The sequence below is a fragment of the Rhodococcus sp. PAE-6 genome (genome assembly GCF_025290685.1).
GTDB lineage: Bacteria > Actinomycetota > Actinomycetes > Mycobacteriales > Mycobacteriaceae > Rhodococcus > Rhodococcus pyridinivorans.
The window spans coordinates 172200-287542 of record NZ_JAOCLZ010000005.1 but is presented as its reverse complement, the minus strand read 5'-3'; the positions used below and the strand labels follow the sequence as shown (position 1 = coordinate 287542).

The following is a 115343-nucleotide window of genomic DNA, read 5'->3' as shown; positions in this document are numbered from 1 at the left end:
CTACGCAACCGCGGAAGTTCAGCGCATCAAGTCGGCCGAGTCGATCGTCAGGGACTACTTCGAGCAGTCCTTTGCCGAGCGCCGCACAACCTTCGATGCCTTGTTCTCCCGACTGGATCAGGCACTGGAGCAAGAGAATTCACAGGTGATCAGCGAGGTCCTACGAGGGATCGTCGACATCGCCAAGACTTCTCCCCTGGCCGACCTCGGTGATCTCGGACAGATCCGCGCGGCGCTCGACGATCCCGATCAGGTGTGGGATCTCTGAGCCGTCTCGTCGCCTCTCTCAGTCGACCATGACCGCAAAGCGACTCCAATCGGTGAATTCCCGATCCCGTCGTCCACCTACCCGCTCACGTGAGAGCTCAGGGCGAGGGGAAGACGATGACCGGTGAAGCCCTGGGGACGGACCAGGCGCGCACCGACTTTGAAAAGATGAGTTCGTGGGTAGGCGGCGGAGCCTGAGATCCGAGCGCAAATTACCTGAGTCGCAGATATGCCCTATCGACATACCCTCATCGCGCGGAGGGTCGATAAACGGCGTACACGTTCCGTACTAGTTACTGTCGCATCGTGACCGCTCCTGCCACCACCCTCGAAATCGACGAGTCGAGTAAGAACACCCGACGCCACCTCTCCGTCTTCGGCCTCGACTTCGTCGGTCTCGTCGTCGCCCTGTTCTTCTTCGCGTGGAGCCTGAGCCCCTCCCTCATCCCCCGCGAGTGGTATTTCCAGGGACTCATCAGTGGCGTGACGGGCATCGTCGGTTACGGCATCGGTGTGCTCGTCGCGTTTCCCGCGCGGCGGTGGATCGCACCGCGTCTCAACTGGTGGCGACGCCGCCACACTGTCCGGCGCATCGCCGAAGTGGTGGTCGCCCTCGTCGCGGTGGGAACCCTTCTGGGGAGTCTGCTCGCCGCGGCGGGATGGCAGAACGAAATCCGTGCCCTCATGGGTATCGAGACCACAACGGGCTTCGCGTATCTCCGCACCGGACTGGTGAGCGTCGCGGTCTTCACCGCGCTCCTCTACATCGCACGCGGATTGCGGTGGGTCGGACGACGCTTCGCGGAGTTCCTCGCGACCCGCCTGCGTGTTCCGGTCGCCGCGGCCGGTGTCCTCGCGCCGGTGATCCTCGTGCTTGCGGTGGTCGTGTTCATCGACCAGGTTCTGCTCGCGAGCAGTTCTATGGCGGCACGTATCGTGTTCGCCGACGACAACAACAGCACCGACCCCGGTGTGGAGCACCCCCAGATTCCCGAGCGGTCGGGCAGCCCGGCGTCGACGTCGTCGTGGGAGAGTCTCGGGCGTCAGGGACGCACGTTCGTCGCCGGTGGGATGGACGCCGAGCAGTTGACCGAGCTGAACGACGCTCCCGCTCTCGAACCCATACGGGTGTACGCAGGGCTCGAAGCCGACGGCACCACCGATGAGCAGGTGCAGTTGATCCTCGACGAACTCGACCGTACGAAAGCGTGGGAGCGCGAGATCCTCGTCGTCGCCGGCACCACCGGGACCGGGTGGGTGAACCCGTTCGCCGCTGACTCGATCGAAGCGATCTACAACGGCAACTCGGCGATCGCCGCGATCCAGTATTCCTTCCTGCCGAGCTGGATCTCCTTCCTCGTCGACGGCTACGCCGCCAAGGCCGCCGGCAACACACTGATCAACGGTGTCCACGAACGCTGGTCGCAACTGCCGGAGGACCAGCGACCCAAGCTCGTCGTCTACGGCGAAAGCCTCGGTTCGCAATCCGCCGAAGCCGCCTTCGACGACCTCACCGACATGCGCAGCCAAATCGACGGCGCGCTGTTCGTCGGACCGCCGAACTCGAACCAGCTGTGGCGCAGCATCGTCGACCATCGTGATCCCGGCAGCCCCGAGGTCCTGCCCGTCTACGAAGACGGCGTCGCGGTGCGGTTCGCCTCCGACCTGCAGACGCTCGAGGACCAGCAGGGACCGTGGAACGACCCGCGGGTCCTGTATCTGCAGCATGCGTCCGATCCGGTGGTGTGGTGGGGACCGGGACTGCTCTTCGAGCGACCCGACTGGCTCGCCGAACCTCCGGGCACGGATCGTTCACCGTCGATGCGGTGGTACCCCATCGTCACCTTCGCTCAGGTCGCGGCCGACATCATGGTCGGCACGTCGCCACCCGTCGGTCACGGCCACAACTACGAGGACCTCATCCCCTACGGCTGGGCCGCCGTGACGTCCCCAGAGGGGTGGACGCTCACCGACACGCAGCGGATCGCCGAGGCCGTCGAACAGTTGAACACCGCAGACGAGTAGTCGAACACGGCACGCTGCCCGAGGCTCTGCTAGCTTCTCCCCTACGGCTTCGCATTCCGTCTCTTCGCCATGCCTTCCTGCGCCCTGGTACCGACGAAAGCGACCGCCGATGACCACGACCCTCGATACACAGCCCGCACCTCCTGAGCCATCCCCATCGTTCTCGGCTCGGCTGAAGGACGGGACCCTGAGGTGGTTGGGCCGGTTCCATCCGGTCGGGTTGGCCGTCGCGTTGCTGTTCTATTGCTGGTCGCTGTCACCGTCACTGCTTCCCCGCCCGTGGTACCTGCAGGGCGTCGCGACCGGCATCAGCGTCATCACGGGCTACGGCATCGGCGTGCTCCTCGCGTGGATCGTCCGCAAGTGCGGCTTCGAGACGAACTGGTCGGCGACCGTCAAGAAGGTCGGCTGGTACCTGCTCGCGCTGGTCGCCGTCGTGGTGGTGCCGACCTTCCTCGTCCTCGGTTCGTGGTGGCAGGACATCAGCCGCGAACTCGTCGGGATGGAACCCGGCAGCAGCTGGGACTATCCGGGTGTGCTGCTCGTCGCCGTGGTGGTGACGCTGCTCCTGCTCGTCATCGGTCGCGGTCTGCGGCGGGTGGCGCAGTGGGTCACCGGACTCGTCGTCCGCGTATTGCCGGCACCCCTGGCGCGCATCGTGAGTGTCGTGCTGGTCGGGTTGATCGTGTTCCGGGCGGTGGAAGGTCTGCTGTCGGTGGAGATCGCGCGGATCACCAACGGATCGGCGATGGCTGTGGACGAAGGCACTGCAGACGGGGTCGAGCAGCCGCAGGCACCGGAACGATCCGGGTCGGACGCGTCGCTCGAACCGTGGGATTCGCTGGGCCGTGAGGGCCGCACGTTCGTCGCAGGCGGTCCGTCTCCGGAGGAGATCACCGCGGTGACCGGGGAACCCGCGATGATGCCGATCCGCGTCTACGCCGGTTACCGCTCCCTGGACAGTCTCGACGGCTACACGGACTACGACGAGATGGAGGTGCTCGCCTCGCATGTCGTTGCCGAACTCGACCGCACCGGTGCCTTCGACCGCGAATACCTCGCCGTGGCCACGACGACCGGTCGTGGCTGGGTCAACCAGGACGTCGCCGCCGCACTGGAATACCTCTCCGACGGCAACTCTGCCATCGCGGCCATGCAGTATTCGTTCCTCGCCAGTCCCCTGGCTTTCCTCGCCGATCGGGTCTCGCCCCGCAATGCAGGTCGCGCGTTGTTCGAGGCGGTGTACGCGCGGTGGAGTGTTCTCGATCCGGAAACCCGGCCGAAGTTACTCGTCTTCGGCGAATCACTGGGCTCGTACGGAGGTCAATCGGCCTTCGCCGGCGTGCAGGACATGATTACCCGAACCGACGGCGCTCTGTGGGTGGGCACACCGAATTTCACGGAGCAATGGCGACGAATCACCGATTCGCGCGATCCCGGCAGCCGCGAAATTCTTCCGGTCATCTACGGTGGCCAGAACGTGCGATTCGCTGCGACTCCCGACGACCTCACCGATCTCGACGGCCTCCGCGACTGGGAATCTCCCCGCATCGTGTACTGGCAGCATCCCAGCGATCCGATCGTGTGGTGGTCCTCCCAGCTTGTTCGGCACCGCCCGGATTGGTTGCGCGAGGAACGCGGCGCCGACATCGACAAGGGGATGACGTGGATTCCGTTCGTGACGTTCTGGCAGGTCACCCTGGACATGGTGTTCGCCGCCGAAGTCCCCGGCGGGCACGGCCACGCCTACACGACCGAGGCGGGATTTTTCTGGGCGGACATTCTCGGCATCGAGGACGAGGTGCGAGTGAAGGCGGTCTTCGACGCACTGTCGTCGGACGGGTGACGAGAAGAATTCACCCTCCCGCCTAATCCGGCGAACCGAGTTTTCTCCAGATTTCTCGCACCACCTCGTGATACAACCTCGATATCGCTTGTGAATCGACACAGGAATGCGAACCGGAGTACGTCGATTCACGAGGAGATAATTCGTCGACACGGATCTACCGCCTGAAGGTGGCGCATATGTGCACACGAGTTGTGTGGAACGGCCCGTCCGGTCAAGTGCTCGTGGGACGCAACATGGATTACCACCGCGAAACCGCCACCAATCTGTGGGCGCTCCCCCGTGGCATCACCCGCGACGACGGTGTCGGTGGACAACTCTCGTGGACCTCGAAGTACGGCAGTGTGGTCGCGGGCGCCTACGACATGATGACCGTCGACGGACTCAACGAGGCCGGCCTCGGCGGACACATCCTGTGGCTCACCGAATCGGACTACGGCACCCACGACAAGAGCCGACCCGCGCTCAGTGTCGCGGTGTGGATGCAGTACTTCCTCGACAACTTCGCGACCGTCGCCGAGGCCGTCGACTGGATCGAGAAGACCGGCGTGCAGGTCGTTCCGCTGGGCGACCCGGCGACCGGTGAGGTACCCGCCGTGCATCTCGCACTCGACGACGCGACCGGCGACTCCGCGATCATCGAATACCTCGACGGCACACCGACGGTCTGGCACAGCCGCGACTACGCCGTCATGACGAACTCTCCCGCCTACGGTGAACAGCTGGAACTGCTGAAGAAGGTGAAGGGATTCGGCGGTGACGCACCACTTCCCGGTACCGGCGAGGCGTCCGACAGGTTCGCTCGCGCAGCGCATTACGTCGGCAGTCTGCCGGAACCGCAGAGCCAGGTGCAGGCGATCGCGGGCGTTCTCAGCGTGATCCGCAATGCCGCGCAGCCGTTCCGCGTGCCCGAACCCGGAAAACCGTATGCCTCGCAGACGATCTGGCAGACGGTGGCCGACCTCGCCGAGAAGCGCTACGTGTTCGAGTCGACGACGCGCCCCAACATCGTGTGGGTCGACCTGAGCGATCTCGACCTCTCGGAGGGCGCACCGGCGGGCAAGCTCGATCTCCTGGGCGACACGGCACTCGAAGGTGGCCTCGCGGGCAATGTCAGCGGCCGATTCGAGAAGTCGGATCCGCTGACGTTCATCGCGATGCCGTCATAGATCTGCACACGAAAGATCCCCGGAGGCCTTGCCTTCGGGGATCTTTCCCCATCCGATGGCCACCGCGAACGCTGGGGCGGCCGAGTCGTCTCAGTAGTCGCCGATCCCCGTCATCGTTCGTGTACCCGCATCCACGGTGTCGTCGACGACCGTTGCATCCACCCGGCCCGGCGTGATTCCGCGACGCTCCAGCTCCTCCCAGAGTCCTGACAGGGCCGCGACCGGGTCGAGGTAGTACTCCGATTCCCGGACCCGCCAGAACTTCCAACCGCTGCGGTGCAGTTCGCGCTCCCGCTCCAGATCGGCGCTCTGCCGTTCGGGGCTCGTGTGCCACTGTTCGTCGTCACAGGCAACTGCCAGCTTGCCTGCCGCCCCGGTCACGACCAGATCGATGAAGTGACCGTTCACCTCGACCCGCGGGTTCACGTGATAGTCGCGAGCGGCGACGTCGAGGAAGACGTCCTGCTGGAAGAGGCTGTCGAACGCTTCGTGCCGCTCGTCGCGCGTCACGCCGTCGGGCATCGGCTCGGCCGGGCGCGGGGACGTCGTCCGCATGTGGGTGAGCAACGAGTACCGCAGGTCGGTGCGGCGCAGCGTGTCGATGGTCCTCGAATGGAACAACCACAGCTGGTCCTGGGCACGCGAGGCCGCGACGTTGAACCGTCGTTGATATTCGGTCCGTGTCAACGCCGCGATGTTCTGTTCGGGCGCGACAACCATCGACAGGAACACCACGTTGCGTTCGTCTCCCTGGAAGTCCGGGGGCGTGCCGACGCGGAGCCTGCGTTCCTCCCACTGCTCCGGGGTGAGCCGATCCAGCAGTTCGTTCTGGATGATGTCGACCTGCAACTGCCCCTGCAGCACCACCACACCGAAGGTCTTGCCGTCGTAGGCGGGATCCTCGACGCACTTGACGAGCGTGTCGACGAGGGCGTGCGCCTCGGCGTAGTTCATCAGCGTCGAGTTCTGCCCGGTGACGGCACCGTCCTCGACCAGCGTGGTGCGCAACGGCTGCAGACGGTCGGAGCCGTACTGTCGCATGGGCACGAGCGGGTCGTCGGCGTAGAACTGGTCGCTGGACCACGCGATGATCTCTGGCATCGACCGGAAGTGCTCCCGCAGCCGGACGATGCTGCCGAACCTCGACCGCAGCAACGAGAACAGACTCGATCGCGGAGTGAAGCTGTCGCGCAGGTAGTTCGGGATGTCGGGCAGATACGAATCGAGACGGCTGAACACCCCGTCGAGCGCACCCAGCGACACCGCGCTCGGTGCACACTGCTTGTCGTCGCCGACAACGATCACGCGCGGCGCCAGCCACAGCAGGAACAGGCTGCTGATGTCGGTCTGGCTCGCTTCGTCGACGATGACGACGTCGAACGAATTCTGTTCGGGTGGAATCGAAGCCAGCACCTGCTGCAGCGGCATCACCCATGCCGGCACCGCACCCTGCGCGACCTGCATGGCCTCGCGCGCCGCCGCCCGATAACGCTCCGCATAGCGGCCGGTGCCCTTACCGATGCTCGCGATGTGATCGCGATACGAGTGGAGCGCCTGCACCTGCTCGGCCGTGGTGCGGTCGAGACACGCGCTCCACGCCTTGTCCTCGACGAGTTCGGTCGTGAGTCGCGCGATGTCCTTCTCGAGTGCGTCGAGGTCACGTTCGAACTGCCCGTCGTCGCTGCGCTCATGGAAGCGACGGACCCATTCGTCCGCACGTCGCCACGCCCACGCCTCGTCGATGTCGGCGAGACGAACCGGCCACGCCAGGCTCAGCGGATTCTCGGCGAGTGCCTGCGCGAGAGCCGGTGCCGCAGAGGTCAGGCGCGCGTGGAGGGAGACCAGTTCCAGCTCCTCACGCTGCTCCCCTGCCGCCCGGTCCCACGCGTCCAGGGCCGCATTGATGGCGTCGAAGTCGGCGTCATGGAAGGCGCGGGCCAGCGCGCGTCCTTCGGGCGACGCTCCCCCGGAGATCTGACTTCGCACGTACATGCCGATGGATTCGAGCCAGTTCTTGCTCGCTTCCGCCGTGCCCGCGGCGGCGATGGTCCGTGCCGACTCGGCGGTGGCCCGCGCCTGCTCGATGCTCGTGATCCGCGGCGCCCCCGGATGAACCTCGCGCAGTGCCGTTTCGACGTCGTGTACCCGCGCCACGAGATTGTCGACGATGGCACGGTCGCGGTCGAGGAACGCGAGGGTGCCGACCGCGCGGCTGCGCGACTCGTCGAGTTCGATGTCGATACCGAGGTCGCGGAGGACCACCCGCGCGACCCGGATCGCCTCGAGCGCACGGAGGTGTTCGGCGACGATGCGCGCCGTCTGGGCGGTGGTGGCGGCGACACCCTCGACGGTCGCGATCTCACCGAGCGCCTCGACGGCGGATTGCTCGTCGCTGCGCCGGAACCGGGTGAATCCGCTGCGCCACGTGTCGCCGGCCTCGAGCTTGCGGGCGAGCGCGTCGTACGCCTCGAAGGCCTGACGTCCCGTCACGGAGGTGTCCACCGAGCTGGCACCGACGATCCGGTCGGCCTCCTGCGCGGCCTGCACGAGCCTGGCGAGCTCGGCGGTCTTCCCCCACAGGTGCTGGGCTCGGCCCGACAGGACGTCGTCGGCGACGCGTTGGATTCGGGCGTCGAGCCGGTCCGCGTCCTCGAGGGCACCCTGCAGTTGCTCGCACAGGTCGCGGATGCGGCCGAGTGCTTCGAGCGATGCACCCTCGAGGACCCGCAACAGCCCCTGTGTCTCGCCGTTGGTCGTGCCGCTCGACGCCTGGGAGACGGCGGCGCACGCGTACTGCAGTTCCCTCTGGGTGGGCAGGGACAATTCGGGGAAGCGCTGCTGGCGACGGCGCGCGCGCTCGACGCTCGACCGCTGATGCAACGAGTGAAGGGTGACGAGTTCGTCGACCGTCAGCGGTGGGGTGTCGGTGAGCAGAGGCGCGGGCAACCACGCGTACTTGGATTCGTGCGCGCGGACCCGCCGGACGATCGACGCGGCCGTCCCCTCGTAGCCGGCGGCGACATCGGCGTGGGCCTCGGTCTCCTCCGCGCGCGCCTGCCGGATCTGTTCCATCAGCGTCGCGCGACGCTCGAGTGCGTCGTTGCGTTGCGTGGTGAGCTCGTCGATACGTTCCTGCGCGCGCCGAACGTTGAATTGTGCCTTGCGGATGGCGATTTCGCTGACACTGCGAGTGAGTTCGACCGTGCCGCCGTGCACCGGGTCGGTGACGGCCACGCACAGTTCCTGCAGCTCGGACGGGAGCTTCTCCCGGAGCACACGCAGCGCCTGCGCCTTCTCACTGGTGACCAGCACACGCTGCCCACGCGCGAGTAGCGCCGCGACGATGTTGGCGATGGTGTGGGTCTTGCCCGTACCCGGCGGACCCTCGACCACGACACCGCTGTCGCCGGCGAGCCGGTCGATGATGTCGCGCTGTTCCTCGTTCGCGGGCAGCGGCAGCAACTGCTCCCCGGTGAACTCGGTCGACGGCGTGCCGATGCGGTCGAGCCACGCGACCCGGTCGGCCGGTTCGATCGCTTCGACGAGCTGCGCCAGCCCGAGCGGTACCGGGTTCGACTCGTCGGCGGCCGCCTCGGTCATGCGGCTGTAGTACTCGATGAGCGCGTGGGCGCCGCGCTTGCGCAGCACGAGTACGGGCGACGGCGTCACGAACGCATCCGACGACGACGCTTCGTCCGCACGATCGACGACGTCGACCGGCACGGTGAGCGCACGCTCGGCCCAGCTCTTCAAGAACGCGCGGGCCGCGGGGTCGAGGGGCGACGCGACCTGGGTGACGAGCGCATCGTGCAGTTCGCGGACACTCGTCGGGTCGAAGACCTCCAGTCCGGTGAGGAGCTGGACGTCTTCGAGCGACGGTCCGGCGCTGGGACTCAACCGGACCACGAGGTCGCCGGAATCGCCCTGCCGCTCGATGAGCGCGGTCTGCGTGATCAGGTGCGTGTGGACCCGCGCGCCCGCCACACCCTCGGACAGGTGCAGCAGACCCGACGCGACGACGAGCTCCAGCGATTCCGGCTGGTCCTCGAGGTCGAGCATCGCTCGCTGCAGGAAGCTGTACAGATGCGAGGCGGCCTGCCGCTCGCGGTCGACGACCGCCCACGTCCGCCAGTCCGTCAGCCAGGCGTCGAGACCGTCGATATCGATGGCCTGCGGGTCGAGTTCGGGCTCGACGGCGGACTCCGCGATGTCTCCGTGCACGTATTTCGCGAGTTCGGCGGGCGGACGCGGGGGCTCTTCGAGCTGAGCGCGACGCGCGCGCAGAATGATGTCGCCCGACGCGGCATGGGCCCGCAGACCGGCCCTGATGTTTCCCTCCTCGAGGGACATCACGGCGCGGTGTTTGTCGACGACGCGGACGGGTGCGCTGCGGGCCTTGACGAGCTCGGCCAGGAAGGCGAGCAGGCGCTGCACGCGATCCCTCAATTCGGGTTCGCGCTCGCCTGACCCCACTCGCACTCCACTCACCCTTGCGGACGTCCTTCCGCCCGTCGACGGAGACGGGCATGTCCACCTTAGAAGTCTTGGTCGACATACGCGTTTCCGGACCCGGACGACGCGCGCCGCGATTTCCGCCGAGTCTCGCCGTCAAGACGCTGACCTGCAGGAATGAGCGAGGTCGACGTGTCAAGGGATGGTGATCGTGCGCGAGGCGCTCGGAGCGTGGTTGGTCGCGCCGAGCTCCCGTGCCGTCTGCCGCGGCGGCACCCGATCGAGCGCCCATCGCTCGACCAGCAGCGTGATCTTGGTGAGCATCTCGGTGCGCAGACGCTGGAAGGAATCGTCCGGATCGGTCCCGACCCACCCGAGGAGCACCCACCATGCCCACGCGACCGCGCCGGCGTTGGCCACGAAGTCCGGGATCACCGGGATGCCGCGGCCGGTGAGCACGGCTTCGGCGTCGGGCGTCGTCGCGGAGTTCGCGGCCTCGATGACGACCCGCCCGGCGACCCGGCCGACGTTCTCCGCCGTGATGGCGTAAGAGATGGCGGCGGGGACGAAGATGTCGGCGGGAATGCCGATCACCGCGTCGCGGGGCAGTTGCTCGACGTCCGACGGGACGCGGGAGCGGTCGATCTCCCCGTACTCGTCGCGGAGGTCGAGCAGTGCCGTGATGTCCAGTCCGTCAGCGCAATACAGTGTTCCTGCGGCATCGGCGACGGCGGTCACGCGCATGCCCGCTTCGTGCAGATACCAGGCTGCGCCGCCACCCATCGTGCCGATTCCCTGGATCGCGACGGTGGTCTCGGCCGGTGCCCAGCGATATGCGTTCGCGGTGGCGATGCAGGCCTGCGCGACGCCGTAACCACCGATCACGTCACCCAGCAGGAAGCCGCCGTAGACCGGGGCGTTCAGGGAGGTGCGTACCCGCTCCAAGGTGATCGCCGGGTCTGCCGCACGGTTGATCGCGGCGTGGAAGGACTGGTGCAGTCCCAGCCGCTCGAAGACCTCGTCGAGGAGGTGCTGGGGAACGCCCAGGTCCTCGGCGGTGACCCAGTGCGCGTTCAACCAGGGACGCATCGCCTGGCAGAAGCGCTGCAGCACATCGACGGCACGGGGGTCCTTCGGGTCGAAGTCGATCCCGCCCTTCGCGCCGCCCACCGGCAGGTCGAACACCGCGGTCTTCGCGGCCATGCCGCGCGCCAGGTCCTCGACCTCCGACATCGTGCACCCGGCCCGCATGCGGGTGCCACCGGTCGCCAGGTCGCCCACCAGGGTGTGGACGACGAGATAGCCGTGCGCACCTGTCATCGGATCCGTCCAGGTGAGACGCAGGAAGGGTTCGTCCCTGCGGGTGTCCACCGCGTCGACGCGTGTTGCCATGGTGGTCATATGCGGTCCCCCGTTCGTCAGAGCCGTCGCTACGTCGATTCGGCCGGTGACGCCAGCGTGCCCGGGGGTGGCGCGGGGCGTCCAGTTACGAAACTCGAAGGTCGGAGTTCACGATTTCTACACAACGCGAGCTCACAGCGGTTGCAGGTCCCCGGGCGCGCCCTACGCTGACGGCATGGAGTTGTCCCTGCGCCGGTTACGGATGCTTCGAGAACTGCATCGCCGAGGCACCGTCACGGCCGCCGCACTCGCCCTGCATTACACCACCTCGGCTGTCTCGCAACAGCTCACCCAACTCGAACGGGACGTCGGCGCAACGCTTTTCGAGCGAAGGGGACGTCGGGTCCAGTTGACGGAGGCGGGCGTGCTGCTCGCCGAACACGCCGAGGAGATCCTGCAGTCGGTGGAGCGCGCGACGACCGCGCTCGAACAGACCCGCGACGGGGTCACCGCGCGCCTGACCGCCGGGGTATGGGCCTCCGTCGCATCCACTCTGATCCCCAGCGCGCTGGCATTGCTGGCCACCGAGCATCCCGGCATCGAGGTCCGCACGCGAGAGCTCGCCCCCGAGGAGACCGCCGGCGCCGTCCGTGACGGATCGCTGGACTTCTCGTTCGTCATCGAATACTCCGGCTACCCGATGTTGTGGGATCCGGAGCTGACCAAGGTGGTGATCGCGGTCGAGCGACTGCACGCCGCGGTGCCGCCCGGGACGGTGCCGGCGGGCACCATCGCACTCGCCGACCTCGCCGAGCATCCGTGGGTATTGGCCGGCCCGAACTCGCACTTCGGCCGCGCGGTGAGCCTCGCGTGTCAACGTGCGGGGTTCGAGCCGAGGATCAACCACGAGGTCGGTGAGCAGGCGACGGCGCTGGCGATGGTCGCCGCGGGGCTGGGTGTCACGCTCGTCTCCGATCTCGGGCTGACGTTGAGCTCACCCGGGGTCGAGGTGGTGGCGCTGACCGAACCGCTCGTGCGCACGATCTCCATCGCGCATCGCGGGGTCGCGTCGGAACGGCCGCCGCTGCGCCTCGTGATCGACGCGGTGCGCACCGCCGCAGCGGAACGGGGGCTCGCGGCGCAGTAGCCACGAGCCCCCGTCTGTCGCTGCCTACTGCGCGAGCTGCTTACGCAGCACGTACTTCAGGATTCCGCCGTGCTGGAAGTACTCGGCCTCGGCGGGGGTGTCGATGCGCACCGTCGCGTCGAACTCCGTGTCCCCCGCCTTCACGTGCACGGTCTCGGGGATCTCGTCGCTGTCCGCCAGACCGGTGATGGTGAACTCCTCCTCCCCCGTCAGGCCGAGGCTCTGCGCCGACTCGCCCTCCGGGAACTGCAACGGCAGCACGCCCATACCGATGAGGTTGGAGCGGTGGATGCGCTCGTACGACTGCGCGATCACCGCGCGCACCCCCAACAGCAACGTGCCCTTGGCCGCCCAGTCACGCGACGAGCCCGACCCGTACTCCGCGCCCGCGAGCACGACCAGCGGTGTGCCGTCCTCCGCGTACTTCTGCGCGGCGTCGTAGATGCTCATCTGCTCGTCGGTCGGCAGATAGCGGGTGACGCCACCCTCGACGTCCGGCACCAGTTGGTTACGCAGTCGGATGTTGGCGAAGGTGCCGCGGATCATCACCTCGTGGTTGCCGCGTCGCGACCCGTAGGAGTTGAAGTCGGCCTGCTCGACGCCGTGCTCCTGCAGGTAGCGACCCGCGGGGCTGTCGCGTCGGATCGCACCGGCCGGCGAGATGTGGTCGGTGGTCACGGAGTCGCCGAGCAGCGCGAGTACCCGCGCGCCCTCGATGTCGCGCAGCGGCTCGGGTTCCGACGACATGTCCTCGAAGTAGGGAGGACGTCGCACGTAGGTCGACTCGTCCTTCCACTCGAACACCTCACTGTCGGGCACGTCGAGGTTCCGCCACGTCTCGTCACCGGTGTAGACGTCCTGGTAACCGGTCTCGAACATCTCCGCGCGCACCGCGTCGTCGATGACCTCCTGGATCTCCTGCGTCGTGGGCCAGATGTCGCGCAGATAGACCTCGTTGCCCTCGCTGTCGGTGCCGAGCGGGTCATTGAAGAGGTCGACGAGCATCGACCCGGCCAGCGCATACGCGATCACCAGCGGCGGCGACGCGAGGAAATTCATCTTCGTCTGCGGATGGATGCGTCCCTCGAAGTTGCGGTTGCCCGACAGCACGGCCGAGACGTTGACGTCGTGCTCGTCGATCGCGGCCGCGATCTCGTCGGGAAGCGGGCCGGAATTGCCGATGCAGGTCGTGCAGCCGTAGCCGACGAGGTTGAAGCCGAGCTTGTCGAGATACGGTGTCAGACCCGAACGTTCGTAGTAGTCGGTGACGATCCGCGACCCCGGAGCCAGCGTGGTCTTCACCCACGGCTTGCTCCGCAGCCCCTTCTCCACGGCCTTCTTGGCGAGCAGCGCCGCGCCGATCATCACCGACGGGTTCGACGTGTTCGTGCACGACGTGATCGCCGCGATCACCACGTGGCCGTTGTCGAGTTCGAACTCGTCGCCGTCGCCGATCCGCACCGGGACCTTCTTCGACGGCGGCGCCGAGGTATCGGCATCGTCGGGTACGGGCTCGCGCGGCTCGTCGCGGGAGTCCTCGCTGCGCACCGACACCGGGTCGCTGGCGGGGAACGATTCGAGCACGCCCTCGTCGATACCCGAATCCTGGACGCGGGAGACGACGTCGGGCACTTCCTCACCGTTGAGCAGCGAGGTCACGGCCTTCGGCGCGAGGGCGACGGGGATGCGGTCCTGCGGTCGCTTCGGGCCGGCGACGGACGGGCGGACCTTCGCCAGATCCAGTTCGACGACCTCGCTGTACTCGGGCTCGCGATCCGGGTCGTGCCACAGACCCTGTTCCTTCGCATACGCCTCGACGAGGCGGATCTGCCGGTCGTCGCGTCCGGTGAGGCGCAGGTAGTCGAGGGTGGCGTCGTCGATCGGGAAGATCGAGATCGTCGAGCCGTACTCGGGGCTCATGTTGCCGATGGTCGCGCGGTTGGCGAGCGGCACGTTGGCGACACCGGGACCGAAGAACTCGACGAACTTGCCGACCACGCCTGTCTTGCGGAGCATCTCGGCGACGGTGAGCACGAGGTCGGTCGCCGTCGTGCCTTCCGTCAGCTCGCCGGTGAGCTTGAAGCCGACGACCTGCGGGATCAACATCGACGCGGGCTGGCCCAGCATCGCCGCTTCGGCTTCGATACCACCGACACCCCAGCCGACGACACCGAGGCCGTTGATCATGGGGGTGTGCGAGTCGGTGCCGACAAGCGAGTCGGGATAGGCGACGAGCCCGCCGTCCTCGTCCTCCCGCGTGAAGACGACGCGGGCCAGGTACTCGAGGTTCACCTGATGGCAGATGCCGGTGCCGGGCGGGACCACCTTGAAGTCGTCGAACGCTCCCTGCGCCCAGCGCAGCAGCTCGTAGCGCTCGCGGTTGCGCTGGAACTCGAGATCGGTGTTGACCCGGAAGGCGTCCTCGGTGCCGAAGACATCGGCGATCACCGAATGGTCGATGACGAGTTCGGTGGGAATCAGAGGGTTGATGCGCTTCGGGTCGCCGCCCTGCTGCGTCATGGCGTCGCGCATCGCGACGAGGTCCACAACGCACGGCACGCCGGTGAAGTCCTGCATGAGAACGCGTGCCGGGGAGAACTGGATCTCAGGGTTGTGCGTCGACTTCGGATCCCAACCCGCGACGGCCTCGATCTGCTCCCGGGTGACCAGTCGCCCGTCCTCGGTGCGCAGCAAGTTCTCCAACAGGACCTTGAGGCTGTAGGGCAATCGCTCCGAGCCCGGGACCTTGTCGATGCGATAGATGCGATAGTCGGTGTCGTCGACCTTCAGGGTGTCGCGCGTGCCGAAACTGTCGTCACTCATGAACGTGCCTCCCGACTGCGATGTTTCCGGTGGTTACCCGGATGGGTAGCCCGTTCCGCTGCGCGGCAATCACGTGGGTTCAGCTGGTGGTGCGTGCGACCTCGTCGGTGATGAGAGCGATGCCGTCGGGCGGTTCCGTGACGCCGACCAGGACGGCCTGTGTGATGCCGTTGCCGAGTGCGACGAGGCGTAGGGCTTCCGTTCGCGCTTTGTCGGGTGGCATGCCCAGTTCTTCGAGGAGTCGCCGGGCCTCCTCTGTTGTTCCTTTTGTCGACTCTTCCAGGAACGCACGGATCCAGGGGTCGCTCGCGGACTTGGCGAGGTAGGCATACCAGACGGACACCCCGAGACGTCCGGCTTCGTCCGTCGGGACTGGTTGAGCGAGAAGCGCGACGAGCGCTGCCTGCGGATCGGATTCTGCTCGTTCGTAGCGTTTTTCGGCCTCGGCGACCATGAATTCGGCGCCCGTACGGATGAGGTGTTCCTTGGAATCGAAGTAGTGCTGGATACGGCCGATCGACACTCCCCCGGCGGCCGCCACCGCCTGGAAGGTCACGCCGTCGATTCCTCGCTCGTGGATGACCGCCCACAGCGCGTACACGATCTCCCTACGGCGTTGCGCATGGTCGACGACTCTCGGCATGATCCCAAGATACAATATGAACATATTGCAACGTCGACGATCAGAGGCTCCCGATGACCCAGCGCACTCGATCGAACAGATTCATTCGACGCGCCGGCACGGCGCTGGTCGCGATACTCGCAGTCGTCGGCCTGGTCGCCGCCTATCAGTTCTTCTTCGGCGCGCCGGGAGTCGGCCACTTCCGCAGCGATTCCGGTCGGGCCGGTTACGTCGCTGCCTACGAGAGAGCGATGTCTGCGCTGCCGCCACCTTCTGCAGTTCACGACGTTCCTACTCGGTTCGGCACGGTCCGCGTCTACGAATGGACGTCGCCTCGGACGGTCGACTCGGTGCCCGTCGTTCTCGTCCCGGGCCGCGCGTCGGGTGTGCCGATGTGGGGCGAGAACCTTCCGGGCTTCCTCCCCGAGCACCGCGTTCTCGCGTTCGATGCTCTCGGCGACGCAGGCTTGTCCGTCCAGGCGGCACCTCTGACCTCCACGGACGACCAGGCGCTGTGGATCGATGACACGCTCTCAGGTCTCGGAGTGGAGACCGCTCATGTCGTCGGACATTCCTTCGGCGGGGCGAGCGCAGCGTCCTACGCGAAGCAGTTCCCCGAGAAAGTCCGGTCGCTGACGCTGCTCGAGCCTGTGTTCACCTTCGGCTATCCCCCTGCCCGAATGTTGTTCTGGGCGTCGGTGTCGACACTGCCGGGCCTTCCGACCGATTGGCGGGACACGGCACTCGCGAAGGTCGGGGGTGTCGACGACTATGACTCCGATGACGCCATGGCGACGATGATCTCGGAGGGTTCGGAGCATTTCTCCGCCGCACTACCGACCCCGTCGCCCCTGAGCGACGACGAGCTTGCGGCTTTGGTTATGCCCACCTATGTCGCTATCGCGGAGCGTGATTCACTCGTCGGAAGCAAGAAAGCAGCCGATCGAGCACGGCAACTCGCTGATGCCGAGGTTCTGGTCTTTCCCGACACGACGCACTCGCTCCCCATGCAGGCAAAAGATCGACTGAACTCGGAACTACCCGAGTTCTGGCGCGGGGTCGAGCAGGGCTGACGCGGTAGCGGAGCGGTTGTGTTAGCGTCTGCCCGACAATCGATCGGGGGGTCGCATGGGCAGGTGGGGAATCGTCACGCTCGCAGCAGTCGCGGCAGTCGCGACGGCCTGCAGTCCGAGCGCCGCGGACGATGCCACAGGAGACGAGACGACGACGTCGACCACCCGCACCCCGCGCATCACCGACGACTCCGGTCGTCCGCCCGTCACCTTCGACCCCTGCTACGACATCCCCGACGACGTCATGAACGCAGCCGGGTACGACGCGGCGAAGAAGGAAGTCGCGGACTACCCGATGGGTACCTACACGTTCCTCGGTTGTACGTACCGAAAGGATGACCACGTCCCGGGAGTCCGGCGCGGGTACAACCTCAGCATCCTGTCCGGGAATGTGACCCTCGACGAAGAACTCGCGAAGAACGGCCACATAGCGACCGAAACCACCATCAACGACCGTCGGGCACTGCTCAAGATCGACCAGGAGAACCCTGCCGCATGCAAATACGTTCTTCAGACCGATTTCGGTGTTGTCTTCTTCAACCGGCTCTACAACAAGGACCACACACGAGAAGTACCTCAGATTGAGTGGTGTTCAGGCATGGAAGAAGTCGTTACTTCACTCGAACCGTTCATCGGAAGTAAGTAGGGGCTTACATGCCAGACTTCACCAGGCTCGAGCCGCATGTTGTATCCGAGATATTGCGAGTTTGTAAGGTTATGTTGGTGGAGTTGGACGCATCCAAAGCGATGGCCGACAACCTCACAGATACGCGCGGCTTCGGCGACTTCGACTCCGCTCAACAACTCGCAGCGGGGTACCGCCGGAAGGCTGCGGGCACACCGGAGTCGGCCAGAGAACGCGTGCAGCAGTTCATCGACGCTCTCACCCACCTCCGCGACGCCTTCGCCACCGGCGGGGAAGCCTTCCTCGATACCGAAGCCGACTGGGCCCGCCAACTCGCCGCCACCGACCCCGACAGCGGAGCGCCAAATAGTCATCAGGGCGCGCAATAACGCGCACCTCTGACCATTCTGCGCTCCGGAGCAGTGCCCGGGACGGTTGTGTTAGCGTCTGCCCGACAATCGATCGGGGGGTCGCATGGGCAGGTGGGGAATCGTCGCGCTCGCAGCACTGGCTGTCATGGGGACGGCGTGCAGTCCGGGTTCAGCTGATGACGTCGCTGTAGGCGACGAAACCGCCACCACGACAACCCGAACCCCGCGCATCACCGACGACTCCGGCCGACCGCCAGTCACCTTCGACCCCTGCTACGACATACCCGACGACGTCATGAACGCAGCCGGGTACGACGCGGCAAAGAAGGAACTCGCGGACATGCCGATGGGGACTTATACGTTCCTAGGATGCACATATCGCGATGACAACAAAATTCCTGGTACCAGACGCGGATATGGTCTCAACATTCTTGCTGGAAACGTGACACTCGATGAAGAACACAGCAACAACGCGCACATCGCTACAGCAGTTTCCATCAATGGCCGGCGCGCCCTCCTCGAAGTCGATCCAAATCGGAATGACACCTGTAAATACGTCGTAGAAACTGGCTTCGGCCTCCTCATGCTCACCCGGATATACCACACGGACTACCCAGGATCTGCTCCGATCGGGGAATGGTGCACAGGATTGGAGGAGCTTGCCAACTCGATTGAGCCTTTCCTCCCCACGTGAACCACAACTATTCGAAGGACCCTCGATGAGTGACTTCGCCAGGCTCGAACCGCATGTCGTCGACGAAATTGTCCGTATCTGCGAGGTGATGCTTCGGGAGTTCGAGGACGCCCAAACGACCGCAGCGAAGCTCCCCGACGTTCGTGGCTTTGGCGACTTCGCGTCCGCCCAACAACTTGCCGCCGGCTATAGACGCAAAGCGTCCGGCACCCCTGAATCTGCAATCGAGCGCATTGAACAATTCACCCTCGTTCTCACCCAACTTCGCGACGCCTTCGCCACCGGCGGAGAAGCTTTCCTCGACACCGAAGCCGACTGGGCTCGCCAACTCGCCATCACCGACCCCGACAGCGAAGCGGGAAACGGTCATCAGAGCGCGCAATAACGCGCACCTCTGACCATTTCGCGCTCCGGAGTACTGCCATCGGCGGTTGTGTTAGCGTCTGGCCGACAATCGACCGGGGGGTCGCATGAGCAGGTGGGGAATCGTCGCGCTCGCTGCAGCGGCGGTAGTGGCGACGGCGTGCAGTCCGAGCACCGCTGACGACGCCACCCACGACGACGTAACTACGTCAACGACCCGCACTCCGCGCATCACCGACGACTCCGGCCGACCACCAGTCACCTTCGATCCCTGCTACGACATACCCGACGACGTCATGCACGCGGCCGGGTACGACGCGGCGAAGAAAGAAATCGCGGACATGCCGATGGGGACGTACACCTTCCTCGGCTGCGCTTACGACAAACGGGACCACATCCCAGGCGTGCGCCGTGGCTACGGGCTCAACATCTTGTCCGGAAACGTCACCTTCGAGGAAGAGCGCGCAAAGAACGGGCATATGGCGACGGAGACGAGCATAGGCGGGCGTCGAGCTCTCCTAGAAATCAACCCTGCAGATAGGAATACGTGTGCCTACGTTCTGCAGACTGACTTCGGACTCGTCATCGTTAGCAGGCTGTACTACGCAGACCATGCAGGCCCTGCCCCTCAAAGCGAGTGGTGCGCAGGATTGATCGAGCTCGTGACCAAAATCGAATCATTCATCGATAAGTGATTCCTCGGATGGAGTAGCGATGCACGACCACACACGACTACAACCTGAGGTTGTGGACGAGATCGTCCGCATTTGTGGCGTCATGCTCGCCGAGTTTGAGCAATCGCTGCAATTTGCAGACAGACTCACGAGAACTGATGGTTTCGGCGACTTCGAATCAGCCCAGCAACTCGCCGCGGGATACCGACGGAAGGCTGCGGGCACTCCGGAATCGGCGAAGGAACGCGTCGAGCAGTTCATCGATGCCCTCACCCAACTCCGCGACGCCTTCGCAACCGGCGGGGAAGCTTTCCTCGACACCGAATCCGACTGGGCCCGCCAGCTCGCCGCCACCGACCCCGACAGCGGAGCGCCAAATAGTCATCAGGGCGCGCAATAACGCGCACCTCTGACCATTTCGCGCTCCGGAGCAGTGCCCGGGACGGTTGTGTTAGCGTCTGCCCGACAATCGATCGGGGGGTCGCATGGGCAGGTGGGGCATCGTTGCGCTCGCAGCACTGGCTGTCATGGGGACGGCGTGCAGTCCGGGTTCAGCTGATGATGTCGCTGTAGGCGACGAAACTGCCACCACGACAACCCGAACCCCGCGCATCACCGACGACTCCGGCCGCCCGCCCGTCGCTTTCGATCCCTGTTACGACATCCCCGATGACGTCATGAACGCGGCCGGGTACGACGCGGCGAAGAAAGAAATCGCGGACATGCCGATGGGGACGTACACCTACCTGGGGTGCCGATACAAAGGCACTGTCAAGATCCCGGGGGTGCTCGCTCGCTACGACCTCACTTTGTTGTCAGGAAACGTGTCTCTCGACGAGCAGCTTGCGGAGAATCCGACCGGAGCGACACCGACGACCATCAACGGTCGCCCTGCTGCGATGAGGGTCGATCCCGATCGAAGCCTCACATGCAGCTACCTGTTGCAAACAAGTTTCGGGGTCGTCATCTTGAACAGGCTTTACCACCCGGATTATCCCGGGGGCCCGCCGATCGAAGAGTGGTGCACCGACTTCGAGGAGTTGGTGTCTTCGATCGAGCCGTATGTCACCGATTGAACTGTCGAATCGTCAGGAGAGATGATGTCGTCGCCCTTCGTGCGGCTCGAACCGGGTGTGGTCGCGGAGATACTTCGAATCTGCGAGGTGATGCTGGATGAACTCCGAGAGTCCAAGACGCTCGCTGACGGACTCTACGACGCGCGTGGATTCGGAGATTTCGAGTCCGCCAAACAACTTGCTGCGGGCTATCGCCGCAAAGGCGCTGGAACGCCACAATCAGCGAGCGAACGCATGCAGCAGTTCATCGATGCCCTCACCCACCTCCGCGACGCCTTCGCCACCGGCGGAGAAGCCTTCCTCGACACCGAATCCGACTGGGCCCGCCAACTCGCCGCCACCGACCCCGACAACGGAGCGCCAAATAGTCATCAGGGCGCGCAATAACGCGCACCTCTGACCATTCTGCGCTCCGGAGCAGTGCCCGGGACGGTTGTGTTAGCGTCTGCCCGACAATCGATCGGGGGGTCGCATGGGCAGGTGGAGAACAGTTGCGCTCACTGCAGTCGCGGCAGTGGTGACGGCGTGCAGTCCGAGCGCCGCGGAGACGGCCACGAGCGACGAGGCCGCAATTTCGACCACCCGCACTCCGCGCATCACCGATGACTCCGGCCGACCACCGGTCGCCTTCGATCCCTGCTACGACATCCCCGACGACGTCATGAACGCAGCCGGGTACGACGCGGCGAAGAAAGAGCTTGCGGATTATCCGATGGGTACCTACACGTTCCTCGGATGCTCGTATCGTAAGGACGACTTCGTTCCGGGAGTCCGACGTGGCTTCAACCTGAGCATTCTGTCGGGAAATGTTTCCTTCGATGAGGAACTTGCGAAGAACGGCCATATCGCGACTGAAACCTCGATCAACGGACGCCGGGCACTCCTTGAAGTCGATTCGAGCGACCGGGACGCATGCGCGTATGCCCTAGAGACTGACTTCGGAATTGCTATCTTCAGCCGTCTGTACAACGCAGATCATGTGGGGCCAGCGCCTCAGAGTGAATGGTGTTTGGGCATGAAAGAACTCGTTATAGAGATCGAACCATTCATCGCAAAGTAGTCAACGTACGGGAGGAACATTGGCCGACTACGCACGGCTTGAACCTGAAGTACTCACGGAAATCCTCAGAATCTGCGGAGTCATGATCTCCGAGATGGAAGCTGCACGAAAGAACGCCAACAACCTCACAAGAACCGATGGTTTCGGCGACTTCGAATCGGCCCAGCAACTCGCCGCGGGATACCGACGGAAGGCTGCGGGCACTCCGGAATCGGCGAAGGAACGCGTCGAGCAGTTCATCGATGCCCTCACCCAACTCCGCGACGCCTTCGCAACCGGCGGAGAAGCCTTCCTCGACACCGAATCCGACTGGGCCCGCCAACTCGCCGCCACCGACCCCGACAACGGAGCGCCAAATAGTCATCAGGGCGCGCAATAACGCGCACCTCTGACCACTTCGCGCTCCGAAGCACCACCTCGGGCTGTTGTGTTAGCGTCTGCCCGACAATCGATCGGGGGGTCGCATGGGCAGGTGGGGCATCGTCACGTTCGCAACAGTCGCGGCAGTGGTGACGGCGTGCAGCCCGAGCGCCGCGGACGACGCCGCTGGAGACGAAACCGCCACCACGACAACCCGAACCCCGCGCATCACCGACGACTCCGGCCGACCACCAGTCACCTTCGACCCCTGCTACGACATACCCGACGACGTCATGCACGCGGCCGGGTACGACGCGGCGAAGAAAGAAATCGCGGACATGCCGATGGGGACGTACACCTTCCTCGGCTGCGCTTACGACAAACGGGACCACATCCCAGGCGTGCGCCGTGGCTACGGGCTCAACATCTTGTCCGGGAACGTCACCCTCGAGGAAGAGCACTCGAAGAACGCCCATGTGGCTTCCCCGATCACGATCAACGGCAGAGCCGGACTACGCGAGGTGGGACCGAGCGGGAACAACGAGTGCACGTACGCATTGCAAGCGGAATTCGGAGTCGTGCTGTTCAACCGGCTTTACTACACTGACACGGTAGAACCGGCGCCCGAGAGTGAATGGTGCTCGGGCATGGATCAATTCGTCACCTCGCTCGAGCCTTACATTCCCGAGTGAGAGCGGAGGATGAGGACGTATGCCTGACTTCACCAGACTCGAACCACATGTGATCGATGAGATTCTGCAGATCTGCAACGTCATGTTGGACGAGTTCGAGACCGCAGCACGGACCGCTTCCAGACTCACTGCAGTCCACGGTTTTGGCGACTTCGATTCTGCGCAGCAACTCGCTGCAGGTTACCGTCGGAAGGCCTCGGGGACGCCTGAGTCAGCTATGGAACGCATCGAGCAGTTCAGCCAAGCCTTGAAGCAACTCCGCGACGCCTTCGCCACCGGCGGGGAAGCCTTCCTCGACACCGAATCCGACTGGGCACGACAACTCTCCGCCACCGACCCCGACAGCGGAGCGGGAAACGGCCATCAAAGCGCGCAATAGCGCGCACCGACGACCGTTTCGTGCTCCGCGACGCTCAGCTGAACTCCGCCCGAACGACGAGCAGAAATCAGTCGTCGACCTCCACCCCGTACCGGCGGGCGAGGGCTGCGAGGTCGTCGTCGTATCCCTGCCCCACCGCGCGCAGCCGCCATGTGCCGGCGCGACGGTAGATCTCGGCGAGCACCATGGTGCGTTCGGTGGTGCCGGCGTCGAGCACGAAGGTCGCGGCGGTGCCGGCCTCGCTGTCGACGCCGACCGATACCGCGCCGAGTTCACCGAAGGTGCGGTTGCCGTCGATGGCCGCGGCGATGGCGATGCGTTCGCATTCGGCGGGGAGTTCCGCGAGGTCGATGCGGATGCAGTGCTCGCTCGACCCGTCGATGGTCAGTTCGACGACACCGTCGTCGTAGAGCGGGTTGTTGTAGAAGACGAAATCGTCGTCGGTGTCGACCTTCTCGTCGGCGCCGAGCAGGAAGGCCACAATGTCGAGATCGAATTCGTCGCCGACGGCTTCGGCTTTCCAGGCGACGTTCACGGCCCAGCGGTGACTGTCGGACGGCAGGTCGGTCACCTCACCGCGGGACAGCACCGGCGCCGTCAGCCGCGACTCCGCCCGCATGTGCGGGGGCACCACTCCGTTCTCCACCGCGGCATCGACGTCGTCGGGTCGCAGGACGGGCAGCTCGCGCGCCGCGACCCGCGCCATCCGCTTGTCGGCCTCTCCCCCTTCGAGGACCAGCACGTCGGTGACGGCGGCCGTGAAGTTGAGGGCCGGCCGGGCACCGAGCTGAGTAAGGCGCGAGCGCATCATGACGGCTTGCAGATGCGTGCCGCCGAGCAACAGCACCTTGCGTCCGGTCCACATCTTGGGCTTCTGCCCCGTCAGTGTTCGGACCTGAGGCACCACCGCGACCTGCGGTTCCGGCGGTGGGATGATGTCGACGACGGTCGCGACCTTCGGTTCGCCCGGCCGCACTCGCGTCAACAGGTCCTCGAGCTGGTGTTCGCTGATCACGGGAATGCCTTCGGACATCGCCTTGCGGACCTTGGCGGTCTGCACCGTGGGGTCGTTGCACACCACGACGCTGGTCTGCTTGCTCGCGTTGTTCATCACGTCGAGTCCGGCGTCGGTCAGGCGGTTCGCGAGCGCGACACGCGGAGTGACGGTGGAGCCGCTGATCACGACCTTCATGCCCTGGACGAGGCCGTCGTCGCCGAGACGACCCGGGTTCTTCCACTGGCACGCGACCCGCGGGATGGATGCGGGATACACCGACTTGCGACTGCGGCAGTTCACGACGGGTAGCGGCAACTGCAGGTTGTCGGCCATGGCGGCGCTGCGCAGGAATATCTCCGACAGGACGCGCGCGTCGTCGTAGGCGTCGTGCTCCTGCAACTGCTGGACCTGCCAGTGCTGCGCGAGGGTGGCCAACCGGTAGTTGGGGACGTCGAGTTCTAGCCGGCGCGACAACGCGAGCGTGCACAGGCGGTGCTCCGCCGGAAGCGAGGTGCCGGCCCGACGGAACTCGGCGTCGAGGAACCCGTAGTCGAACGACGCGTTGTGGGCGACGAGTGTGGCGCCGTCAAGAATCCCGGCGAGTTCGCCGGCGATGTCCTCGAAGCGCGGCGACCCGGTGAGGCGCTCCCGCGTGAGGTTGTGGATGTGCACCGGTCCCGGGTCGCAGCCGGGGTCGACGAGAGTCGAGAACTCTCGCTCGACGGACCCGTCCTCGCGCAACACGAGGGCGGCCACGCTCAGGACCCTGTGGGCGTTGGGACGTACACCCGAGGTCTCGACGTCGACCACCACCCATCGATGGTCGCGGGGCAACGTCACGGACCCCTCCGCCGGTGCATGCACTTCGATCACGTACTCCTCCGATCGCTTCGTCCCCCGACGAGAACCACCACAATCGGACATTCTCGACCAGTCGACCGACAGGATCGACACCGCCCTCCCGATGTACCACACGCGCCGGCTCCGTCGATATCGTCCGTCTCCCCGAGGGGTTATGGTGCAGCGGACCGACCCCGCCGAAGGAGCAGCATGACCGACCGCTCACCTCTCGAGATCGTGGCGCGACTGACCGTCGAGGAGAAGGCGTCGCTCACCAGCGGCCTCGACTTCTGGCACACCGAACCGGTTGCGCGCGAGAACATCCCCTCGATCATGCTCACCGACGGGCCGCACGGTGTGCGGAAGCAGACCGCCGAGGGCGACCATCTCGGTCTGCACTCGTCCGTGCCCGCGACCTGCTTCCCGCCTGCCGTCGCGCTGGGGTGTTCCTTCGACCCGGAGTTGCTCGAGCGCGTCGGCGCGGCGTTGGGCGCGGAGGCCCGCGCACTGCAGGTCGGTGTCCTGCTCGGGCCCGGTATCAACATCAAGCGCTCCCCATTGTGCGGCCGGAACTTCGAGTACCTGTCGGAAGATCCGCTGCTCTCGGGTGTTCTGGGCGCTGCGCTCGTGCACGGCATGCAGTCGCAGGGTGTCGGTGCGTCACTCAAGCACTTCGCAGCGAACAACCAGGAGACCGACCGGATGCGGGTCTCCGCCGACGTCGACCCGCGGCCACTGCGGGAGATCTATCTGCGTGCCTTCGAGCGGGTCGTGCGCGACGCGCAGCCGTGGACGGTGATGTGCTCGTACAACCGGATCAACGGGGTGTACTCGTCCCGTAACCCGTGGCTGCTCACCGACGTCCTGCGCGGCGAGTGGGGTTTCGAGGGTCTGGTGGTGAGCGACTGGGGTGCTGTCGACGACCGCGTCGCGTCCCTCGCGGCAGGTCTGGATCTCGAGATGCCGTCCACAGGAGGTCGTACGGACGCCGAGATCGTCGCGGCGGTACGGGCGGGCACGGTCGACGAATCGGTCCTCGACACGGCAGCCGCGCGGGTGATCGAACTGGTGCAGAAGGCCGTCGCTGCGTCCGATCCCGGCGCGACCTTCGACGCCGATGCCCATCACGCCCTCGCACGCGAGGTGGCCGCGCAGAGCATCGTGCTGCTCCGCAACGAGAACGACCTGCTCCCCCTCGCCACCGACGCGAACATTGCGGTGATCGGCGAACTGGCCCGCACGCCGCGCTACCAGGGCGCTGGATCGTCCCGGATCGAACCGACGCGCCTCGACAACGCGCTCGACGAGATCCGGTCGCTGTCCGGCCGGGACGTTCCCTTCGCCGCCGGTTATGCGCTCGACGGATCGGACTCGGCCGAACTCGTCGATGAGGCAGTGAAGCGTGCCGCAGACGCCGATATCGCGGTCGTGTTCCTCGGTGTACCCGCCGAACTCGAATCCGAAGGTTTCGACCGCGACGACCTCGAACTCCCGCAGCGTCAAACCGCGCTGCTCGATGCTGTGCTGGCGGCGAACCCGAACGTCGTCGTCGTGTTGTCGAACGGCGGTGTCGTGCGGCTCAGCGGCTTCGCCGACCGTGTTCCTGCGATCGTGGAAGGGTGGCTGCTCGGGCAGGCCGGTGGGGGCGCCGTCGCCGACGTGCTCTACGGGCACGCGAATCCGAGCGGCCGCCTCGCGGAGACCGTCCCGATCCGGCTCGAGGACACCCCGGCGCACACGAACTTCCCGGGCGAACACGGCCACGTGCGGTACGGAGAAGGATTGTTCGTCGGATACCGTTCGTACGACGCGCGTCGCCTCGACGTGTCCTTCCCCTTCGGTCACGGCTTGTCGTACACGACGTTCGAATACTCCGATGCCGCTGTGGAATCCGACGGCGATCTCACGGTGCACGTCACCGTCACCAACACGGGTGGGCGTGCGGGCGCCGAGGTCGTGCAGGTGTACGCCGGTGCACCCGGTTCGTCCGTTGCTCGGGCGCCGCGAGAGTTGAAGGGCTTCACCAAGGTCCGTCTGGATTCCGGCGAATCGCAACGTGTGGCCGTGAGTATCCGACGCGACGACCTCGCCTACTGGGACACCCGCGTCGATTCCTGGGTGGTCGAAGGTGGCACGTACAGCATCGACATCGGTGCGTCGAGCCGCGACATCCGGCAGACGCTCACCGTCGACATGACGGGCGACGCGGTGCGAATTCCGCTGACGATGGAATCGTCTCTCGGAGAACTGTTCCAGAACCCCGCGGCCGCCGAGATCGTCCTGCAGGCGTTCGGTTCGCTCGGCGGCGAGGTCGGGGTCGACGAGAGTGTTCTGAAGATGGCAGCGTCGATGCCGCTCGGTCGCCTCGCCGGATTCGCTCCAGGGGTCGAGCCGGAGCAGATCCAGCAGCTTCTCGATGTGGTCAACCAGCAGGAGTGAAGGCAGAGCCGGTCACGAACCGGCGGTGAGGAGCACCTTCAACGCACCGGTTTCGCCGGCGCGAGAGAACACGTCGTAGGCCTGTTCGAACTCGTCGAGCGCGAACCGGTGCGTGATCATCGGCGACGTGTCGAGCTGACTACTGCTCACGAGACCGATCAGTGTGGGCGTCGAGTAGGTGTCGACCAGGCCGGTGGTGATCGTCAGGTTCTTGATCCAGATGTCCTCGAGGTGCAGGGTCGCAGGTTTGCCGTGCACGCCGATGTTCGCGACGTGTCCGCACGGCCGAGCGAGCGCGACCGCCTGTTCGAACGTCTCCGGATAGCCGACGGCCTCCATCGTGACGTCTGCGCCGAGACCTCCAGTGAGATCGCGAACGACCGTCGCGACGTCGTCGCGACCGCTGTTGACCACGATGTTCGCCCCGAATGCCTTCGCCGCTTCGAGCCGGCTGTCGGCGAGGTCGACGGCGACGATGCGGCTCGGACTGAACAGTCGTGCGGCGAGGATCGCAGCGAGCCCGATGGGGCCGGCTCCGATGATGACGACGACGTCCGCCGGCCGGAGACGGCCGTTGAGGACGCCGACCTCGTAGGAGGTGGGCAGGATGTCGGCGAGCATGAGCATCTGTTCGTCGCTCACGCCGTCGGGAATGCGGTGGGTCGAATTGTCGGCGTACGGAACTCGGACCAGTTCGGCCTGGGTGCCGTCGATCAGGTGCCCGAGGATCCAGCCGCCACCGCCGAGGCACTGCCCGTATCGGCTCTCGCGACAGAAGCGGCACGTACCGCACGCGGTGATACACGAGACGAGCACTCGGTCGCCGGGAGCGAGTGTCTGCACTCCGTCTCCCACCTCGACCACGGTGCCGACAGCCTCGTGGCCGAGGATCCGGCCGTCGGTCACCTCGGGCACATCCCCTCCGAGGATGTGCAGGTCGGTGCCGCAGATGGTGACCGCGTCGACCCGCACCACCGCGTCCGTACTGTCCTGGATGGTTGCGTCGGGAACGTCCTCCCAGGATCGCTTCCCCGGCCCGTGGAACACCAGTGCCTTCATGATCTGACCCCCGTACACGGATTCGGCCCTGTTCCAAGGATGACATGAGGGACACTGCGATCGGAATCGTTCGGAGGGGGTGAAAAATTCACCTCGACAGCGGGACATGTCCGGATTCGTGACACCACCACAGAGTCCCCTGCTCTTTCGGGGACCACCGATCCCGAAAGCAGACGATCGATGAAGACACTCGCAACCTCACTCGTGGCTGTGGTCGTACTGGCCGCTTCGGCGTGCAGTTCCGATACCACCGAGCCCGAATCCACACCGTCGCCGACCTCCTCCGATCAAGCTCAGCCCGAGTACGTGGCCGAGCTGGAATCGACCGTCGAGCAGTTGATGCGCGACAACGCCATTCCCGGCGCGGTGGTCCAGATCAGCTCCCCCGACCGCGGCGACTGGACCGGCACGTTCGGCACGTCCGCCCTCGACACCGACGATCCGATCTCCGCCGACGATCATTTCCGGATCGGGAGCAACACGAAGACGATGACGGTCACCGCCATCCTGCAGCTGGTGCAGGAAGGTCGCCTGTCGCTCGACGACCCGATATCTAAGTACATCGACGGTGTCCCGAACGGCGACACCATCACCCTCGCGCAGCTCGCCGAGATGCGGAGCGGCCTGTACAGCTACACTTTCGACCCGGAGTTCAACGCGACACTCGACCGCGAACCCGAGAAGGTGTGGACGCAGGAGGAACTGCTGCAGATCGCGTTTGCCCGGCCGGTGAACTTCTCGCCCGGCGAACAGTTCGAATACAGCAACACCAATACGGTGCTCCTCGGACTCGTCGTGGAGGAACTGACCGGCATGCCGGTCGCCGAGGCGTTCGACGAGCGGATCTTCGCTCCGCTCGGATTGGCGAACACCTCGCTCCCGGCGATCGAGGATCCCTCGATCCCGGATCCGCATCCGCGGGGCTACATGTTCGGCACCAACGTCTCCACCATCGATACCTTCGAGTTGCCGGACGACCAGCAGGCCGCAGCGCTCGCCGGAACACTGAAGCCGAATGACGTGACCGACGACAATCCCTCCTGGGCGTGGACCGCGGGCGCCGCGATCTCCACCGTCGACGACATGACCACCTATGTGAAGGCACTGGTCGGCGGCGGTCTGCTCGATGAGCAGATGCAGAATACCCGGCTCGACAGCGTGCAGTCGGTGGGCGGGGGAACCGCCGGATACGGACTCGGCATGGCGCAGTTCGGTCCCCTGCTCGGGCACGACGGTCAGCTTCCCGGCTTCATGACCTTCATGGGACACGACCCCGACACCGACCTGACGATCGTCATCGCCACGAATCTGTCGACGGTGCCCTCGGGTGAAGGTTCGGCGCTGACCCTCGTCAAGGGCATCCTGCCGATCTTCTACGGCTCCGATTATCAGGCGCCGAGCGATCCGGCACGCGCTCCCGGAGCGGAGGAAAGCACTCCCGCGCCGACGCCGGGAGGCTGATCGTACCGGCGTCCGGTGGGCAGGCACGGCCGGGTCACGTGGTTGTCCACAGGCATTCGTGTTCTCCACAGACCGAGGCGATCGGAGTGCGACGGCCCCGGATCGGGTCCGGCCGTGCCCGAAGATCGGGTCCATGACCCGACAGGTGTGGACGAGGGCGATGCTCGCCGAGGCCGGCATATCGGATCGTGCGGTGCGCACACGGCTCCGGCACGGCGGGCTCGTCAGGATCGCTCGCGGCACGTACATGACACGAGAGGACGTCGACGCCCTCGGCCCCGTGGGAGTTCACCTCGCCCGGGCACGCCTCGTCGGCTCCCGCTTCGACGCCGACGAGGCGCTCAGTCATGTGACGGCCGCGGTCGTCCACGGCCTCGACGTGTGGGACGCGCCGCTGAGACGGATCCACGTCACGCGCCCACCGACGCGCAGCTGCCGGGTGAGCGACGACCTGCACATCCACACCTCCGACCTGGACGGCGACGTCGTCGACGTGGACGGTCTGCGCGTCACGTCGCTCGCTCGTACCGTCGTCGACGTCGCGCGCACGCTGTCGCGTCCGCGTGCTCTCGTCATCGGCGATTCGGCGTTGCGTGCGGATCCGACGGCGCATCTCGACCTGCCCCGGATCCTTGCTGCATGTCGAGGTAGGACCGGGATCGTCGCGGCGGAGTCGGTCGCGCGCCTCGTCGACGGCCGGAGCGAGAGTGTCGGGGAGTCGCTGTCGCGGCTGCACATGATCGAGGCGGGTCTACCGATGCCCGACCTGCAGCACGAGATCGTCGTTCGTGACGGACGCCGGTACCGCGTGGACTTCTTGTGGCGCGAACTCGGCATCGTCGGCGAGTTCGACGGTTCTGGAAAGTACACCGAGCGCCACGATCTGCTCGCTGAGAAGGAGCGCGAGGATGCGCTACGGGATCTCGGGCTGGAGGTGATCCGCTGGAACTGGGCGGAGCTGTCGCGATTCCACGTCGTCGTCGATCGGTTCGAGCGCGCACGTCGTCGGCAGCAGGCACGTCGGGCTGCTCTGGAGCGCGAAACGGTCATCGGCGCGCGCTACAACCCGCTCCGATGACCGCTTCGCGCTCCGCTATACCGTCTTCAGACCGAGCGAGTCGCGCAGGGTCGAGCCGGGATATTCGGTCCGGAACAGGCCGCGACGCTGCAGTTCCGGGACGACGAGGTCGACGAAGTCGTCGAGGGAATCCGGATAGGCGGGGCACATCAGATTGAAGCCGTCGCAGGCACCCGCGCTGAACCATTCCTCGATGCTGTCGGCGACGGTCTCGGGAGTACCGATCATCGTCGCGTGACCACCACCCGCGGCAAGGTATCCGAGCAGTTCGCGCAGGGTGGGACGGCGGGTCTCGATGATGCGCTGCACCGTCGCGTATCGACCCTGCGGCCCGCTGAACTCCTCGATGGGTGGCAGGTCGGCGACGGGGGCGTCGAGGTCGTGGCCGGTGTAGTCCTGACCCGTGAACACGCCGAGCTGGGTGATGGCAGCATCTACGTCGAGGAGCGCATCGAGTTCCGCCTTCTTCGCCCACGCCTCCTCCTCGCTGCGACCGACGTAGGTGACGAGCCCGGGCAGGATGGCGACCGTACCGGGATCCCTGCCGGCCGCGGCGATCCGCGCGCGCAGGTCGGTGGCGTACTCGAGCGCCGCAGTGATGTCCCACGCGACGGAGTAGACGGCCTCGGCGTGGCGGGCCGCGAGGTTGCGTCCGGTCTCCGACGCGCCTGCCTGGAACAGCACCGGACGGCCCTGCGGGCACCGGGGCACGGTCAGCGGACCGTCGACACGGAAGTGCTTGCCCCGGTGATGGATCGGACGAATCGCGTCGGAGTCGAGGAACCTGCCACCCGACCGGTCGACGAGAACACCGCCGTCATCCCAGGAATCCCACAGCGCACAGAGCACCTCGATGAACTCCTCGGCCCGCGCGTACCGTTCGGCGTGCGGTGGCAGGGAGTCGAATCCGTGGTTGCGGGCTTCCTCGTCGAACATCGAGGTGACGATGTTCGCGCCCACCCGTCCCCCGCTGATGTGGTCGAGCGAGGCCAGCATCCGTGCCGCGTGGAAGGGCGTGAAGAAACTCGCAGAAACGGTGGTGACCAGACCGATGTGCTCGGTCGCGCGCGCCATGGCCGCCAGTGCGGTGAGCGGTTCGAGGAACCAGGTGGTGCCCGCTGTGTACTTCGGGTTGACGCTGTGACCGTCCGCGAAGAACACCGCGTCGAGACATCCGCGTTCGGCGGTGCGTGCGAGTTCCTCGAAATACGTGATGTCGCCGATGCGTTCGGCCGCGGAGTCGGGATGCCGCCATGCCGACGAGTGGTGCCCGACGCCGTAGAGGAAGGCGTTGAGGTGGAGGGTGCGTGGTCCGGTCATCAGTTCATCACCAGTCCCCCGTCGACCACCAGGTTCTGCCCGGTGACGGCCCGCGACCAGTCGGAGGCGAAGAACAGCACCGCGGCCGAGAAATCCTCGGGGGTGGTGACCTTCCGCAGCGGCGTCGACGACGCGATGAGGTCGAACACCGCTTCGGGGGTCGCCGACGATGCGTCGGTCGTGCGCAGCAGACCGCCGGAGACCATGTTGACGCGGATCCCGTCGGGGCCGAGGTCGGCGGCGAAGGTGCGGGTCAGCGACAGCAGCGCGGCCTTCGCGGCGGTGTAGTCGTGGTACGGGACCACCGGATGCTGGAACAGATTGGTGCCGATGTTGACGATGCTGCCGCCACCGGCCTCGCGCATGCCCGGCAGCGCTGCCTGGATGATGTTGACCGCGCCGCCGACGACGCCGTCGAACTGGGCTCCGAACCGGTCGTATCCGATCTCGTCGGCCTTGGGCCGGGCGTCGCCGTTGAAGGAGAAGTCGGGCAGGGCGTTGTTGACGACCGTGGTGACGGGACGTCCGAAGTGCTCGCGGGCCCGCGCGAACAGCGCTTCGACCTCGGCGCGGTCGGTGACATCGGCCTTCAGAGCGACGGCCCGCTCGGGTCCGATCTTGTCGGCCAGTTCGTGAGCGCCCTCGCCGCTGCGCCGGTAATCGAGGACGACGGCGGCTCCTTCGTCGGCGAACGCCTGCGCGATTCTGTGGCCGAGGCCGCGCCCGGCACCGGTGACGAGGACGACCTGGTTCTGCAATGACATCTTCTGTGCCTTCCCTGTGTGGGGAAGGGTGCGTGAGGGCGACAGACCTCAGGCCTGGCGCCGGCTCGGCATCCCTTCGCTCGCATAATCGAGATCAGGTTCGACGGGTGTTCTCTCAGCCGTGTCCGGCACCCCGTGTCGAGTCCTGCGCACAGGTTACACCTCGGGATCTCGACCCCGTCGAGACCGTCGGCGTCGGCATTCATCGGATCGTCACATCACCGACCCGGGAACTTAGCTCAGATCGGAGTTAAAATGAGCGTTCCCGTCCCGACTCGTGAAAGGAGATTCCGACGCACACGCCGGCCCCCCACAACGCTCCCTACGTCTCCGTTTCCCAGCAGGTCGGAGACGCTCCGCCGCTCGGCCGCGCCACCGTCCGCGGCCCCGCGAGGCACGAGGAAGTGGTGTGGTTCGAGGATCGCTACGCCATCCCGATCACCACCACCACGCCCGATGAGGCTCGGATCGAGGACGTGCTGTTCCTGCGCCGCGTGCTCGACCGGGCGCACATCGACTACCTGCTCGTGCGCGACGACAGCGACCGTCCGATCCTCGCGATCGACCGCGCCGACCGGAAGCGGCTGCGCGCCGCTCTCGTCGAGGGGTGTGCCGACGAGCCCTTCTACTCGAAGGCCGTCGGTTCGAAGCGGCGTCCCGTCCCGGTGGCAGACGGTCGGCTCTCGCGCGACAGGAAGGACCGGGTGTTCCGGCTGTTCCGCCCGCGGGTCGAGCTGACCAGCGGGTTGCGGTACGGCGCCTCGAACGGTGTGGACATCGAGCTGTGGACCTACACCGACGACGAGGTGATCATGCCTCGTCCGAACGCTCTCACCCGCACGATCGCCCTGCGCGACGAGATGCGCCGGACGACGGTCGAGCGGTACGGACAGTTGTGGCCCACGATCGAAGGCATGTTCGACCGCCATCCGGGCGACATTCCGTTCGAAATCGACCTCGTGTTCTCGTGGGTCGACGGGTCGTCGAAGTCGTTCCAGGCCAAGCGCGCGAAGCTGATGCAGAACTATGTCGTCGGCGAAGGTGACGACTCGCCGGCGCGCTATCGGCAGATCAACGAACTGAAGTACGCCCTGCGTTCGGTCCACATGTACGCGCCGTGGGTGCGGCGGATCTTCGTCGCCACCGACTCGCCGCGACCGGCGTGGCTCGCCGACGATCCGCGCGTGACCTTCGTGCGGAGCGAGGAGTTCTTCACCGATCCGTCGGCGCTGCCCACCTACAACTCGATGGCGGTCGAGTCGCAGCTGCATCACATCCCGGGACTGTCCGAGCATTTCCTGTACTCGAACGACGACATGTTCTTCGGTCGCCGGGTGAGCCCGAGCCTGTTCTTCTCGGGCGGGGGCGTCGGCAAGTTCATCGAGTGCGATGTGCGGATCGGCCTCGGGCGAAACAACGCGTCGCGCAGCGGATTCGAGAACTCCGCGCGCATGAACCGCAAGCTCCTGCAGGACCGCTTCGGGGTCACCATCACTCGGCACCTCGAGCACACACCGGTCCCGTTGCGCAGGTCGATCATGGCAGAGATGGAGCGCGAGTTCGCGGACGAGTTCGCTGCGACCGCGGCAAGCCCGTTCCGGGCGGCCGACAACATCTCGGTGACGAACTCCTTCTATCACTACTACACGCTGCTGACCGGCCGCGCGGTGCAGCAGACCACGGCGAAGGTGGAGTACGTCGACACCACCGTGAAGTCCGGTCTGCGACATCTGGACACGATCCTGGCGCGTCGCAATCTCGACCTGTTCTGCCTCAACGACGGCAGCACACCCGAGGTCGATCTGGAGTTGCGCACCGCGAAGGTCACGCAGTTCCTGGAGCGGTACTACCCGATTCCGGCGCCCTGGGAGACCGACTACCCGGGCCGACCGGACGTCGGCTAGACGCGAACGGTGAGGTCGGGGTTCTCGGGGATGCGGATGCCGGCTTCGGCCAGGCGCCGCGCCGCGTCCTCGGCCGTGTGGGGTTGCCCGGCGGTGGCGTAGCTTCCGCTGGGCACCACGGAGTGCACGATGGTGTCGGGATAGACGTGCACGAGGTTGAAGCCCTGCGCGCCGTCGTGCCCGCGCTGCGAGCCGACCGGGACGTTCAGGTCCTGCGTGTAGCAGGTCGACGAGGCGACGGACACCGGGATGCCTGCGAAGGTGGCCGAGGTCGAGTAGTGCAGATGACCGCCGAGGATGGCGCGCACATCGGTGCCACGCAGTACTTCGGCGAGGCCCGCTTGGTCGCGCAATTCGACGAGGACAGCCATGTCGAACACGCTCGGTACCGGCGGATGATGCAGTGCGAGAACGGTACCGAACGGGGCGGGTGTCGAGAGTTCGTCGGCCAGCCAGGCGAGCTGCTCGGCGGAGACTTCGCCGTGGTGATGGCCCGGAACCGAGGTGTCGAGCGTGATGATCCGCAGTCCGCCGACCATGTGGACTTCGTCGATGGGTGCACCCACGGGATCTTCATCGAGGAGCTCCTCACGGAAGGTCGCGCGGTCGTCGTGATTACCCATCGCCCAGACGATGTCGGCACCGAGCGCTGCTGCCAGCGGTTCGACGAGACCGCGGAGCTTGCGATAGGCGTCGGGCTGGCCGCGGTCGGCGAGGTCGCCGGTGAACACCAGGGCATCGGGACGGACCTGCGACGCACGGATGTCCTCGAGAATCAGTCCGAGGCGGGTGTCGGCGTCGACGGTGCCGTAGAGGAGTTCGTCTCCACCGACGAGGTGTGTATCGGTGAGATGAAGGAGGGTGTGCGAAGGTCTGGGATATTCGGCTATTCGCTCAGGGGCTGGAGAACTGCCCATGATCTCTCACTTCCATTCGCCCGTTTCGGGGCACTCGATCGCCATCAACGGTAGCGAGTGTGTTTCTACGACTCCATGGCTTCTGGATCACATCGAGACCCCGAACCTCCGGCGAACACCTCGTTACTGCGCGGTGACCTGCGGAAACGGACAATCGAACATTCACTGGTGATCTGGGTCACAATCCAGCTCGGCGGATGCACCGCCACCCAGTGCATCCCGCAGCACGACGTCGACCTCGTCGCTCGGGTACATCGGCAGGGGGTGAGGGGTACCGGCGGTGAGGGTGCCATCCGAGCAGATCGTCGACGTTGCGTACGGGATCACCGTCGGCGACGCTGCGTCCGACGTCGCCGATGATGTCGACGGCCAGTAGGCGGTGAGCCTCCCCCAGCGCCGCGGCGTTGGCGAACCAGACCATCGACGTAGCGCCGGCGCCCGGAAGAAGCAGGACCGGCGGTGCGCCGGGCGGGCCGCACTCGGTGACGCGGGTGGTGCCGAAACGGGAGTCGAGATCGTGGATCACGGTGCCGCGTGGCCATTTCGCGAGGAGCGCGTCGTACGCGGCGTAGAAGGCGCGCCCCTCGTCGGATTCTGTGAACGATGTGCGTGGTGACCGGAGCAGCCACGCCGACCGGATCGTGTTCCTGGACCGGGGACGGATCGTCGAGCAGGGAACCCACGACGAGCTGGTCCGTCGCGGCGGCCGCTATGCGCGGTTCTGGGAGACGTCGGTCGGGGTGGCTTCGCCGATTCGCGCATCGTGAGCGAACACGGATACTCGGCAGAACCTCGCCCGCCGAACCGTACTTCACCCCGCCTATAGCACGGGCGAAGTACGGTTCGGCGGGCGAACTGCTGTAGGGCACGGGTTCTCCACAGCGGAAGTATTCATCCACAGAATGCGCCTGTGGCCTTTCTGCGGCGCTTCGGCACCCGCACGGGCTGCGACGATCGACTCATGGGCGATCCACCTATACTCACGACCGCGACACTGACGGAATCCGGCATGTCCGACAACGACATCCGCAGAGCAACCAGGGCCGGAGACCTCGTCCGCCTCGGACGCGGTATGTTCTTGCACCGATCGGACGTCGAGGCGCTCGGCGAGGTCGGGGTGCACCGGGTCCGGGCACGGCATCTCGGTCGGCAACTCTCCGCAGGAACGGTCCTGAGCCACGTCTCTGCGGCGTCCCTTCATGGGCTGGATCTGTGGAAGGCCTCGCTCGAACACGTACACGTCTCCAGGCCACCGCACCGGCACGGGCGGATGACGTCGCAGATCCATGTGCACCCGACCGAAGTCGGTGACGACGTCGTTCTCCTCGACGGCCTGCCGGTGACATCGGTCGCCCGGACGGTCGTCGACCTCGCCCGGACGTTGCCGAGAGATCAGGCCGTCGTCGTGGGTGACTCGGCTCTGCGACTGTATCCGGACGCCGCGGCAGACTTGCTCCGGGTGCTCGCCGGATCCGGACACAGGCACGGTCTCGCGAAGGCCCGCGCCGTCGTTCCGTTCCTGGACGGTCGGAGCGAGAGTGCAGGAGAGTCGCTGTCGCGTCTACGTATTGCGGAGGCGGGACTCCCGCGGCCGATCCTCCAGTACGAGATCGTGGGTGGAAACGGTCGACGCTATCGCGTCGACTTCTTCTGGGAGAACGGCATCGTCGGAGAGTTCGACGGACGGATCAAGTATTCCGCTCCGCGCGACGTGTTCGACGAGAAGCTCCGGCAGGACGCGATCCGCGACGCTGGCTACGAGGTGGTGCGCTGGACCTGGGCGGAACTCGAGCGGTTCGACGTCGTGGCGGAGAGACTGCGGCAAGCTGCGCGTCGTGCTGCGAAGCTGACGCGGTGAACCGGGGTTCGCCCCGCGTGTTGCGGTAGCGAACCCCGGTTCGGCGCGCGAACTACACCGCGGCCGGCTGCTTCACGGGGACGACGACGGGCTCTGGAGCCGTGATCGCGGGGACCGGGCTGCGCACCAGCGCCACGGTCACGTACGCGACCAGCGAGACGAGGAAGCCGATGAAGGTCGTCCAGCCGTCGACGCTCGAGGTGACCAGAGAGTTCGGGATGTACAGCAGGGTGTTGTCGACGCCGTAGATCGTCGGGGTGAGGACGAAGAAGCCGGCGCGCACCGTGATACCGGCGATCGCTGCGGCAGCCACAGCGCGACCGTCACCGCGCGACCAGAACAGTCCGAGGATGAACGGCACTACCAGCGAGGCGAGCAGCAGGTCGAAGGTGAGGGTGAGCAGGATGCCGGTCTGCGGGACCCGCAGCGCGACGAGGGCACCGAAGGCAGCCATCGGCAGCATGAGCAGGCGGGTGGCCTTCATGACGTCCGACGACATCGCGGCGTTCTCGCCGCCTACGCGGAAGACGTTGCGCACCAGAACCGTCGCGGTGGACAGCAGCACACCACTGATCGTGGTCAGCGAAGCCGTCACCAGACCGGAGAGCACAAGGATCGACAACCACTGCGGCGTGTACTCGCCCAGCAGAACGTAGAGGATCGGGGCGTCGGCTGCGCTGTCACCGACGATCGACACGGCAGCAAGGGCCACGAAGGACAGCGGCACACACAGGACGAGAATGCCGGTCGCCGCAGAGAAGCAGGCGCGCTGCGCAGCGATCGGGGACTTGGCGGAGAACACGCGCTGCATCAGGTCGATCGCGACGAGGTTGCCGAGACCGAGAGCGATGATGGTGGCCCAGTTGACCGCGGCCCCCTGCGCCGGATCGGTGAGCTGTCCGAGATCGCCGATGCCGAGGCCGTCCCCGTGGGTGAAGCCGGGTCCGAAGGCCGTCCACACGAGGAGCGAGACGATACCGACGGCCATGATCGCGAACTGGACCATGCCGGTGTAGACGCTGGCGAACATGCCGCCGGCCACCGTGTAGGCGAGCACGAACGGGATGATCACCAGCACCGCCGCCGTGTAGTTCAGGCCGAGAAAGTACTGGAGCAGGTAGCCCAGGGCGACGAGGTTGCCGGCGAGGAGGATGCCGAAGCTGCCGACCGTGAGCACGGACGCGGTGATCTCGGTGCCGCGGCCGAAGCGGCGTGCAAAGAACTCGGGCAGGGTCACGACGCCCGTCGCGCGTAGGCGCTTCGCGAAGAACAGTCCGACGAGCAGCACGCTCGATGCGACACCCAGCGGCATCGCCGCACCCGCCCAGAATCCGAATCCGGCCGCGAGGTCGGCGGAACCGAGGGTCGCGTTGGAATCGATGACCTGCGACATGAGCAGGACGGCAAGGACAGGAGCACCGAGCGAGCGACCTGCGAGGAGAAAGTTCCCGGCCTGTCCGCGGACCTTGCGGGTGGAGTAGAAGCCGGCCCCGAGGAGAACGACGAGGCACACGGCGACACCGGTGATGATCATGGCTGCTCCGTATGGAGAGGGTCAGACGGCAGGAGCGCTGCGTTGGGCTTCGCGTCCGAGCGAGTAGAGGGGGCGTGCATTGTCGGGAAGGGTGATCTCGCCCGCGGCGAGCCGCTTGCGGAGATAGGTGAAGCTCTGGGCCGTCTGGGCGAACAGGTGCTCGCCGGCAGTGACTCCGCCGTAGCGCGGTCCGTCGGCGTCGACGAACCTCTCCAGCGGGTCGACCCGGGTGTCGTGATCGACGTTGAAGAACAAGGGGAACGAGTAGCGTTCCTCGGCAACCTTACGCACCCGATGTGACGTCGCTGTAAATACTCCGTTGGTCCAGATCTCCAGCAGGTCACCGATATTCAGGACGAAGGCATCCTCGCGGTAGGGCACGTCGATCCAGTCGCCGTCGGCGTTGAGGACCTCGAGTCCCGGTGCCGTGGGGAGCAGAAGAGTGAACACCTCGTAGTCGGTGTGGGCACCGATGCCGGGACGGTCCGAGGTGTCGGGATCGTAGGGATAGTGGATCATTCGAAGCTGAGCAGGCGGCGTGGTCACATAGCGGTCGAACCGATCCGCCGCCTCGCCGAGTGCTTCGGCAAAGGCACGCAACAACACACGTCCCAGAGCGAAGACGGATTCGTAGTACGCATTCACGGGCTTGTCGAAGTCCGGCAGGTCGGGCCACTGGTTCGGGCCGAGCAGCGGGTTGCCGGCGAGATACTCGGGATGATCGGACGGAAGGTCGATCGACAGGTCGAATGCTTCCTTGTGGTCCGGTGTGGCTCCGGCGAACACTTCCTCACCGGGCGGCACGTAGCCGCGGTGGTTGGTGGAATTACCAATGTACACATCCATTTTCGCGTCGTCGGGAAGAGCGAAGAAGCGTTCGGCCGCGTCCTTCAATCCGTCGACGAGGATGGGGTCGACTCCGTGTCCGACGATCTGCGCGAAGCCGACTTCTCGCGCGGCGCGCCCGAGTTCGGCGACGACGGCGTCGCGTCCGGGTTCGTCGCCGGACACCAGCGCATGCACATCGACGATGGGAATACTCGTGAACGTCATGTGTCACTCCTCGGGGTCGGGTGGACGGAGCGCCACCGACGGGTGATGGACGTTCCGTCGAATGCTGTGTCTCGGGTGCGGATCTCGTGACCGAAGACGGGGTGGAGATTGCGCCCGCTTCGGTACGGGAGGGTCGATGCGGAGATGGTCCACCGGCCGTCTTCGATGCGACCCACCGCGATCTCGCAGTCCAGCAACGCTCGGGCATCCGACACCGTCGCTGCGCCGAGGATCTGTTCGACGAGGGGTTCGGATCCGATCGCATGATCGCGACTCCGCCCGAATGCGAAGCACTCTCCGACCCGCACGAGCACTGCGGTCGCTCCGGTCTCGACGTCCTCGAGTAGGTACTCCTCGATGTCGGGCGAGACATCCGTGATGCGCCAGTGCTCGGTGTACTCCTCGAACACACCGTGTTCGACGAGGGTGTCGGCGTCGAGGGCCTCCAGGGTGCCGGCGTCGGGTGTCGGTCCGAGCGGATGGAACGACACGGCCCGTTCCCATTCGACATGGTTGCTGCTGTCGAGCAGTCGGCCGGCGAATCCGTCCTGGCTCGCGAGAGCGACCAGGTCGTCGATCTCCATCTCGGCGAGAGTAGATGCCGTCACCGTCGGCAGTGTCGCCGGTCGTCGCAGGTCGCAGTACAACCGCTCTCCCTGCAGCCACGTGACGCGGGTGGTGGTGTCCGGGATTGCTCCCGGCCGAGCCAACAGTGTTCGCTCGAACCGGGTTCCCACCGGACGGATCCGTTCGGCGGCCGTCATACGCCGTCCGCCTTCCACCGCGCGCGTTCCTGGCCGAAGGCGACGGACTGCGTCGCCTGGAACCCGCTGATCGAAGCAGCGTTGTCCGCGAGGAACTTCCGGTGCTCGGTCAGCGAGAATGTGCCGTCGGTGATCTCCACTCCTCCACCGCGACCCGCAGCGAGATCCGCTCGCAGATCGAGCAGTTCGTCGGGGTCGACGGGGTACCACGAGATGCGGTCGAAGAAGCGCAGCAGCCACGGGGTGCCGTCCTCGAACGGGCCGGCCGGCTGCGGGTGCCGGTGGTTCCACACCTGGGTGGTGCGGCCGACGAACTGGTAGCCGCCGGGGCCTTCCATGCCGTAGATGCACAGGTAGGCGCCGCCGATGCCCACGGCGTTCTCGGGGGTCCAGGTGCGCGCGGGGTTGTACTTGGTGGTGACGAGACGGTGCCGCGGGTCGAGCGGCGTCGCGACGGGGGCGCCGAGGTAGACGTCGCCGAGGCCGAGAACCATGTAGTCGGCGGCGAAGACCGTGTCGAAGACGTCGGCGACGGTGTCGAGGCCGTTCATGCGGCGGATGAACTCGATGTTCCACGGGCACCACGGGGCGTCGGAGCGCACGCCGTGCATGTAGCGCTGGATGGCCTCGCGGGTCGCCGGGTCGTCCCAGGACAGCGGGAGTCGTACCTGCCGGCTGGGGACTTCGAGTTCGTCGCTGTCGCCGATGGTGTCCTCGACCTCGCCGAGCAGGCCGAGCAGGGTCGGCACGGGCAGGACGTCGGGGTCGACCTTGACCTGCAGCGACCGGATTCCCGGGGTGAGTTCGAGCAGACCCGCAGGACGGTCGGCCTCGAGGCGCTGGTGCAGCGCGTGCACGCGGGCCCGCAGCGCCAGGTCGAGGGTCATGTCGCCGTACTCGACGAGGACGTTGTCGTCGCCGCTACGGCGGTAGGTGACGGCGGTGTGGCCGTCACGGCGGGTGAGCACTCCGTCGTCACCGTCGCCACCGGCCGAGGTGACCAGCGACAGTCCGGCGCGACGCGCGACGCCGAGTTCGCGGCGGGACGCGGTGTGCTGCGACTTCACGGGCACGAACCGGACCGTGTTGCCGGGAGCGAGTTGGCCGAGCTTCCAACGGTCGGCGGCCACGACGGTCACCGGGCACACGAACCCGCCGAGGCTGGGACCGTCGGGGCCGAGCAGGATCGGGGTGTCGCCGGTGAAGTCGAGTGCGCCGACGGAGTAGGCGTTGTCGTGGATGTTCGACGGGTGCAGGCCCGCCTCGCCACCGTCGGTGCGCGCCCATTCGGGCTTGGGGCCGATGAGCCGCACGCCGGTGCGGTCGGAGTTGAAGTGCACCTCGTAGTCGGTGGCGTAGAGGGCATCGATGTCGGCACGGGTGAAGAATTCCGGTGCGCCGTGCGGACCTTCGGTGACCGCGATCTCCCAGCGCGTGCTCAGTGCGGGCACGTGCTCGGACGGGACCGGGGCGCTCGCGCCGGGAGCGTTCTCCCCGACGACGAGGACGTCACCCTCGCGCAGCGTGCGCCCCTCGTGACCGCCGAACGTTCCGAGCGTGAAGGTCGCTGCGCTGCCCAGGAATTCGGGAACGTCGAGACCACCGCGAATGAGGACGTAGACGCGCAACCCCGGCCCGGAGACAGCTCCGACGTCGAGCAGGCCGCCCGCCGGGACGGTGACCGGGCGCCACTGCGGGACGGCGGCCCCGTCGACGCGCACGGTGACGGGCGCACCCGTCACGCACACCTCGGTTTCCTCCGTGAACCGCAGGGCGGGGCCGGCCATGGCGGTCTCGAGACCGGGGGTGCCCTCGTCGTTGCCGAGCGCGACGTTGCCGAGGCGGAACGACAGGTCGTCCATCGGGCCCGAGGGTGGCACACCGATCTGCCAGTAACCGGTGCGTCCGGGATAGTCCTGGACGGTCGTGAGCATTCCGGGACGTTCGACGGTGATCTTCGTGGTCATGACTACCTCATTCCCCGCGGGTGACGATCATGCGGACCGGCGTGGGGTCGAAGCCGTTGCACGGGTTGTTGATCTGAGGGCAGTTGGAGACGAGGACGAGCACGTCGCGCTCGGCGCGGATTGCGAGTCGCTTGCCGGGTGCGGACAGGCCGTCGACGATGCCGAGGGTGCCGTCGGCATCGACCGGCACGTTCATGAAGAAGTTGATGTTGGAGACGAGGTCGCGCTTGCCCAGTCCCCACTTGGCGCCTTCGATGAGGAAGTTCTCGACGCAGGCGTGCTGGTGCTTGGTGTGGTGCCCGTAGCGGAGGGTGTTGGACTCCTGCGAGCAGGCACCGCCGACGGTGTCGTGGTTGCCCACCTCGTCGGCGACGAGCGTCATCAGCGGCTCACCGTCGGCGTCGCGTAACACCGAACCGGTGGAGAGGAAGAGGTTCTGCTGGGCGGCCACGGTGGCAGCGGCACTGTAGCGGCGGGTGTGGTCGGCGGCGTCGTAGACGAGGGTGTCGACCGCCTGGTTGCCGTGCAGGTCGACGATGGTGAGTACGTCGCCGGCGGCGACGACGGCCGACCACGGGCCGCGGAGTCCGACGATCTCGTCGAGGACGACGCGACCGGGAACGAGGGCGAGGTCTGCGGTGTCGGCGGTGATGGTCATCGGTGGATCTCCGTTTCGGACGTGGCGGCGGCCCAGGCGTCGTCGGTGTTGAGCACGGCGCGCTGGCACTCGGGGTCGGTGTTCGGCAGCGAGTTCAGTTCGCCGGGTGCTCGCCAGGCGAGGACTTCGAGGCTGCCGGTGGTGAACTCGGGATTCGGATCGAGCGGGTGTGCGGTGTTGGCGATCAGGGCGATCACCGGCAGGTGGATCAGCAGGTCGACGGCGGCACCGGGACCGGCGTTGCCGGTGCTGACGAGGCTGCCGTCCTCCTCGACGCGGACACCGTGGAAGAAGGACAGTGAGGGCGGCAGGTCGCGCGGTTGCAGGTCGTGCTTGGCGGCGGCGACGGTGAACAGTTCGCGACCCGCAGGAGAGCTCGAATGGAGCGATCCCTCACCGTATTTCGCAGTGTTCCCCGCGACGTGGGTGGTGCCGCACAGCGCGTCGTGGCGTCCGGAGGTGTCGGCGACGATCGTGGCGAGGACGCGGCCCTGATCGGAGAGCAGTGGGTGCCCGACACCGAGATAGGCCTGCCACGGCACCTTCACCGTGTCGGCGACGTTGAGCCGTTCGTGCGGGGCGTCGGCGCGGAACAGGAGGATGTTGGCGCAGGCGGTGCCGTGGACGTCCCGCAGGCGCAGGCGGGTGCCGCGGGCGAGGACCTTGCTGGTGTAGCGGCCACCGGGGACGGTCTCGGCCCAGGTCATCGACGCTGCGCGACCGCTGGGCGGAGCCGGCCACGACGATGCCGGGACGATCGGCATGGCGTCGGTGACGGTTCCTGCCTGCGCTCGGGCATGGGCACGAGCAGCGTGCGTGGTGGCGGTCGCGAGGGTCTCGGTCATGGTGCTCCGATCGGCGGTCCGGGGAAACTGTCGATCGACAGTTTTCCCATCGCGCATCTTCGGGGAATGTCCATGGCGTAACGAGTCCGTGACGCGTGTTTCGTACGTGTGACGAAAACTTCACGCACGAAGACGGTGGCGCTGCAGCACCTTTCGTCGTGTCACAGTGGAGGCGTGACCCATGCAGGACCAGGACGCCCCCGCCTCCACGCCCCGCGACGGCCCGGGCCGACCGCGCGTGCCGAGATCCTCGACGCCGCCGCGGAGCTGTTCACCACCCGCGGGTTCTCCCCCACATCGACACGCACGATCGCCGAGGCCGTGGGGATCCGGCAGGCATCGCTGTACAACCACTTCGCGACGAAGAACGACATCCTCGTCGCGTTGCTCGAGGACACCGTCGAACCGACCCTCGACTTCGACGACAATCTCGACCCCGCGCTGCCGCCCGAGGTGCGCCTGTGTGCGCTCGCCTGGTTCGACACCGCCCAATTGTCCGCGGGAAGATGGAATCTCGGTGCGCTCTACCACCTTCCGGAGGTTCGCACCGAACCGTTCGATCGGTTCCGGGAGGAACGTCGGCACCTGATGGAGCGCTACCGGACCCTGGCGGCGCAGATCGTGGGCGACGGCGATCCTCGCACCCATCTGCCGTTCCGGGTCGTCGAATCGGTCATCGGCATGCGAGCCGACGACGGCGACGTCGACGCCGGGCTCCCCGAAGTGCTGGCGACGGCATCGCTGACGGTGCTCGGTGTCAGCGACCTTGCGGCAGTGACGAGCGCGGCCCGGGCACTCGTGGTGGGGGTTCCCGGCTACCTGCTGGGCTCGATGAACCCGCCGGCTCGGCCACCCGCGTGAAACGCAGGGCGGGATCGTCGACCGGTTCGCGGCGCAGCCGTCTGCGGTCGAGATAGTAGTTCTGCTCCATCGACCACGGGCCGCCTTCCCCGGATGTGGGGAACACGTCGGCCGAGCGCCGGAGATAGTTCGACGTGAGGTCCCAGAACGGCCCTCCGGCGACGGCCGGATCGTCGCAGATCGGGGTGACGACGTCGTACCCCTGGTCGTCCATGTGGTCGAGCAACCGGCACAGATGATGGCCGGTGAGGTCGACCTTGAGGGTCCACGACGAGTTGGTGTAGCCGAACGCGAAGGCGAAGTTCGGCACGCCGGTGAGCATCGTCGCCTTGTAGGTGACGCGTTCGTGCCAGTCGACCGGGACGCCGTCGACGTCGACTTCGATCCTCCCGAACGGCACCAGTTTCAGGCCGGTCGCGGTGACGATGACGTCGGCCTCGATCTCGCGCCCCGATTCGAGGGCGATCCCCGTGGGCGTGAACCGGGCGATCCGATCGGTGACCACCGACGCCTCGCCGGTGGCGATGGCGTGGAAGAGGTCACCGTCGGTCGCGACGCACAGGCGCTGATCCCACGGGTCGTAGGACGGGTTGAAGTGCACGTCGACGGGATAGTCGTCGGGCAGCACGCTCGTCATCCGAAGGCGCAGGAGACGGCGGAAAAGGTTCGGCGCCCGGCGACTCGTCCGGTACATCTCGTGCAGCATCCGGATGCTCAGGGAACGGACGGCGCGGTCGGCCGCCGCTGTCGGGAGTGCACGTCGCAGCGCGTTGGCGACCTTGTTCTCCTTCGGCCACCCCAGGACGTAGGACGGGGAGCGCTGCAGCATCGTCACGTGCTCGGCGACGCCGGCCAGGGCGGGAATGAGCGTCACCGCGGTGGCGCCACTGCCGATGACGACGACGCGTTTGCCCGCACAGTCGAGAGCCTCGGGCCAGTGCTGGGGATGGACGATCGTGCCGCGGAAGTCGTCGCTGCCCTCGAACTCCGGGCTGTACCCCTCGTCGTAGTCGTAGTAGCCGGTCGCGGAGAAGAAGAACGAGCAGGTCACCGTAAGCATGGTGTCGTCGCTCGTGCGCAGGAGCGTGACCGTCCACCTGCCGGTATCGGACGAGAAGGACGCGCCGACGACGCGGTGCCCGAGGTGCAGGTAGGGACGGAGTCCGTGTTCGTCCACCGTCTCGTGGAGATAGCCGAGGATCTCGCCGCCTCCGGCGTACGCATGCGTCTTCCGCCACGGCTTGAACTCGTACCCGAGGGTGTGGAGGTCGGAGTCGGAGCGCACGCCGGGATATCGGAACAGGTCCCACGTGCCACCGAGCGCGTCACGCGCCTCGACGATCGCGAAGCTCGTCCCCGGTCTCTTCGTCTTCAGGTGGTAGGCCGTGCCGATGCCGGAGATACCGGCACCGACGATCAGGACATCCACCTCGGCGGGCACGCTCCCGCCGGGTTCGACTGCGGTCATGTTCGCTCGACTCCGTCCTTCGGCGGGGTTCGTTCGATGCGCGGAGCTATCGCGGTCGATCACTCCCGGGGGATGTCGCCCGGCGTGCGGTCGGCACCTTCGAGCACGTTCACCTCGTGCTTGTCGCTACCCGGACCCACGTGCGCCTCGGCACGCATCCGCTCGACCATGTCGGGATAGTGCAGCTCGAAGGCGGGACGCTCCGAGCGGATCCGCGGCAGCTCGTAGAAGTTGTGCCGCGGCGGCGGGCAGGTCGTCGCCCATTCGAGCGAGTTGCCGTAACCCCACGGGTCGTCGACGGTGACGACCTGGCCGTAGCGGTAGCTCTTGAAGACGTTCCACAGGAACGGCAGCGTCGACGCGCCCACGACGAAGGCCCCGATCGTCGAGATGGTGTTCAAGGTGGTGAACCCGTCGGAGGGCAGGTAGTCGGCGTAGCGACGCGGCATGCCCTCGTTACCGAGCCAGTGCTGCACCAGGAAGGTGGTGTGGAAACCGATGAAGGTCAGCCAGAAGTGCCAGCGGCCGAGCTGCTCGTCCATCATCCTGCCGGTCATCTTCGGGAACCAGAAGTAGATGCCGGCGTAGGTCGCGAACACGATGGTGCCGAAGAGCACGTAGTGGAAGTGCGCGACCACGAAGTACGAGTCGTGCAGGTGGAAGTCCAGCGGCGGGCTCGCGAGGATGACACCGGTCAGGCCACCGAAGAGGAAGGTCACGATGAAGCCGACCGCGAACAGCATCGGCGTCTCGAAGGTGATCTGGCCCTTCCACATCGTGCCGATCCAGTTGAAGAACTTCACGCCCGTCGGGACGGCGATCAGGAAGGTCATGAACGAGAAGTACGGCAGCAGCACGGCGCCGGTGGCGTACATGTGGTGCGCCCACACCGCGATGGAGAGCGCGGCGATGGCAATGGTCGCGTACACGAGGCCGCTGTATCCGAAGATCGGCTTGCGGGAGAAGACCGGGAAGATCTCCGAGACGATGCCGAAGAACGGCAGCGCGATGACGTACACCTCGGGGTGACCGAAGAACCAGAACAGGTGCTGGAAGAGCAGCACACCGCCGGTCGCGGGGTCGTAGATGTTGCCGCCGATCACCCGATCGACGAAGGCACCCATGAAGGCCGCGGCGAGCAGCGGGAAGACGAGGAGCACGAGGATCATCGTGATGAAGATGTTCCAGGTGAAGATCGGCATTCGGAACATGGTCATGCCGGGCGCGCGCATGCACACCACGGTGGTGATCATGTTGACGCCGCCGAGGATGGTACCGAGACCCATGACGATCAGGCCGAGGAACCACAGATTGCCGCCGATCCCCGGCGAATGGATCTCGTCGGCGAGCGGCATGTAGGACGTCCAGCCGAAATCGGCAGCGCCGCCGGGCGTGATGAATCCGAAGGCGACCGTGAGTGCGCCGAAGAGGAAGAGCCAGTAGCTGAAGGCGTTCAGGCGCGGGAAGGCGACGTCGGGGGCACCGATCTGCAGCGGCAGGATGTAGTTCGCGAAACCGAAGACGATCGGCGTCGCATACATCAGCAGCATGATGCCGCCGTGGTTGGTGAACAGCTGGTTGTACTGCTCGTTCGACAGGAACTGCAGACCGGGCACCGCCAGCTCCGCGCGCATCAGCAGGGCGAGCACACCACCGAACAGGAAGAACGAGAACGATGTGAAGATGTACATCAGTCCGAGCTTCTTCGGGTCCGTTGTGGTGATCAGGTCGTAGAGGACCGCGCCCTTGGAGTGATAACGCGGCGGATACGGCCGCGTGGGCTTGACGGGAGCGACAACCGCGTTCATCGGGCCTCCTCGAGCCGCCGTGAGGCGGCAACGGTGCGGCGCGGACGGGATCGACGGCGCACGGCGATCACCACCCGCGATGCTGCAGGTGAACTCAGAGTAGGCGTTCCACCTCACACGCGCACCGGGTTCGCGGACCGAATTGTGACGCGACGACGAGCGACCCGAACGACTCGTGTACGGCGAAGAGAACGTGTTCTCCATATATCCGAGGTAGCCATGGCAGAGACCGTCCAGCAGGCACTCCGTGACCTGTTCGAGAACAACACCGCGGCCGTCGTCCACGCGATCGCCGGGGCCGGGCTCGCGGGCTTCCCGCTCGTCGGCCTCAACAACACCCGACGCGGTGAGGGTCTGGCACGCGACATCCTGCGTGCGGACTGCCAGATCCTGCTGACCGATGCCGAGCACGCCCCTCTGCTGGACGGCCTGGATCTCGGCGACGTCACCGTCTTCGACGTCGCGAGCCCCGAGTGGCGGGCGCTCGTCGACGGGGCCTGTCCGCTCGAGCCGTACCGGAAGGTCGGGCCGACCATCCGTTCATGTTGATCTTCACCTCGGGGACGAGCGACGATCCGAAGCCGGTGATGCTCGCCCACATGATGGTGTTGTTCTCGGGCAGCACGCTCGTCCCGCAGTTCTCGATCACGAGCGACGACGTAATCTACCTGTCGATGCCGTTGTTCCACTCCAACGCGATCCTCACCGGGTGGCCTACAAGGACGCGGACGGCTGGATCTACCTCGCCGGTCGCACGGCCGACTGGATGCGCGTGGACGGTGAGAACCTCGCCGCCGCCCCTATCATGACCGCGATCGTGCTGCGCGACGAGACGTCGCTCGTACCCGAGGAATTCGAGAAGGAAGGACCCACAGCGGGCGACGGCGTGCTGTGGGTCCGCGAGAACGAGAAGTACGTCGTGGCCTGACGTTGAGGAGCGCGAAACGGTCTTCGGCGCGGGATGTTTCGCGCTCCTATGACCGTTTCGCGCTCTGCTGTGTCAGTGCCCGTCGAAGCCGGGCAGTCGCGCCGGCTCCTCGACCACCGAGTACTCGCTCGCGTCGCCCTGCACGACCCTGCTGCGCGAGCCGTCGACGCCAACGGGGATGTCGCCGGCGAGGGTGATGCGATGCAGGCGGCGGGTGTGGTCGCCGAAGTCGGCGATGCCGTAGTGCTGCGTGGCGCGGTTGTCCCAGATCGCGACGTCGCCACTCTCCCACGACCAGCGGAACGTGTTCTCCAGCTTCGTGATCCGACTCTGCAGCAGCTGGAGCAGCGCGGCGGTCTCCGACGACTCGAGACCGACGAACTCCTTGACGAAGTGACCGAGCAACAGGGTGCGCTCACCCGTCTCGGGATGGACCCGCACCACCGGGTGAATCGTTTCGTAGGTGTTGCGGCGGAACTCGTCCTGGTAGCGGCGTCGCTCCTCGGTCAGCGCCGGATCGGAGCTGCCCGCGTCGAGCTTCTCGGCGTAGTCGTAGAGATTGGTGTGCAGGGCCCACAGGTTGTCGACGAGCGCCTTCAGCGCATCCGGCAACTGCTCGTAGGCCGCGGTCGTGGAGGCCCACGTCGTCGCACCGCCGTACGGCGGCAGGGTCACCGCCCGCAGGATCGACGCCTTCGGAATGCGGTCGACGAAACTGACGTCGGTGTGCCAGCTGTTCGCAGCACCCTCGATGGGCAACAGCCGCTTACCCTTCGAGTGGACCGTGGGGTGCGACTGGGTCTGCGTGCCGAGCAGGCCGGCGAAGGCCCACTGCTCCTCGTCGTCGAGGTGATGCTGGTCGCGGAAGACGATCGCCTTGTGCACGGCGAGTGCGTAGCGGATGGCCTCGACGGTCGCGGACGCCAACGAGCCGGACAACCGCACCCCGTCGATCCGCGCACCGATGCGCTCCCCCAGCTTGGTGACGACGATGCCCCCGGCGGTGTAGACGGATTCGGCGGTGGTCGTATCGCGATCGAGTTCGGTGATGGTCATGCGATCTCTCCTTCGATGATCTGAACCTGGCGTTGTCGCTTGCGCCGATTCAGTTCACCGCCATCCGTCGGCAGAGTCGACGGTTGTGGTCAGCGAGATCGAAACGAGCCGAGCTCGCTTACGGGAGATCGAAACGAGCCGAGCTCGCTTACGGGAGATCGAAACGAGCCGAAGCCGCTATCGGGAGTGCGTTCTCACTCGAGGATCTCGCTCCGCCAGAAGGTGTCGCCGTCGGGGACGGTCTCGTGGTCGTCGAAGAAGGTGACGAGCGCCTGTGCGGCTGCCGCGGCGTCGGGGAAGCGACGCCCCTCCATCGGTCCCCGGTTGATCTCGAGCGTCCCGGACACCGGATCGACGCGCCCCTGCACGCGGTATCCCCCGATGTCGGCGACCACCGCGAGCCGTCCGTCGTCGGTGTCGGGTTCGGCGACCGCCGGTGTGGCCGGACGTGCTACGCGGACGGCCGCTGCCGGCACCGGCGCCGCACCGTGGTCGGGATCCTTGACCGCGTCGAGACCGAGCAAATCCCAATGATCTTGACCGTGAACGACATTGCTGCGCTGAATCGGGTGACTGCCGGTCGGTGTCCGGCCGGGGCGGTCGGCGAGCCAGAGCGCGACCTCCTCCTCGATTCCCCCTTCGATGTCGTCCGCGTCCACCACATAGAACTCCGGTAGCTCGGGTGCGAGATCGACGAACACCCAGTACGACACGCCCGCACCGTCGGCGGCGGGAACTCCGTCGCGGCGTCGCGCGAGCCACGGATCGCTCGCCGTCGAGCACACCCGCACCACACGTTCGGATCCGTCCGCGCCCTGTACGCGGACGTCCCGCTGTCCAGGGATCGGCTCGGCCCGGCCGCCTCGCGCCAGAACCTCGGCCACGAAGGCCGCGACTCCCTGTCGAACGATGTCCCCCATATCGACTCCTCTTCTCGGTGCGCACATCGAGCAGTGAATCGGGATCGACGCGCGAGGTGCCCACGTCCTGCGCGGTCTCATCGAGACCGGAGGTCTGGTGCGACCATACGTGGCTACGAGCAGAAGAAGAACTGCATGTGACCGATCACCGGAAAGCATCACCCTTCGTGGTGAGCGCCTTGACCCGTTCGACGATGCGGTCCTGAAGTTTGGACGGGGTGCGCCAGCGCATCGCGAGTTTGTCGTAGTCCATGGCGTGCTCGGCGATGATGTCCTTGAGTTGTTCGACCCCGAGGGTCGACAGCCTCTCCCGCAGAGTCGCCTCGCCGCTCTCGCGGAACACCACGAACGGGTCGAAGGCCCCGGGTGCGCGACGACTGCGACGCGCAGACGTTCGGGCCGCGGCCGGGCGCGTAGCAGGAGCGGGAGCAGGGGTCGGGGCCCTTGCGTCCGCGGTAACCGAGAGCGCTCCCGCGAGTGCCCTCGCGAACCGCGGCGTGCGCGCCGCCTCATCGGCGATCACCTGGACGAGAGCGACGAGCGCGCCGGCCGTGCCGGGTGCCGCCTCGTCGAGACGGAGCAACGCCGAACTCGCCTCGCCGATGCGCACCCGCAGACGCGCCTGTGCCATGTCGGTATCGGGGTCGGGATTCGTCACAGGTACACCTGCGCATTCATCATGATCGTCTCGGTGAGGATTCGCAGTGCGTCGTACTGGCCGGTGTTGCCGTACTTTCGCTTGAGCGTGCCGTAGGGCACGAACTCGGCGGACGCCGCGATCTGATTGGCCTCGGGCACCCAGGCGGGAACGACGCTCGCAATCCGGGGGTCGCGCTGGAGCTGTTCGATGATCGTGCGGTGCAGATTCGAGGCACTGCGGTACTTCGTGATGACGAGACCGATCTCCCGCACGGTGTGCCCGGTCCGTGTCGCGAATTCCTGGATCTTCGTCTGCAGCGGCGGAATTCCGTAGGTGGACAGGATGTCGGGAATCGTCGGGATGAGATAGCCGTCGGCGAGACGCAATCCGTTGAGGGTGAGGATCCCGAGATTCGGCGGGCAGTCGATCAGGATGTAGTCGTACCGGTCGGCGATGGGCCGGACAGCGGAGAGCAGCACCTCGACGGGACGGTGCGAGCCGGGATCGGCGTACTGCTGGTGGGTGAGCCCCTCCTGGATGTCCATGAGATCCAGCGACGACGCGAGCAGGTCGAGATCACGGACCGCTCGCACGGGCGAGACGTTCTTCTGGACGGCCTTCTCGATGTCGAACGCGTCAGAGTGGGGCGTGATCGCCGTACGGAAGAGCGTCGCGAGGGTCAGACCGAGTTCGTTCAGTTCCTGCCAGCGCTCCTCCCCCACCATCATCGTGGTGAGGTTGGTCTGCGGGTCGAGATCGATCATCAGCACCCGCTGCCCGAACTCCGCCGCCATGAACTCGCCCAGAGCGGCCGTCGTCGTGGTCTTGCCGACGCCACCTTTCAGGTTGATCGTCGCGATTACCCGTGCCACCCCACACCTCTTCGGGAAAGAAATTCATTACTCGATATCGCGAGCAAAACTACCCGAAGGCGGACATACGAGGCAGCCGGGTGACAGCTACCGGATCAGCGGCCCCTCGACTCGACCGCGAGACGGGGCATGCCGGCGAGTTCGTCGGGCGTGACGTACGAATCGGAGGTCGCGAAACCGCTCAGGTACAGCGGCGGCTCGCGGTCGGCGACCGCGCGCACGATCTGCCCCTCCGAGACGAACACGATGAGCCCTTCGGCATCGGATCCCGGCATGTTCCGCCAGGTGACTCCGGGGGTGTGCATCACGCGGTTGAGTTCGCTCATCAGCACCGGGACGCGGAAGTAGTACATCCGGTCCCACGACTCGACACCCGCTGCGGCCGCGACCTCCCCGAGCGTGCGGGACTGTCCGGAGACGAGCACCGATTCGAACTCGGCCTCGAGCTGCGGGTCGTCGACGACGGACACGCTCGTCGTCGCCCCCGAACAACCCGAAACCCCCAGCACCGCAGCGACAGCCAGCGCAAAACCCGTACGCACGAACCGCGACGCCACCGCACCCCCTGTGTATCGACCCCCGATAGGACGCGAGGAAGCTACCACCGGTTCGGACGAATACACCAGTGAAGACGGTCACTTTCCACGAGTTCGGGGATACGACCCGAAACGCAGCCGAATCGATGTGACAAATGACAGTAACTCCGAGTTACTCCTTTGCGGTGAGCTCGGCGATGTCCGTCCACAGAGCACTGCGGAGCGCGACCATCGGTTCGGCTGCGGCGCCGAGCTGGTCGCCGACGAAATCGGTGTTCTCGGCGGACAACTCGCGCGCACCCGATCTGCCGATCAGGTCGTCGATCCGCTGGTCGAGACTCGCGGTCCGCTGCGCGATGTGTGTGAGATGCAGATGGCCCTCCGCGCGCGTGAGCAGGTCGCCGATGCGCGCGAGCGCGGTGACGCGCGCAAGGATCTGGTCCCATACCGGTTCGAGCACTGCCACCCGGGATTCGAGACCGGACCGCGCCTCGGGCGCCGATCGGATCGCGGACTGCAACTCGTCGAGCAGGTCGCGCAGGGCGACGGTGTCCACCGCGATCTGGGTGAGCTCCTCGGCGAGATCGAGCTGGGCTCGTTGAACCTCGAAGTACTCCGAACGCCACGCCGCCGATGCCTCGACGCGGTCGTACAGGGAACCGGCGAGGAAGAGCAGGGTGTCGTAGCGGTCGACGAAGCGGTCGTCGCCGGAGGGCACCTCGCGTCCGAGCCGTTCGGCGACGCGACGCCCCGTCTCGGCCAGCGGGGTGCGTTCGGACCAGCGACCCACGCGGTCGACGGCGACACCGAGCACCACTCCCCGGGCCTGCTCGACGGGCGTGACGGGCAGGGGCGCCGGGGTGCGTCGCAGTGCAGCGAACAGCGCCTCGCGTTGTTCGATCTCGAGATGCAGCCCGTCGCGTCGGTCGCGGCGCACGGCGCGGACGCCCTGGGCGTAGTGCAGCGGCGAGTGCACGACGGTCTGTCGCGCCGCCCGGATGCGTTTGCCGAGCTCGTTGGCCCGGTATTCGAGTGCGAGTCGCGCAGCGCCGGGACGCAGGCCGTCGATCCGTGTGCGGAGGCGGGCGTGCTCGTCGGACAGGCGGCGCAGCTCACCGAATCCGTCGAGGGTGGGCAACCGGCGCCCGACGCGCCGGCGGTTCGCCAGCACAGCACGTGCCGATTCGTCGAGGTAGCCGGCGGCCAGTGCGACCGCCGCGGCGTCCGACAGAGGAGCGTGCCCGCCCTCGATACTGCCGGTCTCGCACCACCGGCGGACCTGCCCGGCGATACGTGTCCGCCGGTCCACCGACGGGATGTCCCGGCCGGGCGCGTCGTCGCGCCCCGGGAGGTGGGGTCGATCGGCTTCGGACACGGGGATCCTCCTCGCGGCTCGTCCGCAGGCATGCACCGTCCACTCTTCCAGATTCCGCGCGGGCTCGGAGAAATGCCCGGTAACGGCCCCGATCCCGGGCGCTCGACGGGCACGATCCCACACGTCCACGGCCGCGCTCCGGTTCGGTTGAGACCTTCACCTTTTCGCCCTTCGTGACGGATGTCACAGCATTGTCGAGGTAGCTCCGAACGATTTGCCCGATCCCGGATCGCGCCCGAGACGGGGGCGCGCGAAAACCGTTGCGTACCAGCAGAAGCGAGAGGACGCCGGCGACGGGTCCCTGACCCCTCAGGAAGTTACCGATCGGTGTTACTGCACAGTACCGGCGGCCTCCGGGACCGGAGACCCCCTCCCCGACACCCGTTCCCGAGCGAAATCCTCTGCGCGCGAATGCCTGTGAGAGAAGTCGGCCACGAGGGCGCCGCCGATCGCCCCGCATGGAAGCAAAACGTGACAAACCCTCATGTTTCCTCCATGCTGTAATCCGAACGGAGCCTTCGCCCAGGGGGACGTGACCGTCGCAACCGACGGCCGTAGCTGCGGAGACCTGTTCGAAACGGTCCTTCGGACACCGCGGATGTTGCCCGGTGGATCGACGACGAACACGCATGCCCATGCCAACCACGAGGAGCCGACCGCTACATGTTCCCGCTCGCGTCGCCAACACGAGACGTGGAAGGTAGGACCGGTTAGTTTGACTTCCTCATTGGGGTGGAGCTTCGAGACGCGCGCCCGATGCGTGCACAAACCATGGAGAACGGTGGCAACGAGTATGTTCAAGCGGATCGCAGTGGTCAATCGCGGTGAGGCGGCCGTACGCCTCATCCGGGCAGTCCGGGAGCTCAACTCCGAGCACGGCTACGACATCAAGACGATCGCTCTGCACACCGATGCCGAGCGACGGGCGATGTTCGTCCGTCAGGCCGACGAAGGAGTGACCCTCCGGCCGTCGACGACGGCGGCGACCCCCTACCTCGATCATGCAGAACTCGAGCGCGCGCTCCTCGAGGCGAAGGCCGACGCCGTCTGGGTCGGCTGGGGCTTCGTCGCCGAGGACCCCGCCTTCGCCGAGCTGTGCGCCCGCCTCGGGATCACCTTCATCGGTCCCTCCGCCGACGCCATGCGTCTGCTCGGCGACAAGGTCGAGGCGAAACTCCTCGCCGAGAAGGTCGGCGTTCCCGTCGCACCGTGGTCCGGTGGACCCGTCGATTCCCGCGCCGACGCGCGCCGCCACGCGCAGGCCATCGGCTACCCGCTGATCATCAAGGCCCGCTCCGGCGGCGGTGGCCGTGGCATCCGCAAGGTCTACGCCGAAGACGAGCTCGAGCTCGCCCTCGAGCGCACCCAGGGTGAGGCCGAGCGTTCCTTCGGCGACCCCGTCGTGTTCATCGAGCGTCTCGTCACCGACGCACGCCACGTCGAGGTCCAGGTCATCGCCGACAAGCACGGCAACGTCTGGGCCCCGGGCGTGCGCGACTGCTCGATCCAGCGCAAGAACCAGAAGGTCATCGAGGAGTCCGCCTCGCCGCTGCTCACCAAGGAGCAGTCCGACCACCTGCGCACGGTCTCGGCCGATCTCGTCCGCGCCGCCGGCTACGCCGGTGCCGGCACCGTCGAGTACCTCTACCAGCCCGACCTGAAGATCTTCACCTTCCTCGAGGTCAACACGCGTCTCCAGGTCGAGCACCCCATCACCGAGGCCACGACCGGCATCGACCTCGTCAAGCTGCAGATCCTCGTCGCCTCCGGCGAGAAGCTTCCCGGCGAGTGCCCCGGCGAGTTCGGGCACGCCGTCGAGGCCCGCCTGAACGCCGAGGACGCCGCCAACGGCTTCGCACCCGCTCCCGGCACCGTGCAGCTGCTCAAGTTCCCGCTCGGCTCCGGTCTGCGTGTCGACACCGGCATCGCCCAGGGCGACGTCATTCCGCCCGACTACGACTCCATGGTCGCCAAGATCATCGCGTGGGGCCGCGACCGCGACGAGGCACTCGCCCGCCTGCGCACCGCTCTGCGCGAGACCACCGTCGTCCTCGACGGCGGCACGACGACCAAGTCGTTCCTGCTCGACCTGCTCGACCGTCCCGAGGTCATCGACGCCTCCGCCGACACCGGCTGGCTCGACCGCACCGGCGCCGGCACCGAGACCGGTCCGTCCAAGGTCGCCGACGTCGCTCTGATTGCGACGGCCGTCGATGTCTACGACACCGACGAGGCCCACGAGCGCTCCGCCTTCCTCGCTTCGGCCCGCGGCGGTCGCCCGCGTGCCGGACACGCCGTCGGACGCAAGATCGAGCTGAGCTACCAGGGCCAGGCCTACGAGCTCGTCGTCGGCCAGGTCGGCCCGCACCGCTACCGGGTCGACACCGGTTCCGCCGAGTTCGACGTCGACGTCGAGCGGCTGGGCGACTACGAGTCGCGCCTGACCCTCGGCGGACGCCGCCACAACGTGGTGTCGATCGCCGGTCCGGCCCACTTCCTCGTCGAGGTCGACGGCATCAGCCACCAGATCAGCCAGGACGAGGCCGGCGTGGTGCGCACCCCTGCCCCGGCCGTGGTCGTCGCGGTTCCCGTCGCCGTCGGTGACGAGGTCGAGGCCGGTCAGACCCTCGTCGTGCTCGAGTCGATGAAGATGGAGACCGCGGTCCGCGCTCCCTTCGCCGGCAAGGTCCGCGAGATCCTCGCCGTCGTCAACGCGCAGGTCGACGCGGGCGCCCCGCTCCTGCGGGTCGACCAGATCGTCGAGGAGGTCGTCACCGAGACCGTCGAGCGCGTGGAGTTCGCTGCACCGGCGCCCTCGCTCAGCGACGATGTCGCCGCCGACGCACTCGCTCGCCTCGACTCGCTCGCCGCTCTGGTCACCGGATACGACGTGTCCGCCAAGCGCACCGCGGCACTGCTCGCCGAGTACGAACGTCTCTCCGGCTCGGTCGACTCGTGCGCGCTCGTCCGCGCCGAGCTCTCGCTGCTGACGACCTTCGCGGACGTATGCGAACTGTCGCGCAACCGTCCGACCGAGGAGGAGAAGAACAGCGACGACCGGGTCCACAGCCCCCGCGAGTTCTTCCACGGCTACCTGCAGTCGCTCGACGTGGAGGTCGGGGGTCTGCCCGACAGCTTCCGCGCGCGTCTCGCCCGTGCCCTGCGGCACTACGACGTCCTGGAACTCGATCGCACCCCGGAGCTCGAGGAGGCCGTCTACCGGTTGTTCCTCGCGCTCGAGCGCATCGAGGCCCACGTCCCCGTGGTCACCTCGCTGCTCGACCGCTGGGTCGAGCGCGACGACACCGAGGTGGGGATCTCCCACGAGCTCAACGAAGTCCTCGACCGGCTGATCGTCGCGACCCAGGTCCGCTTCCCGGTCATCGGCGACACCGCCCGCAACCTGCGGTACCGCTACTTCGAGGAGCCGGTGATCCGCAAGGCCCGCGAGCAGGTCTACGACGGGGTCCGCGGTTCGCTCGCGTACCTCGCCGAGCATCCGCAGGCGACGGACTACGCGCAGCGCATCGATTCGCTGGTCGCCACACCCGAGCCGCTGATCGACCTTCTCGCACAGCAGATCACGCGTCCGGAGACCGTTCCGGGCCCGCTGCTCGAGGTCATCGCTCGCCGGGCTTACAAGATCCGCACCCTCGAGGACGTGCGTTCGTGCACCGTCGGCGGACACCAGTTCGTCACCGGCAACTTCGATCTGCGCGGCACGCGCCTGTACCTGATCTCCGCCGAGGCCCCGCAGGCCGAGTTCGCGTCGCTGCTCGACGCCGTCGAGGAGTCGGCGGCCTCGGTTCCCGACACGAAGAACCTCGTGATCGACCTGTACCTCGCGTGGGACGACGCTCCGGCCGATGCCGACGCCCAGGCCGACGCGCTGCGCGCCGAACTCGCCGCACGCCCGGTGACCGGCGTGGCCCGTCGCGTGACCGTGACGGTCTGCCACACCGACACGGCCGAAGAGCACGTGTTCACCTTCCGCCCCTACGAGACCGGATACGCGGAGGAGACCAACATCCGCGACATCCACCCGCTCACGGGTCAGCGTCTGGATCTGTGGCGCCTGAAGAACTTCGACGGCACCCGCCTGCCCGCCAACCCGGACACCTACCTGTATCACCTGGTGTCGCAGGACAATCCGTCCGATGAGCGGTTCATCGCCCTCGCCGAGGTGCGCGACCTGACGCCGCAGCGCGACGAGTCCGGTCGCATCGTCGGACTGCCGGCCTTCGAACGCGCTCTCGCGAGCTCGCTCGACGGCATGCGACGCGCCCAGGCCAACCGCGGCGGGCGACGTCTCGACGCGAACCGCGTGGTGCTCTACGTGTGGCCCGCCGTCGATCTCGACATGGAGGACCTGCGCCGCATCGGCCGCAACGCCGCGCCGCTGACCGTGGGTGCCGGACTCGAGGAGATCACCGTCATCGGGTCGTGGCGTGATCGCCAGGACGAGCCGGCACGCGAGGTCGCCCTGCGCTTCTCGTACCGCTCCGGTGCGGGCGTCATCGTGCGGGTCACCGAGCCGCCGAAGGAGCCGCTGAAGCCGCTCGACGAGTACACCCAGAAGGTCCAGCGGTCCCGTGCCCGCGGCACCGTCTACCCGTACGAGCTGATCCCGCTGCTCACCGGCGGCGAAGGCACCTTCGTCGAGTACGACTTCGACGAGCAGGGCACCCTCGTGCCCGTCGACCGCCCCTACGGCCGCAACACCGCGGGTCTGATCGTCGGCGTCGTCGACACCCCGACCCCGCGGTACCCCGAGGGCATGAAGCGCGTCACGCTGTTCGGTGATCCCACCAAGGCGCTGGGCACCGTCGCGGAGGCCGAGTGCTCCCGTGTGGTCGCCGCGATCGACCTGGCGGAGAGCCTGAACGCTCCCGTCGAGTGGTTCGCGCTGTCGTCCGGCGCGACGATCTCCATGGACTCGGGCACCGAGAACATGGACTGGGTGTCGCGCGGTCTGCGTCGCATCATCACATTCACGCAGAACGGCGGCGAGATCAACGTCGTGGTCACCGGCATCAATGTCGGCGCGCAGCCGTACTGGAACGCCGAGGCGACGATGCTCATGCACACCAAGGGCATCCTCGTGATGACCCCGGACAGCGCCATGGTGCTCACCGGCAAGCAGTCGCTCGATTACTCGGGTGGCGTCTCCGCCGAGGACAACTTCGGTATCGGTGGCTACGACCGCGTCATGGGCCCCAACGGTCAGGCGCAGTACTGGGCTCCCAACCTCAGGGCCGCCATCGAGACGCTGTTCGCGCACTACGCCCACGCCTACGTCGCGCCGGGCGAGCGCTTCCCGCGCAAGGCCGCGTCCACCGACCCGGTCGACCGCAACGTGTGCGTGTACCCGCACGTGCATCCGTCCAGCGACTTCACCACCGTGGGCGACATCTTCTCGTCCGAGACCAACCCGGATCGCAAGAAGCCGTTCGACATCCGTACGGTGATGCGCTCGGTGGTCGACCAGGACCACGCTGTGCTCGAACGGTGGGCCGACATGGCCGACGCCGACACCTCGGTCGTGTTCGACGCGCACCTGGGCGGAAACCCGGTGACGGTCATCGGCATCGAGTCTCGCGCGATCCCGCGCAAGGGCTGGTTCCCCGCCGACGGACCGGACCAGTGGACCTCGGGCACGCTGTTCCCCAAGTCGTCGAAGAAGACGGCACGGGCGATCAACGCGGCGAGCGGCAACCGTCCGCTCGTGGTGCTCGCCAACCTGTCGGGCTTCGACGGCTCCCCCGAGTCGCTGCGCAACCTGCAGCTCGAGTACGGCGCCGAGATCGGCCGGGCCATCGTCAACTTCGACGGTCCGATCGTGTTCGTCGTGGTCTCCCGCTACCACGGTGGTGCCTTCGTGGTGTTCTCGGGCGCACTGAACGAGAACATGGAAGTCCTCGCCGTGGAGGGTTCGTTCGCCTCGGTGCTCGGTGGCGCTCCGGCGGCTGCGGTGGTCTTCACCCGCGACGTCAACAAGCGCACCGCGAGCGATCCGCGGGTCGTGGAACTCGAGGCGCAGCTGCGGGCCGCCGAGGACGGCGACAAGGCACGACTGGGCGTCGAGCTCACCGCTCTGCGCACCGCGGTGCGGTCGGAGAAGCTCGGTGAGGTGGCAGCCGAGTTCGAGGCGATCCACAACATCCAGCGCGCACAGCAGGTCGGCTCGGTCGACGCGATCGTGCCGGCGGTCGAGCTGCGGCCGCAGATCATCGCGGCCGTCGAGCGCGGCATGGCACGCACGCTCGCGTAACCCACGCAACGAGAGCGAGACCCCACCGGAACACTTCCGGTGGGGTCTCGTCGTCGTGGGGCCGTCGTGCGGGTCAGTCGTCGTGATCGTCGTCCCGGTCGTCGTCCCGGTCGTCGTCGTGCACATCGTCACAGCGGTCGTCCCACTCGCCGTAGAAGTCCTCGACGTGGTCCGGCACCGTGTCGTCCCAGTCCTCGAACCACGCGTCGCAGCTCGTGACGTCGATGTAGGGGATGTCGGTGGGCAGGTCACCCGGCCCCGCATCCCGGGCCGGGTCGACGCCCGCCCGAACAGTTCCATCCGGGCCGCCGGTCGTCGTCTCGTCCACCACGCGGGCGACGGTGAACGACGACGGTTCGGAGGGAGCGGACTCACCTCGGTTCGCCGACACGAAACCGACGGTGCCGGCCGTCATCGCGACCGCTACGGCGGTCACGGCCCATGCGGTGCGGCTCATCGCCATGATCGTTCTCCTCGACTCGGTGTTCGTCCTGGTCACCGGTAACTTTGGCGCACGACGATGAGGGGTCGATGAGCCGAAGATGACGAAACCTTCATCCGAGACGCGTACGGATCCACTCGACCAGGATCCTGGCTACCTCGTGAGGAGCCTCCGGGACGAGGGCGTGCCCGCAAGCCGGCACGACGGCCGTGGAGACGAGTTCGCTCCCGAACTCGTCGACGAGCTCACCTCGGGTCTCCGCGGGCCGGAAAACGTCCCCTCCTGCTTGTACGTCGAGCAGAGGTGACGGCGCCACCGTCCACCACGATTCCTTGTCGGTCGCGGCCATCGCTGCCCGCTGCGACACGATCGCGTCGGGCCACCACCCGTCGAGCCACACCGCCGGATCGTGTCCTGCGGCGAAGAAGACGTCGCGCAGGTGCACGAGTCGTTCGTGGTCGGGAAGCGAGAGGTCGGAGCACTTGGCGACACGCTCGGTCAGCGAAGCCGGAAACCGGCGGGCCCCGGCGGCGAGCACGGCGACGCCCCGGACGAGTTCGGGCCGGTCGGCGGCGAGTACCCGGGCCACGTAGTGCCCGAACGCATGACCGGCCACAACAGCGGGTGCGGCGTCGAAATGCTCGATGACGGCGGCGACGTCGCCCGCGAGATCGTGCAGGTCGAGACCGGTCATGGGTCCGCGGCTGCTGCCGATACCCCGGGGTTGCGGTCGCAGAGCGGTGAATCCCGCTGCGGCGAGGTCGCTCGCGATCGGATCGAATTCGTAGGAGTCGCGCCCGAGGGAGGGCAGCAGGACGACTGCCGGCCCTTCCCCGTCGAGATGTATCTCGAGTTCGGCCACCGGTGTTTCGACAAGACGAGTGTTGCTCACGGGGCCATCCTCTCATCGCCGGAAAGACCCGTGCTTCGCCACAACGACCCTCTGTAGTGTCGAGAATCACACCGACGCCAGGTGTGGCGCGTTTTCGAACGGGGAATACCAACGAGTTCGTCTTGGTCGAGCTTCGGCGGCACGGAGTGCGTCTCTCCCCGACAGGCGTCAAGCGACCGCCCACGGTAGGAAATCGACTCCGAATCCCTTCATCCGCAATTACTTTCGGGACCATGCGCGAAACACGTTCGCGTCCACGCCATGTGCACACAGTTGTACCTGACTCCCCGGTAGCACGTTGTGCCATTCTGGAGCGGTCCGATTCGTGCAGGCTGTACGTCCGAATGGATACGAACATTCAGCATGTTCGTACCGTGGGGTAACCCCGAATCTTCGTCGAATATGATTGTGCTCCAATACTTCTCGAACTATTCGGACAAATTGACGAAATTCGAGACTCGAATTGTTTCTGGTGACAACATCATCGAGGTGGTGCATGATTGGTGCCGCAGGGAGTTATGAGCCGATGAAGGCTCGTTTCAGGGGACACGCGTTCGAGTCAGGGGGATTCGAAACGTGCTCCTCCACAGAGAAATCAACGCGCAGGGGGCGTTTGTGCGACGTCGGCGAACAGCCGCGCCCGTCGCCCCCTCGCACAGCGAGGAGATCAGCATGACCAGCACCATCGAACCCAGCTCGCAGATCGCTGCCGGCGGAAACAAGCTCCGCGGACGCGTCGCCTTCGTCACCGGCGGCACGCGCGGCATCGGTGCGGCGATCAGCCGCAGCCTGGCGAGCCAGGGCGCCACCGTCGCCGCAGGCTACGGACGCAACACCGCCCAGGCGGATCAGTTCCTCGCAGACCTGAACGAGACGGGCCGCAAGGACGTCCGTTACTCGGTGCACCGCGGTGACGTCGCGAACGCCGACGACTGCCGACGCACCGTCGACGAGGTCATCGAAACGCACGGCCGTCTCGACATCCTGATCAACAACGCCGGCATCACCATCGACCGCACGGTGCTGAAGATGCAGGACGAGGACTGGGACACCGTCATCGGCGTGAACCTCTCGGGTGCGTTCTACCTGGCGCAGGCCGCACTGCGCCACATGCTCGAGCGTGGCACCGGACGCATCGTCAACGTCTCCTCCGTCATCGGCGAGACCGGCAACATCGGCCAGGCCAACTACGCGGCATCGAAGGCCGGCCTGTTCGGTCTCACCAAGACCCTCGCCAAGGAAGCGGCCTTCTACCTGGCCAAGAACGACAAACTGGACCCGAACGGCATCGGCGTCACCGTCAACACCGTCACCCCGGGCTTCGTCGCCACCGAGATGGTCGAGGCCATCCCCGAGAAGGTTCTCGCACGCATCACCGACACCATCCCCGTGAAACGACTGGCCGACCCGCAGGAGATCGCCCGGGTCGTGCACTTCCTCGCCGCGGACGCCTCCTCGTACATCACCGGTCAGGTATGGGGCGTCAACGGCGGCCTGGACATGTGATCCGGTCTCCCCACCCACTACTTCGAATCGAACGGTCCCCTCGCACATGCAGCCATTCGAGCTCAATCGGCACGGCCGAATTGTCTTCCCCTCCAATTTCGTTCCCGAACTCGACTTCTCCACGCTGAGCAGCGTCGACCACCTCGACGCCGTCATCCGACGTGACTTCGACACCAAGGCACCCACGGTCTCGGAGATCCTCTCCCGGCACGAACTGGGCAAGTACGCCTCGAAGTTCGAGATCATGCGGGACATGGCCCTGAACGTCTTCTGGGCCGACCGATTCCCGCTGATGATGTTCGAGCGGCGCGTCATTCGCTGGGGCGACGTTCCCCGCAACCGCGACGACGTCTACATGCCTCGTCTGACTCCCTGGCCCGAGGCCGAAGAGCGGCTGGGGGCGGTCGAGGAGGCCTACCGCGCTCTCCCCCGCGCATGGGACAGTGCCGCCGAGGACCGCATCTTCGATCGACTCTTCGCGGTCTTCGGTTCGCGTCGTCACTTCGCCGGCGACCTGCCCACGGTCAAACCGACCGTGCCACAGCTGATCTCCGATCCGGAGAACATCACCCTGCGTGTTCGCCACTACGATCCGAACCACCCCGTCTTCGGATACGACGAGATCCTCGACTGTCACGAGGACGTCGCCGAACTCGAGGCACTGAGCCGCTGGTCGATGGTTCTGCACAACCAGCAGCCCTGGGACGGAAGCGAAACCGAACTCGTCCGGGTCGCGGACCTGAAGGACGACGACTACGTCGTGGCCTCCCATCCGCGCAATCGCGAGGTCCAGCGGTTCATCAACCGGGTCATGTCGGGCAAGACCCGTAAGGCCACCTCGTACACGCGGCACGAACCGGTGGCACCGTCTGCGCCCTACCCGGCCGTCGACGTGCGCTCGGAGTTCGCGATCGCACCCCGCATCGATGCGATCGCGGTCGCGCACGGCGACCAGGTGTGCACCAACGAGGACCTGATCCGTAACACCGCCTACAACTGGTCGCCCATGTCGGCCGACGAGATCACGGCCAAGACCGGGATCGAGCAGCGCCGGTACACCTCGGGAACCTTCGAGGACCTGGCCCTGACGGCGGCGAAGCAGGCGATCACCCACGCCGGAGTCGGCCCGCAGGACATCGGCGCGGTCATCACCTGCACGTGCACGAGCGGTCGGCTGATCCCGTCGCTGGCCACGTGGATCTCGGGCGAACTGGGCATCGGGCAGACCCATGCCTCGTTCGACCTGATCGCGGCGTGCGCGGGAATGCCCTACGGCCTGGCCGAGGCGACCCGCATCCTGCAGCAGGTCAAGCGCCCCGTCCTCGTGGTGTGCGTCGAGAAGTTCTCGGACAAGATCGGCACCGTCCGGCCGTCCCGGATGATCTTCGGTGACGGCGCCGCGGCGATGGTCATCTCTCCGGCCGCCGAGGGCGAGGCACCCGATCTCGAGTTCTTCAACAGCTACGCGAGCGGCCCGACGAGCGAGGTCAACTCGATCATCTGGCCGAACCCGGACTTCGACAACTTCATCACGGTCTACGGACCCGAGGTGAAGACGCTCGCCGGTCGTTATCTGGCGCAGATGCTCGACGAGATCAAGGCCCTCCCGTCTCCCGACGACGCCGAGCGTTCGCTGCTCGACGACATCGATCTCATCGTTCCCCATCAGGCGAACAAGACGATGGTCATCGAGCTCGCCGCGAACGCCGGACTCTCGGCCGACCGGTTGTACTTCAACATCGAGAAGGTCGGCAACACGTCGTCGGCGAGCATCCCACTCGCGATCCACGACGCCGTCCGCGAGGGGGTCATCACCGAACCGGTGCGCATCTTCGCTCCCGGCTTCGGCGCCGGAGCGGTGGCGGGGTACACCGTCATGCGGATCGACCCGAAGGTGGTCGTGGCGTTCGAGGAGACCGACGCCGGCTGAGCCGGCAGATGGACCGACGCCGGCTGAGCCCGGCGTACGACGGACTTCCGGGCCGTCCCCCGGCAGGCCCGGAGTACATCGGCCCGTTCGCGACATCCGGTCGCGAGCGGGCCGATCGTCGTCTGCGACCGGGCGACGTAACACCCGCGCCGTCCAGGCCGACATTTCGATCGGATCCGGCAAATCGGATCCGGACGAAGTACAGAAAGGCCTCGCGCATGAAGTTCCGCCGCATCGTCGCTGCGACGCTGGGGTGTGTGGCCCTGACGGTCACCGCACCCTCGACCGCCACCGCCTTCCCTCTCGTGGACCTGCTCCCGAAGGGCATCGCCGATCTCGTTCCGAGCGGATCGTTCAATCCGTTCGCTCCGCCGCCGGCACCTCCGGCACCTCCGGCTCCCCCGTCCCCGCCGGCACCTCAGGCCGGCCCGGCTCCGCAGGTGGCACCGGCTCCCCCGGCTCCCCGTCCGGCTCCGTCCGCACCGAGCGGCGGGTTCAAGAACTGCACCGAGGCCTGGAACGCGGGCGCTGCTCCGGTCCACCGCAACGACCCCGGATACGCACCGCGCCTCGACCGCGACAACGACGGGATCGGCTGCGAGCGCGATCCGCGCTGATCGGTCCGTCCCGTAAAAGAGCCTTCGTCGTTCGTACGTGCGGAGACCTCAGAGCCAGCGCGGCGACGTGAGTTCTCCGCCGGTGACGCCGACGGCTCCGCGACCGACCGCATCCTCACCACCGGACGCATGTGGGGCGACCTGTGGCACCTCGACGGTGCCGGTCGCGAGGCCCGCAACGAGCTGTTCCGTACCCGCGACACCTCGAGCTACAAGTACACCGACTGGCTCCGGGGCTACAGCTCCGACCGCAACCGCTGAGCACTCACACAGCGCCGCAGAGCAATTCGTCCCGTTCCGGACAATGCCGTCCCCGATCACCGATCGGGGGCGGCATTCGCCGTATATACGTCGTTCGTCCCGCACCGAAAGGTACCGGAGCGACCGCGACCAGCACATACTGAAAATATGACCGCGTCACGGCAGGCGTCGGCGCTCCGCAGCGAGGTTCGGGACATCGCACTCGGAACCGCCGACCCGGTCGAGTTCCGGCACGCCGTCCTCGACACGATCCGGCGGCGTATCCACTACGACATCGGATGCATCGCTCTCGTCGATCCGGCGAGCATGTTGTTCACGTCCGTGACCATGCTCGGCGCCGACGCCCCGCCCGGTCGTGCCGCGAAGACGGTGGCACACATCGAGTACGGCACGTCGCGCTTCGCGAACACCTACCGCAAGCTCGCCCGGACGCGCACCGGTGTCCAGACGATCCGCGAGGCGATCGACTGCGACATCCGCGATTCCCTGCCCTACAGCGAGATCCTCGAACCGCAGGGGATGGACGACGAGGTGCGCCTCGTCTTCCGAGGCCGTGACGGGCGCGTCTGGGGCGGCGGCACTCTCATGCGCGGCCCCGGCCGACGCTTCGACGCCGACGACGTGGCGGCACTCGCGGGATGCGTGGGCGAGATCAGCGACGGACTGCGGTTGTCGTTGCTCCGCGAATCCCCTCGACTCGCGGCGGACGCATCGCCCGGCGGTTCCGGTCCCGCAGTCGTGGTCGTGGGCGCGGACAACGAGATCGAATCGGCCACTCCCCAGGCGGGGGAGTATCTGGAGCGACTCGGTGCCGAAGGTTCCTTCATGCTCCCCGCGGTGGTCGTCGCCGTCCGCTTCCGCTACGAGGGGGCTGCCGCGCGCGTCGTCCGTGCCCGTACGGAGGACGGTCAGTGGCTCGTCCTGCGGGCCGGGTTGCTCGACGGCCGAGGAGAATCGGCCCGGATCGTCGTCGCGATCGAACCGGCGCAGCCCGGTCAGCTCGTGGCTCTGACCGCTGCCCTTCACGGTCTCACCGAACGGGAGACCGATGTCCTCGCCCGCGTTCTCGCGGGCGAGACACGCACCGAGATCGCACGTGGACTGTTCATCAGTCCGTACACCGCACAGGACCACTTGAAGAGCATCTATGCGAAGACGGGTGTGAACAGTCGCCAGGAACTCGTCGCACGACTGTTCTTCACGCACTGCCTCCCCCGGGTCGGTACGGAGATCGGGCCGGACGGGTGGTTCGTCGAGAAGCCGGCGCCGACGAACGTCCCGGTCGGTGCACATCGGAAGAGGTGAACCGTGGCACGCATCCTGATCGTCACCCTGGAGGGCGGCGGGAACTACTCGCCCGAAGCAGCGCTCGGATGCGAGTTGCACCGCCGCGGACATCACGTTCGGGTTCTCGGTCACGAATCGCAACGGAAGGTCGAGGAGGATGCCGGCCTCGTCTTCTGCGGCTACCGGCACTCGCCGACCTGGACCCCGCACGTAGAACTGAGCACCCCGAAAGTGCTGACCATGGCCTACGCCATGATGACCGCCCCCGCCGTCGCACGGGATGTGGAGGACGAGATCGCCGGGGAGCCGACCGATCTGGTGATCGTCGATTGCATGCTGTTCAACGCCCAGGACGCTGCGGCGCGCACCGGGGTGCCGTACGTGGTGCTGTTCCATTCCTTCTTCGCCGCATTCGACGGCGCCTTCCGGCACGGACCGTTCGGGATCGGTTCGCGACTACGCGGCCTGGGTCCGAAGCGACTGTGGGAACAGGCCGACATGCGACTCGTGTGCTCGGACCGAGTGCTCGACCCGGCCGCGCGATGGCGCACGGACGGCTCGCTGACCTGGACCGGTGCGATCCACGACGCGAAGGCCGCGGCGGTCGGTCGAACACCGCCGCGCGTGCTGGTCAGTCTGAGCACCGCCGGCTTCCCGGGTCAGCGCCGCACTTACCAGAACATCTTCGACGCCACCGCGGAGATGGACGCGGAGTTCGTCGTCACGACCGGGCCGGCGATCGACCCTACCGGGTTGCGCGTACCATCCAATGCGACCGTCCACCGGTACGTCCCGCACCACGAGCTGATGCCGACCTGTTCGGCGGTCGTCGGGCACGGCGGGCACGCGACGGCCTTCCGGTCTCTCGCGCACGGACTTCCGATACTAATCATGCCCATGTCGGCGGTGACGGATCAGGCGATCATCGGTCGTGAGGTCGCGAAGGCGGGTGCGGGCATCCGTCTGCGGAAGACCGCTTCGCCCGAGCAGATACGCGCGGCCTTGGAGAGGCTGCTGACCGACGACGGTTATCGCACGGCAGCAGCAGAACTCGGCGCCCGTCTCCGAACCGTCGATGGTGCGTCGGCTGCGGCCGACCGGGTGTTGACGCTCGTCGACCACTGACGAACACGCGAAGGACCGGCACCTGTCCGGTGGTGCCGGTCCTTCGCATCACCCTTCGACCGCATCTCCCTCCTCCAGAAGCTGTTTCGCGTGTTCGAGGTTGTTCCGCACATCGCGCGCGTACAGTTTCTCCACGACCGGCTGGGTGAACTTGCCAAAGAGGTTCCCGACGTCCTCGGTGTCCTGGTGGACGGTGACGCGGGTTCCCGTCTCCACCGACTCGAAGCGATAGACGGTCTCGTACCGGATCGGGCTCTTCACGCTGCGGCGGTGCTGGGCTCTGCCGGGCTCGACGCGGGCCAGTTCCTCGGTGAGTTCGATTCGCCGTCCGGCAACCTTGACGGTGGCGCGCGAGACGGATCCCTCCTTGCCGCCCTCACCCGAGATGCAGTGACTGTTCCTGCTGTACCGCAATGGTTCTCATGGAGGTGCGCGTCAGGATGCCTGGCGCGGGACCATCCCTCCGAGGGCGATGTCGTATTCCTGCGCCTGCTCGTCGAATCCGACGCTGTAGACGGTGGGATACCAGGCCGAGTGCTGATAGGCGGCCGGCAACTTGATCTGTTCGCGGATGGTGGGACGGGTCAGCAGCCACTCCCGCGTGATCATGGGCTCCATGAAGGTGTAGTCGCCGTCCCACGAACCGTTGACGAACGTCTCGGTGAAGTTGTAAACGCCCGGAACCATTCCTTCCGTGATGTCGAGCCAGTGCACACCCATGAACGGCACCGCGAGTTGCGATGCGAGCATCCCCGGCGGGGTCACGTAGTCGCCGGGCATGTACTTCGGGTCCGGGAGTCGTTCCGCGCGAGCGGCGTAATCCGGTGCGGTCGGGTCGATTGCTTCGATAGCCGCCATGTCGGTCATATAGAAGTGCATGTCGAAATGGGGCTTCCCGAACAGCACGGTCGGATCGTGTCCGCGTGGGTTCCAGTTCAGCATGACGTGGTCGAACACCGTGTCGGATGCCTGAACGGGCAGGTGCAGCATGTACATCTCGTCGGCATCGGGCAGTCCGTCGAGGGCCGCCGGCGAGAAGCGGATACCGACGGCGGTCGGGGCCCCGTTCGCATCGACGGTGGCGTACGCACGCGCGGTTCCGTCACCGACGCTCACGGCCTGACCGAAGTGCAGGTGGGCAGGTGTGGGCACCGCCGACGCCACGCCGCCGACCGCCACGGCGACGCACGCGGCGAGGAGCACTGCGATGGAACGAGATGATCGATGTTTCTTCATGGTGATATCCGATCGCCGAGGGTTCTCGGTGAACCTCTCCATTCCGTGGGTCCAGTCTCGACCGGTGTTCGTCACCCCGGCCATCCCTCATTCGGGGGATTTCGCCGAGCGATCCGACAGAAGAGCTCGTCCTCACAGCGTCGCGGCATATACTCGCCGGACTGCAGACAGACGTCACGATCCGCGGAGAACAGAGAGCGGCCCTTGAGTATTCGCAACCTTCGCGTCGCGGTGGTCGGTGGGGGAATCATCGGTGCCGCGACCGCCCGGCGACTCGCCCTCACGGACGCCGACGTCACTCTGTTCGAGAAGGAGGACCGGCTCGCCGCGCATCAGACGGGGCACAACAGCGGTGTCGTCCACGCCGGCCTCTACTACACACCCGGCAGCCTCAAGGCCCGGTTGTGCAGGCGTGGGGTGGAGTTGTTGCAGACGTTCACCACGGACAAGGGCCTGCCTTACGACGAGTGCGGCAAGGTCGTCGTCGCCCTCGACGAATCGGACCTCGGCCGGCTCGACGCGATCTTCTCGCGGGCCACGGCGAACGGGGTCCCCGGCATCAGACGCATCGGCGGCGACGAGATCACCGCGATCGAACCGCACGCCGTCGGGATCGCGGCCCTGCACTCCCCGCACACGGCGATCATCGATTTCGTCGCCGTCACCCGCGCGCTCGCGGACGACGTCGTCGCCGCGGGCGGCACGGTGCAGACCGGTACCGCCGTGACGGCGATCCGTGAGGCGGGCGAGCAGGTCGTCGTCGACATCCCGGGCGATCAACTGGCCTTCGACCTGGTGATCACGTGCGCGGGACTGCAGTCCGACCGCCTCGCCCACACCTCGGGTGACACCCGCGACCCGCGGATCGTCCCGTTCCTCGGCGACTATCTGCTACTCGAACCCGACGCGGCGGCGAAGGTGCGCGGGTTGATCTATCCGGTGCCCGATCCCCGCTATCCGTTCCTCGGTGTGCATCTCACCCGGCGGATAGACGGTGAGGTGATGGTGGGACCCAACGCCTTCCTCTCCCCCGGCCGCGAGGCCTATCGCGGCGGGCGCGGATCGTGGCGGGATCTGCGCGATGCCGTCGCCTGGCCCGGTTTCTGGCGGTTCGCCGCCCACAACCTGCCCGCAGCGGGCCGGGAACTGCGCACCGCGAGCAGCACTCGGCGGTTCGTCGCCGATGCGGCCGCGTACATGCCCGGGCTGACCGTCGACGACGTGCGGCCGGGTCCGCGCGGCATCCGCGCCCAGGCGATGAACTCCGACGGAGGTCTCGAGGACGACTTCGTCGTCACCGGGCACGGACGGGTCGTGCACCTGCGCAACGCCCCGTCGCCCGGGGCCACCTCGTCGATGGCGATCGCGGAGTATCTCGTCGACCACGCACTCGAACGCATCGCCTGATCGGGTCACCCGGCGGCGGACGTCATGGTTCGCGGTGACCGGTTCCGGGCATGCTGCATGGGAAACACTTCATCGTCAGGAGGTCTCCATGGCACGAATCGCACTCTTCGGAGGACACGGCAAGGTCGCGTTGCATCTCGAGCGGCTGCTGGCCGATGCCGGTCACGAGACCAGCGCATTCATCCGCAATCCCGATCACGCCGACGATGTCCGCGCTGCCGGTGGCACGCCCGTCGTCGCCGACGTCGAGAAGATGGACATCGCCGAGATCACCGAGCTGCTGCGCGGCCACGACGCGGTGGTCTGGTCTGCAGGCGCGGGTGGAGGGAATCCCGAACGCACCTACGCGGTGGACCGCGACGCGGCGATCGCCTCGATGACCGCCGCGCAGGAGGCCGGGGTCCGCCGGTACGTGATGGTGTCGTACTTCGGGGCCCGCCCCGACCACGGCGTCCCCGAGGACAACAGCTTCTATGCCTATGCCGAGGCCAAGTCGGCCGCGGACACCCATCTGCGGGGTACCGACCTCGACTGGACGATCCTCGGTCCGAGCGCGTTGACCCTCGACCCGCCCACCGGCCGCATCGAGATCGAGGGGCACGGGGCGAGCGACAAGGGGCAGGTCTCGCGCGCCGACGTCGCGGCCGTCGCCGCAGCGGTGCTCGAGCGACCGGAGACGGTGGGACGCACCATCGAGTTCAACAACGGTGACGTCCCGATCGACGAGGCACTCGACGCGCTGAGGTAGCTCCCCGCGCAGCAGTCCGCCCCCGGTAGCAGGGGTGATCGGGGCGGACATACGAGCGATGTGATCGCTCAGGCCTGCGGGGCGAGTTCCTCCACGCGCAGCGGCGACGTGTCCGCGGCGGCCGCGATGGCCTCCTCGAACTGCCGGCGGTCGACCTGCGAGCCGAGCACCAGCGCGGGTCGCGCCAGGAAGCCCTCGCGGTCGTCCTCAGGGGCCTGGTCCAGGGTGATCGCCAGGCCGAGCCAGACGTTCTCACGACGCTGGTCGTCCTCGGTGACCTGCTCGGCAGGCCGGGCCCGAGCACGGCGAATCCGGTTCCGCGCGTCGTTCAGCGACGTCTCGAGTCCCGGTTCGAGATCGAGGTCGTAGAGGAAGGCCACGTCGAGGTCGTGCGAGTCGAGCAGCATCCGCAAACGGTTCTGGGTGTCCTCGCGGAAGTCGATGTCGGCGCGAGGGAGAGATAACACCCCACCGCCACCGGACCGACGATGTCGCCCGCCTCCGACCGCGCGTCGCTCTCGAGTTCGCTCGCGTGGTGCAGCAGCATCTTCGCCCGCTCGAGCACCGTGTGACCGGTCGGTGTGAGCTTGACGCCTTGGGCGCGCTGCCGGACGAGGAACTTGACCGCGAGGGCCTTCTGGTCGGTGATCGCAGACGAGAGCGAGTTGCCTCATCGTGTACGTGGGCACCGCGTCCGTCCTGGGCATGGTAGTCCCGAGTCGAGAGCGCTCACACGAACCGGAAGAGCGGCGGGATCGCGACGACCGCCAGTGCCGCCCACCCGCAGTAGACGGGCAGGTAGCGCATCTGCCACCGCTCGACCGCCGCGAAACCCGTGCGGCCCCGCAGGAACGAGATGCCGAGCCACGCCGCCCACACGAGGTTCACCAGGAGGACGAGGTTCAGACCGAGGGCGGTGACCTTGTTGGCGGTGAAGCCGAACTCGGCGATGCGGGTGGCCATCGCGGTGAGCATCAGCAGGTCGACGGCGAGCGCCGCGGCGATCAGCATCACCTGCAGCAGATCGAAGACGTCCGGTGCGGCGTGCGGGTCGCGGGCGGAGATCGAGTAGAGCAGAAGTCCGAGGACGAGCACGAGGATCAGGTCCATGAGGATCAGCAGGCCCCGGTCGACGTCGACGACGCTGTGGGACGCGATCACCGCGACGAACAGCGCGACCAGCATGAGGATCGTGACGGGCGTGAAGACCCGGGTGAGAACGGGAGCGATGTTCTCCACGACCTGCTGCTTCGCCTCGACGAGCCAGGCCGCGACGACGATCGCTCCGGCCGGCCCGAACGGGACGATCCACTGTTCGAAGAACGGTTCGATATCGATCCCCAGGGCGCTGAAGGCACCCGCGGTCAGCCCCATGAGCACGCCGCCGCCGAGCGCGAGCAGCGCCAGGTACACGGCGAACTCCCCGGTGAAGCGCACGAAGTCCATGCGACGGCGATGGGATCGCCACTGCCCTGCGACATAGGCCGCACCGACGACGAACCACAGGACCACCGGGGCGTGGATCGCCGCGATGATCTCGGTGGCGCCGCCCGGTTCGAACGGGAAGACGTTGAGCACGATCGCCACGAGGACGAACGGAACGGCAAGGAGCGCACTGCTCTTCGGACTCATCTGACGCTTCCATGCGAAATACAGCGTGAGGAAGGGCAGCATGAGCACGGCGGCGTTGCGCACCAGTGCGTTATCGGAGAGCCACTCGAATCCGGCCCGGACGGCCAGACCGGCACCGAGCGCGCAGGCGAGGACGACCGGGAGTTCCCTACGGCGACGCGGGGTTCCGGACTCCTCACCGCGACCGCCACCGGTGAGGACGAGCTGCTTCCACAGCCGGTCGGAGTGTTCCTGGGCGAACTCGCGGGAGACCTCGTCGAGACCACCCATCCGGCCGACCGCGACGAGGAATGCCTCGTCGGCCGTCAGTCCGACCGACACAAGGTCCGAGATCTGTTCCCGCAGATGATCTTCCATCTCGTCGATGTCCGAGGACGAGATGACCCGATGGTCGGCGACGTAGATGCGCCAGCCGGCGATCCGGTCCTCGAGATGTGCGTCGAGTGTCATCACGACCACCCCGGCGCGACGGCGGGAGGCAACTGGGCCGACTGCCACACCTGGTGCAGGGCCTCTGCGACGACCGTCCACTGCGCCGCCCGTTCGGTGAGGACTTCCCGGCCCGCGTCGGTGATGGCGTAGTGCTTGCGGCGCCGCCCGTTGTCGGCGACACGCCAGGTGGCGGACACGTGCCCCGCCCGCTCGAGACGGTGCAGGAGGGGATAGAGCATCCCGTCGGTCCACTGCATCCGGCCCTGCGACAGCTCGTTGACGCGTTTGATGATCGCATACCCGTACGACTCGCCCTCGGCGAGGATGCCGAGCACGAGCGGGGTGGCGGACGCGGCCACCAGATCCTTCTCGATGAACATGTCGTCCTCATACCTAGAGGTTCTATGGATAACGGTGACCCTAGCAGATCTAGGTATGAGGACCGAGCGCTCTCCGCAAGGTGGTGCGGTGGCGTCTACTGCCGGTCGTCGGATCCGGCGGTTGTGGATTCGTCGGAGCCGGAGGCGGTCGATCCGGAATCCGCAGATCCCGAAGCGGCAGATTCCGAAGCCTCGGAGCGACTCCACGTCTCCGTCACCCGCGCCCGGCCGCGTTCGAACACGTCTCCGAGGACTCCCCCGACCGCCTTGAGCGGACTGCTCATCGAGTCCAGGGCCTCGGCGATCACCGGGTCCTCGTCGTCGAGCCAACCCGCCTCGTCGGCACGGCACGCCCACCGGAAGTCGTCGAAGTCCTGACGCAGACCCGCGAGCACCTTCGTCGTCCGTCCCGACGACAAGCGGCGTACGACCTCGATCGGGGTGCCCTCCGCGAACCGGGCGAGCGCGGCACGGGCGCGGCGCAGCAGTTCGGCGTCCTGCGTGAAGTGGTCGGCCAGGACCTGACGGGCGGAGGTCAGCGCGTCGCGCAGTTCGTCGTCGGGCGTGCGTGCCAGGTGCACGCGATGCCACAGGAACAGGCAGTCCTCGACGATCACGAGCAACTGCAGCGTCTCCCCCAGAGCCTCCTCCACCGCGACCTTCTGCAGCAGTTCGACGTGCTCACCCACCGCCGCGTCGAGTCCGAGATCGTCGAGCGACGAAGAGACGTGCCCGCGCAGACGCGTCACCGTCCGGGCGAGGACCTCACCGAGGTCGGCGATCGACTGCCAGTCCCGGTCGGGAAGACCGCCGGTGTGGTCGACCATTGATGCCGCCCTGGTCAGAACATTGTGGGTCGCGACGATGTCGCCGGCCGGCTCCGCCCCGGCCAGGTCGAGCACGCGGTCGACGGTTCCGGGCGCCGCATCGTCGCCTTCGAGACGCACGACGGCGGCCTCCACCGACGCGACTGCTCCCCGCAACGCCTCGAGGACCGCGTCGGGGGCGGTGGGGACTGCGGCGGTGGGTTTCGACGTGTCGGCCATACCCCAATCGTGCTACGTCGAAGGGCCGGATGCATCACGTCTTCCGGCTCAGTTCGGGACGCGCACCCACTTCCCGCTCAGTTCGGGACACGGACCCACGCTTGTTCGAGCAGGGCCACCACTTCGGTCTCCCTGCGGGCCCGGTAGGCCGACAGGATCCGGCGCGGGCGCGACTCCCCGTCGAGGCCGAGAGCGGACGCCAACGCCGACGCGATCCGCTCCTCGGGGACGGTCTCCGGTTCGGTGTGGCCGATGAGCGAGAGCGCCTTGCGCAGCGGTTCGGCGTTGTCGGCGACGGTGCGCAGCGGCAGGACGTCGAACCGGCCGTCGGTGCGGACCTCGAGCAGCAGCTCGTTGTCCTCCTCCACCCCGACGTCCTCGAGAAACCGGCGGATCGAGGACAGACGCGGCACCGGTCCCGTCCAGCGCAGGGTCTGGCCGCCCAGGCGGGACGGGAGCACCACATGCCCACCCGGTGCGCACCCGGCGATCGCGGCGACGGCGGACGGAACCGTGAACTCGGCTCCCCGCAGGTGGTCGCGGGTCGCGGGGATGCGCAGGCGCCAGGCCTCGCCCAGCCGGTAGAGGCGGCGTGTGCGCTCGGGCAGGGCGATCGGGACGTGCGAGCGGTGACGACGCCGGACACGGCCGTCGACGACCTCGAAATCCCCTCCGGCCGTGAACGTCCGGGCGGAATCCTCCGAGATGCCGAATCGGTCGACGAGCGCGGCGACCACCATGTCGCGATCGGCGCTTCCGCCGCGGGCATCGACCAGCCGTGCGATGCGGTTGCGGATGGCGGTGACCACGTCGACGTCCCACTCGGCCAGCGCCCAACGTTCACCGTCGGATGTGAAGCGCTCGTCGTCGGCGAGTTCGGAGACGAGCGTGTGGACGTCGGCATTGACCCCCATGCGCGCGACAAGCGTGTCGGCGGTCAGGGGATCGCCGAGCACCTCGAGGACCTGAGCGGCACGTCCGGCGAGCCCGTCCGGCGGGGACAGTAAACGGCCTTCGAAGGTCGTCGTGCCGCAGTACCGGGTCCACGCCTCGAACTCGTCGTCGGGAAGCGACCACACGGCCTTCACGGCGGCGGGCTCGACCACACCGTTCGGTGATTCGAACTCCGAGAGCAGTCCGCGGGTCTGCTTCTCGGCGTCGGGCAGATCCGGTACCGCGATCCACCCGTCCGCGACCTCGAAACGGTCGTCGAGACGGTGCAACACCCGCCACAGGGGCACGTCGAAACCCTGGACGGTCCGGCCCAGCACCGGGTGGGTGCGCACCATCCGGTCGAAGGCCGCCACCGGCCGCACGTCGACGCGCAACGCCGCGAGCAGGTCGCCGACCGCCGTGCCGAATGGGAAGGTGGACGGTCCGGCCGGGTCGTCGACGCCGTCGTGGACGCGGCGCCGCAAGGCCGTGCGTTCCGCGTCGGGCAAGCCCTCGAGGTAGTCGGTGAGTTCGGCGATCGGATCGGCCGGCGCCGCCACCGGCAGGTCGCGGGCGGTGAGTGCCCGCAACCGGGCCGCGGCGTCCTGGATCTCCTCCGGCGCCCCGTCGTCGATCACGGCCAGCAGGAGAGGAGCATCGTCGCGGCCGCACACGCGACTCCACCGCGCCAGCGCCGCCAGGTCGTCGAGGAGCAGCGCCGCGGCGGGCACCCGCGCGGCACGCGGATCGGCTTCGAGGGTGGCCGGTTCGCGGAGCACCGTCGCGACGAGCGCGGCGCAGACGATCTCCTCCACCGCGTCGCGGTCGGCGCCGCGGATCCCGAGCAGATCGGCCGGACTGCGACTGAACAATTCGGCGGTGGTGGGTGCGTGCGGGAGGCGCGCGACGAGGGTCGCGGCGGCCGGACCGAGATCGAGTGCGGCCACAGGCACTTCGTCCTCACGCAGCAGACCGTCCGCGAAGCGCAGCTCCGGGTGGTCGGTGACGTAGATGTGGGCGAGTTCGGCGCACAGTTCGGGGATCTCGGTGTGCTCACAGGTCTCGGCGGGCGACTCGTTCTCCCACCAGCGGGACGACGACACGAGTGCCCCGAGGGCGGCGGTGCGGGCCGATCCGTAGCGGTCGATCCACGGCATCAGATCCACCCAGCGACGACTGTCGAGTTCGTCCGACGACAAGGCACGAGACCACAGCGACACTGACCGATGCTCCTCTTCCACGCCCGGCGGAGGCCGCGGGCCCCCTCTCCGGCGTCGACGCCGCGCTCGTGCAGCGCGTCCACGCGAGGCGCCCTCGACCCGGACGCCGGTTCTCACCCTACAGTCCGAACGCCCCGTTTCCCGTCAGGTGATCGCGAGGTCGACCGCTCAGGTGAGCGCAATGTCGGAGTCGTCACGCGCCTCCGGGCGCAGCCGCAGCAGGACGAGTCCCGTCACCGACGCGACGATGAGCGAGGCCACCAGCCCGTTCACGTGCAGCGCCCACACGGCGATCACCGCCCCGGCCAGTCCCCCCAGCAGAGCGATCCAGAGCAGTACTTTTCCCAGGACCGAAGCCATTTCCCCGCACCTTCCGGCAATTCACGATCAGAACGGTGAGGATAGTGTCATCTGTCACAGTCCTCGCGAAAGTCCATCGGTGTGTCGACGGATCGTGCCTGCACGGTGACCGGGGCATACTGGTGCGGTTCGAGACGGTGGGGTCGGCAGGAACACGACGGGGAGGCGGAAACAGTGGCGGAACCGACGAGTGACCGAGCATGCACGGACGTGATCCTGCGCGACGTGACGCTGCGCGACGGACTGCAGCTGACCGGCAAACTGCTCCCCACCGAACGCAAGGTGGAGATCGTCCGGGCGCTGCTCGCCGCGGGCGTGCCCGAACTCGAGATCGGGTCCCTGGCCCGCGCCGACCTCGTGCCGCCGATGGCGAACACCCTCGACCTCGTCGCAGCGCTGACCGAGGAGGAACTCGACCGCTGCTGGATCTGGGTCGCCACGCCGCGCCACGTCGAGAAGGCGATCGCGGCCGGTGCCCGACGGTTCCAGTACTGCTTCTCGGTCTCCGACGCCCATAACCGCGCCAACATCGGCCGCGACACCGCGGACAGCATCGCCGCGATGCCGGCGGCGATCGAACGCGCCCACGCCGTCGGCGGCGGTATCCAGTTGTGCCTGGCCACGGCGTTCACGTGCCCGTTCGACGGGCCGGTCGATCCCGACCGGGTCGTGGAGATCGCATGCGATCCGCGCACCGACGGGGCCGCCGACATCGTCGTCGCCGACACCCTGGGCCAGGCCGTGCCCGGCCAAGTGTCGTCGCTGGTCGCGCGCCTGGCCGCCGAATCCCCCGACCGACGGATCGTCTACCACGGTCACGACACGTGGGGTCTCGGTGTCGCCAACAGCCTCGCCGCGATCGACGCCGGGGCGACCGTCGTCGACGGCGCACTCGCCGGCCTGGGCGGGTGCCCGTTCGCACCGGGTGCGAGCGGCAACACCGCGAGCGAGGACCTGCTGTTCGCGACCCGCCCGTCGTGGCTGGACCCGGAGGTCTTCGGCTCCCTGGTCCGGCTCGGCGAGGACATCGTCGCCGAACTGGACGAACCGAACCGGTCGCGTGCCCGGCAGGGCGCCCGCTCCGAGGCCGAGGCCTTCGACTGGGTCCTCCGGTGACCCGCATCCTGATCGCCCCCGACAGCTTCAAGGGCACCTACACCGCCGTCGAGGTCGCCGACGCGATCGCCTCCGGTGTGGAGAGCGCCGGGCACACCGCGATCCGGATGCCCGTCGCGGACGGCGGCGAGGGCACTCTCGACGCGCTCGCCGGGCCGCTCGGTCTCGCCCGGATCGAGGTCGAGGCCGTGAACCCGTGGCGCGCACCGTGCCGCGGACTGCTGGGGATGTCGCCGGACGGCACGGCCGTCGTCGAACTCGCGACGGCGAGCGGCATCACCACTCCGCACGACGGTCCGCGCGACGCCGTCACCGCCGACACCTACGGCACCGGGATGGTCATGGCCGAAGCCGTCCGGCGCGGAGCACGACACATCGTCGTCGCGGCCGGTGGGTCGGCGACGACCGACGGGGGCGCAGGTGCGATCGCCGCGATCGACGAGCGGGGTGGGCTCGACGACGCCCGCGTCACCGTGCTGTCCGACGTGACGACCCGCTACACCGATGCGGCACGGATCTTCGGGCCGCAGAAGGGCGCCGATACGGCAGCCGTCGCGCTGCTCACGCGCCGCCTCGAAGAGAGGGCGCTGACCCTCCCCCGCGACCCGCGGGAGGTCGACGGCTCTGGAGCGGCCGGGGGTTTCTCCGGTGGGATGTGGTCGCGGTTCGGTGCAGAACTGCGGTCGGGAGCCGACTTCGTGCTCGACGCAGTGGAATTCGACGACGCCGTGCGCACCGCCGATCTCGTGGTGGTCGGCGAGGGACGGCTCGACGGCCAGTCGCGGGCGGGCAAGATCGTCTCGGCGATCCTCGCGCGCTGCAGCGACGTTCCGGTGGTCGCGGTGGTCGGTTCGGTCGGCGACGACCTCGGCGACTACCGCGAGCGGTTCGCCGATGTCGTCGTCGCATCCGATGCGGAATCGCTGACGCGCGCCGGTCGGACACTGCGCACCTGAGAGATGTACCTTTCGGCACTGCGCACCTGAGAGATGTACCTTTCGGCACTGCGCACCTGAGGAATGCGGCCGATCACCGGCCGATCACGGAGCGGTGGGAGGTGCGCTGCCGCAGGGAATCTCGGTGGGCGTCTCGGGCGTCGGCACCGGGTCGACCGGATCGGACGCGTGGGCCGGCCACGATGCCGGTCGCGCCTCGGAGCACGGGTCGGCGACGGGTGCGCGATCGGGCGACGGCACCGGCGACGGCGGCGGCGCCACGGCCGTCTGCAGTCCGGGCGCGGAGCGTTCCGCCTGCACGCCGCTGCTCACCGCGACGGCCAGTCCCCCACCCAGCAGGGCGACGAGCGCGACGAGCATGGCCGGCAGGACGGTGCCGCGACGACGGTTCGTGGGCGCGGCGACGACCGTCGGGGAGCGGCGGGCGGCTGCGACGAGCGCGGCACCGGTCGCGCGATGCCAGGGCACCCCGTGCGGAGTCACGAAGGGAACACCGAGGACGGTGGCGAGTTCTCGTGCCGGACGGGCGTCGCCGGGACGCAGATCGAGGAAGACCACCGCGTCGGGCGAGGTGCCGGCGCGGGCGACCGCTTCGTCCATCGCCTCGGGCAGGGACTGCGTGTAGGGACCGAACTCGTCGCCGTCGGGACTCACCGTGGACAGCACCGAGCGCGAGGGGACGTCGACCATCGATGCGGATTCGACGCCGTAGGTACGGGTGTGCAGGGCCAGGACCGGCAGTTCCGCGAGTTCGGGTGCTCCGGCGAGGAAGGCCAGTCGCGCGTCGTCGAGCAGGACCGTGTCGACGTCGATACCGAGCACGGCTCGCACCGCCTCGGTGACCGGTTCGGCGTCCTCGTCGTTCTCGGGACCGGTCACCACCGCGGCCGCGGACAGGGTCAGCGACGCCGCGGCGGCACGTTCCGCCATGGCGGAGGCGGCAGCGGCAGCGGCCTCCGCCGGTGTGTCCCCGGGTGCGCCGAAGCCTCGCTGGGAGTCGAACGGACCGAGACTCGGAACGTCGGCATCGACGAGGACCGCGCACACTTCACCGTCGTCGACGGAGATGCCGAGCATCGGGCGCATCTGTTCGTCCCTCCACGGCTGCCAGCACGAATCACGACGGCCCGAGCGGCCGTCGCTCGGACGAGCCTAGCCGACTACCGGGCCTACTCCGGGTAACAACCGACGGTGAGTCCGACGGTCGCGGCGACGTAACTGCCGAAGGTGATGTACGAGCCGTCGGCCGCGAACATCCGGACGGCGAGACCGGTATCCGGAGGCAGCACATGGCGACCGTGGAAGCCCGCCCGCGCGGCGGTGTCCTCGAAGACCCTGGCCGCACGGTCTAGTTCGTCGACCGGCACCGGCCTGCCCGAGCCGTGGATCGGGAGGTGCACCGTCAGGCCCGAGGTGCCGTCGGGCAGCGTGCATCCCGCGGTGGTGCTCGCGTACTTCGGTTCGAAGCGCACGCTGGGGAACTCGGCGGACAGCGCGGTGAGGACGTCGCGCTGCACGGCGGTGTAGAACTCGACCGCGCCCGCGCTGGTCGTGGCGACCGGTTCGGGCATCGCGACCGGGGTCACCGTGGTGGTGCACGCCGCGAGCAGTGCTGCCGGAACGACGACGCACGCCCCGAGCCGAAAACTCCACACAGAGGTCACGGCGTACTCCGTTCTGCGGTGCCCGCGACGACACCGGCGATGTGGTGGGAACTCGACGTTCCGGGGGTGAGATACGAGCTGTGGCCGGTGATGCCCGCGAGCGGGACTCCGGCGGTGGTGGTGCCCGGACCGGCGGGAAGATGCGTCAGGCCGTCGAGGAAGCTCGGGTCGCCGCCGAAGGTTCCGACGTCGGCGACGATGTCGCGCTCGGCTTCGACGAGATAGGCGGAGCCGGGCGGGATCCGCAGGTCGGTCACGTCGCCGGTCCCGATCCCCGGAGCCCCGACGAACACCGCGGCATCGACCGCACCGGTCTCCCTCAGCGCCAGACCAGAGACGACGGCCCCGTAGGAATGCCCGACCGTGGTGATACGCGGGTCGTCGGGACGCGAGGCCGCGATGCCGTCGAGGAAGTCGACCAGGCGAGGCGCGGCGATCCGGGCGGCGAGGTCGGAGACCGGACTGCGCTCGGTGAACGCGAGACCCCATCCCCATTGGGGCGCCTGGTAATTCAGCCAGGTGACCGCCGCGACGGAGGGATCGCCGCCGGTGAGGTGGAGCCGAGCGGCGTCGCGCAGCGCCGCGACCTGCGTGTCGTAGCCCTGCAGATTGCCCTGCACGGTCGAGCCGGCGCCGGGGACGAAGACGGCCAGGTGCTCGGCGGTGTCGACGTCCCCGACGGCCACCGCCGCCATCGCTTCGCGTCCGGACAGGTCGAGGGCGAGCAATTGCCGGTCGCCGTGGGCGAGGGTCGCGTCGATCGCGGCGAGGGCCTCGATCTTCCGCACCGTCTGTTCGAGCCCGGCATCGGCGTCGGTGAACAGTCCGGTGACGCCGAGACTGCCGATCACGGTGCCACCGAGGAACATCGCGTCGAGTTCGGCCCGCAGTTGTGTCGCGACGGATTCGAGGCGGCGACGTTCGTCGTCGAGCAGGGCACGATTGGCGAGATCGCGAACCGCAGCGGGTAGTCCGTCGAGGGCGCCGATCCGTTCGGGATGTTCGGCGACCAGCGCGGTGCGTGCCGTGTCGTCGAGACCGTTCCACCACTGCGCGACCTGCACGGGATCGGTGGCCGGATCCGGCAGGACCGGCAGCGTCGTCGATCCGGACCGCGCGATCGCGGTATGTAGGCGACCCTGTTCGCCGAGAACCGTTCCCGGCGGCTCGGATTCGACACTCAGGCGAGCGGCGGCCTCGCGGTCGAGCCCATCGGCACGGACGAGCAGCGATCGCAGCGACGCCGCGAGCAATTCGTCGGCGTCGAGCGGGAAACCCCGCGCAGCGGCCCTGGTCTGCAGCTCGCCCAGTTCGGAGTGCAGTGCCCGCAGTCGCGGCACGACGAACCGCGCACATGCGGACACGCGCCGATACGACTCGGCCTGTGCCGCGAGATCCCGCCCGTACGAGGCGAATGCGGACGCCGCTCCGTCATGCGCCGCACCGCTCCAGGCGTCGCCGAAGGACGCCGACCGCGCGACGTCGCCGGCCACGGCGTCGACGGCATCGGCACATGCCGCGAGCTCGGTCGCCGTGCGCTCGAGCGCATCCGGATCCCACCCCGCCAGATCGTCCACCTGCACACCACCACCCCCTGCCGCGGAAGCATAAGGGGCACCGACGACGGCCGGCCCGCGGAATGCTCCGCGGGCCGGCCGCTGTGGACAACTCCACTGCCTGTGGACAACTCGTGTCCACCTGCACTTTCTGCCTACATGTCGCTGATCGCTTCGAGCGGCGGCGTCTTCGCCGCACGCTGGCCGGGCCACAGCGCCGCGAGGACACCGATGATGCCGGACGCGACGAGCATGCCGACGACCTGCGACCACGGCACCGAGATGATGTCGAGTCCCTGATCGGCGAGGGTGCGTACGAACGCCCAGCCGAACGTGAGACCGAGCACGACACCCACGACCGCGCCGAAGACCGCGATGAGCAGCGACTCCAGGTAGATCGTGCGACGCACCTGGGCGCGTTGCATACCGACGGCGCGGAGCATGCCGATTTCCCGCCGCCGTTCCACCACCGACAGCGCGAGGGTGTTGACGATGCCGAGGATGGCGATGACTACGGCGAGGGCGAGCAGGCCGTAGAGGATCGCGAGGAGCATGTCGATCTGCTGCGCCTGCTGACCCTTGAACTGCTCACGGTCGAGGACCTGCACGATCACGTAGTCCTTGACGGCCTCCTCGATCGACGCGCGCACGGTCTCCGGATCGGCCCCGTCGACGGTGTTCATGAGGACGACGAGCGCCGACCGGTTGTTCGGCGGCGTGAACTGCTCGAACAGCTCCTGCGAGACGACCCACGGACCGATCAGCTGGTTGTCGGCGAAGATGCCGGCGACCGTGGTGTCGACGGTGTCGCCGTCGCGACTGGTGAGCGGAACGGTGGAGCCCACTTCCCAGCCGTGGTCGTCCGCCGAGGCCTGCGAGACGAGAATCTCGTTCCCGGTCACCTCGAAGGCTCCCGCGACCATGTCCAGGTCGAGAACGTCCTGGAGGGGCCCGCCCGCTCCGGTGCCGAACTCGAAGTCCTCGTCGATCTTGGCCTGCACGCCGTAGGAGGGCACGACCTCCTCGATGCCGTCCACTCCGCGGACCGCCTCGGCGGCGGGGGCCGGGACACCGAACATCTGCGGCCCGGTGAGCATGAAGTCCGCCTCGACCCCGTTGTCGACGAGCGCGTCGACACTGGCCTTCGCCGACGACCCGAACACCCCGATGACGGAGACGAGCATCAGCCCCAGGGTGAGGGCGAACGCGGTCGCGGCGGTGCGACGCGGATTGCGGGTCGCATTGGTGCGCGCGAGCCGGCCGATCGCCCCGAACGGCCGAGCGAAGACCGCACCGAGCGCGTTCACGACGGGCCGGGACAACGCCGGCGCCGCGAACAGCACTGACAGGATCAGCAGGAAGGCGCCGATACCGACGGTCGCGGCCGCGCCGCCACCGACCTGCTGTGCGCCCACCACGACGAGTGCCGCACCGACGATCGCGCAGAGCACACCGATGATCGTGCGGATGCGCAGCGACTCGACGGTCGCTGTGGATTCCTCGCGCATCGCGGCGACGGGCGGAACGTGGGTCGCGCGCCGCGCCGGGGCGTAGGCGCTGACCATCGTCACGACCACGCCGACGAGCAGCGCGACGATCACGGTGCGCGGGGACAACTGCAGCGGGCCCGACGGCAGTCCGAGATCCGCGGCGTTCAGTGCCGCGCGCAGACCGTAGGCGAGCGCGACGCCCGCGGCGATACCGATGATGCTGCCGATCAGACCGACGACGAAGGCCTCGAGGGTGACCGACCGGCCGACCTGCTTGCGGCTCGCGCCGATCGCGCGGAGCAGGGCGAGTTCGCGTAGTCGCTGGGCGACGATCATCGAGAAGGTGTTGTAGATGATGAACGTGCCGACGAGCAGTGCGATCGCGCCGAACGCGAGCAGGAAGTAGTTGAGGAAGTTCAGGGCCTCGGCGACCTGCGACTTGGTCTCCTCGGTGACCTCGGCTCCGGTCTGCACCTTCAGCTCGGGCAGCGCTGCCGCAATCTCGTCGCGCAGCTGCTCGGGCGAGAGCGAACCGTCGCCTGCGACGTCGAGGAAGCCGATGTGCCGGCCGTCGGTGAACAGCTGGGATGCCTGTTCCTCGGTGAACAACGCACCGATGTAGCCGCCGGTGTCGGTCTCGAGTTCGTAGATGCCGCTGACGGTCACCGGCACCATGCCCTGCGAGATGGTGAGCACGGTCGTGCTGTCGCCGATCGAGAGATCACCGCGTTCGGCCGCGCTCTCGTTGAGCGCGATCTGCCCGCTCTCCGCGGGTGGTCCACCGGCCACGAAGGTCTCCGGTTCGCCGACGAGACGGTCGGGCGGGATGTAGGCGTAACCCTCGGCGGGTGCGCCGCCGGTCTGGATCGCGGCGCCCTCGGAGTCGAGGACGATGATGCCGCCACCGATCGACGGGGACGTGCGCTCGACGCCGGGGAGGGCGACGACCTGGTCGACGGCCTCGATCGGGACACCGCTGGTGCCGTACTGCTCGGTGCTGACGCGGACGTCGACGCCCTGGGCGACGTCGCCGAAGATGCCGTCGAAGGTGCGCTGCAGTGTGTCGGTGAAGACGAACGAACCGGTGATGAAGGCCGTGCCGAGCACCACGGAGAGCACGGTCAGGGCGAGCCGCACCTTGTGTGCGGCGAGGTTGCGCAGGGCAACCCTGCGGATGGGATTCCCACTCATCGCGGTGTCTCCTATTCCGCCACGGGAGCCGCGGAGGCGGGATCGAACTGTTTCATCCGGTCGAGCACTCGTTCGGCCGTCGGTTCGCGCATCTCGTCGACGATGCGTCCGTCGGCGAGGAACACCACGCGGTCGGCGTAGCCGGCGGCGCGCGGGTCGTGGGTGACGATCACGACGGTCTGGTCGAACTCGTCGACGGCCGCCCGCAGGATGGACAGCACCTCACCGGACGAGCGGGAGTCGAGGTTGCCGGTCGGCTCGTCGCCGAAGATGATCTCCGGCCGGCCCGCGAGGGCACGCGCGCACGCGACACGCTGCTGCTGGCCACCGGACAATTCGCCGGGGCGGTGTCCGAGACGGTCGGTGAGACCGAGACGGGTGACGACGGTGTCGAGCCATTCCTGATCGATCTTGCGGCCCGCGATGTCCACCGGCAGGGTGATGTTCTCGAGCGCGGTGAGGGTGGGGACGAGGTTGAACGCCTGGAAGACGAAGCCGATGCGGTCGCGCCGCAGCTGGGTCATCCCCTTGTCGGACAGGGTCGTCAGATCGGTGTCGCCGATGAAGACCGCTCCGGAGGTCGCGCTGTCGAGACCTGCGAGGCAGTGCATGAGGGTCGACTTGCCCGATCCGGAGGGACCCATGATCGCGGTGAACTCACCGGCGGCGAAATCCGCGGTCACACCGTCGAGGGCGTGTACCGCGGTTTCTCCGGTTCCGTAGATCTTCTTCAGGTCCTGGGCGCGGGCTGCTGGGGCCGAGTGCAGTGGCATGCACCCATCTTCCCGGTGCCGGGACCACCGCACCATCGGGGATGACCCCGATCTTCGATTCGGGGATACGGGTGTATGCCGGGGCGGTGGCTCAGGCCCAGCGTGCCTGACCCCCGTCCAGCGGGATCGTCGCGCCGGTGAGATAGCGTGCGTCGTCGCTCACAATCCACGCCACGGCGCGCCCGATGTCCTCTTCGGGGTCGCCGATGCGGCGGAGCGGGATGGTTTGCACGAACTCGGCGGCCTCCTCCGGGTTCTTCTCCGTCCACCATTTCAGGCCCGGCGAAAGGGCGTGCGGGGCGATGGCATTGACTCGGATGCCGTCGACTCCCCATTCGGATGCCGCGGTGCGGGTCAGCGACCGCAGTGCCTCCTTGGTCGAGGCGTAGCCGCCGTAACCACTCGCGTCCCAGCGCACCGCGGCGGAGGTGACCATGTTGACGATCGACCCGCCACCGCGTTCCTTCATGATCGGGTGGACGAGTTGCATGGCGTGCAGCGCCGCGAGCGGACCCGAGCGGTACGCCTTCTCCAGCACGGCCGGCTTCAGGTCGAGCAGCGGCCCGAGCGGATTGAAGCTCGCATTGTTGACGAGGATGTCGACACCTCCGAAGGCTCTGACCGTGCGGTCCACCGCGGCGGCGATCGCATCCGGATCGGCGATGTCGCACACGACCGGCTCGGCGGTGCCACCGAAGGCGCGGATCTGCTCGGCGGTGTCGATCAGCTTCGACTCGGTCCGGCCGGCGACCGCGATGGCAACACCTTGGCGGGCCAGCGCGAACGCAACCCCCTGACCGACCCCCTGACCTGCGCCGGTGATCAGCGCGACCCTGCCGTCGAGTTTGCCGCCTTCGAGTGTGCCCATGCGAGGAGTCGAGCAGATTCCGGGCACGTCCGGGTATTGCGGTCCCGGTCGGCGGGACACTGCCCTAACCTGTGGCACATGCGGATAGGTGCGCACGTCCGGCAGGACGACGATCCCATCGGTCAGGGCGAACATCTCGGTGCCGATCTGGTGCAGGTGTTCCTGTCGGACCCGCAGAAATGGACGAAGCCCGGTGAGCATCCGCGCACCGAGGAGATCCTCGAATCGGACGTCGACGTGGTGGTGCACTCGCCGTACGTCATCAACGTAGCGAGCCTGAACAACAGGGTGCGGATGCCGTCGCGCAAGGCCGTCGCCGACCACGCCGAGGCGGCCGCGCGTATCGGTGCGCTCGGGCTGGTGGTCCACGGCGGGCACGTGCGCGCGGGTGAGGACGTCGCCGCCGGGGTGGAGAACTGGCGCAAGCTGTTCGAACGGCAGGAGGACAAGGGCGGGTTCGGGGTGCCGATCCTCGTCGAGAACACGGCGGGCGGCGACTTCGCGATGGCCCGCTACATCGACGCGATCGGACGTCTGTGGGACGCCATCGGCGACTACGGTCCCGGCTTCTGCCTCGACACCTGCCACGCCTGGGCGGGCGGTGAGGATCTCGTCGGTGTCGTCGAACGGGTGCGTGCGGTCACCGGCCGGATCGATCTGGTGCACCTGAACAATTCGCGTGACGAGTTCGATTCGGCCCGCGACCGGCACGCCAATCTCGCCGACGGGCAGATCGATCCGCAGTTGCTCGCGGAGATCGCGGTGCAGGCCGACGCACCGATCGTGCTCGAGACCCCGGCGGAGGGACTCGCCGAGGACATCGCCTTCCTGCGGGAGCACTCGACCTGACGACACACTCCGTTCTACGTTTGCATCGTGCGCGGACCGATGCACCGTGTCGACGGCGCGCCTCTGTCTCCGACCGAAGCGCACGCCCCCGAAGCTGCGGTCACATGCCGGGCAGGTCGCCGGTCAGATAGCGCTGCACAGTGGGGGCGACGATCTCGACGAGCTGCTCCGACGGCATCGACGCGAGCGGTTCGAGTCCGATGATGTAGCGCACCAGCATGATCCCGGTCATCTGGGTGGCCACCAGTTCGGCCCGCAGCCGGCCGGTGCCGACGGGTCGGTCGATACGCTCGAACAGCGGTGCGAGCGCGACTTCCAGCAGGAACGAGCGGATCAGACCACTGTCGCCCCCGGCGATCTGCGCACGGAACATCGCCACGGCCGCGTCGCGGTGCGGGGAGTCCCACACACCGAGAAGGGCGGTCGTGAGGGCACGGCCGAGATCCTCGGGTTCGGCCGCGTAGACGGGGGCGAGGACGTCGCGCGGATCGACCGGCAGCGCGATGGACGCGGTGAACAGCTGCAGCTTGGTGCCGAAGTAGTGGTGCACGAGCGCCGGGTCCACCCCTGCACGGGCCGCTACCGCACGCACCGTCGTCTTGTCGAAACCGTTGGCGGCAAACAGTTCCCGGGCGCTCGCGAGGATGTCACCGCGCGCGCCCGAGTTCCCGGGACGGCGGCCGGGGCGCCGCGTCCCGGCCTCGCTCGTCACGGGGTGCGACGGCGCAGCGTCGCCGCACCGAGTGTGAGGGCCGCGGCGGCGAACGCCGCGACGACGATCAGATCCCGCACCATGACGGTGGTGACCCCCGGATTCACGGTGATCTCCTGCAGCGCCTCCACCGCGTAGCTCAACGGCAGTGCGTTGCTGATCCAGCGCAGCCAGTCGGGCAGATCGTCCCGGGCGACGAGCAACCCGCACAGCAGGAACTGCGGAATGACGATCACCGGCATGAACTGCACGGCCTGGAACTCGGTGCGGGCGAAGGCGCTGCACAGCAGCCCCAGGGAGACCCCGAGGACGGCGACGAGAACCGCGACGACCAGCACCCACAGCACGGATCCGGCGCTGGTGACGTCGAGCAGCCAGAAGGCCACCACGCATGCGAGACCGGCTTGGACGGCCGCCGCGAGAGAGAAGGCGCTGCCGTAGCCGGCGAGCAGGTCGAGTTTCGTCAGCGGTGTGGTGAGAAGCCGTTCGAGGGTGCCCGAACTGCGTTCGCGTTGCATCGCGATGGAGGTGACCAGGAACATCACGACGAACGGGAGGATCCCGAGCATCGTGACGGCGATCCGGTCGAACAGCGAGACTCCGCCCGGGCCGGTGGGCGCGTTCTGGTACATGAAGTACAGCAGCGTCATCAACAGGCTCGGGACGAGCACGATCATCGCGACGGTGCGATGGTCGGCTCGCAACTGACGCAGGATGCGGGTGGTCGTGGTGGCATAGATGACGGCGCTCACGGTCGTGCTCCCGTCCGGTTCCGGATGAGTCGGAGAAAGGCGTTCTCGAGGCCCGTTTCCCCTGTCTGTTCGCGCAGCTCGGCCGGGGTCAGCTGGGCCACCAGCCGGCCTTCGCGCAGGAGGACGAGCTCGTCGCAGTGGCCGGCCTCGTCCATGACGTGGCTCGACACGAGCAGGGTGGTGCCGCGGTCGGCGAGTGCGCGGAAGTGTTCCCACAGTTCGGCGCGCAGCAGTGGATCGAGTCCGACGGTGGGTTCGTCGAGCACGAGCAGTTCGGGATCGCCCACCAGCGCACACGCGAGCGACACCCGGCCCTTTTGACCGCCGGAGAGGGCCGCCGTCCGGTTGCCGGCGTGGTCGGTGAGCCCGACCGCCGCGAGGGTGTCGGCGACCGCGGCGCCCTTCCGCCCGTAGAGGGAGGCGAAATAGGAGACGTTCTCGGTGACGGTCAGGTCGGGGTAGACGCTCGGCGACTGGGTGACGTAACCGATGCGGCGGCGCAGTTCGGCGCTGCCCGCGCGCAGGCCCAGCACCGTGACCGTGCCGGATTCGACGATCTGGGTGCCGACGATCGTGCGCATCAGGGTGGTCTTCCCGCAGCCCGAGGGGCCGAGCAGTCCGGTGATCGCCCCGCGCGGGACGCGCACGCTCACGTCCTCGAGAGCTCGATGGGTGCCACGCCGAACGTGCAGATCGCGGATGTCGACAGCGTCGGAGATGTGGTCGATGGCCATGATCCACTCAATTCATCGAGTGTTGAAATCATCCTCGGATGAATTGTGCGCCTCACGTCTCGATCCGGTCAACCCCCGCGAGCGTCGCCAGTGGCCGACGGGAGCTCCGACGTACCATGAGTCCCATGAAGCACACGCGTCTCGCCCTGGCCGTCACCGCAACAGCACTGGTCCTGGCGGGATGCTCCGCCGGTGCCGACGAGCCCGCACCCTCCCCCGCCGTCTCGGTCGACACGCCGACGTCCTCGGCTCCCGAGACCACCACCTCCGACGAGGTCCCGCGCGACGCGCGCGAGAAGGTCTCCCCGGCCGGAGAGGGCGCAAAACTCACGGTCGTCGACATCCGCACCGGACGTCACGAGGGCTTCGACCGCGTGGTCTACGAACTCGGCGGCGAGGGCACACCGGGGTGGCGGGTCGGCTACGTCGACGAGGCACTCCAGCAGGGCAGCGGCAACGAGGTCCCCGTCGCCGGCGACGCCGTGCTGCAGGTGCTCATCGACGGCTCGGCCTATCCGTTCGACAGCGGTGTCGAGCAGTACGACGGCCCGGATCCCGTGCTCGCCGATGCCGGCGGATCCGTGGTGGAGGTCAGCGGGTCCGGTGTCTTCGAAGGTGTCACCCAGTCGTTCATCGGCGTCGCCGCGCACGGCACGCCGTTCTCGGTGTACTCCCTCACCGGACCGACCCGCGTGGTGATCGACGTGGCCCGCTGACGTCTCGTCCTGTCGTGGTGCGAGCCTAGGCTTGACCTCGAGCGCACTCGAGGTCCTAGCCTCGGCTGCGACCCGAGGAGGCCGACACCATGAGCATGGAAGTCACCGCGTGGAACGCGATGTACAACGCGATGCACGCCGAGAGCGACCGCAGGCCGTTCTCCCGAGCGAGCCTGCGGCGGATCGCCGAGTTCGCCCGGCCGCACCGCCGTAACATCACCTTCTATCTCGTCCTGAGCGTGACCATCGCGGCGCTCGGCGTCGCGACACCGGTACTCGCGGGGCGGGTGATCGACGCGATCGTCGACGGCGCTGCGGTCTCGGTCGTGGTGCTGCTCGCGGTGATCATCGCCGCGATCGCACTGATCGAGGCCGGCCTCGGGATCGCGAACCGCTGGTTGTCGGCGAGCATCGGCGAGGATCTCATCCTCGATCTGCGCACCACGGTCTTCGACCACGTGCAGCGCATGCCGGTCGCCTTCTTCACGAGAACCCGCACGGGCGCGCTCGTCTCGCGCCTGAACAACGACGTCATCGGTGCGCAGCGTGCCTTCAGCGACACCCTGTCCGGCGTGGTCGGCAACATCGTCACCCTCGCGATCACCCTGGTGGTGATGATCGGGATATCCTGGCAGATCACCCTTCTCGCACTGCTGCTGCTCCCGATCTTCGTGATTCCCGCCCGGCACATGGGCGCCCGGCTCGCGCAGCTCAGCCGGGAGGCCGCCAACCACAACTCGGTGATGAACACGCAGATGACCGAACGGTTCTCGGCTCCAGGCGCCACCCTGGTCAAGCTGTTCGGCCGTCCGGCACAGGAGTCGAGGGAGTTCGCCGTCCGGGCGAAACGGGTCCGCGACATCGGGGTGCGCACCGCGATGCTGCAGAGCGTGTTCGTCACCGCTCTGACACTCGTGTCCGCGCTCGCGCTCGCACTCGTCTACGGCCTCGGCGGTTTCTATGCCCTGCGCGATCAGCTCGATCCCGGTTCGGTGGTCGCGATGGCGATGCTCCTCACGCGCCTGTACTCGCCGCTGACCGCGCTGGCCAGCGCCCGCATGGACGTCATGAGTGCGATGGTGAGCTTCGAGCGGGTCTTCGAGATCCTCGATCTGAAGCCGCTGATCGAGCAGTCGCCCGACGCCCGGCCGGTGCCCGGCGGTCCGGTCGCAGTGGAACTCCGGAATGTCACCTTCGCGTATCCGTCCGCCGACAAGGTCTCGCTCGCATCGCTCGAGGAGGTGGCGGTCCTCGATTCGCGGGGCGGCGAAGAGGTGCTGCGCGACGTGTCGTTCCGCGTGGAACCGGGCCGGATGGTCGCACTGGTCGGATCGTCCGGCGCGGGCAAATCGACCATCGCACAACTGATCCCGCGATTGTACGATGTCGATTCCGGCGCCGTGCTGCTCGGCGGAGCGGACGTCCGCGAACTGACCGCCGACTCGATCCGCGCGACAGTCGGGCTGGTCACCCAGGACGGTCACCTGTTCCACGACACGGTCCGCAACAACCTGCTGCTCGCCCGCCCCGAAGCCGGCGAGGACGAACTGTGGGACGCCCTACGTCGCGCACGCCTCGAGCCCCTGATCGCGTCGTTACCGAACGGACTCGACACGGTCGTCGGCGAACGCGGCTACCGGCTCTCGGGTGGTGAGCGTCAGCGGCTGACGATCGCGCGACTGCTGCTCGCCCATCCGCGGGTGGTGATCCTGGACGAGGCCACCGCCCATCTCGATTCGACCTCGGAGGCCGCTGTGCAGGAGGCGTTGACCGAGGCACTCGAGGGTCGCACCTCGGTGGTCATCGCACACCGTCTGTCGACCATCCGCGCCGCCGACGAGATCCTGGTCGTCGAGGCCGGACGCATCATCGAACGCGGCAACCACGACGATCTCCTGGCGGCGGGCGGCCGCTACGCGGAGCTGTACCGCACGCAGTTCGCCGATTCGGGACCGAAGGTGTCGGCGGGAGCCCCCATACTCGACGCATGAGCGCCCGAGAACACGACCTGTTGCTGAAGTTGCTCTCCAACCAGTTCGACGCCCTGCGCAACGCGCTGTCGGGCCTGACCGAGGATCAGGCCCGCAGCGCGCCGAGCGCGTCATCGATGAGCTTGGCGTCGCTGGTCAACCATCTCGTCGACGGTCTCGTCGCCACGGACGGCCGAATCCGCGGCGACAATCCTCGCGACGCCGACCGTGTCGCGGCATGGCAGGCGGGGTGGCGGGTCGAGGAGAGCGAGACGGTCGCCGACCAGCTCGCCCGCCTCGACGCCGAGGCCGAGCGGTTCGCCGCGACGGTTCACGGCGAAGCCGACCTCGGCCGGGTCGTCGAGATCTCCCCCGGCGTCGCGCAGTGGCTCGATCAGGGCGAACCGTTCACAGTCCGCTTCCTGATCCTGCATCAGATCGAGGAGTGGGCCCGCCACGCCGGGCACGCCGACATCATCCGCGAGTCGATCGACGGAGCCACCGCCGACGTCCTGGCGCAACGGACGAGCTGACGGCGGTCAGTCGCGGTAACCGCCGCGACCCCCACGGTCGTTGCGGTCGCTGCGGTGTGTGAAGTCGCCGGAGCGGCCACCACGGCTGTCGCCGTACTCGCGCTTGCCGCCACGATCGCGCTTGCCGTGATCGCGACGGTCTCCCCCGCGTCGATCGTCGCCGCGACGGTCGTCGCGTCCGCGATACGAGCTGGGACGTCCGGACGGTGCGCCGGAGTCGGGCTGCAGCTGGATGAGCACGCCCGAGATGCGGGTGGAGCGCAGCGCGTCGAGGGTCTGCGGCGACAGATCCTTCGGCAGCTCGACGAGGCTGTGATCGGCACGGATGCTGATGTGCCCGAAATCGCCGCGGCGCAGTCCGCCCTCGTTGGCGATGGCACCGACGATCGCACCGGGCTGCACGCGGTGACGCTTGCCTACGGCGATGCGGTAGGTGGTCATCTCCTGGCCGTCGCGACCGACCTTCGGCCCGTCGTCGAAGCGACGCGGCGGACGCTCGCGCGGTTCGCGCTCGCGGCGCGGCGGTGCGACCGGCTCGGGTTCGGCCTCCATGAGGAACGACTCGCCGTCGCGAGACAGCACCGCCAGCGCGGCCGCGATGTCGGCGAGCGGCACGTCGTGCTCACGCTCGTAGTCCTCGATGAAGGTGCGGAACAGCTGCAGGTGATCGGAGGCGAGCGCCTCGGTGATCGAGTCGTTGAACTTCGATACGCGCTGGGCGTTGACGTCCTCGACGGTGGGCAGCTGCATCTCGGCGAGCGGCTGGCGGGTGGCCCGCTCGATCGCCTTGAGCAGGTGACGCTCGCGCGGAGCGACGAACAGCAGCGCGTCGCCGGTGCGGCCGGCGCGGCCTGTGCGGCCGATGCGGTGCACGTACGACTCGGTGTCGTGAGGGATGTCGTAGTTGACGACGTGGCTGATGCGCTCGACGTCGAGACCACGCGCGGCGACGTCGGTGGCGACGAGGATGTCGAGCGTGCCGTTCTTGAGCTGGTTGATCGTGCGCTCGCGCTGGGCCTGCACGATGTCGCCGTTGATGGCGGCGGCGGAGAAACCGCGGGCGCGCAGGCGCTCGGCCAGGTCCTCGGTGGCCTGCTTCGTGCGCACGAAGATGATCATGGCCTCGAAGGTCTCGACCTCGAGGATTCGGGTCAGCGCGTCGAGCTTGCGCTGATGGGAGACGAGAACCCAGCGCTGGGAGATGTTCGCCGACGTCGTCGTCTTCGACTTGACGGTGATCTCCTGCGGATCCTTCAGGTACTGCTTCGACAGCCGGCGGATCGCGCCCGGCATGGTCGCGGAGAACAGCGCGACCTGCTTGGTGTCGGGGGTGTCGGCGAGGATGCGCTCGACGTCCTCCTGGAAGCCCATGGTGAGCATCTCGTCGGCCTCGTCGAGGACGAGGAACTCGAGTTCGGAGATGTCGAGGGTGCCCTTGGCGAGGTGATCGATCACACGTCCGGGGGTGCCGACGATGACCTGGGCGCCGCGGCGGAGACCGGACAGCTGTACACCGTATGCCTGACCGCCGTAGATGGGCAGGACGGACAGGCCCGGGATATGGACGGAATACTTACCGAAAGCCTCCGCGACCTGCAGCGCGAGCTCGCGGGTGGGCGCCAGCACCAGCGCCTGGGGCCGCTTCACGGAGGTGTCGATACGCGAGAGGATCGGCACCGCGAAGGCGGCGGTCTTGCCGGTGCCGGTCTGAGCGAGACCGACGACGTCCCGTCCCTCCAGCAGCGGTGGGATGGTCGCCGCCTGGATCGGCGACGGGGACTCGTAACCCACATCCGAAAGAGCTTGCAGCACACGTGCATCGATGTCGAGATCGGCAAACGTGAGAGCTGCGGTCTCCTGGTCGGGGGCGTCTTGAATATCACTCATTTGACCAGCAGTTTATCGGATGAACTCACCTCTTCGCGCCCGGACCCGGCCGCGACCTGGGCTCGAGCGCGCGAACAATGACCCACCCCACCCCGTCGCCGGCACCCGGGGCGCGTCACACTGGGCAGGTTCACCGTCCTCGACCGAAGGATTCCACAGTGACGGCTTCCCCCTCCGCGCACGCGTCCGCGACACCCCCGTCCGTCGCCGATTCGGGTATTCCGACGCACTGGTACAACATCGTCGGCGACCTCGCGGTGGCCCCGCCGCCGCACCTGCACCCCGGCACCCGCGAACCGATCACCGCCGACGATCTCGCACCTCTGTTCGCCTCGGGACTGATCGAGCAGGAACTGTCGACCGAGACCGACATCGAGATCCCGGAGGCCGTGCGCGAGGTCTACGCCGGTTACCGCTCCACGCCCCTTTTCCGCGCCCGCTCGTTCGAGAAGGCACTCGGCACCCCGGCCCGCATCTACGTCAAGTACGAGGGCGTGAGCCCGGTGGGCAGCCACAAGGTGAACTCGGCGGTCGCACAGGCCTACTACAACTCGCTCGACGGCGTCACCCGGCTCACGACGGAGACCGGTGCCGGACAGTGGGGTTCGGCCCTGTCGTTCGCGTGCGCGAAGTTCGGTATCGATCTCGAGGTGTGGCAGGTCCGCGCCTCCTACGACTCGAAGCCCTACCGCCGCTTCCTCATCGAGACCTACGGCGGCACAGTACATCCCAGCCCGTCCGACCTGACGGAGGCCGGTCGCGCCGTCCTTGCCGAGCACCCGGACACACCCGGCTCGCTCGGCATCGCGGTCTCGGAGGCCGTGGAGGTCGCAGTGAAGGACGCCGCCGCCCGCTACACCCTCGGCAGCGTGCTCAACCACGTGGTGCTGCACCAGACCGTCATCGGCCTCGAGGCCGTGGAGCAACTGCGGGCCGCGGGTGAGGACCAGGCCGACGTCGTCTTCGGTTGCGCGGGCGGCGGTTCGAACCTCGCCGGCCTGTCGTTCCCGTTCCTGCGCGAGGTCATCCACGAGCGGGCGACCACGCGTGTCGTCGCCGTCGAGCCCGCGGCGTGCCCGTCGATCACCCGCGGCGAGTACCGCTACGACCACGGTGACATCGCGGGTCTGACCCCGCTGCTGAAGATGCACACCCTCGGCCAGGACTTCATCCCGGATCCGATCCACGCCGGCGGGCTGCGATATCACGGCATGGCGCCGTTGCTCAGCCACACCGTCGAGCTCGGCTACGTGCAGGGACAGTCCGTGGCACAGATCGATGCCTTCTCCGCGGCGGTGCTCTTCGCCCGGAACGAGGGCATCGTGCCGGCGCCGGAGTCGTCGCACGCGATCGCCGCGGCCGCGGAGTACGCGCGGGGCCTCACCGAACCCGAGGTCATCGTGATCGGCCTGTCCGGCCACGGCCAGCTCGATCTGCCCGCCTACCACTCGTACCTGTCGGGCGAGCTCGACCGAGATCCCCTCGGTCCGTCCGGGCGGTGAATGCTCGCCCGCCCGGGCGGACCGTCCCATACTGGAGGTGTGGGGTACGCCACACGCGAGGAGGCAGGCCGGCGACTCGCTCGGTCGGCCGGGCACCTGCGCGACGCCGACCCGGTGGTCCTCGCACTACCTCGCGGCGGCATTCCCGTCGCCCGTGAACTCGCCGCAGCCCTCGATGCGCCCCTGGACGTCCTCGTGGTGCGCAAACTGGGCGTGCCCTGGCATCCCGAACTCGCGATGGGCGCGATCGCCGAAGGACCGGGTCCCGGAACCGCCGGGGAATCGACCACGCAGGACGCCGTCTTCCGGGTCCTCAACGACGACGTGATCCGGCGCGGGCGGATCGCCCCCGAATCCGTGGCGGCCGTCGAGCGACGCGAGCTGGCCGAACTGGCTCGACGTGCCGATTGCCTGCGTGCCGGTCGCACCCGGGTGCCGCTGGAGGGCCGCACGGCGATCGTCGTCGACGACGGCATCGCCACAGGTGCGACGGCCGCGGTGGCATGCCTCGCCGCGCGCGCCTCCGGAGCGACCCGGGTCGTCCTCGCGGTGCCGGTGGCCTCCCCCGACGCACTGCGCCGGGCCGGCCGGACGGCCGACGAGGTGATCTGCCCGTGGACGCCGGTGGACACCGACAGCGTCGGCGCCGCCTACGACGACTTCCATCAGCTCGGCGACGACGAAGCGATTCTCCTTCTCCGAAATACTGGTACTTCCGGTACCGGGAAATCCGACGAGACGATCCGATAGTGGCAATCCTCGTTACCGGCGGGTAGCATTGTTACCTGGATCACTGCCTATCGGACTGTAAAAAGGGGGCAAAGCGGTCCGAGGGTAATGCATTTCCCAACGACGTGTGATGCAATGCACACCGACAGCACCTAACGATGGAGGGGTCACAGTGAGTGAGATTGCCGTACCACAGTCGTTCTCGATTCCCGAGAACACGTCGATGGCCGACAGCGTCTTCCGGCACGAGAAGGAGTCGCCGGAGTTCGTGCCGTTCGAGCGACTGGTCGACGGCAAGTGGGTTCCCGTCACCGCCCGCCAGTTCGCATCCGAGGTGCGCGCCGTGGCGAAGGGCCTGATCGCGTCGGGTATCGAGCTCGGCGACCGCGTCGCGGTCCTGTCGGCGACCCGCTACGAATGGGTCCTGCTCGACTACGCCATCTGGGCCGCGGGCGGTGCCACCGTGGCGATCTACGAGACGTCGTCGGCCGACCAGGCCCAGTGGATCCTCGAGGACTCCGGGACCAAGCTGCTCATCGTCGAGAACTCCGGTCACGTCGACACCGTCCGCGAGGTCGCCGAGAACGCCCCGACCGTGCGCGAGGTCCTGCAGATCGAGCCGGCGCCGGGCGGCAAGAGCGCGGTCGACGAGCTCATCGCACGCGGCGCAGCGGTCACCGACGAGGAGGTCGAGGAACGGCGCAACTCGGTCACGGCCGAATCCGCGGCGACCCTCATCTACACCTCCGGCACCACGGGCCGGCCGAAGGGCGTCCAGCTCAAGCACCGCCACTTCGCCTCGGAGTCCGCGGCCTGCGGCCTGGCCCTGCCCGACTCGATGCACGAGGGCCAGCGCACCCTGCTGTTCATCCCGATGGCACACGTCTTCGCGCGCCTGATCTCGTTCGCGGCATTCGACAGCAAGGTCACCGTCGGTCATACCTCCGACCTGACGACGCTGCTCGACCAGTTCGCGGTCTTCAAGCCGAACTTCATCCTCTCGGTGCCCCGCGTGTTCGAGAAGGTCTACAACTCGGCGAAGCAGAAGGCCTACGACGGCGGCAAGGGCAAGATCTTCGAGAAGGCCTCGGAGGTCGCGATCGAGTACAGCAAGGCCCTCGAGAACGGCGGCCCCGGCCTCGGCCTGAAGATCCAGCACTTCGTCTTCGACAAGCTGGTCTACGGCAAGCTCAAGGCCGCGCTCGGCGGCAACGTCACCCGGGCCGTCTCGGGCGGCGCCGCACTCGGCGCACGTCTCGGCCACTTCTTCCGCGGTGTCGGCGTCACCATCTACGAGGGTTACGGCCTGACGGAGACCACCGGCGGCATCATCATGAACACCCCGGCCGCCCAGAAGATCGGCACCGTCGGCACGCCGTTCAACGGCTGCGCCGCGAAGATCGCCGAGGACGGCGAGCTCCTCCTCAAGGGCCCCCAGGTGTTCGACGGCTACTGGCAGAACGACAAGGCCACCGACGAAGCCATCCGCGACGGCTGGTTCCACACCGGCGACATCGGTGCGATCGACGAGGACGGCTTCATCTCGATCACCGGCCGCAAGAAGGAACTCATCGTCACCGCGGGCGGCAAGAACGTCGCCCCGGCCGTCCTCGAGGATTCGCTGCGCGCCCACCCGCTGATCAGCCAGGTCATCGTGGTCGGTGATTCCAAGCCATTCGTCGGCGCGCTGATCACCCTCGATCCGGAGGCGCTGCCGGGCTGGCTCGAGCGACACGGTCTGCCGGCGGAAACCACGGTCGCCGATCTGATCAAGAACCCCGACCTGATCGCCGAGATCGACGAGGCGGTTGCCGAGACCAACAAGAAGGTCTCGAACGCCGAGGCGATCCGCAAGTACCGCCTCCTCGAGACCGATTTCAGCGTCGAGAGCGGCGAGCTGACCCCGACGCTCAAGCTCAAGAGGAACATCATCCACGACAAGCACGGCGCCGAGATCGCAGCGATCTACAACTGAGGTTCCACACCGTCGACCGGGCCCCTCGTCACCGCGAGGGGCCCGGTCGTTTCTCGGGGAATCTGGGAATCCGGCCGGCCACGTCGCCCACGAACGCGGCAATATCCGAAGTCACCCTGCGATGTACGGGTTCGTGCAACAGGTCGTGCCCGGCATCGGAATACTCGCACCACTGTGCCCCGGGCAGCGACGACGCCCACTCGCGTACCGGGTCGATGGGGGCAAGTCGGTCGTCGACGCCGTGGACCAGCAGGACCGGCAGGTCGCTCGCGCCGAGCGCTTCGGCCGTCTCCGGCAGGGCCGCGGTGCGCGGCGTACCGCACAGCACGACGCCCGCGAGGCGGCTACCACCGGAGGGATCGGCATCCAGCGCCGTCAGGACCGTCGCCGCCCCCAGCGAATGGCCCATCACCACCAGCGGCAGACCGGACTCGGCGGCGAGGCCGGTGAGCACGCCGAAGTCCTCGGCGTGGAACTCGACGTTGCCCGGTGAGCCGGGTTCTCCTTCGGAGAGCCCGTGTCCGGCGAGGTCGAGTCCCCACCACGCGATGCCGTGGGCGGCGAGGCCGGAGGCGAAACGGTGGTAGTGCCCGGTGTGCTGCCCGAAGCCGTGCGCGAACACCACACCGGCTCTCGCGTCGTCGACGGTCCGGCACCGCCAGTGGACCCGGCCGACCGACCCGGGGAAGAACGTCAACGGCATGGCCTCATTGTGGCCGGAGCCGGAAGGTCACCAGCAGCCGCCCTCACCGCGATAGGTGGGAACCTCGGTGCGTCCGTTCTCGTCGACGAGGTACACCCGGTCGAACCTCTCGCACAGTTCGCCGGCCTTCGCGTGGCGGAACCACACCCGTCCCCCGACGGGGATCGACGCGGCAGCGCGACCGCGCACCGGGGTCTGCACCTCGCCGGCACCTTCCGTCCCCAGCAACTTCAATCCCGCAGGACGGACCGGGCGCGGCACCCGCGAGGCGCCGGTCGGGCCGGACGCGATGTACCCGCCGCCGAACAACGTCGTGACCGACGGTGACGGTTTGCGTACGGCAGGCAGCGCGAAGAACATCGACGGGTTCGGGGTGAACGCCCGGTAGCCGTCGAACAGGGTGGGCACATACAGCCCCGATCCCGCGGTGGCCTCGGTGACGACACGATCGGCGGTGGTCACCTCGAGCGAGCCGGTTCCGCCACCGTTGACCAGTTCGAGGTCACCCACGACCGCACGCACGGCCTCCACCACGGCGCGGCGGCGCGAGGAGAGATCCCGCGCCGACAGTCCCTTGACGAGCCGTACCGGCAGCGACGAGTCGGGCAGGCCCGCGATCTGGGCCTCGTAGAACATCACTCCGACGACGTCGAATCCGGCGGCGTCGGCGCGACGGGCCAGGCCGGAGGCTGCCTCCGGGTCGCGCAGCGGAGAACGGCGCACACCGAGATGGAGCGGACCCACCCGCAACGACGCATCGATGTCCAGGCAGACCTTCGTCCGGAAAGTGTTCTTCCCCAAAGCCGTACGGATGATGTCGAGGTGCTCGGCCGAATCGACCATGAGCGTGATCGCCTGCACCGCGTCCGGCGACACCGCGAGCTTCCCGAGCGCCGCCCGGTCGACCGTGGGGTAGCCCATCAGGATGTCGCGCGCTCCGTGCTCGACGAGCCACAGCGCCTCCCGTAGCGAGTACGCCATGATGCCGCGAAAACCGCCGCGGGTGGTCAGTTCCGGGCCGAGGACCTCGGCGAGGACGGCACGACAGCGCACCGATTTGCTCGCGACCCGCACGGGCACACCGTTCGCGCGGCGGATCAGGTCGTCGGCGTTGCGCCGCAGGGTGGGCAGATCGACGGCGGCGAACGGCGGGTCGAGGTCGGCCGTCGCCGCGTGCACCCGGTCGAGGGCGTCGTCGTGAACGGAAGCAGCACGGAGCACGGGCGATCCCTTCGAAAAGGTCGGGTCGGGTCAGGAACGTTCTACGGCACGGGTCGCGATGATGTCGGCGACGACTCCCAGTTCGGCCGTGGCCGCCTCGCCGTCGCGATCGACGAGCCACCGGAGCACGACGCCGTCGAGCACGGACAACGACAGTCGTGCGAGCGTCGAAGTGGGCAGCGACCATTCGACGCCGCACCGCTCGGCGCAGGTGTCGAGGAACAACTGGGCCTGCTTGTCCATCAGGCGGTACTGCTCCACGGCGATGTCGCCGCCGGCGGGACTGCCATCGGTGCGCTGCCGGAGCGAGTAGGCGGTGATCTCGTAGGTGAGGGTCTGTAGCCCCGGCGTGGATTCGATCGTCGACCACATGGAGCGAAGGCCGGTGTGGAGCATCGAGCGGAGACAGTCGACTCCGCCGGTCTGCTGCGCGTCCTCGGGCACATCGAAGGCCGCGTGCATGGCTCCGGCCAGTTCGCCGACGACGGCGTTCGCCATGGCGACGACGAGGGCTTCCTTGCTGTCGAAACAGTAGTGGACAACGCCCAGTGACACTCCGGCCTTCTCGGCGACGGCGCGGACCGTGACGGCTCCGACTCCCCCGCCCTCCGCCAGTTCCAGTGCTGCTGCCACGAGTTGGGCGCGGCGCTCGTCAGCAGGCAACCGATTCGGCATGACCCTGATGGTAGAGGTCGGGAAAGGTTCACGAGCAGGTGTTGACTTGGACGCTTGTCCAGGTCGAAGATGAGGCATGGCCACCTGGCACAATTGGGCTCGCACCGAGAGTGCGGCACCTCGCCGTTTCGAGACCCCCGGCAGCACCGACGACCTCGCGCGCGTCGTCGTCCGCGCCTCCGAGCAGGGCGAACATGTCAAGGCCGTGGGCGCCGGGCACTCGTTCACCGGCGCGGCCGTCACCGACGGCACGCTCATCTCGCTCGACCGGATGTCAGGTCTCGTCGCGGTGGACCCGTCGGCCACCGGCGCGCGCGTCACCGTGCGGGCGGGGACGCGACTGCGCGGCCTGGGCGACCTGCTGTGGGCACAGGGCCTCGCCGTACCGAATCTCGGCGACATCGACGTGCAGTCCGTCGCCGGCGCGATCTCGACCGGCACCCACGGCACCGGTGCAACCTTCCGCGGACTGGCGGCAGCCGTGTGCGGCGCGACGATTGTGCTCGCCGACGGCCGGATCGTCGACTGCTCCCCCGAGCACGAGCCCGACCTGTTCGAGGCCGCCCGGCTCGGCCTCGGCGCCCTCGGCGTGCTCGCGACCGTGACGCTCGATTGTGTCCCCGCATTCCGCCTGCGCGCGGAGGAAGCACCCTCGTCGCTCCGCACGACACTCGATGCCCTCGACGAACTGCGAAGCGGTGGCGACCATTTCGAGTTCTACTGGTTCCCGCACACCGACGGCGTGCTCGTCAAACGCAACACCCGCCTCCCCGGTGAGGCACCGGTGCAGCCGGTCGGGCGGGTGCGCACCCTCCTCGACGACGAACTGCTCTCCAACGGCGCCTTCGCACTCCTCCAGCAGGTCGGGACGCGGGTTCCCGCCACCATCCCGGCGCTGAACCGGGTCGCGTCACGGGCGTTGTCTCCGCGCACCTTCGTCGACCGCAGTTACCGGGTGTTCGCCTCCACCCGCCGGGTGCGGTTCCGGGAGATGGAGTACGCGCTCCCCGCCGAGCACCTTCCAGCGGTTCTGCGCGAGATCGATGCGTGGCTGCAGCGCACGGACGTTCGTGTCGGTTTTCCGGTGGAGGTGCGGTTCGCGCAGGGCGACGATGTCTGGTTGTCCACGGCGCAGGGCCGCGATACCGCCTATGTGGCCGTGCACCAGTACCATCGGCGCGACCACACGACCTACTTCGACGGTGTCGAGCCGATCCTGCGCGCCGCGCAGGGACGCCCGCACTGGGGCAAGCTCCATTCCCTGACCGCGGACGCTCTACGCGAGCTCTACCCTCGGTTCGACGACTTCCTCGCCGTGCGCGACCGCGTGGATCCGCACCGCACCTTCACGAACCCGTATCTGCGCCGCGTCCTGGGCGAATGACGCCCGAGCCGACTCACCCGGACGGACTCAGAGGAAGGCGGCGTCCCACGAATTGCGCCGGAGCACATCCCGTTCGGCATCGGTCAGACCGAGCTGATCCTTCAGCCCTGCGAGGTTGTCGTCGACGTAACCACCGAAATAGGCGGGATCGTCCGAGTGCACGCTCACCGACAGGCCCGCCTCGAGCATGCGGCGCAGCGGATGGTCGGCGAGCGTATCCACCACGCGGAGGCGGACATTCGAGAACGGGCAGACGGTGAGGGGAATGCTCTCGTCGACCAGGCGCGCGACGAGTTCGGGATCCTCGAGCGAGCGGATGCCGTGGTCGATGCGCTCGGCGCCGAGCAGATCGAGCGCCTGCCAAACATATTCCGGAGGTCCCTCCTCCCCCGCGTGCGCGGTGATGTGCAGCCCTTCGGCCCGCGCCCGCGCGAAGACGTCCTCGAACAGTGACGGCGGGTGACCGACCTCCGCCGAGTCCAGGCCGAGAGCGATGATCGGCGCACCGAGGCGCAGCAGTTCGCCGAACACCTCATGCGCTTCGGGCACGGGGCGATCGCGCACGATCGACGCGATCATCGCCGCATCGACCCCGAACTCCCGGTGTGCCCCGGCGACCGCGTCGGAGAGCCCGGCTACGACCTCTGGCAGCGGGACACCGCGCGAGGTGTGGGCCTGCGGATCGAAGAAGAACTCCGCGTGGGTGACACCCGCCCGCGCCGCACGAGCGAAATAGGCGCGGGCGAGGTCGGCGAAGTCCTGCGCGGTGCGCAGGACCTCCATGTTCGCGTAGTACAGGTCGAGGAACGACTGCAGATCGGTGAACTCGTAGCGGCTGCGCAGATCGTCGAGATCGCGATAGGGCAACTCGATGCGGTTCCGCTCGGCGAGGGCGAGGATCAGCTCGGGTTCGAGCGTGCCCTCGATGTGCACGTGCAGTTCTGCGAATCCGTCGGTCACCTGATCCTCGCCATCTCTCGTTCGGTCTTTCAGCGACCCTTCCACACCGGAGCTCAGCGACCTTTCCACACCGGAGCTCAGCGACCCTTCCACACAGGGGGTCGCTTCTCGGCGAAGGCGGTGGCGCCTTCACGCGCGTCCTCCGAGGTGAACACGGGCGCCATGATCTCCATCTGCTTCGCGAATGCTTCGTCGCTCGACCAATCGGCCGAGCGGACGATGATCTCCTTGGTCGCCGCCACGGCGAGCGGTCCGTTCGCTGTGATGCGCTCGGCCAGTTCGAATGCACCCTCGAGTGCCCCACCGGGTTCGGTGAGACGATTGACGAAACCGTATCCGTAGCCTTCCTCGGCGGTGAACGCGTCCCCGGTGAGGGCGAGTTCGAGGGCCTTCTGGTAGGGGATGCGCGACGGCAGGCGCAGCAGGCCACCGCCACCGGCGACGAGGCCGCGCTTGACCTCCGGGATGCCGAACTTCGCGTCCTTCGCGGCGACGACGAGGTCGGTGGCCAGGACGAGTTCGGTTCCGCCGGCGAGGGCGAATCCTTCGACGGCGGAGATGAGCGGCTTGCGCGGCGGCGCCTCCGTGAAGCCGAGACCCTTACCGGGCACGACCACGTTCTCGCCGGCGACGAACGCCTTGAGGTCCATGCCCGCGCAGAAGTTGCCGCCGGCGCCGGTGAGCACACCGACCGACAGGGAGTCGTCGCTGTCGAGCTGGTCGACCGCCTCGGCGAGCGCGTGGCTCACGGCGGCGTTGACGGCGTTGCGCGCCTCGGGCCGGTTGATGGTGATGACGAGAACGCGATCGCGTCGTTCGAGCAGGACTACGTCGGACATGGACACACCTCTCCACTACGAAAAATGCCGGTTCATCGGGTTACAGGCTGTATACCGGACGGGAACCTGTTGCAGGGTTCACGACACCCGGACGGCGATCTGATCGACGAAGCCCTCGTCGTCGATGCGCACCTGATCGCCCGTGCGGAACCAGCCGTCCTCCGTGAACGTCTCGTCCGTGGCGCACGGATCACGCCAATAGCGGCGGGCCACGCTCGGTCCGCGACAGAGCAGTTCGCCGACACCGTGTTCGGCATCGGGCCCGAGCAGCGCGATCTCGATCCCTCCGAACGGCACTCCGACACTGCGGGGATGGCGGGAGCGGTGTTCCGAGGGCAGCAGCAGACCGATCCCTCCCGTCTCGGCGACTCCCCAGCCCCGCACACACCGCGAGGTGGGGAAAGCTGCGCGGAGGTGCCGCCACGGTGCGCGGATCACGCGGGATCCCGAGACCACGACGGTTCCCCCGGAGGCGAGGGTGGGCAGCAACTGGACGCTGCATCCGACCGCCGTGGACAGCGGCGCCGTCAGCACGGTCCGTACGCCGTCGCCGACGAGATCCATCGCGTGGGCGACGGCCTCGATCGTCGACAGCACGTTGGTGTTGGTCAGTTCGACGCCGCGCAGTCCACCACCGGCGACGCGCACGTAGTAGAGCACCGCGAGCTCGTCCGGTGACGCACCTCCGTCGAGGAAGGCGACACCGTCGGGCAGATCGGAGTCCAGGGTGAGAACCGCACCGCTGTGGACCTCGATCTCCGCCGCTTCCTCGGGGCTGCAGCTCGGGTCGGGGAGCACCGGAACACCTCCGGCAAGGACCACGCCCAGGAACCCGATCAGCCAGCGGACCCCGTTCGGCTGACAGACGACCACCCGGTCGGTGGGGCCGATCCCCTGATCGAGGAGACCACCGGCGACGCGGGCTGCGGCGGCCCACAGTTCGCGGTAGGTGAGTGCGCGGCCGCATCGGTCGACCACCGCGACGCGGTTCGCGAAACGCAACGCACTCCGATCGAGCAGCTCGGCGATGCACGGCTCCAGGCAGTCGTACTGGAGGATGCCGCTGTCGCGGCGAGTGACCCGATCGTCCCGGAGCCAACGACTCCCTGCAGGAATTTCCACTACGGCCACCGACATGCCACCTCCCACCCGGCGTGCGTGCCTGCACTATATGGCGCGGATCACAGCCATGTGAGGAAACGGCGGGTCACGGACAACCGGGGAAGGTGCCGCAGGGTGGTCGCTGGAACGTCCGTCAGGCGCTCGCTGCCGCCGAACGCTCCTCGGCGGCACGCTGTTCCTTCTGGCTCGCGGGACGGTCGAAGGCGAGCGCGGCCACGAGCCCGATGAGCAGGATGCCGGCGGGAAGCCACAACGATTCGGCCATCGCCGCGGCGAACGGTTCGTGCAGGGGCTCCGGCAGGACGGAGCCGGACGTCTCCATCTCCGGCGCCCCTCCTCCCCCGCCGACACCGTTGGCGCTCAACCGCGCCGCCATGATCGCACCGAGAGCGGCACTCCCCATCACCGCGCCCACCTGACGCGTCGTGTTGTACACACCGGAACCCGCCCCGGCCCGGCTCGGTGCGAGACCGTTCGTCGCGGTGGCCGAGAGCGGCGACCAGATGCCCGCGTTCGCCACCCCGATCAGGGCGATCGGCAGCAGCAACTGCCAGATCTCCGCGTCGGGGGTCATCACCAGCGCGAGCCAACCCAGCCCGATCGTGAGCAGCGAGAAGCCGGTACCGGCGATCAGCCGCGGATGGACCCGGTCGACGAGCCTGCCCACGAGCGGCGCGAGCACACCACTGAAGACCGCCATCGGCACCATGAGCATCGCGGCGCCGGTCGGGCTCAGACCGCGCACCGACTGGGCGTAGAACATGATCGGCAGCATGACGCCGGTGATGGCGAAACCCATCGTCGCGATACCGATGTTCGCCAACCCGAAGTTGCGGTCCCGGAACAGCGACAGCGGTACGAGCGGTTCACCGCGGTTGCGCGACTGCTGGACGACGAACACGACGAGCAACACGATGCCCAGCCCGATCAGCACCCACACGCGGGCGGTCCACTCGAACGAGTTGCCCTCCTGGATCCCGAACACGAGGCAGAACAGGCCGGCGCCGCTGAGCAGCATGCCGAGCACGTCGAACCGGTGCGGGCTCGTGGGCAGCACCGGCACGTACCGCACTGCGAGCGCGAACCCGACGATCCCGACGGGCACGTTCACGAAGAAGATCCATTCCCAGCCGAGCCCGTCGACCAGGACACCGCCGGCCAGCGGCCCGACGAGCGTCGCGACCCCGGCCACGGCGCCCCACAGGCCCATCGCGGTCCCGCGCCGCTCACGCGGGAAGATCCGGGTCACCACGGCCATGGTCTGCGGCGACATGAGCGCCGCGCCGAATCCCTGGAACACGCGGGCGACGATGAGCATCTCGATCGTCGACGAGAAACCGCACCACAACGACGCGATCGTGAACAGCACCAGCCCGCAGAGGTAGACCCGGCGCTGACCGAAGCGGTCGCCGAGGCGGCCCGTCACGAGCAGCGGCACCGCGTAGGCGAGCAGATAGGCGCTCGTGACCCACACGACGGCGGCGATGTCGGCCCCGAAGGTCCGCATGATCGCCGGGTTGGCGACGGCGACGATCGTGCTGTCCACCAGGATCATGAAGAAGCCCAGGCACAGAGCGCCCAACGCCGCCCAGCGGGCACCGTCGGACATCTCCACCGCCACATCGGACCCGCGTTCGCGCGTGTCCACCCCGCTGTCGTCGCTCACCGGACCTCTCCCCTCGTCGGCGGTCTACGGTAGCGGGGTGGACCCGCACATCTCGAGCATCGCCGCCCTCGCGTGGTGTCGTGCACTGGGCCTACCCGACGGCGCCCTCGTCGAACCCGGGTGCGTGACGCGTGTCGACGACTCGTTCCGCGACGTCCGACTGCTCGCCGTGGGGCGCGCCACCGCGATCGTCGGACCCGACGCCGCGGTCTCCCGCCTCGCGGCCGAACCCGACCCGGCCGAGATCGATGCCCCGAACGCCGAGCTCGTCGTCGCAGGCCACGCGGGTCGCACGGAGATCCTCGCCCTGTGCACCGACTGGATCGACGCGACACGCGTCGAGAACCCGCTCATCTCCGACGACCCCGAGGACCTCGCCGAACTGCTGCGGTGCTGCCCGCCCGACGACGTCACCGAGGCCGAACTGTCGCCGACCGGGCCGTCGCGCGTGTTCGTATTGCTCGACGACGATCACCGTCCCCTCGCCGGCGCGGCCTACAGCGAACTCGGGTCGTTGCTGGCCGATGTGCGGGTGCTGACGACACCGCCGGCGCGCCGGCTCGGGCTCGCCTCGACGGTCGCGACGCTGGCGACCCACGACGCGCTCGACGCCGGACTCGTCCCGCTGGCCCGCATGCGCCGCGACAACCGCGGTGCCCGGACGGTCGCGGCGGTGTCGGGATACGACATCTGGGGAACCCTCGTGACGGTTCGGGTTCCACCCGGGAAGTGACGAGTGTGCACGGAAGGATGCGTAGGTGACCGAGAACAAGTACGTCGAGCCGGGTGCGGAGTTCGCCCGCGACACCAACTACATCCGAACCCGCATCACCGCGGACGGGCGCGACGGCTATCCCGTCGAGTCGGGGCGGTACCGGCTCGTCGCCGCCCGGGCGTGCCCGTGGGCCAACCGCACCCTCATCGTGCGGCGGCTGCTCGGTCTCGAGGACGCTCTGTCGCTGGGACTGTGCGGCCCGACGCACGACGAGCGCAGCTGGACGTTCGATCTCGACCCGGGCGGGGTCGACCCCGTCCTCGGCATCCCGCGACTGCAGGACGCGTACTTCGCGCGATTCCCCGGATACGACCGCGGCATCACCGTCCCGGCCGTCGTCGACGTGCCCACCGGGCAGGTCGTGACGAACGACTATCCGCAGATCACCCTCGACTTCTCCACCGAGTGGACGCAGTTCCACCGCGAGGGCGCCCCGGATCTGTATCCCGAGGAGCTACGAGGCGAGATCGACGAGGTGGCCGAGCTCGTCTACCAGGACGTCAACAACGGCGTGTACCGGTGCGGTTTCGCCGGTTCGCAGGAGTCCTACGACAAGGCCTTCGACCGTCTCTTCGCCCGCCTCGACTGGCTCGAGGAACGCCTCGGGGCGCAGCGCTATCTCGTGGGCGAGACCATCACCGAGGCCGACGTGCGCCTGTTCACCACGCTCGTCCGGTTCGATCCCGTCTACCACGGGCACTTCAAGTGCAACCGGAACCGGCTGGCGGACTTTCCGGCGCTGTGGGCCTACGCGCGCGATCTGTTCCAGACACCCGGCTTCGGCGACACCATCGACTTCGTTCAGATCAAGCAGCACTACTACCTCGTGCACACCGACGTCAATCCCACGGGCATCGTGCCGAAGGGACCGGACCTGTCGAACTGGCTCGATCCGCACGGCCGTGAGGCGCTCGGCGGGCGGCCGTTCGGGGACGGCACACCGCCGCCCCCGCCGCGTCCGAGCGAGGTGGTCCCCGAAGGGCACGGCACGGTCGCCCGCTGATCCCCTGCGACGCTGCCCCCTGCGACGGTTCCTACGGCCGGCGGGGCCGGTAGGTGCCGATCGTCCAGTACACACCGTGCGGGTCCCGGCAGGTGAACCCGTGCGATCCGTAGTCCTCGTCGCGGAGTTCGACGGTCACGGTCGCGCGGACCGCCGGGTCCTCCGCCTGCGCCGAGGCGAGCACCCTCTCGTACAGGGCATCGACGGTGACGTCGTCGGGAAGCACGAGATAGACGGCGCCCCTGTCGGCGTGCTGGTCGAGCGGCGACCCGCGACCGGTCGAGCCGAGCATGACCCCTCCGCCGTGCGGCCAGAGCAGGGCTGCGTGGTCGACGCGATCCCCTTCCCCGTAGACCTCCGCTTCGGCGAACCCGAGGGTGTCCACGAGGAAACGGATCGCGCCCCGGGCGTCGGTGTAGGCGAAGCACGGCCACACCGTGTCGACGGTGGGTGTGAGGGTGGTCGACTGCTGCGTGGAATTCGTTGTGTTCGTCATGTCTCCGAGTGTCGGCCCGGAACCCCCCGGTCGTCTTGGACGAATGGGAACACCTCGTCCTCGAGCCACCGCGACGGCGGGACGCCCGCCAGATCGCGCCAGTCGCGGGCGAGATGCGCCTGGTCGTAGAAGCCGCACTCGGCGGCGACATCGGCGAGGCGGCGGCCGGGGTCGGCCCGCAGCATCCGTCGCGACCGGTCGAAGCGCGCCACCCGGGCCACGTCCTTCGGGGACAGTCCGAACTCGGCGGCGCACCGGTTCGCGAGGTGTCGCCTGCTCCATCCGAGTTCGTCCGCAACAGCGCGGACCGGGCGAGCCGGGTGCGTCACGAGCAGGTGCCAGGCGTGGACGAGGTGCCCGTCCGGACTCGTCGACCGTGCGGCGACCAGGCGGCGGGTGAGAAGCCGGTCGAGGACGGCGAACCGCTCGTCCCACGATTCGACCGCGGAGATCCGGTCGAACAACTCCCGGCCGTCGGCGCCGATGACGTCCTCGAGATCGACGGCCCACGGCCCGAGCGCGGCGGCGGGCACACCCAGCAGGGCGCGCGCACCCGCGGGGGTGAGCGCGAGTTGGATCCCGTGCTGCCGGCCGTGGTGGACGATGGGCACCGGTTGCGTCGACAACCCTCCGGCGAGCGCGTCGAAACGTTCCGGGCACCGTCCGTCGCCCCGCGAGAGTTCGACGGGTTCGGAGATCGTGAGGATTACGGTGACCTCCGGAGAGGGCATACCCAGATGGGTCCCCGACGGGAAACCGTCGAGCCGATACCCCTCGTACGACCGTACGTAGGGTGTCAGCAGGGGTGTCGGACGCCGCCTGGCGCCGTCAGACTCACCGACTGCGGACCCGGTCATGGCACCAGCGTAGTGAGAGCAGTCCGGAAGACAAGAGCACCGGAGAACAGGGGCACGATGAGCAACAAGGCAGGCGTCGCAGAGGCCTTTATCGTCAAGATGCTGGACAACGGCGCGAGGCTGCAGGGCCCTGCGGTGGCCAAGTACGTCGATCTCATGCGGCGCTCGCACCCCGACGAGTCCCCGGCGCAGATCATCGAGCGGCTCGAGAAGCAGTTCCTGCTGACCGTCACCGGCAGCGGGTCCGCGGCGGGCGCAACCGCAGCCTTCCCCGGCATCGGGACACTCGCGGCCATCGGCGCGGTCGGCGCCGAGACGGCCTTCTTCTTCGAGGCGTCCGCGCTGCTCACCCTGGCCATCGCATCGGTGCACGGGATCGAACCCCACAACCACGAGCAGCGCCGCGCGCTGGTGCTCGCCGTCTCCCTCGGTGACGCCGGCCGGGAGATCGTCGCGACCGCGACCGGCGCGTCGCTGCGCAACTGGCCCAAGGCGCTGACCACCGGCGCGGGCGGCACCCAGCTGAAGACGCTGAACAATTCCCTGGTCAAGAAATTCATCCGCCGGTACTTCGCCAAGCGCAGTCCGCTGCTGATCGGCAAGCTCGTCCCCGCTGGTATCGGCGCCGCGATCGGTGGCGTCGGCAACCGTGCGCTGGGCAAGCGCACGATCCAGAACGCCCGCGACGCCTTCGGTCCACCGCCGGCCGCGTGGCCCGTCGCACGTCCCGTCCTCCCGGCGAGCGGAGAGGCACCGGCGCTCGACACCGGTGTTCCGGTCCCGAAGGACTGACCGTGCCGGCCGACGGGAAGGTGTTCGTACGGGAGTCCGGTGCGGGACCACGCACCGTCGTTCTGCTGCACGGCTTCTCCGATCACGGCGGTACGTGGTGCAAGGTCGCGCCGGCGATCGCCGAACGGCACCGGGTGCTCGCGGTCGACCTGCCCGGTTTCGGACGTAGCGCGCAGCACTGGGAGACCCCCGTGCTCGACCACTATGTCGACGTCCTGGCCGACCTCGTCGACGACGTTCCCGAACCGGTGTCGCTGGTCGGGAACTCGCTCGGTGCGGTCACCGCACTGGTGTTCGCGTCGGTCCACCCGTCCCGGGTCGACCGCGTGGTGCTCGCCGACATGCCGGGTCTCGCCGGGATCCCCCGGTGGTGGACGCAGGGTGCACGCATGCCGGTCGAACTGTCGCGCCTGCTGCCCGCTCCGGTGATGCAGCAGGCCATGGGTGCCCTGTACGCGCGGGCCGCCGTGCACCGGCGCGGCACCTTCGACCGGGCGGCGCGCACGGCGTTCGCGGCGAACTACGCGACCCGCGAGCAGGTCGACACGCTGCTGACCGTGGGCCGGCACGCGATCGGTGAGCTCGGCCGACTGCCGATCCCGGAGATGGTGCACGCCCTCGACATGCCGGCCCTGCTGGTGTGGGGTGCACAAGACCGGTTGACGCCCGCTCACGCCGCACGACGGGTGCAGGCCGGCGGCCGGAGACGGGTGGTGATCATCCCCGATGCCGGGCACTGTCCTCAGCTCGACGCGCCCCGCGAATTCCTCGACGCCGTCCTGCCCTTCCTCGACTGACCCGTAAGCTCACGGCGACCGCGGCACCAGCCGCACCCATATCTCGACGACGCGGGGGTCCGAATCCGTGACAGCACCGTCAACGCAACCGCCGTACGGCACACCCGATCCCCGGGTGCCCTCGGGGGCACCGGGGGCACCGGGGGCACCGGGCGCAGGGATCGCCGTCCACGGCCTGAACAGGACGTTCGGTGACCACACGGCCGTATCGAATCTGTGGTTCACGGTGCCGCCGGGCTCGATCACCGGCTTCCTCGGACCCAACGGATCGGGCAAGACCACCACCCTCGGCATGATGCTCGGCCTCGTCCGGCCGAGCGCCGGGAACGCCTTCGTCGACGGCGTGCCGTTCACCTCCCTGCAGCAGCCTGCACAGGTCGTCGGAGCGGTGCTCGACGCGCGCAGCGCCCACCCCAAACACCGGGCGCTGACACACCTGCAGATCTACTGTGCCGCGATCGGCGTGCCCGACGAACGGGCGAGGCAGATGCTCGACCTCGTCGGCCTGGGGTCGGTCGCGCGGCGTCGCATCGGCGAGTTCTCCCTCGGCATGCGGCAGCGACTCGCCCTGGCGACGGCCCTGCTCGGACAACCGCGTTATCTCGTGCTCGACGAACCGGCGAACGGACTCGACCCCGAGGGCATGGCCTGGCTGCGCGACTTCCTCCGCGCATTCGCCGCCAACGGCGGGACCGTGCTGATCTCGAGCCACATCCTGCGGGAGATCGAGCAGATGGCCGACCGCCTCGTGATCATCGCGAACGGTCACCTGGTCGCGGAGACCTCGATGACCGATCTGCGCGACGCCTACCGCTCGCGGGTGTTCGCCGCGGCCTCCGACCCGGCCCGCCTCGCGACCGCACTCGCCGCGGCCGGGCACACCGACGCGCAGGTGCAGCAGGACGGACGGCTCGCGGTCGTCGGCGTGACTTCCGACCGCATCGCCGAGATCGCCGCGACCGCGGAGGTGACGCTGTTCGGGACGAGTGTCGAGCACGTCGATCTCGAGCAGGTCTACCTGGCGATGACGGCCGGTCGCTACGCGGCCGCGCCGGTCGCGCAGTATCCGGGGCACGGAGCCCACCATCCGCCGGGCGGGCAGTATCCGCAGGGCCCGCAGTACCCGAGTGCCCAGCAGCACCCGCAGGCCCAGCCGTATCCGAACGGCCAGCAGTATCAGCAGTACCCGACCGCACAGCAGTACCCGAACTCACAGCAGTACCCGACCGCACAGCAGTACCCGCAGTCGCAGTGGGGACAGCCGAACCGACCGCCGACCGGGCAAGGAGGTCCCACCGCATGACCGCGCTTCTCACCGCCGAGTTCCGCAAGGTCCTGAGCCTGCGCTACTGGTGGATCCTCGGCATCGCACCG

The 115343-nt window shown here is 67.7% G+C and carries 103 protein-coding genes, 3 pseudogenes and 1 riboswitch (2 of these 107 cut by a window edge); of the genes and pseudogenes, 53 read left to right on the top strand and 53 right to left on the bottom strand.

Annotated features, from left to right (window positions below; genetic code table 11):
• From NVV99_RS13625 to NVV99_RS13610, 4 genes are all read left to right on the top strand, one after another.
• On the top strand, positions 1-268 hold the 3' portion of the coding sequence (locus tag NVV99_RS13625; protein ID WP_024103553.1) for a hypothetical protein. It extends 173 nt beyond the left edge of the window; 268 of the gene's 441 nt are visible here — the last part of the coding sequence; the start codon falls outside the window, past its left edge; the stop codon is at positions 266-268.
• Positions 269-573: 305 nt separating this feature from the next.
• Positions 574-2292: an alpha/beta-hydrolase family protein gene (locus NVV99_RS13620; RefSeq protein ID WP_024103552.1), complete on the top strand. Its 1719-nt coding sequence runs from the start codon at positions 574-576 to the stop codon at positions 2290-2292.
• A 109-nt stretch (positions 2293-2401) separates the two neighbouring features.
• Positions 2402-4138: an alpha/beta-hydrolase family protein gene (locus NVV99_RS13615; RefSeq protein ID WP_024103551.1), complete on the top strand. Its 1737-nt coding sequence runs from the start codon at positions 2402-2404 to the stop codon at positions 4136-4138.
• Positions 4139-4317: 179 nt separating this feature from the next.
• The gene (locus NVV99_RS13610; protein ID WP_024103550.1) at positions 4318-5307 is read left to right on the top strand and encodes a linear amide C-N hydrolase; all 990 of its coding nucleotides are present in this window, start codon (positions 4318-4320) and stop codon (positions 5305-5307) included.
• Between the two features lie 90 nt (positions 5308-5397).
• On the opposite strand, the gene NVV99_RS13605 is transcribed toward NVV99_RS13610, so the two are convergent.
• Together NVV99_RS13605 and NVV99_RS13600 are read right to left on the bottom strand one after the other, a co-directional pair.
• Positions 5398-9780 (bottom strand): AAA domain-containing protein, encoded by a 4383-nt coding sequence (locus NVV99_RS13605; RefSeq protein WP_242411703.1) that lies wholly within the window; start codon positions 9778-9780, stop codon positions 5398-5400.
• 174 nt (positions 9781-9954) lie between these two features.
• Complete coding sequence (locus NVV99_RS13600; protein ID WP_024103549.1) at positions 9955-11160, bottom strand: glutamate dehydrogenase; 1206 nt, start codon at positions 11158-11160, stop codon at positions 9955-9957.
• A gap of 175 nt (positions 11161-11335) precedes the next feature.
• On the opposite strand from NVV99_RS13600, the gene NVV99_RS13595 reads away from it, so the two are divergent.
• Complete coding sequence (locus tag NVV99_RS13595) at positions 11336-12247, top strand: LysR family transcriptional regulator (RefSeq protein ID WP_024103548.1); 912 nt, start codon at positions 11336-11338, stop codon at positions 12245-12247.
• A 24-nt stretch (positions 12248-12271) separates the two neighbouring features.
• Here the strand turns inward: NVV99_RS13595 and NVV99_RS13590 are convergent, their stop codons facing one another.
• Both NVV99_RS13590 and NVV99_RS13585 read right to left on the bottom strand, forming a co-directional pair.
• Positions 12272-15070 carry an aconitate hydratase gene (locus tag NVV99_RS13590; RefSeq protein WP_024103547.1) on the bottom strand — a complete coding sequence of 933 codons (2799 nt, stop codon included), beginning with the start codon at positions 15068-15070 and terminating at the stop codon, positions 12272-12274.
• Between the two features lie 79 nt (positions 15071-15149).
• Positions 15150-15713 carry a TetR/AcrR family transcriptional regulator gene (locus tag NVV99_RS13585; RefSeq protein WP_024103546.1) on the bottom strand — a complete coding sequence of 188 codons (564 nt, stop codon included), beginning with the start codon at positions 15711-15713 and terminating at the stop codon, positions 15150-15152.
• A gap of 53 nt (positions 15714-15766) precedes the next feature.
• On the opposite strand from NVV99_RS13585, the gene NVV99_RS13580 reads away from it, so the two are divergent.
• From NVV99_RS13580 to NVV99_RS13520, 13 genes are all read left to right on the top strand, one after another.
• Positions 15767-16765: an alpha/beta fold hydrolase gene (locus NVV99_RS13580; protein WP_041803609.1), complete on the top strand. Its 999-nt coding sequence runs from the start codon at positions 15767-15769 to the stop codon at positions 16763-16765.
• 55 nt (positions 16766-16820) lie between these two features.
• A complete protein-coding gene (locus tag NVV99_RS13575; protein ID WP_024103544.1) occupies positions 16821-17411 on the top strand; it encodes a DUF3558 domain-containing protein in 591 nt (196 codons plus the stop codon).
• A gap of 8 nt (positions 17412-17419) precedes the next feature.
• Positions 17420-17779, top strand: coding sequence for a hypothetical protein (locus tag NVV99_RS13570; RefSeq protein WP_024103543.1), 360 nt, complete (start codon positions 17420-17422; stop codon positions 17777-17779).
• Positions 17780-17864: 85 nt separating this feature from the next.
• Positions 17865-18455 carry a DUF3558 domain-containing protein gene (locus tag NVV99_RS13565; RefSeq protein WP_080678558.1) on the top strand — a complete coding sequence of 197 codons (591 nt, stop codon included), beginning with the start codon at positions 17865-17867 and terminating at the stop codon, positions 18453-18455.
• 25 nt (positions 18456-18480) lie between these two features.
• A complete protein-coding gene (locus NVV99_RS13560; protein ID WP_024103542.1) occupies positions 18481-18840 on the top strand; it encodes a hypothetical protein in 360 nt (119 codons plus the stop codon).
• Positions 18841-18925: 85 nt separating this feature from the next.
• Positions 18926-19513, top strand: coding sequence for a DUF3558 domain-containing protein (locus NVV99_RS13555; RefSeq protein ID WP_024103541.1), 588 nt, complete (start codon positions 18926-18928; stop codon positions 19511-19513).
• A 19-nt stretch (positions 19514-19532) separates the two neighbouring features.
• On the top strand, positions 19533-19892 hold the full coding sequence (locus NVV99_RS13550) for a hypothetical protein (RefSeq protein ID WP_024103540.1): 360 nt from the start codon (positions 19533-19535) through the stop codon (positions 19890-19892).
• Between the two features lie 85 nt (positions 19893-19977).
• A complete protein-coding gene (locus NVV99_RS13545) occupies positions 19978-20568 on the top strand; it encodes a DUF3558 domain-containing protein (RefSeq protein ID WP_024103539.1) in 591 nt (196 codons plus the stop codon).
• Positions 20569-20592: 24 nt separating this feature from the next.
• Positions 20593-20955 (top strand): hypothetical protein, encoded by a 363-nt coding sequence (locus tag NVV99_RS13540; RefSeq protein ID WP_024103538.1) that lies wholly within the window; start codon positions 20593-20595, stop codon positions 20953-20955.
• Positions 20956-21040: 85 nt separating this feature from the next.
• Complete coding sequence (locus NVV99_RS13535) at positions 21041-21628, top strand: DUF3558 domain-containing protein (protein WP_024103537.1); 588 nt, start codon at positions 21041-21043, stop codon at positions 21626-21628.
• A gap of 19 nt (positions 21629-21647) precedes the next feature.
• The gene (locus NVV99_RS13530; protein ID WP_024103536.1) at positions 21648-22007 is read left to right on the top strand and encodes a hypothetical protein; all 360 of its coding nucleotides are present in this window, start codon (positions 21648-21650) and stop codon (positions 22005-22007) included.
• 85 nt (positions 22008-22092) lie between these two features.
• Positions 22093-22680 (top strand): DUF3558 domain-containing protein, encoded by a 588-nt coding sequence (locus NVV99_RS13525; protein ID WP_024103535.1) that lies wholly within the window; start codon positions 22093-22095, stop codon positions 22678-22680.
• Between the two features lie 19 nt (positions 22681-22699).
• A complete protein-coding gene (locus NVV99_RS13520) occupies positions 22700-23059 on the top strand; it encodes a hypothetical protein (RefSeq protein ID WP_024103534.1) in 360 nt (119 codons plus the stop codon).
• Positions 23060-23126: 67 nt separating this feature from the next.
• Here the strand turns inward: NVV99_RS13520 and NVV99_RS13515 are convergent, their stop codons facing one another.
• A complete protein-coding gene (locus NVV99_RS13515; RefSeq protein WP_041804043.1) occupies positions 23127-24980 on the bottom strand; it encodes a TerD family protein in 1854 nt (617 codons plus the stop codon).
• A gap of 126 nt (positions 24981-25106) precedes the next feature.
• Here NVV99_RS13515 and NVV99_RS13510 point away from each other — a divergent pair, with 126 nt between their 5' ends.
• Entirely contained in the window at positions 25107-27335 is a 2229-nt protein-coding gene (locus NVV99_RS13510) for a glycoside hydrolase family 3 C-terminal domain-containing protein (RefSeq protein ID WP_260782899.1), read from the top strand.
• A gap of 12 nt (positions 27336-27347) precedes the next feature.
• On the opposite strand, the gene NVV99_RS13505 is transcribed toward NVV99_RS13510, so the two are convergent.
• The gene (locus tag NVV99_RS13505) at positions 27348-28394 is read right to left on the bottom strand and encodes a zinc-dependent alcohol dehydrogenase family protein (protein WP_024103531.1); all 1047 of its coding nucleotides are present in this window, start codon (positions 28392-28394) and stop codon (positions 27348-27350) included.
• A 180-nt stretch (positions 28395-28574) separates the two neighbouring features.
• On the opposite strand from NVV99_RS13505, the gene NVV99_RS13500 reads away from it, so the two are divergent.
• Together NVV99_RS13500 and NVV99_RS13495 are read left to right on the top strand one after the other, a co-directional pair.
• Complete coding sequence (locus tag NVV99_RS13500) at positions 28575-29855, top strand: serine hydrolase (protein WP_024103530.1); 1281 nt, start codon at positions 28575-28577, stop codon at positions 29853-29855.
• A 133-nt stretch (positions 29856-29988) separates the two neighbouring features.
• Positions 29989-30933: a type IV toxin-antitoxin system AbiEi family antitoxin domain-containing protein gene (locus NVV99_RS13495; protein WP_024103529.1), complete on the top strand. Its 945-nt coding sequence runs from the start codon at positions 29989-29991 to the stop codon at positions 30931-30933.
• 15 nt (positions 30934-30948) lie between these two features.
• Here the strand turns inward: NVV99_RS13495 and NVV99_RS13490 are convergent, their stop codons facing one another.
• Positions 30949-32253, bottom strand: coding sequence for an LLM class flavin-dependent oxidoreductase (locus tag NVV99_RS13490; protein ID WP_024103528.1), 1305 nt, complete (start codon positions 32251-32253; stop codon positions 30949-30951).
• Positions 32253-33017: a 3-oxoacyl-ACP reductase gene (locus NVV99_RS13485; protein ID WP_024103527.1), complete on the bottom strand. Its 765-nt coding sequence runs from the start codon at positions 33015-33017 to the stop codon at positions 32253-32255. Before NVV99_RS13485 ends, NVV99_RS13490 begins: the two co-directional genes overlap by 1 nt.
• A 54-nt stretch (positions 33018-33071) precedes the next feature.
• Positions 33072-33163, bottom strand: a riboswitch (TPP riboswitch).
• 261 nt (positions 33164-33424) lie between these two features.
• On the opposite strand from NVV99_RS13485, the gene NVV99_RS13480 reads away from it, so the two are divergent.
• Positions 33425-34921, top strand: coding sequence for a stealth family protein (locus NVV99_RS13480; protein ID WP_024103526.1), 1497 nt, complete (start codon positions 33425-33427; stop codon positions 34919-34921).
• Here the strand turns inward: NVV99_RS13480 and NVV99_RS13475 are convergent.
• Both NVV99_RS13475 and NVV99_RS13470 read right to left on the bottom strand, forming a co-directional pair.
• Positions 34918-35838 carry a phosphodiesterase gene (locus tag NVV99_RS13475; RefSeq protein WP_024103525.1) on the bottom strand — a complete coding sequence of 307 codons (921 nt, stop codon included), beginning with the start codon at positions 35836-35838 and terminating at the stop codon, positions 34918-34920. The genes NVV99_RS13480 and NVV99_RS13475 overlap by 4 nt on opposite strands.
• A 178-nt stretch (positions 35839-36016) precedes the next feature.
• On the bottom strand, positions 36017-36364 hold the full coding sequence (locus NVV99_RS13470) for an alpha/beta fold hydrolase (protein ID WP_024103524.1): 348 nt from the start codon (positions 36362-36364) through the stop codon (positions 36017-36019).
• 97 nt (positions 36365-36461) lie between these two features.
• Here NVV99_RS13470 and NVV99_RS13465 point away from each other — a divergent pair.
• Both NVV99_RS13465 and NVV99_RS13460 read left to right on the top strand, forming a co-directional pair.
• Positions 36462-36605: pseudogene (locus NVV99_RS13465) on the top strand (hypothetical protein); the annotation flags it as partial.
• Between the two features lie 194 nt (positions 36606-36799).
• Positions 36800-37696: a type IV toxin-antitoxin system AbiEi family antitoxin domain-containing protein gene (locus NVV99_RS13460; protein ID WP_024103522.1), complete on the top strand. Its 897-nt coding sequence runs from the start codon at positions 36800-36802 to the stop codon at positions 37694-37696.
• Between the two features lie 52 nt (positions 37697-37748).
• On the opposite strand, the gene NVV99_RS13455 is transcribed toward NVV99_RS13460, so the two are convergent.
• The 6 genes from NVV99_RS13455 to NVV99_RS13430 form a co-directional block, all read right to left on the bottom strand.
• Positions 37749-39230, bottom strand: coding sequence for a sodium:solute symporter family protein (locus tag NVV99_RS13455; RefSeq protein WP_024103521.1), 1482 nt, complete (start codon positions 39228-39230; stop codon positions 37749-37751).
• Positions 39231-39251: 21 nt separating this feature from the next.
• Positions 39252-40283, bottom strand: coding sequence for an isopenicillin N synthase family oxygenase (locus NVV99_RS13450; RefSeq protein ID WP_024103520.1), 1032 nt, complete (start codon positions 40281-40283; stop codon positions 39252-39254).
• On the bottom strand, positions 40280-40891 hold the full coding sequence (locus NVV99_RS13445; protein ID WP_242411702.1) for a hypothetical protein: 612 nt from the start codon (positions 40889-40891) through the stop codon (positions 40280-40282). Before NVV99_RS13445 ends, NVV99_RS13450 begins: the two co-directional genes overlap by 4 nt.
• Positions 40892-41043: 152 nt before the next feature.
• Entirely contained in the window at positions 41044-43014 is a 1971-nt protein-coding gene (locus tag NVV99_RS13440; RefSeq protein ID WP_024103518.1) for a 5-oxoprolinase/urea amidolyase family protein, read from the bottom strand.
• Between the two features lie 7 nt (positions 43015-43021).
• A complete protein-coding gene (locus tag NVV99_RS13435) occupies positions 43022-43672 on the bottom strand; it encodes an urea amidolyase associated protein UAAP2 (protein ID WP_024103517.1) in 651 nt (216 codons plus the stop codon).
• A complete protein-coding gene (locus tag NVV99_RS13430; protein ID WP_024103516.1) occupies positions 43669-44517 on the bottom strand; it encodes an urea amidolyase associated protein UAAP1 in 849 nt (282 codons plus the stop codon). The genes NVV99_RS13435 and NVV99_RS13430 overlap by 4 nt, the downstream gene beginning before the upstream one ends.
• 174 nt (positions 44518-44691) lie before the next feature.
• Between NVV99_RS13430 and NVV99_RS13425 the strand changes: the two genes are divergently transcribed.
• Complete coding sequence (locus NVV99_RS13425) at positions 44692-45378, top strand: TetR/AcrR family transcriptional regulator (RefSeq protein ID WP_080678557.1); 687 nt, start codon at positions 44692-44694, stop codon at positions 45376-45378.
• On the opposite strand, the gene NVV99_RS13420 is transcribed toward NVV99_RS13425, so the two are convergent.
• Positions 45275-46846, bottom strand: a complete 1572-nt coding sequence (locus NVV99_RS13420) for an NAD(P)/FAD-dependent oxidoreductase (protein WP_024103514.1) — start codon at positions 46844-46846, stop codon at positions 45275-45277. The genes NVV99_RS13425 and NVV99_RS13420 overlap by 104 nt on opposite strands.
• A 59-nt stretch (positions 46847-46905) precedes the next feature.
• Positions 46906-48654, bottom strand: coding sequence for a cytochrome c oxidase subunit I (gene ctaD, locus NVV99_RS13415; RefSeq protein ID WP_024103513.1), 1749 nt, complete (start codon positions 48652-48654; stop codon positions 46906-46908).
• Between the two features lie 219 nt (positions 48655-48873).
• On the opposite strand from ctaD, the gene NVV99_RS13410 reads away from it, so the two are divergent.
• From NVV99_RS13410 to NVV99_RS13400, 3 genes are read left to right on the top strand one after another with little or no spacing between them, the layout of a single operon-like run.
• On the top strand, positions 48874-49203 hold the full coding sequence (locus NVV99_RS13410) for a hypothetical protein (RefSeq protein WP_006553968.1): 330 nt from the start codon (positions 48874-48876) through the stop codon (positions 49201-49203).
• Positions 49197-49463 (top strand): AMP-binding protein, encoded by a 267-nt coding sequence (locus NVV99_RS13405; RefSeq protein WP_242411701.1) that lies wholly within the window; start codon positions 49197-49199, stop codon positions 49461-49463. The genes NVV99_RS13410 and NVV99_RS13405 overlap by 7 nt, the downstream gene beginning before the upstream one ends.
• The gene (locus NVV99_RS13400) at positions 49364-49582 is read left to right on the top strand and encodes a hypothetical protein (RefSeq protein ID WP_006553967.1); all 219 of its coding nucleotides are present in this window, start codon (positions 49364-49366) and stop codon (positions 49580-49582) included. The genes NVV99_RS13405 and NVV99_RS13400 overlap by 100 nt, the downstream gene beginning before the upstream one ends.
• A gap of 72 nt (positions 49583-49654) precedes the next feature.
• Here NVV99_RS13400 and NVV99_RS13395 read toward each other — a convergent pair whose 3' ends face one another.
• The 6 genes from NVV99_RS13395 to NVV99_RS13370 all read right to left on the bottom strand — a co-directional run bounded on the left by NVV99_RS13395 (position 49655) and on the right by NVV99_RS13370 (position 54981).
• Positions 49655-50638 carry a TauD/TfdA family dioxygenase gene (locus NVV99_RS13395; RefSeq protein WP_024103512.1) on the bottom strand — a complete coding sequence of 328 codons (984 nt, stop codon included), beginning with the start codon at positions 50636-50638 and terminating at the stop codon, positions 49655-49657.
• A gap of 194 nt (positions 50639-50832) precedes the next feature.
• The gene (locus tag NVV99_RS13390) at positions 50833-51558 is read right to left on the bottom strand and encodes a hypothetical protein (protein ID WP_041803607.1); all 726 of its coding nucleotides are present in this window, start codon (positions 51556-51558) and stop codon (positions 50833-50835) included.
• Positions 51559-51703: 145 nt separating this feature from the next.
• A complete protein-coding gene (locus NVV99_RS13385; RefSeq protein ID WP_260782898.1) occupies positions 51704-52216 on the bottom strand; it encodes a hypothetical protein in 513 nt (170 codons plus the stop codon).
• Positions 52213-53070, bottom strand: a complete 858-nt coding sequence (locus tag NVV99_RS13380) for a ParA family protein (protein WP_024103511.1) — start codon at positions 53068-53070, stop codon at positions 52213-52215. Before NVV99_RS13380 ends, NVV99_RS13385 begins: the two co-directional genes overlap by 4 nt.
• 95 nt (positions 53071-53165) lie before the next feature.
• Entirely contained in the window at positions 53166-53540 is a 375-nt protein-coding gene (locus NVV99_RS13375; protein ID WP_006553960.1) for a hypothetical protein, read from the bottom strand.
• A 238-nt stretch (positions 53541-53778) separates the two neighbouring features.
• Positions 53779-54981, bottom strand: a complete 1203-nt coding sequence (locus NVV99_RS13370) for a hypothetical protein (protein ID WP_024103510.1) — start codon at positions 54979-54981, stop codon at positions 53779-53781.
• Positions 54982-55774: 793 nt separating this feature from the next.
• Here NVV99_RS13370 and NVV99_RS13365 point away from each other — a divergent pair.
• On the top strand, positions 55775-61252 hold the full coding sequence (locus tag NVV99_RS13365) for a carboxyl transferase domain-containing protein (protein ID WP_024103509.1): 5478 nt from the start codon (positions 55775-55777) through the stop codon (positions 61250-61252).
• A gap of 73 nt (positions 61253-61325) precedes the next feature.
• Here NVV99_RS13365 and NVV99_RS13360 read toward each other — a convergent pair whose 3' ends face one another.
• Together NVV99_RS13360 and NVV99_RS13355 are read right to left on the bottom strand one after the other, a co-directional pair.
• Positions 61326-61709, bottom strand: coding sequence for a hypothetical protein (locus tag NVV99_RS13360; RefSeq protein ID WP_242411700.1), 384 nt, complete (start codon positions 61707-61709; stop codon positions 61326-61328).
• Between the two features lie 97 nt (positions 61710-61806).
• Complete coding sequence (locus NVV99_RS13355) at positions 61807-62586, bottom strand: alpha/beta fold hydrolase (RefSeq protein ID WP_041803599.1); 780 nt, start codon at positions 62584-62586, stop codon at positions 61807-61809.
• Between the two features lie 672 nt (positions 62587-63258).
• Here NVV99_RS13355 and NVV99_RS13350 point away from each other — a divergent pair.
• From NVV99_RS13350 to NVV99_RS13325, 6 genes and pseudogenes are all read left to right on the top strand, one after another.
• On the top strand, positions 63259-64092 hold the full coding sequence (locus NVV99_RS13350) for a 3-oxoacyl-ACP reductase family protein (protein WP_024103504.1): 834 nt from the start codon (positions 63259-63261) through the stop codon (positions 64090-64092).
• A 46-nt stretch (positions 64093-64138) separates the two neighbouring features.
• Positions 64139-66022 (top strand): ketoacyl-ACP synthase III, encoded by a 1884-nt coding sequence (locus NVV99_RS13345; RefSeq protein WP_260782897.1) that lies wholly within the window; start codon positions 64139-64141, stop codon positions 66020-66022.
• Between the two features lie 218 nt (positions 66023-66240).
• A complete protein-coding gene (locus NVV99_RS13340) occupies positions 66241-66639 on the top strand; it encodes an excalibur calcium-binding domain-containing protein (protein ID WP_260782896.1) in 399 nt (132 codons plus the stop codon).
• Positions 66640-66733: 94 nt separating this feature from the next.
• A pseudogene (locus NVV99_RS13335) lies at positions 66734-66900 on the top strand (3-hydroxybenzoate 6-hydroxylase); the annotation flags it as partial.
• Positions 66901-67047: 147 nt separating this feature from the next.
• Positions 67048-68205: a LuxR family transcriptional regulator gene (locus NVV99_RS13330; protein WP_260782895.1), complete on the top strand. Its 1158-nt coding sequence runs from the start codon at positions 67048-67050 to the stop codon at positions 68203-68205.
• A 3-nt stretch (positions 68206-68208) separates the two neighbouring features.
• Positions 68209-69312, top strand: a complete 1104-nt coding sequence (locus NVV99_RS13325; protein ID WP_260782894.1) for a glycosyltransferase — start codon at positions 68209-68211, stop codon at positions 69310-69312.
• Between the two features lie 48 nt (positions 69313-69360).
• Here the strand turns inward: NVV99_RS13325 and NVV99_RS13320 are convergent, their stop codons facing one another.
• Positions 69361-69726: an SRPBCC family protein gene (locus tag NVV99_RS13320; protein ID WP_260782893.1), complete on the bottom strand. Its 366-nt coding sequence runs from the start codon at positions 69724-69726 to the stop codon at positions 69361-69363.
• Positions 69727-69747: 21 nt separating this feature from the next.
• The gene (locus NVV99_RS13315) at positions 69748-70548 is read right to left on the bottom strand and encodes a DUF5602 domain-containing protein (protein ID WP_260782892.1); all 801 of its coding nucleotides are present in this window, start codon (positions 70546-70548) and stop codon (positions 69748-69750) included.
• A gap of 210 nt (positions 70549-70758) precedes the next feature.
• On the opposite strand from NVV99_RS13315, the gene lhgO reads away from it, so the two are divergent.
• Together lhgO and NVV99_RS13305 are read left to right on the top strand one after the other, a co-directional pair.
• Positions 70759-71955, top strand: coding sequence for an L-2-hydroxyglutarate oxidase (lhgO, locus tag NVV99_RS13310; RefSeq protein WP_260782900.1), 1197 nt, complete (start codon positions 70759-70761; stop codon positions 71953-71955).
• Between the two features lie 88 nt (positions 71956-72043).
• Entirely contained in the window at positions 72044-72703 is a 660-nt protein-coding gene (locus tag NVV99_RS13305; RefSeq protein WP_006553946.1) for an SDR family oxidoreductase, read from the top strand.
• Positions 72704-72771: 68 nt separating this feature from the next.
• Here the strand turns inward: NVV99_RS13305 and NVV99_RS13300 are convergent.
• The 6 genes and pseudogenes from NVV99_RS13300 to NVV99_RS13270 form a co-directional block, all read right to left on the bottom strand.
• Positions 72772-72978: pseudogene (locus tag NVV99_RS13300) on the bottom strand (aromatic ring hydroxylase); the annotation flags it as partial.
• A gap of 454 nt (positions 72979-73432) precedes the next feature.
• The gene (locus tag NVV99_RS13290; protein WP_260782891.1) at positions 73433-74785 is read right to left on the bottom strand and encodes a permease prefix domain 1-containing protein; all 1353 of its coding nucleotides are present in this window, start codon (positions 74783-74785) and stop codon (positions 73433-73435) included.
• On the bottom strand, positions 74785-75147 hold the full coding sequence (locus NVV99_RS13285) for a PadR family transcriptional regulator (RefSeq protein ID WP_024103494.1): 363 nt from the start codon (positions 75145-75147) through the stop codon (positions 74785-74787). The genes NVV99_RS13290 and NVV99_RS13285 overlap by 1 nt, the downstream gene beginning before the upstream one ends.
• Before the next feature lie 95 nt (positions 75148-75242).
• The gene (locus tag NVV99_RS13280; protein WP_254583999.1) at positions 75243-76193 is read right to left on the bottom strand and encodes a hypothetical protein; all 951 of its coding nucleotides are present in this window, start codon (positions 76191-76193) and stop codon (positions 75243-75245) included.
• Positions 76194-76270: 77 nt separating this feature from the next.
• Positions 76271-78346 (bottom strand): hypothetical protein, encoded by a 2076-nt coding sequence (locus tag NVV99_RS13275; protein WP_006553938.1) that lies wholly within the window; start codon positions 78344-78346, stop codon positions 76271-76273.
• Between the two features lie 168 nt (positions 78347-78514).
• Positions 78515-78706 (bottom strand): hypothetical protein, encoded by a 192-nt coding sequence (locus NVV99_RS13270; RefSeq protein WP_006553937.1) that lies wholly within the window; start codon positions 78704-78706, stop codon positions 78515-78517.
• Between the two features lie 210 nt (positions 78707-78916).
• Here NVV99_RS13270 and NVV99_RS13265 point away from each other — a divergent pair, with 210 nt between their 5' ends.
• Both NVV99_RS13265 and NVV99_RS13260 read left to right on the top strand, forming a co-directional pair.
• The gene (locus NVV99_RS13265) at positions 78917-79822 is read left to right on the top strand and encodes a hydroxymethylglutaryl-CoA lyase (protein ID WP_033097331.1); all 906 of its coding nucleotides are present in this window, start codon (positions 78917-78919) and stop codon (positions 79820-79822) included.
• Positions 79819-80778 carry a glycerate kinase gene (locus NVV99_RS13260; protein ID WP_033097330.1) on the top strand — a complete coding sequence of 320 codons (960 nt, stop codon included), beginning with the start codon at positions 79819-79821 and terminating at the stop codon, positions 80776-80778. The genes NVV99_RS13265 and NVV99_RS13260 overlap by 4 nt, the downstream gene beginning before the upstream one ends.
• A gap of 84 nt (positions 80779-80862) precedes the next feature.
• Here the strand turns inward: NVV99_RS13260 and NVV99_RS13255 are convergent, their stop codons facing one another.
• The 6 genes from NVV99_RS13255 to NVV99_RS13230 all read right to left on the bottom strand — a co-directional run bounded on the left by NVV99_RS13255 (position 80863) and on the right by NVV99_RS13230 (position 88320).
• Positions 80863-81864: a hypothetical protein gene (locus NVV99_RS13255; protein WP_024103488.1), complete on the bottom strand. Its 1002-nt coding sequence runs from the start codon at positions 81862-81864 to the stop codon at positions 80863-80865.
• Between the two features lie 83 nt (positions 81865-81947).
• Positions 81948-82442: an LppA family lipoprotein gene (locus tag NVV99_RS13250; protein ID WP_019288108.1), complete on the bottom strand. Its 495-nt coding sequence runs from the start codon at positions 82440-82442 to the stop codon at positions 81948-81950.
• Positions 82439-84019, bottom strand: coding sequence for an alpha/beta hydrolase (locus NVV99_RS13245; RefSeq protein WP_242411699.1), 1581 nt, complete (start codon positions 84017-84019; stop codon positions 82439-82441). The genes NVV99_RS13250 and NVV99_RS13245 overlap by 4 nt, the downstream gene beginning before the upstream one ends.
• Positions 84020-84153: 134 nt before the next feature.
• The gene (locus NVV99_RS13240) at positions 84154-86679 is read right to left on the bottom strand and encodes an ABC transporter permease (protein WP_024103486.1); all 2526 of its coding nucleotides are present in this window, start codon (positions 86677-86679) and stop codon (positions 84154-84156) included.
• An 11-nt stretch (positions 86680-86690) separates the two neighbouring features.
• On the bottom strand, positions 86691-87452 hold the full coding sequence (locus NVV99_RS13235; protein WP_006553930.1) for an ABC transporter ATP-binding protein: 762 nt from the start codon (positions 87450-87452) through the stop codon (positions 86691-86693).
• A gap of 91 nt (positions 87453-87543) precedes the next feature.
• Entirely contained in the window at positions 87544-88320 is a 777-nt protein-coding gene (locus tag NVV99_RS13230) for an SDR family NAD(P)-dependent oxidoreductase (RefSeq protein WP_006553929.1), read from the bottom strand.
• A 78-nt stretch (positions 88321-88398) separates the two neighbouring features.
• Between NVV99_RS13230 and NVV99_RS13225 the strand changes: the two genes are divergently transcribed.
• Complete coding sequence (locus tag NVV99_RS13225; protein WP_024103485.1) at positions 88399-89169, top strand: deoxyribonuclease IV; 771 nt, start codon at positions 88399-88401, stop codon at positions 89167-89169.
• Between the two features lie 100 nt (positions 89170-89269).
• Here the strand turns inward: NVV99_RS13225 and NVV99_RS13220 are convergent, their stop codons facing one another.
• From NVV99_RS13220 to NVV99_RS13210, 3 genes are read right to left on the bottom strand one after another with little or no spacing between them, the layout of a single operon-like run.
• Positions 89270-89881: a TetR family transcriptional regulator gene (locus NVV99_RS13220; protein ID WP_024103484.1), complete on the bottom strand. Its 612-nt coding sequence runs from the start codon at positions 89879-89881 to the stop codon at positions 89270-89272.
• Positions 89878-90633 carry an ABC transporter permease gene (locus tag NVV99_RS13215; RefSeq protein WP_024103483.1) on the bottom strand — a complete coding sequence of 252 codons (756 nt, stop codon included), beginning with the start codon at positions 90631-90633 and terminating at the stop codon, positions 89878-89880. The genes NVV99_RS13220 and NVV99_RS13215 overlap by 4 nt, the downstream gene beginning before the upstream one ends.
• Positions 90630-91367 (bottom strand): ABC transporter ATP-binding protein, encoded by a 738-nt coding sequence (locus NVV99_RS13210; RefSeq protein ID WP_024103482.1) that lies wholly within the window; start codon positions 91365-91367, stop codon positions 90630-90632. The genes NVV99_RS13215 and NVV99_RS13210 overlap by 4 nt, the downstream gene beginning before the upstream one ends.
• Before the next feature lie 125 nt (positions 91368-91492).
• Here NVV99_RS13210 and NVV99_RS13205 point away from each other — a divergent pair, with 125 nt between their 5' ends.
• From NVV99_RS13205 to NVV99_RS13195, 3 genes are all read left to right on the top strand, one after another.
• Complete coding sequence (locus tag NVV99_RS13205; RefSeq protein ID WP_024103481.1) at positions 91493-92083, top strand: hypothetical protein; 591 nt, start codon at positions 91493-91495, stop codon at positions 92081-92083.
• Positions 92084-92172: 89 nt separating this feature from the next.
• Positions 92173-94074, top strand: coding sequence for an ABC transporter ATP-binding protein (locus tag NVV99_RS13200; protein ID WP_024103480.1), 1902 nt, complete (start codon positions 92173-92175; stop codon positions 94072-94074).
• Positions 94071-94586 carry a DinB family protein gene (locus NVV99_RS13195; RefSeq protein WP_260782890.1) on the top strand — a complete coding sequence of 172 codons (516 nt, stop codon included), beginning with the start codon at positions 94071-94073 and terminating at the stop codon, positions 94584-94586. Before NVV99_RS13200 ends, NVV99_RS13195 begins: the two co-directional genes overlap by 4 nt.
• Before the next feature lie 6 nt (positions 94587-94592).
• On the opposite strand, the gene NVV99_RS13190 is transcribed toward NVV99_RS13195, so the two are convergent.
• Positions 94593-96473, bottom strand: a complete 1881-nt coding sequence (locus NVV99_RS13190) for a DEAD/DEAH box helicase (protein ID WP_006553923.1) — start codon at positions 96471-96473, stop codon at positions 94593-94595.
• 158 nt (positions 96474-96631) lie between these two features.
• Between NVV99_RS13190 and NVV99_RS13185 the strand changes: the two genes are divergently transcribed.
• The 3 genes from NVV99_RS13185 (at position 96632) to NVV99_RS13175 (ending at position 100679) form a co-directional block, all read left to right on the top strand.
• Positions 96632-97975, top strand: coding sequence for a TrpB-like pyridoxal phosphate-dependent enzyme (locus NVV99_RS13185; protein WP_024103478.1), 1344 nt, complete (start codon positions 96632-96634; stop codon positions 97973-97975).
• A gap of 39 nt (positions 97976-98014) precedes the next feature.
• A complete protein-coding gene (locus tag NVV99_RS13180) occupies positions 98015-98725 on the top strand; it encodes a phosphoribosyltransferase (protein WP_024103477.1) in 711 nt (236 codons plus the stop codon).
• 151 nt (positions 98726-98876) lie between these two features.
• On the top strand, positions 98877-100679 hold the full coding sequence (locus NVV99_RS13175) for a long-chain fatty acid--CoA ligase (RefSeq protein WP_024103476.1): 1803 nt from the start codon (positions 98877-98879) through the stop codon (positions 100677-100679).
• A 28-nt stretch (positions 100680-100707) separates the two neighbouring features.
• Here NVV99_RS13175 and NVV99_RS13170 read toward each other — a convergent pair whose 3' ends face one another.
• The 3 genes from NVV99_RS13170 to NVV99_RS13160 are packed head-to-tail and all read right to left on the bottom strand — an operon-like array spanning position 100708 to position 103278.
• Positions 100708-101382, bottom strand: coding sequence for an alpha/beta hydrolase (locus NVV99_RS13170; protein WP_019288094.1), 675 nt, complete (start codon positions 101380-101382; stop codon positions 100708-100710).
• 27 nt (positions 101383-101409) lie between these two features.
• On the bottom strand, positions 101410-102603 hold the full coding sequence (locus NVV99_RS13165; RefSeq protein WP_024103474.1) for an alanine racemase: 1194 nt from the start codon (positions 102601-102603) through the stop codon (positions 101410-101412).
• Between the two features lie 30 nt (positions 102604-102633).
• Complete coding sequence (locus tag NVV99_RS13160) at positions 102634-103278, bottom strand: TetR/AcrR family transcriptional regulator (protein WP_024103473.1); 645 nt, start codon at positions 103276-103278, stop codon at positions 102634-102636.
• Positions 103279-103354: 76 nt separating this feature from the next.
• Between NVV99_RS13160 and NVV99_RS13155 the strand changes: the two genes are divergently transcribed.
• Entirely contained in the window at positions 103355-104662 is a 1308-nt protein-coding gene (locus tag NVV99_RS13155) for a D-arabinono-1,4-lactone oxidase (protein ID WP_024103472.1), read from the top strand.
• 27 nt (positions 104663-104689) lie between these two features.
• Here NVV99_RS13155 and NVV99_RS13150 read toward each other — a convergent pair whose 3' ends face one another.
• The 4 genes from NVV99_RS13150 to NVV99_RS13135 form a co-directional block, all read right to left on the bottom strand.
• Positions 104690-105622: an adenosine deaminase gene (locus tag NVV99_RS13150; protein ID WP_024103471.1), complete on the bottom strand. Its 933-nt coding sequence runs from the start codon at positions 105620-105622 to the stop codon at positions 104690-104692.
• 77 nt (positions 105623-105699) lie between these two features.
• Positions 105700-106461, bottom strand: a complete 762-nt coding sequence (locus NVV99_RS13145; protein ID WP_024103470.1) for a crotonase/enoyl-CoA hydratase family protein — start codon at positions 106459-106461, stop codon at positions 105700-105702.
• Positions 106462-106539: 78 nt separating this feature from the next.
• Positions 106540-107583 carry a class I adenylate-forming enzyme family protein gene (locus tag NVV99_RS13140; RefSeq protein ID WP_051424894.1) on the bottom strand — a complete coding sequence of 348 codons (1044 nt, stop codon included), beginning with the start codon at positions 107581-107583 and terminating at the stop codon, positions 106540-106542.
• 133 nt (positions 107584-107716) lie between these two features.
• On the bottom strand, positions 107717-109192 hold the full coding sequence (locus tag NVV99_RS13135; protein ID WP_024103468.1) for an MFS transporter: 1476 nt from the start codon (positions 109190-109192) through the stop codon (positions 107717-107719).
• Between the two features lie 94 nt (positions 109193-109286).
• On the opposite strand from NVV99_RS13135, the gene NVV99_RS13130 reads away from it, so the two are divergent.
• Positions 109287-109982, top strand: coding sequence for a hypothetical protein (locus tag NVV99_RS13130; protein WP_024103467.1), 696 nt, complete (start codon positions 109287-109289; stop codon positions 109980-109982).
• Between the two features lie 25 nt (positions 109983-110007).
• Positions 110008-111027, top strand: a complete 1020-nt coding sequence (locus NVV99_RS13125) for a glutathione S-transferase family protein (RefSeq protein WP_006554330.1) — start codon at positions 110008-110010, stop codon at positions 111025-111027.
• Positions 111028-111058: 31 nt separating this feature from the next.
• On the opposite strand, the gene NVV99_RS13120 is transcribed toward NVV99_RS13125, so the two are convergent.
• Together NVV99_RS13120 and NVV99_RS13115 are read right to left on the bottom strand one after the other, a co-directional pair.
• Positions 111059-111523, bottom strand: a complete 465-nt coding sequence (locus NVV99_RS13120; protein WP_024103466.1) for a VOC family protein — start codon at positions 111521-111523, stop codon at positions 111059-111061.
• Positions 111520-112380 carry an AraC family transcriptional regulator gene (locus NVV99_RS13115; protein ID WP_024103465.1) on the bottom strand — a complete coding sequence of 287 codons (861 nt, stop codon included), beginning with the start codon at positions 112378-112380 and terminating at the stop codon, positions 111520-111522. The genes NVV99_RS13120 and NVV99_RS13115 overlap by 4 nt, the downstream gene beginning before the upstream one ends.
• A 57-nt stretch (positions 112381-112437) precedes the next feature.
• Between NVV99_RS13115 and NVV99_RS13110 the strand changes: the two genes are divergently transcribed.
• From NVV99_RS13110 to NVV99_RS13095, 4 genes are all read left to right on the top strand, one after another.
• On the top strand, positions 112438-113172 hold the full coding sequence (locus tag NVV99_RS13110) for a hypothetical protein (RefSeq protein WP_006554327.1): 735 nt from the start codon (positions 112438-112440) through the stop codon (positions 113170-113172).
• 2 nt (positions 113173-113174) lie between these two features.
• The gene (locus tag NVV99_RS13105) at positions 113175-113969 is read left to right on the top strand and encodes an alpha/beta fold hydrolase (protein WP_024103464.1); all 795 of its coding nucleotides are present in this window, start codon (positions 113175-113177) and stop codon (positions 113967-113969) included.
• A gap of 175 nt (positions 113970-114144) precedes the next feature.
• A complete protein-coding gene (locus NVV99_RS13100; protein WP_242411762.1) occupies positions 114145-115272 on the top strand; it encodes an ABC transporter ATP-binding protein in 1128 nt (375 codons plus the stop codon).
• On the top strand, positions 115269-115343 hold the start of the coding sequence (locus NVV99_RS13095; protein WP_024103462.1) for an ABC transporter permease. 705 nt of this gene lie beyond the right edge of the window; only the first 75 of its 780 coding nucleotides appear in the window; the start codon lies at positions 115269-115271; the stop codon falls past the right edge of the window. Before NVV99_RS13100 ends, NVV99_RS13095 begins: the two co-directional genes overlap by 4 nt.

Coding starts and splice junctions, on each gene's coding strand:
- NVV99_RS13615 (WP_024103551.1), top strand. CDS start 2,402: ATGACCACGACCCTCGATACACAGCCCGCACCTCCTGAGCCATCCCCA.
- NVV99_RS13610 (WP_024103550.1), top strand. CDS start 4,318: ATGTGCACACGAGTTGTGTGGAACGGCCCGTCCGGTCAAGTGCTCGTG.
- NVV99_RS13600 (WP_024103549.1), bottom strand. CDS start 11,160: ATGACCACCATGGCAACACGCGTCGACGCGGTGGACACCCGCAGGGAC.
- NVV99_RS13595 (WP_024103548.1), top strand. CDS start 11,336: ATGGAGTTGTCCCTGCGCCGGTTACGGATGCTTCGAGAACTGCATCGC.
- NVV99_RS13590 (WP_024103547.1), bottom strand. CDS start 15,070: ATGAGTGACGACAGTTTCGGCACGCGCGACACCCTGAAGGTCGACGAC.
- NVV99_RS13585 (WP_024103546.1), bottom strand. CDS start 15,713: ATGCCGAGAGTCGTCGACCATGCGCAACGCCGTAGGGAGATCGTGTAC.
- NVV99_RS13580 (WP_041803609.1), top strand. CDS start 15,767: ATGACCCAGCGCACTCGATCGAACAGATTCATTCGACGCGCCGGCACG.
- NVV99_RS13575 (WP_024103544.1), top strand. CDS start 16,821: ATGGGCAGGTGGGGAATCGTCACGCTCGCAGCAGTCGCGGCAGTCGCG.
- NVV99_RS13570 (WP_024103543.1), top strand. CDS start 17,420: ATGCCAGACTTCACCAGGCTCGAGCCGCATGTTGTATCCGAGATATTG.
- NVV99_RS13565 (WP_080678558.1), top strand. CDS start 17,865: ATGGGCAGGTGGGGAATCGTCGCGCTCGCAGCACTGGCTGTCATGGGG.
- NVV99_RS13560 (WP_024103542.1), top strand. CDS start 18,481: ATGAGTGACTTCGCCAGGCTCGAACCGCATGTCGTCGACGAAATTGTC.
- NVV99_RS13555 (WP_024103541.1), top strand. CDS start 18,926: ATGAGCAGGTGGGGAATCGTCGCGCTCGCTGCAGCGGCGGTAGTGGCG.
- NVV99_RS13550 (WP_024103540.1), top strand. CDS start 19,533: ATGCACGACCACACACGACTACAACCTGAGGTTGTGGACGAGATCGTC.
- NVV99_RS13545 (WP_024103539.1), top strand. CDS start 19,978: ATGGGCAGGTGGGGCATCGTTGCGCTCGCAGCACTGGCTGTCATGGGG.
- NVV99_RS13540 (WP_024103538.1), top strand. CDS start 20,593: ATGTCGTCGCCCTTCGTGCGGCTCGAACCGGGTGTGGTCGCGGAGATA.
- NVV99_RS13535 (WP_024103537.1), top strand. CDS start 21,041: ATGGGCAGGTGGAGAACAGTTGCGCTCACTGCAGTCGCGGCAGTGGTG.
- NVV99_RS13525 (WP_024103535.1), top strand. CDS start 22,093: ATGGGCAGGTGGGGCATCGTCACGTTCGCAACAGTCGCGGCAGTGGTG.
- NVV99_RS13520 (WP_024103534.1), top strand. CDS start 22,700: ATGCCTGACTTCACCAGACTCGAACCACATGTGATCGATGAGATTCTG.
- NVV99_RS13515 (WP_041804043.1), bottom strand. CDS start 24,980: ATGTCCGATTGTGGTGGTTCTCGTCGGGGGACGAAGCGATCGGAGGAG.
- NVV99_RS13510 (WP_260782899.1), top strand. CDS start 25,107: ATGACCGACCGCTCACCTCTCGAGATCGTGGCGCGACTGACCGTCGAG.
- NVV99_RS13505 (WP_024103531.1), bottom strand. CDS start 28,394: ATGAAGGCACTGGTGTTCCACGGGCCGGGGAAGCGATCCTGGGAGGAC.
- NVV99_RS13500 (WP_024103530.1), top strand. CDS start 28,575: ATGAAGACACTCGCAACCTCACTCGTGGCTGTGGTCGTACTGGCCGCT.
- NVV99_RS13495 (WP_024103529.1), top strand. CDS start 29,989: ATGACCCGACAGGTGTGGACGAGGGCGATGCTCGCCGAGGCCGGCATA.
- NVV99_RS13490 (WP_024103528.1), bottom strand. CDS start 32,253: ATGACCGGACCACGCACCCTCCACCTCAACGCCTTCCTCTACGGCGTC.
- NVV99_RS13485 (WP_024103527.1), bottom strand. CDS start 33,017: ATGTCATTGCAGAACCAGGTCGTCCTCGTCACCGGTGCCGGGCGCGGC.
- NVV99_RS13475 (WP_024103525.1), bottom strand. CDS start 35,838: ATGGGCAGTTCTCCAGCCCCTGAGCGAATAGCCGAATATCCCAGACCT.
- NVV99_RS13460 (WP_024103522.1), top strand. CDS start 36,800: ATGGGCGATCCACCTATACTCACGACCGCGACACTGACGGAATCCGGC.
- NVV99_RS13455 (WP_024103521.1), bottom strand. CDS start 39,230: ATGATCATCACCGGTGTCGCCGTGTGCCTCGTCGTTCTCCTCGGGGCC.
- NVV99_RS13450 (WP_024103520.1), bottom strand. CDS start 40,283: ATGACGTTCACGAGTATTCCCATCGTCGATGTGCATGCGCTGGTGTCC.
- NVV99_RS13440 (WP_024103518.1), bottom strand. CDS start 43,014: ATGACCACGAAGATCACCGTCGAACGTCCCGGAATGCTCACGACCGTC.
- NVV99_RS13435 (WP_024103517.1), bottom strand. CDS start 43,672: ATGACCATCACCGCCGACACCGCAGACCTCGCCCTCGTTCCCGGTCGC.
- NVV99_RS13430 (WP_024103516.1), bottom strand. CDS start 44,517: ATGACCGAGACCCTCGCGACCGCCACCACGCACGCTGCTCGTGCCCAT.
- NVV99_RS13420 (WP_024103514.1), bottom strand. CDS start 46,846: ATGACCGCAGTCGAACCCGGCGGGAGCGTGCCCGCCGAGGTGGATGTC.
- ctaD (WP_024103513.1), bottom strand. CDS start 48,654: ATGAACGCGGTTGTCGCTCCCGTCAAGCCCACGCGGCCGTATCCGCCG.
- NVV99_RS13410 (WP_006553968.1), top strand. CDS start 48,874: ATGGCAGAGACCGTCCAGCAGGCACTCCGTGACCTGTTCGAGAACAAC.
- NVV99_RS13405 (WP_242411701.1), top strand. CDS start 49,197: ATGTTGATCTTCACCTCGGGGACGAGCGACGATCCGAAGCCGGTGATG.
- NVV99_RS13395 (WP_024103512.1), bottom strand. CDS start 50,638: ATGACCATCACCGAACTCGATCGCGATACGACCACCGCCGAATCCGTC.
- NVV99_RS13390 (WP_041803607.1), bottom strand. CDS start 51,558: ATGGGGGACATCGTTCGACAGGGAGTCGCGGCCTTCGTGGCCGAGGTT.
- NVV99_RS13365 (WP_024103509.1), top strand. CDS start 55,775: ATGTTCAAGCGGATCGCAGTGGTCAATCGCGGTGAGGCGGCCGTACGC.
- NVV99_RS13360 (WP_242411700.1), bottom strand. CDS start 61,709: ATGAGCCGCACCGCATGGGCCGTGACCGCCGTAGCGGTCGCGATGACG.
- NVV99_RS13350 (WP_024103504.1), top strand. CDS start 63,259: ATGACCAGCACCATCGAACCCAGCTCGCAGATCGCTGCCGGCGGAAAC.
- NVV99_RS13345 (WP_260782897.1), top strand. CDS start 64,139: ATGCAGCCATTCGAGCTCAATCGGCACGGCCGAATTGTCTTCCCCTCC.
- NVV99_RS13340 (WP_260782896.1), top strand. CDS start 66,241: ATGAAGTTCCGCCGCATCGTCGCTGCGACGCTGGGGTGTGTGGCCCTG.
- NVV99_RS13330 (WP_260782895.1), top strand. CDS start 67,048: ATGACCGCGTCACGGCAGGCGTCGGCGCTCCGCAGCGAGGTTCGGGAC.
- NVV99_RS13315 (WP_260782892.1), bottom strand. CDS start 70,548: ATGAAGAAACATCGATCATCTCGTTCCATCGCAGTGCTCCTCGCCGCG.
- NVV99_RS13305 (WP_006553946.1), top strand. CDS start 72,044: ATGGCACGAATCGCACTCTTCGGAGGACACGGCAAGGTCGCGTTGCAT.
- NVV99_RS13290 (WP_260782891.1), bottom strand. CDS start 74,785: ATGACACTCGACGCACATCTCGAGGACCGGATCGCCGGCTGGCGCATC.
- NVV99_RS13285 (WP_024103494.1), bottom strand. CDS start 75,147: ATGTTCATCGAGAAGGATCTGGTGGCCGCGTCCGCCACCCCGCTCGTG.
- NVV99_RS13280 (WP_254583999.1), bottom strand. CDS start 76,193: ATGGCCGACACGTCGAAACCCACCGCCGCAGTCCCCACCGCCCCCGAC.
- NVV99_RS13270 (WP_006553937.1), bottom strand. CDS start 78,706: ATGGCTTCGGTCCTGGGAAAAGTACTGCTCTGGATCGCTCTGCTGGGG.
- NVV99_RS13255 (WP_024103488.1), bottom strand. CDS start 81,864: ATGCGCCCGATGCTCGGCATCTCCGTCGACGACGGTGAAGTGTGCGCG.
- NVV99_RS13240 (WP_024103486.1), bottom strand. CDS start 86,679: ATGAGTGGGAATCCCATCCGCAGGGTTGCCCTGCGCAACCTCGCCGCA.
- NVV99_RS13235 (WP_006553930.1), bottom strand. CDS start 87,452: ATGCCACTGCACTCGGCCCCAGCAGCCCGCGCCCAGGACCTGAAGAAG.
- NVV99_RS13230 (WP_006553929.1), bottom strand. CDS start 88,320: ATGGGCACACTCGAAGGCGGCAAACTCGACGGCAGGGTCGCGCTGATC.
- NVV99_RS13225 (WP_024103485.1), top strand. CDS start 88,399: ATGCGGATAGGTGCGCACGTCCGGCAGGACGACGATCCCATCGGTCAG.
- NVV99_RS13210 (WP_024103482.1), bottom strand. CDS start 91,367: ATGGCCATCGACCACATCTCCGACGCTGTCGACATCCGCGATCTGCAC.
- NVV99_RS13205 (WP_024103481.1), top strand. CDS start 91,493: ATGAAGCACACGCGTCTCGCCCTGGCCGTCACCGCAACAGCACTGGTC.
- NVV99_RS13200 (WP_024103480.1), top strand. CDS start 92,173: ATGAGCATGGAAGTCACCGCGTGGAACGCGATGTACAACGCGATGCAC.
- NVV99_RS13195 (WP_260782890.1), top strand. CDS start 94,071: ATGAGCGCCCGAGAACACGACCTGTTGCTGAAGTTGCTCTCCAACCAG.
- NVV99_RS13190 (WP_006553923.1), bottom strand. CDS start 96,473: ATGAGTGATATTCAAGACGCCCCCGACCAGGAGACCGCAGCTCTCACG.
- NVV99_RS13170 (WP_019288094.1), bottom strand. CDS start 101,382: ATGCCGTTGACGTTCTTCCCCGGGTCGGTCGGCCGGGTCCACTGGCGG.
- NVV99_RS13160 (WP_024103473.1), bottom strand. CDS start 103,278: ATGCCGAATCGGTTGCCTGCTGACGAGCGCCGCGCCCAACTCGTGGCA.
- NVV99_RS13155 (WP_024103472.1), top strand. CDS start 103,355: ATGGCCACCTGGCACAATTGGGCTCGCACCGAGAGTGCGGCACCTCGC.
- NVV99_RS13145 (WP_024103470.1), bottom strand. CDS start 106,461: ATGTCCGACGTAGTCCTGCTCGAACGACGCGATCGCGTTCTCGTCATC.
- NVV99_RS13135 (WP_024103468.1), bottom strand. CDS start 109,192: ATGTCCGACGGTGCCCGCTGGGCGGCGTTGGGCGCTCTGTGCCTGGGC.
- NVV99_RS13120 (WP_024103466.1), bottom strand. CDS start 111,523: ATGACGAACACAACGAATTCCACGCAGCAGTCGACCACCCTCACACCC.
- NVV99_RS13115 (WP_024103465.1), bottom strand. CDS start 112,380: ATGACCGGGTCCGCAGTCGGTGAGTCTGACGGCGCCAGGCGGCGTCCG.
- NVV99_RS13110 (WP_006554327.1), top strand. CDS start 112,438: ATGAGCAACAAGGCAGGCGTCGCAGAGGCCTTTATCGTCAAGATGCTG.